The organism is Mycobacterium montefiorense, from assembly GCF_003112775.1.
Taxonomy (GTDB): Bacteria; Actinomycetota; Actinomycetes; order Mycobacteriales; family Mycobacteriaceae; genus Mycobacterium; species Mycobacterium montefiorense.
This window is the reverse complement of the sequence record NZ_BFCH01000048.1, coordinates 1-115,343: the sequence shown is the minus strand read 5'-3', so window position 1 is coordinate 115,343 and position 115,343 is coordinate 1. Positions and strand designations below refer to the sequence as shown.

The following is a 115,343-nucleotide window of genomic DNA, read 5'->3' as shown; positions in this document are numbered from 1 at the left end:
GAGCAGGCCGCCGAGATTGAAACCGGCGACGCGCAGAACCTCGAGGAAAAAGCCATCTCGCTGATCGGCCGGCCGCTCTACGAGGCTTTCGTGAAGGGCTACACGGCCAAGCAGTGGCAGACCGACCCGAGGGAACTGCCCGCGGCGAACATCACCCGGCTGCCGGTGCGCTACACCTTCGACAACCGCTACTTCAACGACACCTACGAGGGACTGCCGGTCGACGGATACACAGCGTGGCTGCAGAACATGGCCGCCGACGACCGCATCGAGGTCCGCACCGACACCGACTGGTTCGAAGTCCGCGACCAACTGCGGGCCGACAGCCCCGATGCTCCCGTCGTCTACACCGGCCCGCTGGACCGCTACTTCGACTACGTCGAGGGCCGGCTTGGCTGGCGCACCCTGGACTTCGAGCTCGAGGTCTTACCTGTGGGCGATTTCCAGGGCACGCCGGTGATGAACTACAACGATCCCGACGTCCCCTACACCCGCATCCACGAATTCCGTCACTTCCATGTCGAGCGCGACTACCCGACCGACAAAACGGTGATCATGCGGGAGTACTCCCGGTTCGCCGCGGACGACGATGAGCCCTACTATCCGATTAATACCGAAGCCGACCGCGCCCTGTTGGCCGCCTATCGAGCGAGGGTGAAGTCCGAGACCGCCCCTTCGAAGGTGCTTTTCGGGGGGCGGTTGGGCACCTATCAGTATCTGGATATGCATATGGCGATTGCCAGCGCACTGAACATGTACGACAACACCCTGGCGCCACACCTGCGCGACGGCGCCGCTTTAGCCGAAGAAGAGGAAGGCGCGCGCGGATGAGTGCCGTGAGCTTGCTGTCCCGAATCATCTTGCCGCGTCCGGGTGAACCGCTCGACGTGCGCAAGCTCTACCTCGAGGAGTCGACCACCAACTCCCGGCGTGCGCATGCGACCGGCCGTACCTCGCTGGAGATCGGCAAGGAGTCCGAGGTCTCGTTCGCCACCTACTTCAATGCCTTCCCGGCGAGCTATTGGCGCCGCTGGTCGATCTGCAAATCGGTGGTGCTGCGCGTCGAGCTGACCGGAACCGGACGCGTCGACCTGTACCGGACCAAGGCCACCGGGGTGCGGATCTCGGTGGAGGGCCGCGCGTTCGTCGGCACCGAGGATCAGCCGGCCGTCGTCGAGATCGAGGTGCCACTCAAGTCGTTCGAGGATGGCGGCTGGATCTGGTTCGACATCACCACCGACACCGCGGTCAACTTGGTGAGCGGAGGCTGGTACGCGACCGAACCCGCTCCGGGCACGGCCAACATCGCCGTCGGTATCCCGACGTTCAACCGGCCCGCGGACTGTGTGAACGCGCTGGCCGACCTCACCGCAGACCCCTTGGTGGACAAGGTAATTGGTGCGGTGATCGTTCCAGACCAGGGAACCCGCAAGGTGCGCGAGCACCCGGACTTTCCGGCGGCGGCGGCGGGCCTGGGTAGTCGGCTCTCCATCCACAACCAGCCCAACCTCGGCGGGTCCGGTGGCTACAGCCGGGTGATGTACGAGGCGCTGAAAAACACTGACTGCCAACAGATTCTGTTCATGGACGACGACATTCGCATCGAGCCGGACACGATCCTGCGGGTCTTGGCGATGAACCGCTTCGCCAAGACGCCGATGCTGATCGGCGGTCAGATGCTCAATCTGCAGGAGCCGTCGCACCTGCACATCATGGGCGAGGTCGTCAACGAATCGAACTTCATGTGGACCGCCGCGCCGCACACCGAATACGACCACGACTTCGCCGAATTCCCGTTGAGCGACAAGAGCGATCGCAGCGCGCTGCTGCACCGGCGCATCGACGTCGACTTCAACGGCTGGTGGACATGCATGATCCCGCGCCAAGTCGCCGAGGAGCTCGGCCAGCCGCTGCCGCTGTTCATCAAGTGGGACGACGCGGAATATGGCCTGCGCGCCGGCGAGCACGGCTACCCGACCGTCACGCTGCCCGGCGCCGCGATCTGGCACATGGCCTGGAGCGACAAGGACGACGCCATCGACTGGCAGGCCTACTTCCACCTGCGCAATCGGCTGGTGGTCGCGGCCATGCACTGGGACGGCGACATCACCGGCCTGGTCCGTAGCCACCTCAAGGCGACACTGAAACACCTTGCCTGCCTTGAATATTCAACGGTTGTGATCCAGAACAGGGCCATCGACGACTTCCTCGCCGGCCCGGAGCACATCTTCTCGATTCTGGAATCGGGGCTGCCGGAAGTGCATCGGCTGCGCAAGGAGTACCCGGACGCCGTCGTGCTGCCGGCGGCGACCGAGCTGCCCGCACCGCTGAATCAGAGCAAGGCGATGAAGCCGCCGGTGAACCCGGTGTCCATCGCTTACCGGCTGGCCCGCGGGATATTGCACAACCTCACCGCCGCCGACCCGGAAAGCCACCGCCGCCCGGAGTTCAACGTGCCGACCCAGGACGCGCGCTGGTTCCGGCTATGCACCGTCGACGGTGTCACCGTCACCACCGCCGATGGCTGCGGCGTGGTCTACCGGCAGCGTGATCGGCGCAAGATGTTCACGCTGCTACTGAAGTCGCTGCGCCGCCAGCGTCAGCTGTTGAGCCGATTCGACGAGATGCGCCGGGTGTACCGGGAAGCGTTGCCGGTGCTGTCCAGCAAGCAGAAGTGGGAGACGGTGCTACTGCCCCAGACGAGCCAGCCGACCGGACAAAAGTCGAAACATGGATGAAGCGGCGCCGCGCGGCGAAGTCGCCGCGATGGTGGCCGTGCAGGCGGCGCTGGCAGACCGGCCCGGCGTGTTGGCCACCGCCCGTGGCATGTCCCACTTCGGTGAGCACAGCGTCGGTTGGCTGATCGTGCAGTTCCTCGGTGCGTTGTTGATCCGGCGCCGACGCCGGGAGTGGCTGGTAGCCGCCGGCGGCACGTTTTCCGCGCACGCGGCCGCCGTGCTGATCAAACGGATGGTGCGCCGTAAACGCCCACATCATCCGGCCGTCGCGGTCAATGTCGGCACCCCCAGCCAACTGAGCTTCCCGTCGGCGCATGCCACCTCCACCACGGCCGCGGCCGTTTTGATGGGCCGGGCCACCGATCTGCCGTTGCCCGTGCTGCTGGTTCCGCCGATGGCGCTGTCACGGATACTGCTGGGCGTGCACTATCCCAGCGACGTTGCTTTCGGCGTGGCGCTCGGCGCCGCGGTCGCCCGCCTTGCACTCTGGCTCGATAGAAAGTCGAGATAGGTGTGGCCGAAATGAGTGAAGACGTGGCGACCGGACAACCCCCGGCGAATTTGATCATCGGGGTGATCAAGGCGATGCGCCCGCGGCAATGGGTGAAGAACGTGTTGGTGGCGGCCGCGCCGGTCGCCGCGGCCGGCCGTGGAGTCCGTTACGACTACGCCGAAGTGGCGACCAAGGTGGGCGTGGCGTTTGTCGTGTTCTGCCTGGCGGCCTCGGCGATCTACCTGATCAATGACGTCCGCGACGTCCAGGCCGACCGGGAACACCCCACCAAGCGATTCCGGCCGATCGCGGCCGGCGTGGTTCCCGAATGGCTGGCCTACACCCTGGCCGTGGTGCTGGGCACCGCGTCGCTGGGCATCGCCTGGTGGCTGACACCGAACCTGGCCGTGGTGATGGCCATCTATATCGGCATGCAGCTGGCGTACTGCTTCGGCCTCAAACACCAAGCGGTGCTGGACATCTGCATCGTCTCCTCGGCCTATCTGATCCGGGCCATCGCCGGCGGCGCGGCCGCCGACATCCCGCTGTCCCAGTGGTTCCTGCTGATCATGGCGTTCGGGTCGCTGTTCATGGCGGCCGGCAAGCGCTACGCCGAACTGCAGTTGGCGGAGCGGACCGGAGCCGCGATCCGCAAGTCGCTGGAGAGCTACACCAGTACCTATCTGCGGTTCGTCTGGACGATGTCGGCCACGGCCTTCGTGATGTGTTACGGGTTGTGGGCGTTCGAGCGGGACCGGGGTTCAGGCTCCTGGTACGCGGTGTCGATGGTCCCGCTGACCATCGCGGTCCTGCGCTACGCGGTCGACGTCGACGGCGGGCTGGCCGGTGAGCCCGAAGAAATCGCGCTGCGTGACCGGGTGTTGCAGCTGCTGTTCCTAGCGTGGATCGCAACAGTTGGTGCCGCGGTTGCCTTCGGCTAGCCCCGGTCTGGAGGCCATCAAGCGCGAGTTGATGCGCCGCCGGCCCAGGGTCAGGCGGGGTGGCCGACAGCCCTTCCCGTACGACACCGTGACCCGGGTCAGCCTGTGGATCAGTGTGGCGATTGTCGCGGTGCTCTTCGGGTGGGGAGCCTGGCAGCGACGCTGGATCGCCGACGACGGACTGATCGTGTTGCGCACCGTGCGCAACCTGTTGGCCGGCAACGGGCCGGTTTTCAACCAGGGCGAGCGGGTCGAGGCGAATACCTCGACGGCGTGGACCTACCTGATGTACGTCGGAAGCTGGGTCGGTGGACCGGTGCGCATGGAGTACGTGGCGCTGACGCTGGCGCTGATCCTTTCCGTGCTGGGTGTGGCGCTGCTGATGCTGGGCGCCGGCCGCCTATACGCCCCCAGCTTGCGGGGGCGACGGGCGATCATGCTGCCCGCCGGGGTGCTGGTCTACATTGCGCTGCCACCGGCGCGTGACTTCGCCACCTCCGGCCTCGAGAGTGGGCTGGCCCTGGCCTACCTGGGGTTGCTGTGGTGGATGATGGTCCGCTGGTCGCAGGCGCTGCGAAACCGTCCAGACAACGAGGTGTTCACCGGTCTGCTGGCGTTCGTCGCGGGGTTCAGTGTTCTGGTGCGACCCGAGCTGGCGTTGATGGGCGGGCTGGCGCTGATCATGATGCTGATCGCGGCCCGGACCTGGCGCCGTCGGACGCTGATCGTGGTGGCCGGCGGGTTCCTGCCGGTGGCCTACCAAATCTTCCGGATGGGCTACTACGGGCTGCTGGTTCCCGGGACGGCTCTGGCCAAGGATGCCGCTGGTGACAAGTGGTCTCAGGGCATGACCTATCTGTCGAACTTCGTCTCGCCCTACGCCGTCTGGCTGCCGGTGCTGCTGCTGGTGCCGCTGGGGCTGCTGCTGTCGGGTGCCCGGCGCCGCCCGTCGTTCTTACGCCCGATGCTCGCGCCCAATTACGGCCGGCTGGCTCATGCGGTGCAGAGCCCACCCGCGGTGGTGGCATTTGTCCTCGTGAGCGGGCTGCTGCAGGCGCTGTACTGGACCCGTCAGGGCGGCGATTTCATGCATGCGCGGGTGCTGTTGGCGCCGCTATTTTGTTTGCTGGCCCCCGTCGCCGTCATCCCCGTGCTGATCCCCGACGGGCAGGACTACTCGCGCGAGACGGGTTACTGGTTGGCCGGTGCCGCCAGCGCGCTCTGGCTCGGCATCGCGGGCTGGTCGCTGTGGGCAGCAAACTCACCGGGGATGGGCTACGACGCCACCCACGTGGCCTACACCGGCATCGTCGACGAGCGCCGCTTCTATGCGCAGGCGACCGGGCACGCGCACCCGCTGACCGCCGCCGATTACCTGGACTACCCGAGGATGGCGGCCGTGCTGGCCGCGCTGGACAACACTCCGGACGGGGCGTTGTTGCTGCCGTCGGGCAACTACATCCAGTGGGACATCGTGCCGCAACTGCAGCCGCCACCTCCGGCGCCCGGCAGCCCTGCCGATAGCAGGCCGCCGCAAAAGCCGCAGCATGCAGTGTTTTTCACGAACTTGGGCATGCTGGGCATGAACGTCGGGCTCGACGTCCGAGTGATCGACCAAATCGGTTTGGCGAACCCGCTCGCCCAGCACACGCAGCGCCTCACGCACGGCAGGATCGGGCACGACAAAAACCTCTTCCCGGACTGGGTGATCGCCGACGGCCCGTGGGTGAAGGTATATCCGGGGATTCCGGGCTACCTGGACGCGAATTGGGTCGCCCAGGCCGTGGCGGCGCTGCAATGCCCCGAGACCAAGGCGATGCTGGCGTCGGTGCGCGCCCCGATGTCGCTGCACCGGTTCTTCTCAAACTTCTTGCACTCCTTTGAATTCACCGCCTACCGGATCGACCGGGTCCCGCTCTACGAGCTCGCCCGGTGCGGTCTTCCGGTCCCCGAGCCGAGTCCCCCGCCCCCGCGCGAGTGAATATTGCGGGGATAAATCTCACAGATCTCGAACGCGGCACAATTTTCGCTTCCTGATGCTGACAGCAAATTCACATTTGCACGTTCACCTGTTGCGTTCACCGTCCGGCACATGCGGAAATGTTGCTCTAAGCTTTGGTGCCCGGCCTGAAAACCCCAAGAAATCACGGCCGGACGAGGGTTTGCGGAACCGTCTCAATGAGAGCCCGCGCGGGTTGGTGTGGTTCACTACAAGAGCACTGCTGCGCGGAGATCGCATGCAGTTCGACCCCAATCAACGACGCGTCCTGATGTTGGGTGCGCCGAGAAGATGAGGAAGCAAGGATGACGTTTGTTGACAGGTTTCGCGGCGCCGTGGCACGCATGCCACGCCGGCTCGCGGTGGGAGCCGTAGGCGCGGCCCTGCTTTCGGGTCTGATTGGCGTCGTGGGGGGCCCGGCGACCGCAGGGGCGTTCTCTCGCCCAGGTCTGCCGGTGGAGTACCTGCAGGTTCCCTCGGCCGCAATGGGCCGCGACATCAAGGTCCAGTTCCAGAGCGGTGGCGCGAACTCGCCCGGGCTGTACCTGCTCGACGGCATGCGCGCTCAGGACGACTTCAACGGTTGGGACATCAACACCCCCGCCTTCGAGTGGTACAACCAGTCGGGCATCTCGGTCGTGATGCCCGTCGGTGGCCAGTCCAGCTTCTACTCCGACTGGTACAAGCCCGCCTGCGGTAAGGCCGGTTGCACCACCTACAAGTGGGAGACCTTCCTGACCAGCGAGTTGCCGCAGTACCTGTCGGCGCAGAAGCAGGTCAAGCCGACCGGCGGCGCGGCCGTCGGTCTGTCGATGGCCGGGTCGTCGGCGCTGATCCTGGCTGCCTACCACCCCGACCTGTTCCCATACGCCGGCTCGCTTTCGGCGCTGCTGGACCCGTCGCAGGGGATGGGCCCGTCGCTGATCGGCCTTGCCATGGGTGACGCCGGCGGCTACAAGAAGGACGATATGTGGGGCCCGACCGACGGTGGGGCGTGGCAGCGTAACGACCCGTCGTTGCAGGTCGGCAAGCTGGTCTCGAACAACACCCGAATCTGGGTGTACTGCGGTAACGGCAAGCCGTCCGACCTCGGTGGCGACAACCTGCCCGCCAAGTTCCTGGAAGGCTTCGTGCGGACCAGCAACCTGAAGTTCCAGGACGCCTACAACGCGGCCGGTGGTCACAACGCGGTGTGGAACTTCGACGCCAACGGAACCCACGACTGGCCCTACTGGGGCTCGCAGCTGCACGCGATGCTGCCTGACCTGCAGTCGGCGCTGGGCGCCACCCCGGGCGCCGGCCCGGCCACGGCTTCCAACGCAGGTTCCACTCAGGGCACCTAGTCCGGCAGCGAAAAACCAAAGCAAAACAGCTAACGGCGGCGATCCTCACGGGTCGCCGCCGTTAGCTATCCGCGTGGCCGTCGTCGGGTGTGGTCCATTTCACTACCCTGCGGGTCGGCTTCACTTCAGCCCTGGTTACTGTGCAAACACAGCGACGACATGATGGAGGGTCACATGGGTAACGTGCGGGGTCTGTCAGCGCTTCTGCGGGTGCTTTGCGTTGCCGCGCTAACACTGGGGTTCGGCGGTGTGGCGACGGGAATGACGGGCAAGGCTGCAGCGGCCAGTTACGAGACGCTGATGGTGCCCTCGGGCGCCATGGGCCGCGATATCCCGGTCGCCTTCCTGGCGGGTGGTCCGCACGCGGTGTATCTGTTGGACGCGTTCAACGCCGCCCCGGACGTCAGCAACTGGGTGACCGCGGGTAACGCGATGAACACGCTGGGTGGCAAGGGGATCTCGGTGGTGGCGCCCGCTGGGGGTGCCTGGAGCATGTACACCAACTGGGAGCAGGACGGCAGCAAGCAATGGGACACATTCCTGTCCAGCGAACTACCCGACTGGCTGGCGGCCAATAAGGGGCTGGCACCCGGTGGCCACGCCGCCGTCGGCGCCTCCCAGGGTGGCTATGCCGCGATGGCGCTGGCCGCCTTCCACCCCGACCGGTTCGGCTTCGCCGGCTCGCTGTCCGGATTCCTCTACCCGTCCAACACCACCACGGGTGGCGCGATCCTGGCCGGCCTGCAGCAGTTCGGCGGCGTGGACGGCAACGGCATGTGGGGAGCCCCGCAGCTGGGCCGGTGGAAGTGGCACGACCCTTACGTGCACGCCGCGCTGCTGGCGCAGAACAACACCCGGGTATGGGTCTGGAGCCCGACCAACATGGGCGGCGATGCGGCCGCGATGATCGGGCAAGCCGGTGAGGCGATGGGCAACAGCCGGATGTTCTACTCGCAGTACCGCAACGACGGCGGGCACAACGGCCACTTCGACTTCCCGGGTGGCGGCGACAACGGCTGGGGCTCGTGGTCGGGACAGCTGGGTGCGATGTCGGGCGACATCGTGGGCGCGATCCGCTAGCCACCCGGCTTCGCTGGCAGCAGGGACGGCGCCGCGCGCTCAGCCGGTACCGTGTATTGAGTGCAGCAGGGCCGGGATGGCCGCTTGTCTGTATTCGAGGAGCGACCCGCCGACTCTGCTAGCAGGAGAACATGAGCACGAACGCCCAGCGCAACAGGCGCCGCCGGATCCTCGCCTGGGTGGCCGCGCTCAGCATGGCCGGGGTCGTGCTGTTGGTGATCGTGGCGGTCGTGACCATGCTGCGCAGCACCGAATCACCGCCCAGCGCGGTGCCGCCGGGCGTGCTGCCGCCGTCCTCGACGACGACGCATCCGCACAAGCCGCGGCCCGCTACGCAGGACGCTTCTTGCCCCGACGTAGAGCTGATGGTGATCCCCGGGACGTGGGAGTCATCCCCGCAGGACGATCCCCTCAACCCGGTGCAGTTTCCTAATGCGTTGCTGCACAAGCTGACCGGGGCGATCAGCGCGCAGTTCCCGCCCTCGCGGGTGCTGACCTACACCGTCCCCTACACGGCGCAGTTCCATAACCCGTTGAGCTCCGACACGCAAATGTCCTACAACGAAAGTCGGGCGGAAGGCACCCGCGCGGCCGTCCAAGCGCTGACCGACATGAACAACAAGTGCCCGTTGACCAGCTATGTGCTGGTGGGTTTTTCGCAGGGCGCGGTGATCGCCGGCGACATCGCCAGCGATGTCGGCAACGGCCGCGGACCCGTCGACGACGACCTGGTGCTCGGGGTGACGGTGATCGCCGACGGCCGCCGCCAGCAGGGCGTCGGCAACGACATCGGGCCCAACCCGCCGGGCGAGGGCGCCGAGGTCACGCTGCACGAGGTGCCGATGTTGTCCGGGCTCGGTTTGACGATGACCGGTGCGCGGCCCGGCGGCTTCGGCGATCTCAACGCCAAGACCAACGAGATCTGCGCGCCGGGTGATCTGATTTGCGCCGCTCCGAACGAGGCGTTCAGCGTCGCGAACCTGCCGAATACACTCAACACGCTGGCCGGCGGTGCGGGCCAGCCGATCCACGCCATGTACGCCACCACCCAGTTCTGGAATCTGGACGGCGCCGCGGCCACGGATTGGACGTTGAACTGGACGCGTAATCTCATCGAAAATGCGCCACATCCCAAGCATGGGTGACCGCCCGGGTGGCCGCGGACAAAGCCGGACGGCGCGGGGGGTAGCTGGACGAGGGGACACAGCGGTTAGGTCGGCCGTACCGGGGGCAATCGGCGGTACCTTGAGATTTGGTCTGCTGCGCGCCGACGCCTAACATTAAGAGAAAACTAAGAGTTATCAGAGTTTGTCGGTTCCTGACCGGGTCGAAGCTCGCACGGACCGGCGCAGTTTGCGCTGTGCACGAAGCCGGCCCGCGCAGGGAAATCGTCGGCGAGGCCGACAACTAGGACCGCCGGAGTAGCTGGCCGGCGAGTGTGTAACAGGAGAGGGCGGCATGGCGTACCACAACCCGTTCATTGTGAACGGTCGAATCAAGTTCCCGGATAACACGAACCTGGTTCGTCACGTTGAGAAGTGGGCGAAGGTTCGTGGCAGCAAGTTGGCCTATCGATTCATTGACTACTCCACCGAGCGCGACGGTGTCGAGCGCGACATCGTCTGGTCCGACTTCAGCGTCCGCAACCGTGCCGTGGGTGCTCGTCTGCAGCAGGTCACGCAGCCCGGTGATCGCATCGCCATCCTGTGCCCGCAGAACCTGGACTACCTCGTTTCCTTCTTTGGCGCGCTGTACTCGGGCCGCATCGCGGTTCCGCTGTTCGACCCGGCCGAGCCGGGCCATATCGGCCGGTTACACGCGGTGCTCGACGACTGCTCCCCCTCGACGATCCTGACCACCACCGACTCCGCCGAAGGCGTCCGCAAATTCATCCGCGCTCGGGCGGCCAAGGAACGGCCCCGGGTGATCGCTGTCGACGCGGTGCCCGACGAGGTTGCCGCCACCTGGGTAGAGCCGGAGGCAGACGAGAACACCACCGCCTACCTGCAGTACACCTCGGGCTCCACCCGGACACCGACCGGCGTGCAGATCAGCCACCTGAACCTGCCCACCAATGTGCTGCAGGTGCTGCAGGCCTTGGAGGGCACCGAGGGTGACCGCGGCCTGTCCTGGCTGCCGCTCTTCCACGACATGGGCTTGATCACGGCGCTGTTGGCGCCGGTACTCGGTCAAAGCTTCACCATCATGACGCCCGCTGCGTTCGTCCGCCGGCCCGGCCGCTGGATTCGCGAGCTGGCGCGTAAGCCCGGCGAGACGGGCGGCGTTTTCTCGGCCGCGCCGAACTTTGCCTTCGAACACGCCGCGGTTCGCGGCCTGCCCCGTGACGACGAGCCGCCACTGGACCTGAGCAACGTCAAAGGCATCCTCAACGGCAGCGAGCCGGTATCGCCGGCGTCGATGCGCAAGTTCTACGAGGCGTTTGCGCCCTACGGTTTGCCGGAGACGGCAATCAAACCGTCTTACGGCCTGGCCGAGGCGACGCTGTTCGTTTCGACCACCCCGCCCAACACCGCACCGACGGTCATCCATGTAGACCGCGACGAGCTGAACAACCACCGCTTCGTCGAGGTGGCTCCCGACGCGCCGACCGCCGTCGCGCAGGTCTCCGCGGGACGGATTGGTGTCGACGAATGGGCCGTCATCGTCGATCCCGACACCGCCAGCGAGGTGCCTGACGAGCACATCGGCGAGATCTGGCTGCACGGCAAGAATCTGGGCGTCGGCTACTGGGGTAAGGAAGCCGAGACCACCGAGACTTTCCGCAATATCCTCAAGTCGCGCGTTCCCGAGTCCCACGCCGAAGGTGCGGCTGACGACGGGCTGTGGGTACGCACCGGCGACTACGGCACCTACTTCAACGGCGACCTCTATATAGCGGGCCGTATCAAGGACCTGGTCATCATCGACGGGCGTAACCACTACCCCCAGGATCTTGAGTATTCGGCGCAGGAGGCCAGCAAGGCGCTGCGCACCGGATATGTGGCCGCCTTCTCGGTCCCGGCCAACCAGCTACCGCAAGAGGTGTTCGACAACCCGCACGCCGGGCTCAAGTTCGACGCGGAGGACACCTCCGAGCAGCTGGTGATCGTCGCCGAGCGTGCGGCCGGCACGCACAAGCTCGACTACCAACCCATCGCAGACGACATTCGCGCGGCCATCGCCGTGCGTCACGGGGTCACGATCCGTGACCTGCTGCTGGTGCAGTCGGGGACGATTCCCCGCACCTCCAGCGGCAAGATCGGGCACCGCGCCTGCCGCGCCGCCTATCTCGACGGCAGTCTGCGCAGCGGTGTCGGCTCCCCGACCGCTTTCGCCACCGCAACAGACTGAATTCAGGAACCATGGCTGACACAGAATCTGACCTCCCGGACAACTCGGATAACACCGCCTCGGTCCCCGGCGACGAGACCGGGGAGGTGCCCGCCAAGAAGACCGAGATGACGGTCCCCGAGATGCGGCAGTGGCTGCGCAACTGGGTGGGCAAGGCCGTCGGGCAGTCACCCGACGCGATCGACGAGTCGATTCCGATGGTCGAGCTGGGCCTGTCATCACGCGACGCCGTCGCGATGGCCGCCGACATCGAAGACATGACCGGTGTGATGCTGTCGGTCGCGGTGGCGTTCCAGCATCCGACCATCGAGTCGCTGGCGACCCGGATCATCGAGGGCGAACCGGAACGGCCCGACGACGACCTCGACGGTGTCGACTGGACGCGCAGCGGCCCGGCCGAGCGCGTGGACATCGCGATCGTGGGTTTGGCTACTCGGCTGCCCGGCGACATGAACAGCCCGGACGAAACCTGGCAAGCCTTGATGGAGGGTCGCGACGCCATCACCGACTTGCCCGAAGGGCGTTGGTCGGAGTTCCTCGAAGAACCACGGCTGGCCGAGCGGGTCGCCGCCGCCCGCACCCGCGGCGGTTACCTCAAGGACATCAAGGGCTTCGACTCCGAGTTCTTCGCGGTGGCCAAGACCGAGGCCGACAACATCGACCCGCAACAGCGGCTGGCATTGGAGATGACCTGGGAGGCGCTCGAGCACGCCCGCATCCCGGCGTCCAGCCTGCGCGGCGAAGCCGTCGGCGTCTATGTCGGCTTCACCAACAACGACTATGGCTTCCTGGCCATTTCGGACCCGACCGTCGCGCATCCCTACGCGATCACCGGTAACTCGACCGCGATCATCGCCAACCGGGTGTCGTATTTCTATGATTTCCGCGGCCCCTCGGTCGCCGTCGATACCGCCTGCTCGAGTTCGCTGGTGGCAACCCATCAAGCGGTGCAGGCGCTGCGCAACGGTGAGTGCGACGTGGCGGTTGCCGGTGGTGTCAATGCGCTGATCACTCCCGCGGTGACCCTCGGTTTCGACGAGATCGGCGCGGTGCTGGCACCCGACGGCCGGATCAAGTCGTTCTCGTCGGACGCCGACGGCTACACCCGCTCAGAGGGCGCCGGCATGCTGGTGCTCAAGCGGGTCGACGACGCGCGCCGCGACGGCGACCAGATCCTGGCCGTCATTGCCGGTAGCGCCATCAACCACGACGGCCGCTCCAATGGCCTGATCGCCCCCAACCAGGACGCGCAGGCTGAGGTGCTGCGCCGGGCCTACAAGGACGCCGGCATCAACCCGCGCACCGTCGACTACATCGAGGCGCACGGCACCGGCACCATCCTCGGTGACCCGATCGAAGCCGAGGCACTTGGGCGGGTGGTGGGCAGGGGACGCCAGGCCGATCAGCCGGCGCTGCTGGGCGCGATCAAGACCAACATCGGGCACCTGGAGTCGGCGGCCGGCGTGGCCGCCATGGCCAAGGTGGTGCTGTCGCTGCAGCATGACAAGCTGCCGCCGTCGATCAACTTCGCCGGGCCCAGCCCCTACATCGACTTCGACGGCATGCACTTGAAAGTCGTTGATACTGCCACAGATTGGCCGCGCTACGGTGGCTTCGCAGTGGCGGGGGTGTCGAGCTTCGGCTTCGGAGGAGCCAACGCGCACCTGGTGGTGCGTGAGGTGTTGCCAGGCGACGTCGCCGAACGTGAGCCCGAGCCCGCGGTGGCCGTGGCCGCCGAAGCCGAGCAGGCGCAGGCGCCCGCGCTCGAAGCCCACTCGCTGAATTTCGACGACTTCGGCAACATCATCACCGACGACTTTGTCGGCGACGACGCCGAGCCCGAGCTGCCGGGCGTGACCGAAGAGGCGCTGGCCCTCAAAAAGGCCGCGTTGGAAGAGCTTGCAGCACAGGAAGATTCAGAGCCAACCAAGCCGCTGATCCCGTTGGCGGTGTCGGCATTTTTGACCTCGCGCAAGAAAACCGCGGCGGCCGAACTGGCGGACTGGATACAAAGCCCCGAAGGCCAGGCGGCGTCGCTGGAATCGATCGGCCGGTCGCTGTCGCGGCGCAACCATGGCCGCTCGCGTGCGGTGGTGCTAGCCCACGACCACGAGGAAGCCGTCAAGGGCTTGCGCGCGGTGGCCGATGGTAAGCAACGACCAGGAGTGTTCAGCGTCGACGGCCCGGTGACCAACGGCCCGGTGTGGGTGCTCGCCGGATTCGGTGCGCAGCACCGCAAGATGGGCAAGAGCCTGTATTTGCGGGACGCGGTTTTCGCCGAGTGGATCGAAAAGGTCGACGCACTGGTCCAAGACGAGCTGGGCTACTCGGTGCTCGAGTTGATCCTCGACGACTCGCAGGACTACGGCATCGAAACCACCCAGGTCACCATCTTCGCGATCCAGATCGCGCTGGGTGAGCTGCTCAAGCATCACGGCGCCAAACCCGCCGCTGTGGTGGGCCAGTCGCTGGGTGAGGCCGCGTCGGCCTACTTCGCCGGTGGCCTGTCGCTGCGCGACGCCACCCGCGCGATCTGCTCGCGCTCGCACCTTATGGGTGAGGGCGAGGCGATGCTGTTCGGCGAATACATCCGGCTGATGGCGCTGGTGGAGTACTCCGCCGACGAAGTCAAGACGGTGTTCTCCGACTTCCCCGATCTCGAGGTGTGCGTCTACGCCGCGCCAACCCAGACCGTGATTGGCGGCCCGCCCGAACAGGTCGACGCGATCATCGCGCGCGCCGAATCCGAGGGCAAGTTCGCCCGAAAGTTCGAGACCAAGGGTGCCAGCCACACCCAACAGATGGATCCGCTGCTCGGCGAGCTCACCGCCGAGCTGCAGGGGATCAAGCCGCTGAGCCCCACCGCAGGCATCTTCTCGACGGTGCACGAGGGCAGCTACATCAAGCCGGGCAGCGAGCCGATCCACGACGTGGACTACTGGAAAAAGGGCCTGCGCCACAGCGTGTACTTCACCCACGGGATCCGCAACGCCGTAGACAGCGGGCACACCACGTTCCTGGAGCTCGCCCCTAATCCGGTGGCGCTGATGCAGGTGGGCCTGACCACCGCGGACGCCGGCCTGCATGACGCCCAGCTGATCCCGACGCTGGCCCGCAAGCAGGATGAGGTCGAGTCGATCACGACGACTCTGGCGCAGCTCTACGTGTTCGGCCACGACCTGGACATCCGGACGATGTTCAGCCGCGCTAAAGAGCCGCAGGACTACGCCAACATTCCGCCGACCCGGTTCAAGCGCAAAGAGCACTGGCTGGACGCGCACTTCGCCGGCGACGGCTCGGTAATGATGCCGGGCAACCACGTCGCGCTGCCGGACGGCCGGCACGTGTGGGAGTACGCGCCGCGCGACATTGCCGACCTCGCCGCGCTGGTGCGATCCGCTGCGACGGCGGTGCTGCCGGACGCGAAGCTGACCGCCTCGGAGCAGCGTGCGGTGCCCGGCCCGGGTGCCCGGTTGGTGACGACGTTGACGCGGCACCCCGGTGGCGCGTCGGTTCAGGTGCACGCCCGCATCGACGAGTCGTTCACTCTGGTCTACGACGCGCTGGTCGCCCGGGGTGATGCGCCTTCGGTGCTGCCGACCGCGGTCGGTGCCGGCACCGCGCTCACAGCGGGGACTTCCGTCGCCGACACGACCGCCGCGCCCGTTGCAGAGGGTCTCGCCGAGGATGACGACGCCGAAACGCTGACGGACAGCCTGACCAACCGCTACTTATCGAGCGACATAGGCAGATGGTCGCCGGATTCCGGCGAGACTATCGCGGTTCGGCTCGGCACCATCGTCTCGGCGGCCATGGGTTACGAACCCGAGGACCTGCCCTGGGAAGTGCCGCTGATCGAGCTGGGCCTGGACTCGCTGATGGCGGTGCGGATCAAGAACCGCGTCGAGTACGACTTCGACCTGCCGCCCATTCAGTTGACGGCGGTGCGCGACGCCAATCTCTACGCCGTCGAGCAGCTGATCGAGTATGCGATCGAGCACCGCGACGAGGTCCAGGAGCTGCACGAGCACCAGAAGACCCTGACGGCCGACGAGATCGCCAAGGAGCAGGCCCAGTTACTCAGCGGTGCTGCACCGACGCCTGGGCCGGATGCCTCGGACGCACCGATCCCGCCGCCGCCGACGGATCCGTCCGGCCCTTCGACCAACGGCGCCAAGCCGAATCTGGCTGGGGCGGCCGAGGCGCTCAGTCAGGAGACTGTCGCCAAGGCGCTGAACTCCGACGTCCCGCCGCGCGATGCCGCCGAGCGGGTCACCTTCGCCACCTGGGCGATCGTTACGGGTAAGTCCCCGGGCGGCATCTTCAACCCGTTGCCCAAGCTCGACGACGCCACCGCCGCCAGGATGGCGCAACGACTGGCCGAGCGCGCGGAGGGGCCGATCAGCGCCGAGGATGTGCTGACCTCGCAGACCATCGAAGCGTTGGCAGAGAAGGTGCGCGCCTACTTCGAGGCCGGCCAGATCGACGGCTTCGTCCGCACCCTGCGCGCCCGTCCCGACGACGACTCCAAGGTGCCGGTGTTCGTGTTCCACCCCGCCGGTGGCTCGACCGTGGTGTACGAGCCGCTGCTCAACCGGTTGCCGGCGGACACTCCGATGTACGGGTTCGAGCGGGTGGAGGGCACTGTTCAGGAGCGGGCTGCCCAGTATGTGCCCAAGCTGTTGGAAATGAACGAGGGAAAGCCGTTCATCCTGGCCGGGTGGTCGCTTGGCGGTGCGCTGGCCTACGCGTGCGCGATCGGGTTGAAGCAGGCCGGCGCCGACGTGCGTTTTGTCGGGATGATCGACACGGTGCGCGCCGGCGAGGAGATCCCGCAGACCAAGGAGGAAACCCGCAAGCGCTGGGACCGTTACGCGAAGTTCGCCGAGCGAACCTTCAACGTCGAGATTCCCGGGATCCCCTACGAGCAGCTCGAAGAGCTCGACGACGAGGGGCAGGTCAAGTTCGTGTTGGATATCGTCCAGCAAAGCGGCGTGCAGGTTCCGGGTGGCATCGTCGAGCACCAACGGACGTCCTATCTGGACAACCGGGCGCTCGAAACCGTCGAGATCGAGCCTTACGACGGCCACGTGACCCTCTACATGGCCGATCGCTACCACGATGACGTCATCGAGTTCGAGCCGCGATACGCCGTGCGTAAGCCGGACGGCGGTTGGGGCGAGTATGTGGCCGACCTCGAGGTGGTGCCGATCGGTGGCGAGCACATCCAGGCCATCGACGAACCCATCATCGGCAAGGTCGGTGCTCACCTGGCTGAGGTGCTGAATAAGGTGGAGGCGCAAACCAGTCAGACAAGTGAGGTAGGCAAGTAGTGACGGATGTAGCGCCCGGGCCGGCTCCCTCTCCCCACACCACAGCCGAGAAGCTGGTCGATCTCAAAGCTCGTCTCGAATTGGCCAAGGAGCCCGGCGGCGAGAAGGCCGCCGCCAAGCGCGACAAGAAGGGCATCCCGAGTGCGCGCTCCCGCGTCCATGCACTGCTGGATCCGGGCACCTTCTTCGAGGTCGGGGCGCTGGCCAAGACGCCGAACGACCCGAATGCGCTCTACGGTGACGGCTGCATCACCGGCCACGGCCTGATCGACGGCCGGCCGGTCGGCGTGTTCTCCCACGACCAGACCGTTTTCCAGGGCACCGTCGGCGAGATGTTCGGCCGCAAGGTGGCCCGGCTGATGGAGTGGTGCGCGATGGTCGGGTGCCCGATCGTCGGCATCCAGGACTCCGGTGGCGCCCGGATTCAGGACGCGGTCACCTCGCTGGCTTGGTACGCCGAGCTGGGCCGTCGGCACGAGGCGCTGTCCGGTCTGGTGCCGCAGATCTCCCTCATCTTCGGCAAATGTGCTGGGGGAGCGGTCTATTCGCCGATCCAGGACGATCTGCTGGTCTCGGTGCGCGACCAGGGCTACTTCTTCGTCACCGGGCCGGACGTGATCCGGGAAGTCACCGGCGAAGAAGTGACCCTCGACGAGCTCGGCGGCTCCGACGTGCAGGCCCGCTACGGCAACATCCACCAGGTGGTGGACTCCGAGGCCGAGGGGTTCCAGTACGTGCGCGACTTCCTGTCGTTCCTGCCGTCCAACTGCTTCGACCAGCCCCCGATCATCAATCCCGGGTTGGAGCCCGAGATCACGCCGAGCGACCTGGAGCTCGACACGATCGTGCCGGACTCCGACAATGCGGCCTACGACATGCACGAGATCCTGCTGCGGATCTTCGACGACGGCGACTTCCTCGACGTCGCCGCGCAGCACGGGCCGGCCATCATCACCGGGTATGCCCGCGTCGACGGGCGTCCGGTCGGCGTGATCGCCAACCAGCCCATGTTCTTGGCCGGGTCGATCGACAACGAAGCCTCCGACAAGGCCGCGCGGTTCATCCGCTTCTGCGACTCGTTCGAGATCCCGCTGGTGTTCGTGGTGGATACGCCGGGATTCCTGCCGGGTGCCGAGCAGGAGAAGAACGGCATCATCAAGCGCGGCGGCCGCTTCCTGTACTCCGTCGTGGAAGCCGACGTGCCCAAGGTGACGATCACCATCCGCAAGTCCTACGGCGGCGCCTACGCCGTGATGGGATCCCGGCAGCTGACCGCCGACTTCAACTACGCCTGGCCCACCGCGCGCATCGCGGTGATCGGCGCGGAGGGAGCCGCGCAGCTGCTGATGAAACGCTTCCCGGATCCGACCACGCCCGAGGCGCAGCAGATCAAGAAGGACTTCATCGAGGGCTACAACGAGAACATGGCGATCCCTTGGACCGCGGCCGAACGCGGGTTCATCGACTCGGTCGTCGACCCACACCAGACCCGGCTGCTGATCCGCAAGTCCATGCACCTGCTGCGCGACAAGCAGTTGTGGTTCCGCACCGCGCGTAAGCACGGGCTGATCCCGGTCTAACCGTTTGTTGTCGGCTACTTCCGCAAGGTGAATTGATTGAGGTCGATGTAGCCCTTGCGGAAGAGATCAGTGCAGCCGGTGAGGTACTTCATGTACCGCTCGTAGACCTCTTCGGACTGAATCGCGATGGCCTCAGTCTTGTGCGCCTCTAGGCCCGCGGCCCAGACGTCCAGGGTTCTCGCGTAATGCCGCTGCAGCGACTGGCGACGCTTCAGCCTGAAGCCGGCCTTCGCCGAGAAGTCCTTCACCATCTGGATGGTCGGCAGGGCGCCACCGGGGAAGATTTCGGTCTGCATGAAGTCGCCAAATTCGACGATCTTCAGCGTTAGCGGCAGTCCGGACTCGATGATTTCCTTTTCCGAGAGCTTCGTGATCGTGTGCAGCAAGAACGTGCCACCGGCCGGCAACAGCTCATACGTCCTCTCGAAGAAGGCGGCGTAGCGGTCTTAGCCGACATGTTCGAGCGGGCCGATCGCCACGATCCGGTCCACCGGGTCGTGGAACCGCTCCCAGCCCTCGAGCAGCACCCGCTTGGAACGCGGGCTATCCGACTCCGCGAACAGCTGCTCGACGTGGGCAACCTGGTTCTTGGACAGCGTGATGCCGACGACATTGACGTCGTATTTCTCGATGGCCCGCATCATGGCGGCGCCCCAGCCGCAACCGAGGTCGAGCAGCGTCATGCCTGGCTGCAAGTCCAGCTTGCTCAGCGAGAGGTCGATCTTGGCGATCTGCGCCTCTTCCAGTGTCATGTCCTCGCCGCCAAGCCAATAGGCGCAGGTATACATCTGGGTGCGGTCGAGGAAAAGGCGGAAGAAGTCGTCGGATAAGTCGTAGTGCGCCTGCACGTCCTCGAAATGTGGCGTCAGCTCCTCGGCCATGTCGTTGCCTTTCCTAGACCCCGTTGGCGGCTTGTAAAGCACTGTAAGGCGAATTCGGTGGGAGTGCTTGGCCGAAGCCGCGTGGGACCATGGGTGTTGTAGTCCGAGCCCGCTACTGGGCCGACTCCACCATGGTCAGTCGCGGGCCAACCACGTCATAGGAGAAGCGGACAGGAGTTCCGTCCTTCAGGCTGCGTTGCAAGAGCGCAAGCCATGGGGCGAAATTCGGGTCATCGCGCGCCAGCCGATAGATGGCGGCATGTCGGCCGAACGCCACACCCACCGGGGCATCGGGGTCAGCGATGTTGAGGCTGGCGACGACGTCCTGTTCCACGATCGGTGCCGCACCGGCGACTCCGACTGGTGCAAAAGCTAAGAGCGACAGCACAATTACGAAAACGGCGCCGAGTTTCCTCATAACCGCAGCGTCCCGTCTAGCAGTTCCTCGAACCGGTCCAGCGCCATCTCGGAATCGGCGTCGATACCGCGCAACGGTCCGCGATCGGCGAGGTAGCGCTGCGCGTACAACGCGGCGACCAGTGCCTTGCGTTCGCCGCCGCGGGTGTCGCGCTCCCAGGCGGCCTGTTCGATCAGCAGCGCGCCCGCGTAAACGTCGCCCATGAATTGGGCCAGCGGGAACAGCCGCGCCTCGGCGACGGTGCTGTCGAGTTTGGTCCAGGCCGTGATCGCCGCGTCGAGATCCTCGATGCGGCGGGCCACCAGGGGAGTGGTTTCGTCGTCGTCGGAGACCGACACCGCGTCGTGCAGACGCGCCAATAACGTCTCGTGCGCCTGGTTCTGTTCGATACCGCGGCGCACGTCGAGGCACAGGATGTTGTCCGGGCCCTCCCAGATCGTGTTCACTTGTGCATCGCGCAAAAGCCTTGCCACCGGCCAAGTTTCGATATAGCCATTGCCACCGTGAATCTCGATCGCATCCGAGGCCGCGGTGATCCCCAGCCGGCACACTTTGAGCTTGGTTACCGGCACCGCGATGCGCTGCCGCATGCTGCGCGGCTGGCGATGGTTGGCGGCTCCGGTTCCGTCGAAAACCATTGCCTGCGCGGCTTCGACGTCGACGATCAGTTCCGCCAGCTTGCGCCGCATCAGCGGCTTGTCGATGAGCGCACCGCCGAACGCGTGGCGCTGCCGCGCGTAGCACAGCGACTCGACCAGGGCGCGGCGCGCGTTGCCCAACCCGAACAACGCGATCCCGAGGCGCGCGGCGTTGGTCAACTCCATCATCCGACCCAGGCCCTTGCCATCGGACGGGCCCGTGTCACCGGTCGGCTTCTCGGACAATAGAAACGCCTCGGCGTCGACGAACTCGACCTCGCCGGAGGCCACCGAGCGGGTGCCGAGCTTGTCCTTCAATTGCCGCACCCGCACGCCGTTGCGCGAACCGTCGCGGCGGGTGCGCAGCACCAGGAAGTTAGCGATGCCGCGGGTCGAGTCGGGCGCACCCTCGGGTTTGGCCATCACCACGAAGGCCTCCCCGGCGCAGTTGGAGGCGAACCACTTGAAGCCATTGATTAGCCACCTGCCATCGTCTCCGCTACGGGTGGCAGTCGTCTCCAGTGCCCCGAGATCGGAGCCGCCGGTGCGCTCGGTCAGCAACTGCGCCGTCTCGCCCGCCCATTCGCCGGAGGAGAACTTGGCCAGCACATACTCGGCGACGTCGGCCGGTGCGTACGCGGCGACCAGAGACTGGACCATGCTGCCGCCGGTGCCCAGTGCGCAGCCCATCCCGATGTCGGCTTGATTGAGCAGATAGTTGGACGCGAACAGCGCCAGCCCCGAGCTCACTTTGGCCACGCGCGCATCGGTGCGCAGCGCCTGCTGAGCCGCTAGCACCGCGCGCTTGGACTGCGCGAACGAGTCCGGCATCACGACGTGACTGACATCGTGTCCCCACCGGTCGTAGCGCTGAAGCCGCGGCGGGTTGCGGTCCGTCTCGTCGGCCCAGCGTGTGACCGGACCGCCCATCAGCGCACCGATGCTCGTCAAATGGGGTTCTAGGACCGCCAATTCATCGGGCCGCAGGTAATAGGCCATGGTGAACTGCAGCGTGGGGTCGGTCAGGTACCAGTTGAGGCCGGCGGCACCGTGGTAGCTGTCCGTCCGGTAGCGCTGCGACTTTTCTTCAGTGGAGAAAGGCAGCCGGTCCACGGCCTCTACGTCGTAGTCGCTCATGCCGCGACGTTATACCGGTGCGACGAACTCCGAGGTGTAGAACTCGGCCGGGTTCTGGGAATTCGGATTCGGCCGCGAGATAATCACCCAGACCCCAGTCGTGCCCTGCCGAATGGTGTCCGACACCGTCGTCATTCCGCCGCCGGCCCCGTCGGTGTCAAGGCCGGAATAGGCGGTGCCCGTACTTCCCGGGCCACAGCCGCCCGCCGCGGGCCGAGGTTCCTGAATCAGGCCGACGTCGAAGTGGGTTCCCGGCTCGGGTGCATCCGACAGATGCACCTCCGCGCTCGCTTTCCCCCCGGTGGAATGAATGATCACTTCACCGGTGCCCAGGGCGGACCGCGGCACCATGGGCACGGTGCTTATCAGGCTGAAATCGCAACGCCTGAGCTTGCTGTCCAACACGACAATCGTCCCGGCTTCGGCCCCGGCTATAGCGATCCCCGCGGTCGCCACCGGGGCCATCGCTGCGGTAAATGCCGCCCCGCATGCGGCTAGGCCCTTCCATGTTTGCATCGGCCACCCTTTCCCCCGTGTTTGCTGCTTCACAGCGGAATAGATATTGACCTTTATTCGCCGGAATTAAACCAATTAGAAAGAATTACTCAAGCGTCAATTGTTGCGGCTATTTTACCGGTGCCAAATTGCGGCCGATTAAATTGCAAAACTTATGCAATGCAAGTGTTTTCGCCGCGGTTATTACGGCTTGATCCGGATCTGGCCGGGCGACCACCAGCCGGTGCGGGTCGCGGCGCCCAGGTCGAGTTGTGCGGGCTGGGCGTCGGCGATGGTCTCGAACTCGCGCAGCGATCCCCAGTCGCGGCCCCAGTCGTGCGACAGGTAAGTCGACATCACGTGCGCCCGCAGCAGTAAGTCGGTGATGCCCAGCAGGCCGCCGTTGACGCCGTCCTGCCAGGTGTCGGTGTCCTGCTTCTTCGCCGTGTAGTCCGGGGTGATGCGGAACTTCGGGATCTCGGCGACACCGTTGGCGTGCAGCATCGGCTGCTGGCACGGGAACGCGAGTCCGACCGCCCAGTCCATCAGCACCGGCTGCGTCGAGCCGACGTATTCCTGCAACGAGCGCAGCTCCGGTACCCGGGGCGGGGTCACCGCGGTCCAGTCCTCGGGGGTCAGCGACAGGTCGTCGGCCACCACTCGTACGGCGACGCTGTCCGCCGGCATTTCGGACCGGGCGAAGCGCAGGTTGCGCCAGACCTTCGGCTGCTCCCCGTACAAGTCGTAGGGCACCAGGCGACCGGCCGGCACCAGTTCGCCGCCGGGGCCGGGCCGGGCGTATTCCAGGACAACCGTCTGCCCGTTGGTGTGGTGGTGCAGGATGCTGTTGCCGGCGATCGCGCCCGCGGCGGTCACCACCACCAGGGGATGTCCGGCGTCGGCCTTCGGTAGCTGGTACCACGCCGACGCCAGCCTGCTCTGCTGCTGCGCGCCGCTGGTGTAGCTGCCCGCCATCGGAACCCGAGCGGGGTCCAGGCCGTACGGCAGCGGGACCGTCGATCCGTTGATGCCCGGCGCCTTCAGTTTGGTCGGCCCGTACCAGTCGTAGTCCGTTCCGGGCTGCGGCACCGCGGTCTCCCGAACCGCTTCGGCCAGTGTGCGTTCCGGTACTCCGTTGGGGGTGAAGCCTGTCGGATTGACACCGCCCAGCGCGCCCAGCGGACCGTAATCACCCGGAAAGGGCGTCATGAAGCCGGCATTGCTGTCGGGCTCGACGAGCACGTCGTCGGCCAGACCGCAGCCGCCGCTGAATTCGCGCAGGTTGTCCCAGGCATTCGAGTAGGTGGGGTACTGGCGCACGATGCCGGCCACCATCGACGCCACGAACACCAGCGCCATGAAACCGGCCGCGAGCGGTATCGGAGCCGCTGTCAGAGCGCGCGCCAGCCGGCCCTCGCCATGGCTGGTGTCCACGAAGTGCAACCAGGCCGCGTATACGGCGACAATCACGAACAGTGCGAAAAAGATTCCGCTGATTGTGATTCCGCCGATTTTCGGCATGGAGCTGTTGAACGGCACGCCATAGCTCGAGACGTACCACCAACCGTTGGTGGTGGCGAAGCACAGCGCCAACACGAACAACAGCGCCGCCAGGAACGCCATCCGGTTGCGCGACCAACGCAGCACCTTGGGCGACACCAGCACGGTCGTCAGCGCGGCCATCGCCGCGCCCACCGCGGCGAACAGCCCGAAATGGTGCACCCACTTGGTCGGGGTGAACATCAGGAAGAACATGGTGCCGAAGATGACACCCATCAGTCGCCATGCCGGCCCGCGAGCCACTCCCGGAACGCGCTTGCGCCGCAACATGATGAACACCGCGGTGAACAAGCACAGCGCGGTCAGCAAAAAGCCGAATCGGCGCGACAGCGACCCGTCGACGGTGGGCAGGATCAGGTAGTAGTAACGCAGGTTCTCGGTGTACCACGCCTGGCTGGGCCCGATCGCGGTGCGAATCCTGGTGGCTTCCAACACCGTTGACAACGTCTGGTCGGCAAACACCACGGTGAGGATGACGAAACCGGCGGCCAGCATCGGGGCCACCAGCGGCCAGGTCCCGACCAGGCGATGGCGGCGCACCAGTATTCGCAGGATCGGACGACCACCGGCAACCAGCGCGGCCACCGCGATCAGCCCCGTCGGCTGTACACCCAAGGTGAATGCCGCGGTCACCACCGCCAGGGCAGCCGGGGTCAGCCGTGAGGCGCACATCGTGCGTTCGATCAGGACCCAAGTGAGCAACGAACCCAGCGCGATGATGGGTTCGGGGCGCAGACCGTTGTCGAACGGCATCCACGCGGTCAGCAGGACCATGCCCGCCGCCCAGTTCGCTGCCTTACTCGACGTTACGGCGGGCCCCAACCGCGGCAGCACCTCACGCGACAGCAGCAGCCAGCACACCAGCCCGGCGATCAGGTCGGGCAGTCGTATCCACAGACTGTCGTCGCTGACGTGGGTCATCACCGCCAGCAGGTTGTAGTACCAACCGAAGGGGTCCTCCGGGCTGCCGAACCAACGGAAGTAGTTGGACATGTAGCCGGCGTGGTCGGCGACCCGGGCCATGCCCAGGATGTAACCGTCGTCAGAGGAGTTCGCCCCGATCACATGCCACAGCACGAACCCGAAAATCACCGTGGCGTCGGCGAAGGTGAACTTTTTCCAGCGAGTCGGGATCAGGCGGTGCATCCTGCGACCGTCCAGCTGGTCCAGCCGCCACAGCGCGACCAGCGAGACGATGGTGGACAGGATGGCGCCGATCATCGCCAGCAGCTTGAGTGTCGTTGGGGTGGTGGAGAATCGCGTGTCGATGGTCGCCGAGAACTTGAGCCCGGGTGGCGCGGGACCGGTCAGATCGGTAAACACCCCGACGATCTGCGGCCGCAGGTTGGGATCGGCGAAGCCGCCGGACTGCGGCTTACCCGCCGGATCGGTCAAACCGACGAAGGTAGCGAAAGTGCCGGCGTGCGTGGAGGTTATCTCGATGCGCTGGCACTGCGGCGACTCTGCCTGCTCGCGTGACGCGCTGGCGATCACGACGTTGCGGTCGGTGACGTCGACGCGCTTGCCGTTGACGACGACGAACAACGCATTGAGGGCGGCGTCCTTGCCCTTCTTGGGTGCGGTGCTCAGCACCACACCGCCGTCGGCCGGCAGGTCGCGGACCACAGCACATGGCACGCTGGCCGTCACGTCGACTGGGCTCAGTGAAATAAGCGGCGCCGTAACGTTATTCAATTGGCCGTTCTGAGGCCAGTTCAGCATCGCGGTTGTCTGCACCACCGGCAACAGGGGTGTCGCGACAGACAACACAAAGCCGACAAGCCCGGCGATCGTGGCGACCCACCGGGTGAGCCGGACGTCGTCGCGGGTACGGCGCCCGCCGGTGGCTGACTTTTCTTCGTGGTCGATGACGCTCACGGTAGTGCCCGAATCGGTCCTTGCCGGCTCCAGCCGTTCACGGTCATCACACCCTGTTCGACGGCGGCGTTCGGCGCCTGATCACTCGGCACCAGTGGGAAGTACTGCTCGACCGATCCCCAATCGCGATACCAGTCGCCGCGCAGGTACGTCGAGACCGTCGAGGTCCGCAACAACGTCTGCGCGAACAGGAACGGACCGCCGGCCTCGCCCGCCTGCCACCCGTTCGACGACGCCGCCGTCTGCTTGTGATCGGGCAGGATGCGGTAGCCGGGAAGCTCGGCCACGCCAAGATGTTCGGAGAACGGCCGCTGGCATGGGAAGTTCGCGGCAGTCGCGATGTCCATCAGCACCGGGTTCTGCGAACCGATCAACTGCTGCAGGGTTTGCAGCACCGGGACCCGCGGCGGTGTGAATGCGAACCACTGATCCTCACTCAGGTTCGGGTCGTAGGCGACTATGCGTGCCACGTTTGCCTCCGGCGGCGCCCAGCTCAGCGGGAACCGCAGATTGCGCCAGGCCGGCTCCGGCCCGATGTCTATGGGCTGCACCTCGGTGAGTGGCGCAGTGGTCCCATCGGGGCGGGCGACACCCCACTGCAGTTTCAGCGACTGCCCGTAGGTGAAGGTGCCGTCCTCCTTGTACGACCAGATGGCTCCCGCCGCGGAGACCACTACCAGCGGGCGGTCCGGTGTGCGCGCAGGCAATTGGTACCAGGAAGAGGTGGCGGTGGCCGCCAGCGAATTCTCGCCGTAGCTGCCCATCACCGGCGTGCGGGCCGGGTCGAGGCCGAACGGTAGTGCCACGTTCGACCCGTTCACCCCGACCGGGCCTTTCCCGCCGGCGGTGCCCGCGGAGTCACTCATCGCGGCGTTGGGCTTGTTGGGCGACGCGTCGGAATTCACCACCCCTGGTTTGGTCACCACCGGGTACGACCTCAAGTCATCGCCCACCCCGTCCGGTTTGAACCCGACCGGGTTAGCACCGCCGAGCGGGCCGCCGGGGCCGAACTTCTGGCCCGGAACTGGCTGCAGCAGGCCGACATTGGGATCAGGTTCGGTTAGCACGTCGTCGGCCATCGCGCAGCTGGTGGGCGACAGTTCGGACGTGATAGCCGCGAGGTTCGCCTTGCCGGTGGTGTAGAGCGGGTACCGGAACACTGCCCCCTTGGCCAGCGAGCCGACTTCGCCCAGCACCATGATCGTCGCGACCACCAGCAGCGGGGTGGACGCCAGCACGCGGTTGCGCCGGTTCTCCTTGATCTCGGTGTGTCCGGCGTAGTCCATCCGGAAGTGCTGCCAAGCACCCAGCAGCCCGGTCGCTATCGACAGCGCCAAAAACATCGACGTCACCGGGTGGCTCGCGACGACGGGCTGGATGTCGAACCACGGCACTCCGTAGTTGCCGACGTAGAACCAGCCGTTGATGCCCGAGGTCGCCCACGCCAGCACGAACAGCAGCGCGGTCACGTAAAGCGTCAGATTGCGGCGACTGTGCAGGCCGATGCGGGCGAACGCGAACGCGGTGACCGCGCCGAGCGCGCCGGCCAGGCTGGCGAACGCCCCGAACTGCACGGCCCACTTCGTCGGCGTGAACGTCAGCAGCAGCAGGCCGAGCGCGGTGGTGCCGATCAGCCGCCAGGCCGGACCGCTGGCCAGCCCCTGCACCCGGCCGCGGCGCAGCATCACCACCAGCATCCCGAACAGGCACAGAAACAGCACCAGCACCGCGAAGCGCCGCGCCATCGATCCGTCGGGGTTCGACTCAACCGTGAGGAAGTAGTAGCGCAGCCAATCCTGGTACCACGCGATCGTCGGCCCGACCTTGTATTTGATGCGAGCCGACTCGGCGACCGTCGCCAGCGTCTGGCTGCGGAACACCACCACCAGGATCAGCGACAGCGACGCGGCTAGCACGGCCAGCGGCGCGACCGACCCGTCGGTGGCCCGGCGGCGCCGGACGATCGACGCGATCGCGCGCGCCCCGGTCAGCAGGGCGGCGACGGCAATCAACCCCTGCGGCGCCAGCGTCACGGTCAGCATCGCCACCGCGATCGCGACCGCGGCCGGAGCCAGCCGCTGCAACGCGATCGCGCGCTCGACGAGCATCCAGGTGACGATCACGCCGAGGGCGATCAGCGGCTCGGGGCGCAGGCCGTTGTTGAACGGCAGCCACGCCGCCAGGAAAACCACGCCACCGGTCAGCACCGCCACCGTGTTGGATCCCAGGCCGCCCTTGCCGGGTCCGAGCCGGCGTAGCACCCAGCGGCTGATGATCAGCCAGCAGGCGATCCCGGCCAGCGTGGCCGGTAGCCGCATCCACACGCCCGCGGTGCTGACCGAGGCCAGCTTGGCGAGCGCCGAGAGATACCAGTCGAACGGCGCATCGGTGGTCCCGAAGTAGCGGTAGTAGTTCGCCACATACCCGGCTTTCGGCGCTACCCGCGCGATGGTCAGGTTGTAGCCGTCGTCGGACGAGGTGGCGCCGATGACATGCCAGACCAGCAGCGTCGCGATCACACCCGCATCGGTCAGCCAGTTGGCCCAGCCGATCCGCCACCACGTGGCCCGCTGCTCGCACGGACGGTAGCGCGACAGCCAGGCGATCGGGGATCGCCAGTTGACCAGCGTCCCGCCGCGGCTGTGGCGATCCAGCACGGCCAGCGCGAGGATGGCGATCAGCACCGCCAGCGCACCCGCCGCCATCACCAGCTTCTTGAGCGCTGTCGGCGTCGTGATGAACCGGGTGTCGATGTCGACCCGGGCCGACAACCCCGGGTCCGCGGCCACTTTCAGATCGGTGAAGATGCCCCCGACCTGGGGCTTCTTCTCGGCGGGCAGCACCCCGGCGGCGCCCGGCAGGCCGACGAAATCGGCACCCGCGGCGCCCGCGTCGGCCCAGACGTGCAGCACGCTGCAGGCGCCGGCGGCGATGGCCGAGCGCTTGGCCACCGCGGCGACCGTGTCCCGGAAGGCGACGACGACCACATCCTTGTCGGCACGAACGAACAACCCGTTCTTGCCCGAGTCCACGCCGCCGATCGGCAGGGTCGAGACCACCAATCCGCCGCGGGGCGGCAGGGTGGCTATCGCGGGGCAGGGGACGGAGATGTCGAGCGCGCGCGGTGCCCCGGACACCAGGGGCGCGGTGATCTGGGTGACGTGCCCGTTCACCGTGCCCTGCGGCCAGGCGATGGTCGCGGTGGTCTGCTTGACCGGGAGCAACGGAACGGTGAGGCACAACAGCAGGCCCGCAAGCCCGGCGACGACGGCGACCAAGCGGAGGATCCGCTGCGATCGCTCATTACCGTCTTGGGGCACGGGGTCCGATGGTAAGCGACGGTGCTTTGTCGGGTGAGCACGCGGGGCCGCGCAACGGGCGGGTGAGCGCGCGCAGACCTGCCGGACACCTTCGAAGTTTCATACATTTCTGCGGTCAGGTCTGAAACCATTCAATGCGATGACGGACTCAGGTCTCGGGTTCGGCGTGCTGGGGCCGTTGCTGCTGACAGCCAACGGCACCAGGATGTCCTTGGGCGCCCCGAAGCAGCGAGCCGTGTTCGCGATGCTGCTGATCAACCGCAACCGGCCGGTATCCGTCGACTCGTTGATCAGCGCGGTCTGGGACGAGGATCCGGTGCCCGCCGCGCGGATCAGCATCCAGTCCCACGTGTCCAACTTGCGGCGGTTGCTGCGCACCGCGGCGGCCGAATCCAACCAGGTGCTGGCCAGCGTCCCGCCCGGCTATCAACTCAGCGCCGCAGACGCCGACTGCGACATCGGCCGTTTCGGCGCCGAGAAGGCCGCGGGCGCGCAGGCTGCCGCGGTGGGACGCTTCGAGGAGGCCAGCAGCCACCTGTCCGCCGCGTTGCGCGAATGGCGCGGGCCGGTCCTCGACGATCTGCGCGACTTCGCCTTTGTCGATGCGTTCGCCACCGCGTTGACCGAAGACAAGGCCGCGGTCCACACTGCGCGCGCCGAGGCGGAGATCGCCTGCGGGCGCGCGGAAGCCGTCATCGGTGAACTCGAGGCGCTTACCGCCGAACATCCTTACCGGGAACGACTTTGGGCGCAGCTGATGACCGCCTACTACGTGACCGAGCGCCAGTCCGACGCTCTCGGTGCGTATCGGCGACTCAAGACCGCCCTGGCCGACGGGCTCGGCATCGATCCGGGGCCCACGGTCACCGAGTTACATGAGCGGATCCTGCGTCAGGAACCACCGGCTACCACCCGGGCAGCCGTGACCACGCTGAAAGTCAGCGTCGACGCGCCCGACGATGCGGCCGTTGCGATCCGCGCGTCCGCCGTTGTGTTGTTGCGCGACAAAGCCGGTCGGCAGTACCGGCTCAACGACGCCACCACCCGGATCGGGCGTTTCCCCGACAACGACATCGTGCTCGACGACAACGACGTCAGCCGCTACCACGCCGCGATCACCGACGGCGGCACCGGGTTCGTGATCACCGATCTACGCTCCACCAACGGTGTCGAGGTACAGGGCAATCGCATTCGCGGCAGTGCCAGTCTCGCCGACGGTGATCACATCCGAATTGGCGGCCGCGAGTTCACCGTCGAAATACGTTCGGGCTGAATGCTATTCGGGAATTCGTGTGGTCAGGGTATCGCGACCGGGGCCGCTGAGTTCTGTCAGCGCTGCGCGGTGGCCGGTCATCGCCATCAGCAGAGCTTCGCCCGGACCCGTCACCTCGGGCCCGCGACCGTGTACCCAGTCGACATCGGTGGCGCGCAGTTGCAGTCCCCGGATCCGGCGGCCGGCGCCCAGCCGTGGGTTGCCGGGCACCGCGCCCAGCACCCGCTCGAGCCGCTCGACGGGAATGCTGCGCGGCCGACCCAGCGAGCGGCGGATGTCCTGGTGATGGATCGTTCCGTCGACAAGGGCGATCATGCCGCCGAAACCCGCTGTCAATCCGCGTGGCTGGAGGTGGTTGCGCAGAAATGCCAGCAGCTGTTGTGGGCTCAGCGTCGCGAACTCGTCGACGCCCACCCGGTTCGCTCGTACCACCCAGCCCTTGGCGAAACGCTTAAGTAGGCCCAGCGTGCCGAGCTCTTCGTAGCTGATCACATGTGCGACAACATCTTTGACGGTCCACTCAGAACAGAGGCTGGGCGTCTGCCAGTCCTGTGGCGCAACGGTAGACAGAAAATCCGCGAGGTCGGCCCGCTCGGCGCGGGCCATGCTCATCGTGGACTCCTCCGCAATCACTGCCCTGCTCCGGCGGTGACGAGGCCGACGTAGTGGTGCAGATACAGCGGCCATCCGGCGTCGCCGTCGACTCCGTCGGCAACTGAGCGCCAACCTGGGCCGTGCCGCTCCAGGTGGCGGTGTTCGAGCTCGACGCGCGTGCGCTCTTCGGACTCCACGGTGAAGCGCACCTCGACCTCGCTGGTCCGCGAGGGGTCGGGTTCTACTTGCCAGGCCGGGCTGATGTCCCAGCTGAACACCAATCGGTGTGGGGGGTCGTAAACCAGCACCCGCGCCCATCGGCACTCGCTGCCGTCGGTGCCGCGGTCGTAAATGTGGCCTCCCGCATGCGTTTCGAACACGGTCTCGGCGATCGGGACCGCCAGCAGGTTGTGTTCGCGCGGCTTGAAGTCGCCGAACTGCTCGGTGAAGACGGCGAACGCGCGCGCGATCGTGGCGTTGACGATCACCTGATGCTGAATCTCCGGGATTCCCGGCTGCGTCATGACGCGTCTCCTTCGATCTCGTTGAACTTGGCTGCGTAGTTGCCCAGGGCCCGCGTCCAGAACCGGTCCAGCTCGGCGCGTAACGCCTTGAGGCCGGCCGGGTCGAGTTGATAGACCCGCCGGGTCCCGGCCGCGTGGTCGCGCACCAGCCCCGCGCACTTGAGCACCTTGAGGTGCTGTGAAACGGCCGGCCTGCTGACGGGTAGATCCCGGGCCAGTTCACCGACGGCCATCGGACCATGCGCAAGCCGCTCCATGATGGCCCGCCGCGTCCGGTCCGCCAGCGCCAGCCACGCGTCACCTTCGGATTGGTAAGCCATCACGAACCGTAAGCCTACGCTTACCAATGACGGGCAACAATGCCTCTCCGACTGAGAATTGGACGCATGAATTTCGCAAGAATCTCGCAAAGTCCCAGCAAGTGGTGTGCGTGAAACTACCACTGTCGGCATCCCAAACCGAGCAAACGTCGCGGGCCGACAGCGACGAAAGCGCAAAGGAACCGACCATGAACACCTCTGGGAACTGGATGCGGATCATCGCCGGGATGCTGGTTTCGGGGGGCATCGCCGCGGCTGGTTGGGGCTTGGGTGCGTTCGCCTTAGACGATGGGCCGACCTACTGGTGCCCCGGGCAGAACATGCCTGCTTCGAACCCGCCGTTGACCTGGGACATGAACGTCTGCCACCAGTATCACCGGCTTACCGACCAGCAATATGCCGAAGGGCCGCTGCCCGGGAAGCGGTGAGTCTTTGGGATCGGTAGCAATTTCGGCCGTGTGCAGTGGCGCCATGAACAACACTCACAGTATGAAGCGAATCCTCGCTAGTGCGGTGCTGTCCGGCGGCTTCGCCGTCGTCGGACTGGGTTTGGCCGCGGGAATCGGCCACGCGCAGCCCGCACCGATGGTCTGCCAGGACGGCGGCACGGTACCCACGCCGACGAACAGCTGCACCTACCAGTGGTGCCCGGGTTCGCCGATCATGAAGAACATGCCGGATTGGGACAGGAATACCTGTCACCCTTGGTATTTCGACCAGAACAGCCCGGTGACGAACTCCACCATCATCGAAGGCTTTCCACCGCCGCGGCCGCCGTCGCCGCCGTGCATCCCATTCATCAACTGCCTGCCGGGACTGTAATAGCTAGCCGCGGCGCAGCGGTGCCGGGTCCCACAGGCCGCTGCGCGTGGCCGTGCCCAACTGGAGACGGGCGGGTTGGGCGTTGGGGTAGTAAGGCGTAAGCCGTTGCAGCGAGCCCCAATCGCGCGACCAATCGTCCTTGAGATAGGTCGAGATTGTGGTCGCTTTCACCAGCAGCTCGGTGACACCCAGTGGCCCACCGCCGTTGTTGTCCATCACCGGCGAGTTGGCCTCGGCGCCGAACCGGTCCGGCAGGATGCGCCACTTGGGTGTCTCGTCGACACCGTTTTCGTGGCCGAACGGTCGCTGGCACGGGAACGCCAGACCCACCAGCCAGTCCAGGAACACCGGGTCCGCCGAACCCACCACTTGCTGCAGCGTGTGCAGCTCTGGAATCCGCGGGGCCGTGACCGCGATCCAGTGCTGCGGTGCCAGGTCTTCATCATTGGCGACCAAGCGGATCTGGGTGGCGGTGTCGGGAATCCAGGACAACGGCAGCCGCAGATTGCGCCAGGCCGGGGACGCGCCGACGTCGAAGAACTGGAACGACCCGCCCGGCTTTCCGGCGGCCGCCTCGTCATCGGTGGCCCACTGCACCTGCACCTCGCGGGGGTCGAACCGGCCGGCTGCCGACACCACCAGCAACGGTTTCGCCTTGTCGCGCGGCGGCAATCGATACCAGCCCGAGCGCAGCATCGCGGGGACCTGGATGCCGGATCGCCAGCTGCCCAGCACCGGAGTGTGCGCCGGATCGAGGTTGTAAGGCAGCTGGGCTCGCGAGCCGTTGACGCCCGGTGCGGCGCTGGTGCCGCCCTCGGTGCCGGCCTCGCTGGTGGTTGTCTTTCCGTCTTCGTTGATGAAGCTGCGATCGCCCGGACGCTCCATTACCGGGTCGGCCGAGACGTCGGAGGGAATGCCGTTGGGCGTGAAGGCTTCCGACAGCCCGGCACCGAGCGCGTCGCCCACCGAACCGGACACCGGCCACAGCATGCCGGCATTGGGATCCTGCTCCACCATGACATCCTCGGCCAGCCCGCAGGACTTGCCGGTCAGTGCCTCCAGGTTGGACCGGCCCACCGACCAGGCGGGGTACTGCCCGATCATCGCCAGCGTCAGCGAGACGACTTCGAACGTCACCAAGGCCCACGCCGCAATTGCCAACGGGGACTGAATGATTCCGGCCATTCGTGTCCCGGTGCGGGTTTTCAGGGGACCACTGAAGGGCCCGCCCGGGGACATGAAGTGGAACCACGCCGACAGCAGTAGCACCAGTACGGTCAATCCGAGCAGCGCGGTGGCAAACGCATAGTGCCATGCCGGGAATGAATTCGACCATGGCACACCGAAATTGGAGACATACCACCAGCCGTTGACGCTGGCGAACGACAAGGCCACCAGGAACAGCACCGTCGCGGCGAACACGGTGCGGTTGCGGCGTGAGCGCATCGCCACACTCGTTACCGCTATCGCGGCCAGCGCACCGAGCGAGCCCGCTAAACCGGCGAACACCCCGAAGTGGTGTGTCCATTTCGTCGGCGTGAACATCATTGCGAGGAACGAGATGATCGTGATGCCGACGATGCGACGGCTCGGTCCGGCGGCGGTACCCGGAATTCGGCCCTTGCGCAACGACATTGCCACGGTGATGCCCAGCGCGAGCAGCACCGCCAGCACCGCGAAGCGCCGGGCGACGGATCCATCGGGGCTGGCCATGAACAACCGCTCGTAGCGGATGTGCTCGTCGAACCAGCTCAGGCTGGGACCAAGCGCCCGCTTGAGCGCGGTCGCCTGCATCTCGCCGGCCAGCGTCTGATCGCGGAAGATCAGGATCACGGTGACGGTCACCGCGGCCACAATGGGCGCCAGCAGCGGCAGCACGCCGAACTGTCTGGATCGCCGGTGCACGATCGTGCGCAGCGGCCCGACCGCGACCAGCAGGGCGCCGATCGACGCGATGCCAGTCGGCCCGGAGAACAGGGTCAGCGCGCCGATGATGCAGGCGATCGCCACCGGCAGCAGCCGATTGGTGGCCACCGCGCGCTCCACCGAGCACCACGTGAGCAGGATGCCCAGGGCAATGATCGGCTCGGGGCGTAGCCCGTTGTCGAGCGGCAACCAGGTCGCCAGAAACAGTCCCGCCGCCGTCCACGCCGCCGCGCGGTTGGTCTTCACGGCATGGCCCAGCCGGGGGATTACCTCGCGGCTGATCGCCCACCAGCAGGTCAATGCCATCGCCAGGGTAGGTAGCCGCATCCAGACGCTGTTGGTGCTGATGTGCGCCCACAGGGCCAGCAGGTCGTAGTACCAGCCGAACGGCGCCTCCGGGGTGCCCAGCCAGCGGTAGTAGTTGGCCATGTAGCCGGCGTGCTCAGACACCCGGGCCATGGTCAGGATGTAGCCGTCGTCGGAGGTGTTGGCCCCGACGAACTGCCACCACACCAGCACGCCGATGACGAGGGCGTCGAGACCGCCGATCGACCACCATCGCGACGGCAGGAAGCGGCGGTGCCGGGTGCCGTCGGCGGTGTCAAGGACATGCAGCGCGATCAGTGCCACGGCGGTCAGCACCACACCGAGGATCATCGCGGCCATCTTCAGCGGCGTGGGGCTGCTGCTGTAGCGGGTGTCGATGGTCGCCGAGAAACTCAGGCCCGGCGGCACGGGCCCGGACAGGTCGGTGAAGACGCCGACGATCTGCGGCCGGAAGTCGTAACCGCTCTTCTCACCGCGCAGCGGCGAGCCGGGGTGCTCGGCGTTGGGTCCCTGTGTCAGCCCGACGAATTCGGCGGTAATGCGATCGGCGTGGGCGGTGAAAGTCAGTCGCTGGCACGCCGGGCTGAGGACCTGGCTCAGTGGCGCGGTGACCACCGGGACGTTGCGCACCACGAGTACCAGTTCGTCGTTGGAGCGCTGGATCAGCAGCCCGCGGTCGATGGCTTTCGGGGCCTGCTTTGGCACCGTCGACAACAAAATCGTCTTACCGGTGTTCTGCGGTCCGGCCAATCCCGCGGCTGCCTGGCACGGCACCGCGACGTTCAGGTCGGTGGCCACATATCCGATCAGCGGCGCCTCGATGCTTTCGAAGTTGCCGTTCTGCGGCCAGTTGAGCTGGGCGGTGGTTTGGTTGACCGGGAGCAGGGGGGTGGCGATCGCCAGCAAGGCTCCGAGCAGGCCGGCGACGACGGCCACGATGCGAGCGATCCGGTGACTTGCTCCCGTGCCCTTCACGGACGTAGATGGTAGTTCTTCGGCCAAGTCGCGCGAGGTCTCGGTAGCCATCAGCGACCGGCCGCCGGTTGGGCCGCGGGCCGGCGGATTGCCAGCACAAACGGGCCGACGCTTTGCACGGCAAACCGTGGGTCGTCGAACAGCGCGGCACGTAGCTCGACGGCATAGCGACGAACGTTGGGCTGGTTGGGATAAACGTCCTCGGCCAACCGCAGCGAGTAGTTGTTGTTCGCGCCCCGGCGCATCAGGAACACCGTCGGCGCCGCCCAGGGGGACGTGTCCAGCGCGTGGATGAACTCGTCGGGGCTCTTGAGTTCGGACCACTTCTTGATCTGCGCGGCCCGCAAGTCGAACTGCGCCAGCGGGTTGGCGTAGTGCGACGTCAACCCCTGGAAGCCCCAGTACGGGTAGTAGGACAGGAAGCTGTAGTCGGCGGTCAACACCACCGTTTGATCCCGCGGCCGCCCGGTGACGCCCACGATCGCGGCGTCGATCGCGGAGTAGAACTTCTCCGAGCCCGCGGGTCGCTGGTCGCCGCGCTGGCCGTGGCCGTCGGTGTCGGTGTAGGCGATGGTCAGATCCGGCCGCAGCACGTCGGGAATGTCTTGGCTGAACGCGATAGCGGCGGTCAACCCGATCGCGCCGGCCACTGCAACGATCGCGCGGCTTCGCCTGCGTAGCGCATGCGTCGCCTCGATACAGCCGAACACTCCGGCTGCGACCAGCAGCACGCTCAAGGTCGGCTGCAGCCGGAACGACAGCAGCGTGGTGCGCGCCAGCGTGGTCAGCATCGACAGCAGCGACCACAGGTAGATGGCCAGCACGCCGACGGTCAGGGCGCCGGCGCGGACCGACGTGGGGGCACCTCCCGCTTGCGAGGGACGGGTTCGCACCACCAGCCACAGCGTGCCGATCATGCAGATCACTCCCAGCAGCGAGAACTGCAGCATCGGGAAGGTCAGCTCGGCCCCGTCGGCCGGCAGGTAGTGGAACGCGCTGCCGCTATCGCTGACCGGGTCGTGCAGCGTGCGCACCAAAAACGGCAGCCAGGTGGTGGCAGCGATGGCGGCGGCGATGACGGCGATGACGGCGACCCGGCGCATCGGGTCGGCCGCGGCGCTGAACCCGGATCGCCGCCAGCGGGACGCCACCAGCACCAGTGCCATCAGCGCCATCGTGAACGCGGTGAAGCCGAACAGCAGCGTGTACCAGGTGGCCGTAAAGCCCAGAAACAACCCGGCGCCGATCACCGCGGCCCAGCCTTGGGCCCGTGGCTCGAGCGTGGCGCTGCCGTCACGCTCGGCCTCCAACGTGACTGTGGCGTCACGTTGGCCGGCGCGCAGCCCCGACCACGTCAGCACCAGCACCGGCGGCAGCAGCACGGTGATCATCGCCGCGTAGGGCTCCGGCGAGCTGTAAGCCAGCGCCACCGCGGCGGTCGCGGTCGTGACGATCAGCGCGTGCTCGAACCGGACCATCCGCCACCACAGCACCAGCGCGACCGCGATCGCGATTGTGATCGAGGTGATCGCCCACGGCTTGTACATCTCCCACGCCGGCATCCCGGTCAATGCGGCGGCGCGCCCGCCGATCCAGAACCAGCCCGGGGGGTAGAAGGACGGCAGCCCCAGGTAGGTCATGTCGTGCAATGCCGGGCTGTCGGTCAGGCGCGTCAGGTACTCGGTGCGGAATTGCTGGTCGACCGAGATGCCGAACAGATACAGCTTGGTGGCCCCCAGCGGCATGCCCAGCGTCACGATGGACAACGCCGACACGAACACCAGCCCGCCCAGCTGGGCGACCAACCGCCACCGGCCGGACCGCCGCCACAGCCAGCCGACGCCCACCAACCCGATCAGGCAACCGACCTGACCGACGGTGGTCAGCGCGTGCAGTTGATTCGACGACGGAAACGCGGGCCACTGGACCCGCGCGATGGCGATCAGCGAGATCACCGAGACGACGACGGCCACCGTCACCGCGGCGAACATCTGGCCGAGGGTGGCCAGTGCGTTACGCATGATCAGATGGGCAGCTTGCGGAAGATGGGCCGCGGGATGTGTCGCAACACCATCATCACGTACCTGAATGCTCCTGGCGCCCAAACCAATTCCTTACCTTTTGCGGACGCGGTCACCGCGAGGTTGGCGACGTACTCCTTGTCGACGGTAAGTGGCGCTTCTTTGACATGCGCGCTCATCCTGGTGCGAACCTGGCCGGGGCGAATCACCAGAACGCGAACTCCGTACTCGCGCAACGCCTCTGTCAGTCCGAGGTAGAAGCCATCCAGACCGGCCTTAGTGGAGCCGTAGACGAAGTTGGACCGCCGCACTCGCTCTCCGGCCGCCGAGCTCATCGCGATGATCTGGCCAAAGCCCTGGGCACGCATTTTCTCGCCCAGTAGCACGCCCACGGAGACAGCGGCCGTGTAATTGATCTCGGCTGCCAGCACGGCCTTGTGCTGGTTCTGCCAAAGCTCTTCGGCATCCCCGAGGATGCCGAAGGCCACGATGGCCACGTCGACGTCGCCGCCCGCGAAGGCCGCATCGATCATCTTGGGGTGACTTTCGGGGGCGGTGGCTTCGAAGTCGATCAGCTCGACCGAGCGCGCACCGGCAGCCTTCATCTGCGCGACGGCGTTGTCACGACCGGGGTCACCGGGCATGGCGGCCAACAGGATTCGCGCGTGCGCGTTCTGTAGATAGCGCTCACAGATCGCCAGCCCGATCTCGGAGGTACCGCCCAGCAGCAGGATGGTCTGCGGGTTTCCTACGGCATCGAGCACCATTTAGAGCAGCTCCAAACGTCGGGCCATGTCGGAGGCGAAGACCCGCGTCGGGTCGGCCTTGCGGCGCACGGCGATCCACTCGTCGATGCGCGGATACATGGCGTGAAAGGTTTCGGCGGTGGTGCGTGAATCCTTGGCCGTGTAGACCCGCCCGCCGAATTCGAGCACCCGGCGGTCGAGTTCGTTGAGGAATTCGTTGATACCGGGCTTGTTGGGGAAGTCCATCGCGACGTTCCAGCCAGCCATCGGGAAACTCAGCGGCGCGCGGTTGCCCGGGCCGAACAGCTTGAACACGTTCAGCGCCGAATAGTGGCCCTGGGTCTGGATCCATCCGATGATGGCTTTGAATTCGTCCATCGCGTCCGGTGGAACCAGGAACTGATGCTGCGCGAAACCTGTTGGCCCGTAAGCATTATTCCAGCCGCTGACGAGGTCGAGCATGTGGTAGAACTTCGACAGATTCTGGATCTTGCCGACGTAGGTTCCGCCCAGCCGGTAGTACACCTCGCCGATCGCCATGAACGACAACTTGTTCATGGCGCTGACCGGAAATAGGTCGGGCACTGTCAACAGTTGTGGCGCATCGAATTTCAGCGGGTTCTTGGCGAGCTTTGCTGGCAGCTGGTCCAGCTTCGCCAGGCTGCCCCGGCTGATGGCGGCTCGGCCGAGTTTCGGTGGTGGGTTGATCAAGTCGAACCAGGCGCTGGAGTAGGTGTACCTATTTTCGCTGCCGTCGATGTGTGCGGCGACCGTCTCGTCGAGGTCCTTGGTGGCCACGCCGTCGGCGATGAAGTAAGCGGTCTCGGTCGGCGTCATCGCGATGGTGGCGCGCAAAACGATTCCGGTCAGTCCGTTGCCGCCGACGGTCGCCCAGAACAGCTCGGCGTCTTCACTCGTCGGGCCGTCGGGGGTGATGGCGCGCACCGAGCCGTCGGCCATCAACAGGTCCATCGACCGCACATGGCTGCCAAAGCTGCCCGCGCTGTGATGGTTCTTGCCGTGGATGTCGGACGCGATCGCACCGCCGATGGTCACTTGGCGGGTTCCCGGTAACACGGGAACCCACAACCCGAACGGCAGCGCCGCTTTCATCAGGTGGTCCAGGCTGACGCCGGCATCGACGTCGACCAACTGGGTGTCGGCGCTGATCGAGTGAATGCGGTTGAGCACCGTCATGTCGATCACCAGGCCGCCGCCGTTTTGCGCGTTGTCCCCGTAGGACCGGCCCAGCCCGCGCGCGATCACGCCCCGGCCGCCGGAATCGGCCACCCGGGCAACTGCCTTGGCAATCACCTCAGGATCGGGTGTCGAGAGCACTTGGGCCACCGACGGCGCGGTGCGCCCAAAGCCCGTCAGCCGGGTGGGGGTGGTTGGAAAGTCGGCGCTCAACATCGTCAAAGAGGGTACCGCTTGCGCGAGACGGGTCAGTGGATGCGGAAGATTACGACTCGCTGCACGATGAAGTTGATCACCGTGGCGGTGCCCTGTGCGATCACGAACGCGACGGGCATCGCCCACCCCGTGTAGTGCAACAACACCAGGCACAGGTGGTTGAGACCGACCTGCACCGCGAAGGTGACGGCATACAGAACCATGACCGCGACAAACCGCGCGGTGCTCGGTGAGGCCTGGAATGTCCATCGGCGGTTGATCAGGTAGGCGGTAACGGTGCCGACGATGAAGCTCAGGGCCTTGGACACGTCGACCTGCAGGCCCGCCCCCTTGTACAGCGCCGCGTAGATGCTGAAGTCGACCACGGCCGCCAGCCCGCCGGTCACGACGAAGCGCATGATCTGCGTGGACAGACTCAGGCCCGCCGGCGCGGTATCGGACTCTGGGGGAAGCATTCGGGGAGTTTATCTAGGGCGTGCGCGCCCCAGCGTCGGCTACTTTGGCAGCTTCACCGAGATCAGCTCAACCTGGCTTTCGCCCTGCGGTGTCGAGTAGGTGACCGTGTCGCCCGCTTTGTGTCCCACCAGGGCCAGCGCCAACGGGCTGTGGGAGGTCAGTGTCTCGGCCTCGCGACCGACCGGGGTCTCCTCGACGATGGAGATCACGTGCATCTTGACGACTTCGCCGTCGGCGAATTTCAAGGTCACCTCGGTGCCACCGGGCAGCGTCGCGTCCTTGTCGGATCGCGACGGCCCGGTCCGCAGCCGGCGGTCCAGTTCATTGATCCGGTCGCCGAGGCCAACCAGCTCCTCGGCTCGCTGGATCGCCTCCGCCGCGTCGCCATGATCACCGGTCATGCCGCGGTCGTCTTTGACCTCGGCCTCGAGGAGCGCGCGCCGTTGCCGCAGCCGGTCCAGCTCCGCGGCGAGGCTTTCGCGCGCCGCGTCCGCCACTGATTGGACTTTTTTAGTCACGTCCGTCGACCTTTCACGGTGTGTGCCAATTGCCTATTCGCCCTACATCAGATTCGTGGCACTAGATTTTACACCAATTAGGCGCGGCCGCCACCGGTATCCGATAAGCTCTTGCAGTCGGTTCTTTAATGTATTTCATCGTTCGCCGATTTCATCCCCGTTTGTCCGTGGCGACTGGTGTATCGCTCGCCGCCATACGATGGATTTGCTGGGTAATGGGCCAAAGTCGATTAGATCTTGATTCGATCTGAGCATTGGACTTTTATCGCTCACAAACAGGATTCGCGCCGTCTTCGACCTTCTCCGGGTTAACCCCCATTCAAGAGGGCTGGAGCACTCACAAATCTCCTGTTTCCTGCGAAACCGCGATTGCTGCAACATCTGTGATCTCAGTGTAACGAACACCACCCAGCGTACCTGGGTTTCGATGACCGCAGGCGTGTGGTTGTGGGCTGCATACTAACCTTGCTGTGAGTTGCGCAACTAATCGCTTTCTCCAACTATTCACTTCTGCAACGGCTTTCACGTCCGTAGCCACGCCAAGTGAGCGGGATTACACCATTCGATTCGCTATACTGCGAAGGCGTGCCGACAAATACTCGATCCTGAAGGTGTGGCGTGTATCTCATGCGCAGCTGCGTCGGGAACGGTATTCGGCAAATGCGCGCGAGCTTCATCGGAGGGATAGATCCGTTGGTTGGAGTAAGGGGAAATATGGTGCTGAAAATTGCTGCGGTGTTCGCCTTTTTGATGGTAAGCACCGTGCCGCAGGCCAATGCCGAGACGCCATCGCAGGTTCCCTGCGGACAACTCGATCGCATGATTGAGCATATCGACAATGAAGTGAGTGACGGTATTGGCGCGGTACGAATTGTGATCGCCCGAGACACTGGATGGCTTTACACTTCTGATGATAGGCGACAGGTGAGAGATGCCAAGGTTGAACTCGCCAGGGTCGATCAAGGTATTCATTACGTCAAAGACCTCAACGCAGATAGCCCTATTCCAGGACTGGCTCCCTTGCTCGACAAGTTGGAGCGCGCCTCCCAAAATATGAATAACGCTGTGCAGGCACTTATTACAGGTCACAGCGATGGGCCTTACCTTTTTACGCCGAAGGACAGCACGTGGGCCAGCATTGATTACGCCGAACAAAAGCGGAATGACGTTTACGGTCACGTGATTAGTTTCCGCGGAAATTGCACGCCTTAGTGCTACAGCCGTAGCTGCGCGGAGGCGTTTTTCGCGCCGCGAGGGCGCGTATTACTGGTGTGATTCGCCGTTCGGAACCAGGTTTTCGTCGTCGTAGTGCACGATGTCGCCGCGCAGCGCGCCGAAGATCGCCATGCCCTGCGAAACCAGCCCGGCGGCCACCTGACCGAGGCCCTCGGCGCCATTGAGCACCGTGAGGTTGGAGTTCGACAGGCCGATCGCGGCCTTCTCGACGATCTGAGGCAGCTGGTCGATGAGCGCCTTGTCCAGCGCGACGCGGTTGTGCGATGCCGCCGCCTCGGCCTGGATTTTCATCTTCTCGGCGTCGGCCACGGCCATAATGCGGACCCGTTCGGCCTCGGCCTCGGCGGGCTTGACCACCTCCGCGACCAGCTCCTGCTGGCGCAGCTCGGCGGCGCGCTGAGCCAGCTCGGTCCTCATCTGTAGCACCTCGCGCTGCGCCTCGGCTTCGGCCAGCGGGCCGGCCTGCGCGGCTTCGGCCTGAGCCTTGTCGACCTCGGCCTTGTACTGCGCCTTGACGATTGCGGTCTCGCGAGCGAATTCCGCTTGTTTGCGCTGGGACTCCTGCTCGGCTTCGGCCGCCGCCTGGTTTGCCTGGGCCTGAGCGATCTGCGCCTGCTGCTGGATGGCGGCGTTGTGTGGCGCCGACATCGCATTGATGTAGCCGAGGCCGTCGTCGTCGATGGACTGGATCTGCAGCGCGTCGACGCTGAGGCCGATGCGAGCCATCTCCTCCTTGGAGCCGTCGAGCACCTCGGTGGCCAGCTTCTGGCGTTCCCGGATGATCTGCTCGACGGTCATCGAGCCGATGATCGAGCGCAGGTGGCCGGCGAAGATCCGTCCGGTGAGCACGGACATCTGGTCTTGCTCGGACAGAAATCGCTGTGCGGCGCTGATGATGCTTTCGGTGTCGTTGCCGACCTTGAACGCGATCACCGCCCGGACGTTGAGCGTGATTCCTTGTTGGGTGACGCACTTTTCGCCTACCTCGGATTCGCACATGGCCAGGGTGAGAAAGCGCGCTTTGCGGAAGAACGGGAGGACGAAGGCGCCGTGGCCGGTGACGACGCGGAACGGGGCGTTGCCTTTTGTCCGGCCGCCGGAGATCAGTAACGCCTCGTCCGGGGAGGGCACCCTATAACCGAGCATTCTTGGACTCCTTACGATTTAGTGTTGTCTAGCAGGGGATTTCGCTTGTCACGTTCGATCAGGCTAGGTCCTGCTCAGTCGCGTTCCAGGGCTCGACCACCACGGTCCGCCCGCCCCGTTCTTCCACCACCAGGACCTTGCTGCCCTTCGGTAATGGGTCGTCGGACCATGCCAGCAGGGTCTCCTTCGATCCCCGGACGGTCACCACCACCTCGCCGGGGCCGCGGTCGCCGCGGGTGGCAACGACCAGCTTCCCGACACATCCGATTGCTGAGGCGTCGCTCACGATCGCATATTCCCCCACGACGGGTTTACGCGTCGAGTTTCGGCAGGTTTGCCCGCAAAGAAAAACGCCGGCACCGCGATCCGTTCGCTGTCGGACGTGATGCATGTGGAACCTTTCGCTGCGTACCGGCGCCTGCCAAATCGCCTGTTATCCAGGGTGTTTCCCGTCAACACAGCGTCTGGGGGGCGCCTTGGCGGATTCTCAAAGGATCCTTGGCGGCACGCTCGAACGCGCTAGACCCAGTAGGGCACCCGGGCGCGGTATTGCCGCATCGCGAACGCCGCCAGAATCCAGCCGACAACGGTCAGCGCCAGCACCACCGCCCAGTGCCGCAGCTCCTGGTGGGAGCCCAGCAGGGGCGCACGCACGATGTCGAGGTAGTGCAGCAGCGGGTTGAGTTCGACAATGCTCGACCAGCGCCCGGCGCCCTGCTGTCGCAGTGTGTCGTCGTTCCAGATGATCGGCGTCATGAAGAACAGCAACTGCACAATCGAAAACAGCAGGGGGCCGATGTCGCGGTAGCGAGTCGCCAGGATGCCGAAGCACAGTGACACCCAGATGCAATTGAGCACGATCAGGCCTAGCGCCGGAATCACCGACAGGTCGGCCCACGACCACGGTTTGGGGAAGATGATCGCGACGACGAGATAGATCACGATGTTGTGGCCGAACAGGATCATCTGCCGCCACACCAGCCGGTAGACGTGCACGCTCAACGGCGTCGGCAATTGTTTGATCAGTCCCTCGTTGGCGACGAAGACGTCGGCGCCCTCCAGGATGGCGGCGTTGATCAGGTTCCAGATGATCAGGCCGAGGGTGACATACGGCAGGTGTACGGCCAGGTCGAGGTGAAACAGCTTCGAATACAGCCCGCCCATCGCGACCGCAGTGGTTCCGGTCGCGATGGTGATCCAGAACGGGCCCAGCACCGAGCGGCGATACCGCTGCTTGATGTCCTGCCAGCCCAAGTGCAGCCACAGCTCGCGACGGCGGAACCCGTCGACCAGGTCGCCGCGGGCCCGGGTAAAGGTCCGCGACTGCGCGGCGGCGTCGATAAATGTCATACGGGCCCTCCAGGCTTGCCGAATTGCTCACGACGTCCCAAGCGGCGCAACCGAATCCAATCCAGCAGGCCTTTGGGGTCGCGGCGGGAGATCAGGAAGAACCAACCGAATCGAACCCACTCCTGAACCAGCAGTTTGCGCAGACCCGGCTGCGACAACAGGTAGCCGCGGTTGCGGTAGGTGTAGAACCGCTTGGTGGGGTTGTCCGGATACTGGGTGTGCATGCGGCCGCCCAGGATCGGCCGGAATTCGTCGGATCCGCAGGGATGCAGGTAAATCGTGTCCAGGCAGGTCCCGAAGCGCAGGCCGGACCGAACCAGCCGGCGGTGCAATTCCACCTCGTCGCCGCGGATGAACAGCCGCATGTCCGGGACGCCGACCGCGTCCAGGGTGGACGCCCGGAACAACGCGCCGTTGAACAGTGACGCGATTCCCGGCAGTAAATCCTGCCCTGCTTCGGTACGCAATTCGCTTGCGCGCCTGCGCCATACCAGACCCCGTCGCAACGGGAACGCCAGCCGCTCCGGGTCGTCGGAGTTGCACACCATCGGCGACACCTCGGCCAGGCCGTGTGTTTGGGCGCAGGCCAGCAGCGTGGCCAGCACCCGGGAGTCCTGCGGACGGCCGTCGTCGTCGGCCAGCCACACCCAGTCGGCACCCTGGGCCAGCGCGTGCAGTATACCCAGTGCGAAGCCGCCTGCGCCGCCGAGGTTTCGGCGCGACGCCAGGTAGGTGGTCGAGATCGGCTGGGCGGCAACCAGGTCGCGGATCCGGCTATCGGCACCGCCATCGTTGTCGACGACGATCAGGTGATCGGGCAACCGGGTCTGCGCGCTGAGCATGCCCAGCGAGTTGGCGAGTTCTTGCGCGCGCCGGTGGGTGACCACGACGGCGAAGATGGATTCACTCATCCCCGGAAGCGCTTTGCGCCAGCGGTTTTCCGGCCTGACCCTGCAGGCGGGTCTCTTCGAGTACCTCACGGACATGCCGTGCCGCGTCCTCGCCCTCGTAGGCGCGTACCACGTCTTCGATATCGCCGGTCTGGCGAATGACTCCGTGGTCGATCCACATCGCCGTCTTACACAGCCGAGCCAGGAATTCGTTGGAATGGCTTGCAAATACCAGGATTCCGGACCGCTCCACCAAGCTCTGCAATCGGGACTGGGCCTTCTTCAGGAAGTCGGCGTCCACGGCGCCGATGCCCTCGTCGAGCAGCAGAATCTCGGGGTCGATGCTGGTGACCACGCCCATCGCCAGCCGGACCCGCATACCGGTGGAATACGTGCGCAGCGGCATCGACAGGTAGTCCCCGAGCTCGGTGAACTCGGCGATCTCGTCGACCTTGCTCAGCATCTGCTTTCGACTCTGCCCCAGGAACAAGCCGCGGATGATGATGTTCTCGTAGCCGGAGATCTCCGGGTCCATCCCGACGCCGAGGTCGAACACCGGCGCGACCCGGCCGGTGACCCTCGCCCAGCCCCGGGTGGGTTCGTAGATGCCCGAAAGTAGTCGCAGCAGAGTCGATTTCCCGGCGCCGTTGTGGCCGACCAAACCGACCCGGTCGCCCATCTGGAGCGACATGGTGATGTCCCGCAACGCCTCGACGACGACGACGTTGGAGTTGTTGCGACCGATCGTGCCGCCAGCCTTGCCCAGGAAGGCCTTCTTCAACGATCGCGACTTTGCGTCAAAGATGGGAAATTCCACCCACGCATTGCTGGTCTCGATATGCGGACCGCTAGGACCGGACACTGATGCCTGCTCTTACAGGTATTGCCCGGTGCCCGAGCCCGGACCGTGGCTCGGTCGCCCGATTCCGGGGGGCAGGGCTCCTTGGCGCATCTGCTCGAGCTGCGCACGGGCGGCCATCTGCTGAGCGAACAAAGCGGTCTGGATGCCGTGGAACAGTCCCTCAAGCCAGCTGACCAGCTGGGCCTGGGCGATGCGCAACTCGGCGTCCGACGGATCATCGTCCTCGTTGAACGGCAGGGTTAGCCGGTCGAGTTCCTCGCGAAGTTCCGGCGCCAGACCGTCTTCGAGCTCCCGGATGCTGGTGGCGTGGATATCGCGTAGCCGCTTGCGGCTGGCCTCGTCGAGCGGTGCCGCACGCACCTCTTCGAGCAGTTGCTTGATCATGGTGCCGATGCGCATCACCTTGGCGGGCTGCTCGACAAGGTCGGTCAGGGAGCGCTCGTCGGAATCCTCGTCGTCGGCTGCCTCGCGAATCGCCATGATCCGCGGATCGACGCCACCGATGATCTCGATGCCGTCGTCATCGTCGTTGCCGTTAGTCAATACGGTCACCATCCTCTTGTGCTTCTATGGGCGGGGCGGTGTGGGATTTCCGCGCCACTCGTAAATCTTTGCTCCACCGTTGTCGTAGATCAGCGCCCACGACTTCGATTTTTCCAGCGACACTAGTCCGTCGGGTACCGCGAACCCGCGAACCGTGGGTGTGCTGGTGTAGATGTACCGGATATTGAGCGCCGTAATCGCCTCGACGACCTTCGGATCGGAAGTGCCGCGGCGGGCGTAAGCCCAGATGATGTAGCGTTGCGGCCCCGGTCCGGTCTGTTGCGGGTAGTCGTAGTGGGTCCACAGCGGATGCAGATCCGCCACCGCGTACATCCAGGCGGTGCCGTCGGTGTTGGCGTTGCCGATCAAGGTGTCGCGGGCGCCGGGCAGTTTCGACAAATACGCCATCGCCATCAGGTCACGCTGATCGATCATCACCGAGTCGTATTTGTCGCCGAACAGCACCAGGTGTCGATAGAAGTAATGCCGCGCGGTGAACACCGTCGTCAGCACCAGCAGGATCGCGATTGCCGCGACCCAGACCGGCGTGGGGAATTCTTTGAACCGGCCGGTGATTCGTCTGGCGATCGCAACCGCGAGCATGACCGCGCCGAACAGCGCGACGGCTGCCATCGGTGTCACCAGCATCGTCACCACCGACGTCAGCCGGCGCGGATCGTTGTAGAAGAACTGGCTGAACTGTTCGATCACGGCGCCGGCCGCATTGTGAAACGGCGCCCCCGAGTAGATGGTTGCCACGGTCAGCACCAGCCAGATCGCCGCCGGCCACCAGATGCGCTTGTACAGCAGATACGCCATGCCGAGGTAGACCAGCACGATAAGGCCGTATTGGGTCGGGAAGTCGTTGAGGTGGCGGGTGTGCAGCAGCAGCGCATCGATAACGCCCTGCTTGGCGCTCTTGAAGCTGGGGAAGGCGTGCCCGGCGATGATGTCGGCCTGCTTGAGCACACCGATGAACTGCGGCGCCAGGATCAGCCCGGTCGGCACCGCCGTGGCGGCCAGGACTGCGATGTCGGCGAGTCGACCGCGGACCGGGTGCCACAGCACATCCAGCAGCCACCAGCCCAACAGGAACAAGATGACGATGAACCCGCCGGTCAGGTGCACCGACAGCACACCGACCAGCGCCAGCACGGCCAGCGGTATGCGGTCGCGATGCCGCAACGTCGAGGTGATCAACACGAAGGTCGGGATCGCGACGCCGTAGGCCGCCAGGTTGGGCATCGCGGCCACACCGAACTCGACGTAAGGCACCGAGGTGAACGACGCGGACAGCGCTGCCGCGGTGGCCGCAACCGCGGCCGCCCGCCACGCGGTCGTCACCGGGCGCAGCAGATGCCACGACAGGATCGCCGCGCTGGTCGGAAACAGCCACACCGAGGCCGCCACCGAGCTCAGGGTGTAGCCAGTGGTCGGCGCCGCACCGGTGAGTTGGCAGAGCACCGCGATCAGGGCGTGGAACACCGATGGGTAGTACAGCGCCTGGTGGGTCTCGACGTTGCGCAGCTCGCCCATGTGCGTGGAGGACGCCTGTCCGGTGTCGAGCATGAAGCGCACCTCGTTGGCATGCCACACCGCATCCCAGGTGCTGGGGACGGACTGCCAATGCGTGATGCCGCGATAGGCCGCCCACATGATCAGCAGCGTGCCCAGCAGCACCCCGGCGGCCACCGCCAGCGCGGGCCAGCCACGGATTCCGTGGGCCTCGGCGTCGGTGTCGCGATAGCGGGTGAGCAGCACCTGCAAACACGTCACCGCCACGCATACGACTGCCAGCGCCGCGAGGGCCGTCCAACCGTTCCAGGGGATTCCGAGCGCACCGTAGGGAATGATCGCAAGCGCGACGACACCGTAGGTCAGCGCCGGGCCAACTGCGACCGCGATCGGCCACGTTAGCTGGGCGATACGCGCAACGATTGTCCCCGGGGCGATCAGCAAAAACAGTGCGATCAGCGTTCCGAACCAGAGCCCCACTCGACTAGTATGGCTGGCCGGGTGACCTGGCTCGGGAAGCCACCGGTTGGCTCCAATGGCCGTGGCACCCGCTACCGTCACAATTTCGCGGAATTGCGGAAGCCTTAAGGTGGCTGGCATGGCTTATGACGTCGCCCGGGTGCGCGGACTGCATCCGTCTTTGGGTGACGGATGGGCGCACTTCGACGCGCCGGCCGGAATGCTGATACCGGATTCCGTCGCGACCACTGTCTCCACTGCGTTCCGCCGGTCCGGCAACAGCACCTTGGGTGCGCACCCGGCGGCGCAGCGCAGCGCCGCCGTGCTGGATGCGGCCCGAACGGCCGTGGCGGATCTGTTCAATGCCGACCCGGCGGGCGTCGTGCCGGGGGCCGATCGTGCGATCCTGCTGTCGTCGTTGGCCGAAGCGTCGTCTTCGCGCGCCGGCCTGGGGTACGAGGTGATCGTCAGCCGCCTGGACGACGAAGCGAACATCGCCCCGTGGCTGCGGGCCGCTCATCGCTACGGCGCGAAGGTGAAGTGGGCCGAGGTCGACATCGAGAACGGTGAGCTGCCGACGTGGCAGTGGGAGAGCCTGATTGGGAAGTCGACGCGGCTGGTGGCGGTCACCTCGGCGTCGGGAACGCTGGGCACGGTCACCGATCTGCGGGCGATGACCAAGCTGGTCCACGACGTCGGCGGCCTGGTGGTCGTCGACCATTCCGCGGCCGCGCCATATCGACTGCTCGACATCAAAGAAACCGAGCTCGACGTGGTCGCGGTGAACGCCCTCGCGTGGGGCGGCCCACCGATCGGCGCGATCGTGTTCCGCGATCCGGCGCTGATCAACACGTTCGGTTCGGTCGCCGCCGATCCCCGTGCCACCGGCCCGGCGCGCCTGGAGGTGGGCGCGCATCAGTTCGGTTTGCTGGCCGGCGTGGTCGCCAGCATCGAATACCTTGCGGCATTGGACGAGTCGGCGCGCGGCAGCCGGCGCGAGCGGCTCTCGGTGTCGATGCAGTCCGCCGGCTCCTATCTGAACCGGATCTTCGACTACCTGATGGTCTCGTTGCGGTCGTTGCCGTTGATGATGCTCATCGGTCGCCCGGAGGTGCGGATACCGGTGGTCAGCTTCGCGCTGCAGGGCGTGCCCGCCGAGCGGGTCGTTCAGCGGTTAGCGGACAACGGGATCCTGGCCGTCTCCAACGAGAGTTCACGCGTGCTCGATGCGCTGGGCGCCAACGAGGTTGGCGGCGCGGTGACCGTCGGGCTGGCGCATTACTCGACGACGGCCGAAGTCGATCAGCTGGTGCGCGCGCTGGCGTCGTTGGGCTGAACGAATTCGGCCGAGCACGCCGCTAGATGGCCAAGACGATCTTTCCGTGCACTTCGCCCGACACCAGTTTCCTATGCGCTTCGCCCGCCTGCTGAATCGGCAGGCGGGCGCCGATGAACGGCCGGACCCGGCCGTCGGCAACCATCGGCCACACCGAAGCCGTCACCGCGGCAACGATCTCGCCCTTGCTGTTCGGGCCGCTCGCCGGCCGGCCCCGCAGTGTGGTGCCGATGACCCGTAAGCGCTTGGGCAACAGCTTGCCGATATTGAGTTCGCCCTTGAGGCCGCCCTGCATGCCGATGATGACCAGCTGTCCGTCGGTGGCCAGGGCGTCGAGATTGCGGTCCAGATAGGAGGCGCCCATGATGTCGAAGATCACGTCGGCGCCGCCGGACTCTTGCAGCCGCGCGACGAAATCCTCTTCGCGATAGTTGATGGTGATCTCGGCGCCCAGGTTGCGGCAGGTCTGCAGCTTTTCCTCGGACCCGGCGGTGACGGCCACCCGGGCGCCCAACGCGCGCGCAACCTGAATCGCGTGGGTGCCGATGCCGCTGGCCCCGCCGTGCATCAGCAGCAGCTGGCCCTCGTGCAGGTGGGCGGTCAGCACCAGATTCGACCACACCGTGCACGCCACCTCGGGCAGTCCCGCGGCATCCTCGAGGTCGACGCCGTCCGGAATCGGCAACACCTGCGGAGCAGGAACCGCGACGTATTCGGCGTAACCCCCACCGGCCAACAGCGCGCAAACATCTTGTCCGACAGTCCATTGCGTGACACCGGTGCCCAATTCGGCGACGACGCCGGATACTTCCATGCCGATGATGTCGCTGGCTCCCGGCGGGGGTGGATACTTGCCGGCGGCCTGCAGCACGTCGGCGCGGTTGACGCCGGCGGCAGTGACTTTGATCAGCACCTCGCCGGGCCCGGCGGAAACGTCGGGTACCTCTTGCCAGACGAGTTGATCGGAGGATTCGGCGACAATGGCGCGCATGCCGGCCACGGTACTAGTCCCGTTACCCTTGTCAGCGGTGGCGTGGCAGAGCGGCCTAATGCACTCGCCTTGAAAGCGAGAGACGGCTAAAACCGTCCGGGGGTTCAAATCCCTCCGCCACCGCCGTGTTCAGCGGTGGGCCTGATTCGGCGCCGCCGCGTTGTTGAGGACCGCACCGATTCCGTCGGCGGGAGCAATCCGTTCGTCGGTGCGGACCACCGACGCACCACCGGATATCGCCAGCAGCGGCAGCGCCTCGTCGGCCCGCCGCGTCTTGGCGGTCGCGGCGCCCTGCGTACCGAGCATGTCGGCGCTCGGTGCGACAGCGGTCAGGCCTTCGTCGGAAACCACGGTGGCGTCGTCGATCTCGCCGATGATCATCGTGTCGACCGCACCCTGACTCAGCGCCGAGCAGACCGCACCGAGTCCCTCGACAGCCAGTCCGGATCGCCGGTCAACCTCCTCGGTGAAGCGTGCTGCCGCGGTATCCATGGCACTGCGCCGTTGCATCAGCAGCGTGGAGTCGATGGCCCGTTGAATCTCCTCGAAGTCATATCCGCCGCGCCGGACCGCGATCGGCAGCGGTGTCACCCGTTCGCGAATCCGGTCTGGCAGTGCTGCGGCCAGGCTTGAGCGCGATCCCTCGTCGCCAACCAAGAACAGTGAGCGCCACGACGTGTCGTGCACGAGTTCACCGATCCGGTCCGCGACGGTGTGCAGTTCGGCTTCGATGGTTTCGGAGAGCCGCGTGGCATCGAAGTGGCTGGTGATGAACGCGCCGGCCGGGTCGGCCACGACCAGCAAATAGTCCGACTGGGTGACGCCGTATTCGAGGATGGGAACGATGTACGGCAGTTCGGACACTCGGACGACCGGCCGGGCAGTGGGCCGGAGTAGATACTCGTTGACCAGCACCCCCGACGCGGCTGCGATCACCGCGCGTCCGCCCCGGCCGATCGGCAAACGCAGTTGCAGCACGGCGTGCTCGATTGCGGCGATGATCGACGCGTCCGCTCCGTGCTGCGCAAGTTCGTCGCGCAGTACGCGCCATTTCAGTTCCAGTCGAGCATTGGGGTCGTCGTCGTCGCCCGAGTCCTCGAAGTAGACCGACGCGAACGGACCGGGCACACCCAGCAACTCGCGAAAACGGCCCGAATCCATGCACCATTGTTGCTTGAAAGGCTGAGTCACAAAGCATGTTCAGGGTTTGCGACGGCCCCGACTAGTGCAGTGTCGGCGCATAGCGAAGTACGGCGCCGATTCCGTCGGCGGGAGCGATCCGTTCGTCCGTGCGGACCAGTGCTGCCCCGACGGATATCGCCAACAGCGGCAAGGCTTCATCGGCCCGCAGCGTCTTGGCCGCAGCGGCGCCCTGCTCAGAGAGCACGTCGGCGCTCGGCGCGACAGTGGTCATGCCCTCGTCGGCGACCACGGTGGCGTCGTCGATCTCGCCGATGATCATCGTGTCGACGGTTCCCTCACGCAGCGCCGAGCAAACGGCCCCGAGTCCCTCGGCGGCCAGGCCGGATCGCCGGCCGATCTCTGTGTTGAATCGCTCCGTGGCGCTGTCCACCAGATTCAGCCGCTGGCGTAGCAAAGTGAGGTCGACGGCACGCTGAATCTCCTCGAAGTCGTAGCCGCCGCGCCGGACGCCGATCGATAGCGACGTCGTGCGCTCACGGACTTCTGCCGGCAACCTCGCGAGCAGCCCCGAACGTAAGCCCTCGTCGCCCACGACGAACATCGCTTGGTAGGACGCATCGTGCACCAGTTCGCTGACTCGATCGGCAACGGCGCACGGCCGCGGGTCGTTAGCTTGGGCTGCGGCTTCCCGCTCGGCGAGACTGTTGGCCCGGACCGTCTCCGAATGCCGAGTGGCATTGTGCCGGGTAATCAACGCTCCCTCGGGCTCAACCACGACGAGCAGATAGTGCGCGTGCTCGAGCCCGTGTTGCAGGATCGGGACGATGTAGGGCAGCTTGGATACCCGGACGACCGGCTTCGCGGACGCACGGAGCAGGTATTCGTTGAGCACGACGCCGGTGGCTCCCGCGACCACCGCGCGCCCGCCGCGGCATATCGGCTGGGTCAGTTCCATCACGGCGTGCTCGATCTCGCCGATGACCGATTCGTCCGCGCCCTGCTCGACTAGTTGTTCGTGCAACTGCGGCCACGTACCACGAATCGGCTGCGCGGACCCGTCCTGTTCGTCTGACTCCGCGAAATACACCGAGGCGAACGGCCCCGGCGTATCGAGCAGTAGACGGAAGCGGCCAGTATTCATTGCGCTTAGGTTGCCCATCGGGCCGAAATGCAAAACACGGTCAGCCGTGGGTCGTCCTCGGTGTCGTCGAAGAACGAGCAGTCGCCGTCGCCGCAGTGTCGCCACTGCCGGCGGGTTCAACCGGTCGGGATCTGTGCGGCGATGGTGTTCATCAGCGCCACGTGGCGGCGGGATTCGGGATCCCGGCCGGGTTTGCCGCTGCTGATCAGACCGGCGGCCAGATTGCGCTCGGGGTCGGCCCAGTGCGCGACGTTGACCAGGCCGAGATGGCCGAACGCGGCCGGCGCGTTACGTCCGAACGGCCCGAATTTGGTGGTTCCGAGAGCGAATCCGGTACCCCAGCGAGCCGGCATCAGTCCCATCGCGAAGTCGGGTCGCAACCTGCGGCATTCGGCCACCGCGCCGCGCAGCGTCTCCGGCCGCATAACTTGCACGTCGTCGAGTTCGCCTCCGCGGCGCCAGATTTCAGCGAAGCGCGACATCTCGTTGGCGGTCGACACGGTATTCGACGACGGGATCACCGTGGTCAAGAAGAATGGGGTGTTGGTCACCGGGATCATCTCGTGCATCGTCCCGCCGATCGCCTTGCGGAATATCTGCGCGATCACCGGTGGCAATGGCCGACCGGTGGCATGGCTGGGTGCGACCCGGTCGAGGTCTTGCTTGGCGACGCCGAAGTTGGTCCACCGAAAGCCCAGCGGGTCGAGGATTTCGGTGGCCAGGATTTCGCGAATGTCCTTGCCCGTGGCCGCGTAGACGGTCTCGCGCATCAGTGGCCCCCAGGTCAGCGCGTGGTACAGGTGCATCAACCCCGGCCGGTAGAGCGGCCGTAAATTGCTCAGCATCTCCTGCGCGTACTCGTGATCGTCGGCGCGTTTGAGGTCGGGCAGCGGCCCGGACGGAAACGGGAGGCCGGCGCTGTGGGTCATCACGTGCCGGATCGTGATGCGGTCCTTGCCGTGGCTGGTGAAGCCGGGCATGTAGTTGCAGACGCGGTCGTCGAGTGAGAACACCCCGCGTTCGGCGAGCATGTGCACCACGGTCGCGGTGATGCCCTTGGCCGCCGAGTACACGCAAAACGGTGTGTCGGTCGTGACGGGGATCTTCTCGGCATCGGGATCGTCGGTGGGCGCGTTGCCCCAGCCGTGGCCGATCGCCCGGTTGAGCACGACCCGGCCGCGGTGCCGAATACACAACTGGATCGCCGGGTGCATGCCCGCCTGATACCAGTGGCGGGCGGCCTGCCAGATTCGTTCGATGGCGGCGCCGTCGATTTCCGAGTGATCCTCTTCACCTACCGCGGTGACTGAGTCTAAGTCGGCCGGGACACAGATCTTGCCGTCCGGGGTCATGTTCGCGGTCGTGTTCGCCACCCCCGCGAGGGTACGTGCCGCCCGGCTACTCGCCGGTGAACTGCGGCGGACGCTTGGCGAACGTCGCCTGGATGCCCTCGGTCAGGTCCTTGGACGGCAGGAACGCCGAATTCCAGGCCGCGACGTAGCGCAAGCTCTCCGACACCGCCGCAATGCGCTGCTGGTCGAGCACATCCTTGACGCCGTACACGGCCAGCGGCGGGTTGGCGGCGATCTCGGCTGCGGTGCCGTGGGCCGCGGCCAACGAGGCCTCGGCATCGTCGTACACGTCGTTGACCAGGCCGATTTTCTCGGCGCGGGCCGCGTCGATGTCCTTGCCCGTCAGTGCGAGTTCGCGCAGGTGTCCATCGTTGAGGATCAGGGGCAGGCGGGCGAGGCTGCCGACGTCGGCGACGATGGCCAGCTTGACCTCACGCACCGAGAACTTGGCGTCGGCGCTGGCGTAGCGGATGTCCACCGCGGACACCAGGTCGACGCCACCGCCGATGCACCAGCCGTGCACCGAGGCGATGGTGGGGGTGCGGCAGTCGGCAATGGCGGTGATCGCACCCTGCATGCGCCGCAGCTCGGTGTGGAAATCCGTGCGCGGCCGGGCCAGCGCGCCGTCGGCCATCAACGGCGCGAACGTGCCGCCCATCGCGGGCAGATCCAGGCCGTAGCTGAAGTTCTTCCCCGACCCGGTGATGACGATGGCGCGCACGTCGCGGTCGGCGTCCAGCGCCGCGAACACCTGCGGCATCTCCGACCAGAACGCAGGCCCCATCGCGTTGCCCTTACCGGGTCCGATCAGCGTCACTTGCGCAACGTGATCTTTGATCTCGACGGTGACGGATTCGTATGTATCGCCCATATCGAGACCGTAGCGTGGCGAATGTGCCTCGTGATTTGCGACCCGGACCAGCTCGTCGCGTTCGCCGGCCGCAACCCCGCCGGAAACACGGCGAGGCGCAGCAGGCTCGCAGCTACACCCGCTCGAGGTAGAAGTAGTAATACCGGCCGTTATCCCGGACACCCTTGCCGTTCATGATGCCCATCACGGTGTCGTCGTCGACCGTCTTGAAGTGATCGTGCACGGGCTGGCCGTCGTAGACCATCGTCGCGGTGACCTCGCCGCGGAAGTCCTCGAGCCACAGGCTGGCCTCACCCTTGCCCATCTCCTTGTTGGAGAACTTGTTTCCGTCGGCGTCCAGGCAGACCAGCGGCTGAACGTCGCGGGCGGATTTGAAGGTCTTGCCGTACCAGCGGGCCTTCTCCAGCAGCGCGTTCATCATGTGGCCGGTGAAAAAGTCGCCGCCCTTCCACTCGCCCATCATGCCGTCGATCGTTGCCGGCGCGAGGCTGGCCCAGAAATCGTCGAGCTCGGCGTCGTCGATCTTGTCGCCGCGTTCCTTGAACTCATCGAACTTCTTGCGGGCAAGGCTCATTCGTCAGACCTCCGGGTGGGTAATCCAGTCGCCGGCAAATGCCAGCAGCGCATCGTTTTCGTCGGGCGCGCCGATGGAGACGCGAGCTCCGTCGCTGCCGTACTGGCGAACGACAATCCCCGCGTCGGCCGCCCGGGTGACGAAATCCGGGGTGCGGGACCCCAACGGTAGCCACACGAAGTTCGACTGCGACGGCGGCAAGGCGAAGCCGGCGTCGCGCAACTGCGCGCTGACCCGAACACGGTCGGCGACCAACGCGTCGGTGCGGGCCAGCAATTCGTCGGCGGCGTCCAGCGAGGCGATGGCGGCGGCCTGCGAGACGCTCGTGACGGAGAACGGCACGTACACCTGGTCCAGGGCGGTGATCAGATCCGGGTGGCCGATCGCGTAGCCGACGCGCAGGCCCGCCAGCCCGTATGCCTTCGAAAAGGTGCGCAGCACAACAACGTTGCGCCGAGAACGGACCAGGCCCAGGCTGTCGGGTGCCATGCCGTCGCGGATGTATTCGACGTAGGCCTCGTCGATGGCGATCACGATGTGCGGCGGAACGGCCTCGACGAAGCGGGTCAGTGCGTCCGGGTCGACGACCGTAGAGGTCGGATTGTTGGGGTTGCAGACGAAGATCAGCCGGGTGCGTTCGGTGATCGCGGCGAGCATCGCGTAGAGGTCGAAGGTGTGGTCGATCAGCGGCACTTTGATCGCCGTCGCGCCCGCGACCTGGACCTGCGGCGGGTAGAGCTCGAAGCTGCGCCATCCAAAGACCACCTCGTCACCGGCCGCCGCGGTGATCTGAACCAGCTGCTGGCACAGGCTGACTGAGCCGGCGCCGACAGCGACGTGTTCGGGTTCGAAACCCGAACCCAGATGCTTGGCCAGTGCCGCCTTGAGTTGCACGCAGCCGTTGTCCGGATAGCGGTTGATGACGTCGGTCGCTTGCTCAATGGCGGCGCGGACGCTGGGCAGCGGGCCGAACACCGTCTCGTTGCTGGCCAGTTTCATCGAACCCGGCACCGTCTTGCCAGGAACATAAACTGGCAGCCCGGCCAGCTCTGGCCGTAGGCGGGCAGTCATTTCGACAGCATATGTCCCCGCTGTGTACGCTATGCCTCCGGCGGTTCAGGGATCCCGGGAATGGGTCGGGTACCCTCAGGAAGTCCAAGGGAGGCGTGCCAGAGCGGCCGAATGGGACTCACTGCTAATGAGTTGTCCCCCTTAAAGGGGACCGGAGGTTCAAATCCTCTCGCCTCCGCCAAGGACACAACTGAAGTACCGGCGCCCGTAGCTCAACGGATAGAGCATCTGACTACGGATCAGAAGGTTAGGGGTTCGAATCCCTTCGGGCGCGCTCACTGCCAATTCGGGTTACGGCGTTAGCCGGCCGCGATCGCTACCTCAGTTACGGGTTGAGCCCATTGGAACATCCCCTCCACATTGACCGGAGCCTGGATTCCGGCGGTTCCCGCGGTTCCGGCCAGGCCCGGCGCGGCCGCTGCGGGTGCCACCGCCACCGCGCCAGACGCGCTGGATGCGATGGGGGCCACCGGGGCGATGGGGGTGATGGCAGCGCTGGATGTGATGGCGCCGGTATTGACCGCGGTAACGAAGCCACCGGCGTCGACGGTGACGGTGACGCCAGGGCCAAGAGCGGTGACGCCACCGGCCGGCATCATGACAGCGGCATCGCCGGTTAGGGGTGGCAGCACGGTGAAGGTGCCGCCTTCGAAGAATCCGCCGCCGGCAAAGTTTGTTTCGATGCCAGCGGGGATCGTGTACGTAAATCCGAAGTAGCTCCAGGTCACGTCGGTGATCGTTTTGACCTGGACACCAAAAGCGGTAGTGACGGCGGGGTAGTCGGCGGTGACCGTGACGGTCACGCCGGGTTCCAGGACGGCGCCGCCGGGTGCGACACCAGCACTGCTGCCCACCGGCAGGGTCGTGTCGCCGGCCTCGGCGGACGAGGCTAGCTGGACCGCCGCTTGGGTGCGGGCGCTGGTCGCGTCGCTGGCTGCCCGGGCGACCGCCGCGGTCTGGTCAGCCTGTCCCGATTGGTTTGTGGTTTGTGGCGGCTCGTCATACGGGGCCAGGGTGCTGGCGACCTCGGAGTCCGCGGCATAGGCGTACATCGCGGTGGCGTCCTGGACCCACATCTCCATGTACTGGGCCTCGGTGACCGCGATCGCCGGGGTGTTCTGCCCGAGAAAGTTGGTTGCGATCAACGCCATCAACTGCGCGCGGTTGGCCACGATTGCCGGCGGTGGCACCGTCATCGACAAGGCTGCCTCATAGGCGGCCGCCGCTCCATATGCCTGGGCCGCGGTTTGTCCGGCTTGGGCGGCGCTGGCGTGCAGCCATCCGATGTAGGGCGCGGCCGCGGTGGCCATCCGCATGGACGACGGACCGAACCACCAGCCGGTGAGTCCGGAAATCTCCGACGAGTAGCCGCTGGCGGCGGTTTCCAGTTGAGCGGCCAACGCGTCCCACCCCGCCGCGGCGGCCAACATCGGCCCCGACCCGGTCCGGTGTATATCAATGCCGAGTTGACTTCCGGCGGCAGCAACCCAAAGTCCATGAGCTCCATCTCTTTTCGAGTCGAGGGTGGCAACAATCGACACAGACTTGATCAGAGGACCTGACGGCCTGACCTAGCGCCGCGGGGCAGTGTCCACGGCGTACAGTGAGCTCTTGCTAAATGTAAGTGATCACTTTGGAGACGTCAATGATTGCTTTGGCTCCGACGCGGGAGCGCTTGGTGATGTGGGATTCGACCTTGCTCCGGTCATCGGCGACCGGACGATGGCTGATGCCGTAATCCGGTGTCTCACAGGACGTTAACGCCCGGCTACGAAGCCGTTCGGGTGCGCTGAGCGAGGTGCGCTTGCGCTACGCGTCGCCGTCGCCGGCGTCGCTCTCCTTGGACTTGTCCGGCATCGGCCCCACCGTCGCGATCATGGGGACCTTCAGCGTCTTACCGCCGGCGATCGGCAGGTGGACGGAGAAGAAAACGATCTTCAGCTCCAGGCTCACCTGCCGCATGGGTTGCGCATACAAGTCGAAGCGCATGTCCCGTAACCGTGCCAGTCCGCGTTCGAGCCGACTCATGGCCATGACCCTAGTTGCTCGACTTCTGAGACCGCTATGGACGTGGTCCGAACGGCCGGCGCGTCGGCACGGTCACCGTCTGAGTGACCGTGCTTGTCTCGGTGCTCGGTGACACAGTGACGGTGCTCGGCACAACGGTCGTCGTGGGAGTGTCGGTGCTGGGCGGCGGAGCTGTTTCGGTCACCGTCTGCGTCGGGGCGGGACCACCTCCGCCACTGGGTGGGCGATGCCGAGGCGGCGCCTCGGTAGTGGTGGCCACCGTCGTGGTGGGGGACGGCGTGGGCGTCGTCGTTGTCGTCGGACTCGGGGTCGGCGAGCTGCTCAGCAGCGTCACGACGGCGTAGATCGCCAGCCCGAGCACGATGACCCCAACGGCACCCGCCGCGACCAGCGCTAACGGACGGCGATACCAGGGTGTTGGGGGCTCCGGTTCGGGCGCGGGGTCGTGTCCGCCGCCGTATCGAGCCGCCATCGTCGGCTCGTACTCGGAGTAGTAGTCGGGTTCCTCTGGATAAGGAGGCACGTCAACCGATGCTAGCGCCGTCAGGACTCGTTGCCGATGTGGGTCAGCGCCCGCTCGAACAGGTGGACCGTGGCCGCGTGGAGTTGATCCCCGACTTCTTTCTCGGCCTTGCCGGCGCAGGCACGAGCCAGCGTGCCCTCGATGACGATGCCCAGCTTGAAACAGGCCAGCACGGTGTACCAGGTGATCTGCGACAGGTCGCGGGTGGTGTTGGCGGCGTAGCGCTCGAACAGCTCGTCGGTGCTGGCCAATCCGTCCTGCCCGCCCAGGGCATGGCTGAACACGCTGGATCCGTCGGACTGGCGCCAGGTGGCCAGCAGCCAGCCCAGGTCTAGCAGCGGGTCACCGATCGTGCACATCTCCCAGTCGACGATCGCGACCACGTCCGGCCCGGTGCGGGAGAACATCACGTTGGCGGCGTGGTAGTCGCCGTGCATGATGCCCGGCGTCCAGGTCACCGGACGATGATGTTCCAGCCAGGTCGATACTTCCTCGATGCCCGGGATCTGCGGCCCGGGGTAGCCGTCGTACTCGCTGTAAGAGTCCAGCTCCGAAAGCCAGCGCGGCACCTGGCGTTCCAGGAAGCCCTCCGGCTTGCCGAAGTCGGCGAGACCCACCGCGACGTGGTCGATGGCGCCCAGCTTCGCCAGTGCATCGGCCATCGACAAGCCCATGCCGTGCCGCACGCCGGCATCGCCCGCGTGGAGCGGCGCCAGGCCCTCGCCTGCGTTGAATCCGTCGACCGGGTCCATCAGGTAGAAGACGGCGTCGCCGAGCACACTCGTGTCGTCGCACACCGCGATCAGGTGCGGATGCGGCACATCGGAACCGACCAGCGCCGCAAGGACTTTGGTTTCTCGCAGGATGACACTGTTGCTGCGCGGACGCAGGTGTCGTGGTCCGCGCCGCAGTACGTAGGGCCGGTGAGACCTGACGAACCGCAGCATCACATTCTGCGTCCCGCCGGTGACGGCGGAAACGTCGTGCAGCGGGCCCTCGCCCAATCCCTGCTCGGACATCCCATTCCGCGACGGCATCCAAGTCCACTTGCTCCACGTGGTGTGAACCTACTCTGCGGGCACTGGGCCCTTCGGTTTCGGTGTGTACCGGACGGTCTGGGCGCGGATCATGCCGCCGCGGAACACGAAGGTGTCGACGCCGTCGTCGACCCGGTTGATCGCCGAATCGGCGGCCCACTCGAGGAACAAGACGTCGTCGTCGAAGAACTGCGTCTTCAGGTCCCAGGCTGCGTTGGGCAGATCGGTGAGTAAGTTGGCGAAGACGTTGCGGATGCCGTCCTTGCCGCGCGCGACGCCGGAAGGGCCGATCACCACCGAGTCATCGGCATAGTCGGCGACGATCTCGTCGAGGTCGCCCGCAACCAGCGCCTTCCCGTGATGAGCGAAGACTTCCTGCGGCGTACGTGTCATCGCGGCGCTCCTTTTCCAACCTGTGGACCCTCTGGGAAAAAGCCTAATTCACCCTCCGCGGGTGCCAGGAGGTGTCGGCGGCTGTAAGAATAGTGAACGCCAGCGACTATCAAGGTGGAGAGGAACGGCGATGCCGCGCACCGACAACGATTCCTGGGACATCACTCAGAGCGTGGGAGCCACCGCACTCGGCGTTGCGGCGGCCCGCGCCGCTGAGACCGAGAGCGAGAATCCACTCATCAACGACCCCTTCGCGCGTGTCTTCGTGGACGCCGCGGGGGAGGGGATGTGGAGCCTCACCGCCGATCCCGCCCTGTTGGCCAAGGCAGCCGAAATCGAACCCGTTGTGCGTAGCCGGGTCCAGGTGATGATCGACTTCATGGCGACCCGGACGGCGTTTTTCGACGAGTTCTTTCTCGGTGCGGCCGACGCCGGTGTCCGTCAGGTAGTCATCCTGGCGTCGGGTCTCGACGCCCGCTCGTGGCGCCTGCCGTGGCCCGCCGGCACCGTGGTGTACGAACTTGATCAGCCCAAGGTGCTGGACTTCAAAACGGGCACGCTGAAAGCGCACGGTGCAGACCCGACGGCCCAGCTGGTTACCATACCGATCGATCTGCGGCAGGATTGGCCGAAGGCATTGCAGGATGCAGGGTTTGACGCTTCGAAGCCGAGTGCCTGGTCTGCCGAGGGGCTGGTGCGTTACCTGCCGTCGAAAGCCCAGGATTTGCTTTTCGAGCGGATGCATTCGCTCAGCGCGCCGGGCAGTTGGCTGGCGTCCAACGTACCCAGCCCAGGCTTTACCGATCCCGATCGGGTACGACGGCAGCGTGAAGACATGCAACGCATGCGCGCTGCGGCTGCCAAGCTGGTCGACACGGAGGTCACGGATTTCGACGACCTCTGGTACGCGGAGGAGCGCACCCCGGTCGACGAATGGCTACGTGAACATGGCTGGGATGTGTCGGCGGCAAGCTTCGACGAGTTGATGGCCCGCTACCACCGCACCATGCCGGAAGGCGCCGACGATGCCATGCCGCCCACCCTGTACGTGTCCGCACAGCGACGTCATTAGGGCGTGATGACGATTCGCTGGTCGGCGTCGGTGTCGTTGAACGCGGCCTCGACTTCGGCGAGCGGCACCGCACGGGCATCGAGTTTGAAACCGCCGCTGCTGATCTCGGCGGCAATGGCAGGCAGTTCGGCCAGGATGTCGCGGGTGGGCACCGAGCACTGGCCGCTGCCCACGATCTGCAGGCGTACGGCACGCAGTGCCGCGGAGAAGATCTCGGCCGAAGGTCCCGCGACCGAGCCGATTTCGAGCCAGGTGAGCGGCTTTCCGCGATCGGTGCGGTGGGTGGCGATACCCGCCATCACCTGAGCCGTGATCGGACCCCACAGATAGTCGATCACGACATCGACGTCGCGTGCTGCCCGAGCGAGATCGCCTATCGCAGCGTCATTGTCGATTTGAACGACGGCGTCGGCTCCTAGCCCGGGCAGGGCGGCGAGCCGCCGCGCGTCGCGTCCGGCGCCGATGACATCAGCGGCGCCCAGTTGTTTGGCGACCTGTACTGCCATCCGGCCCGAGCTGCCGGTGGCGCCGAGAATCAGCACCGTTTGCCCGGGCTGGAAGTCGATGCGCCGGCGCAGCGCCAGCCACGAGGACATGACGGGGTTCATCGCCGCGGCCACCAGGACGGGGTCGGTGCCGTCCGGAAGAGCGACACTGCGGCGTTGGTCAATGACGGTCCGCTCAGCCATCGCGCCCATCGTCGTGTCGGGCAGCACGAAGTAGCGAAGCGTGCCGTCGGGCGCGCGGCCCACCCCGTCGATGCCGGGGACCAGGGGTAGCTCCCCGGAGCTGGTGTAATGCGAGCCGTCAGCCTGAGACCGCACCCGCGGATGCAGGCCGGCGGCGATCACGTCGACTACCACCTCATCACCGGTTTGCGGAGTGGGACTGGGGAACTCGCGGTAGGCGGGAGGCCTGTCGAACGCGGTGACAACGGCTGCGTGCATGGTTGTCCTCCTTAACGATGACTCTAAAATTAGATGGTAACGCGAACTAGAATAGATGGTATTATGAACTGTTTCAAGGTATGATTTTCCGCATGGAGGCGGTCGACGTGCTCAGGGGCAGTCTTGTGCAGGTGTCATTCGGGGTGATCGCGGTGCTGAACCGTGTTGCCGCCGAACACGATCTGTCCCTGACGTTGCTGCGGGTGTTGGGGATACTGCGTGATCGCGAGCCGGCGATGGCCGACCTGGCGACCTACCTCGGGCTGGAGCGCTCGACCGTCAGTGGGCTCATCGACCGCGCGGTCCAGCGCGGCCTGGTTCGAAAGGCCACTGACCCCGTCGACGGCCGGTCGGTACGGGTCAGCCTCACGACGGAGGCGCGCCGACTGGAGGTTCGGGTCATCGCCGAGATCGGTGAGCTGATGGCGCCGATGGCTGGCGGGCTGAACGCCGCTGAGCAGAAGCGGCTCACGGCACTATTGGCCAAAATGCTTGAGCGCTAGGGTCGCCGACCGACCCGCCCGGGTGGGTCGCTCAATGGCGGCTCATTAGCAGTGCTCAGGTCGTTATTTTCAGGCTGCATAGGTTAGCCACGGCGATGTTTAGACACGCGTTCAACGGGTATCGCTACGCAACGAGAAAATCCTTCTCGAACACAACGGAGGTCACGATGCGTGGTCGCGGAATAATCGGCGCGATCGTTTTGGTGTGGCTGCTCGTTGGGGTTTTCGCAGCATGGCAACGCGATTACTTCAAGACCGGGCAAACAGATTGTGTCACAGCGGGAAACATCGCGCTGACAGTGGTCGCGGGGCCTTTGAACTACGGGGGCGTCAACCCGAAAGTCAAGGATTGCCACGTACCGCAACCCAGTTCAATGCATAGCAACAACTTAGAGTCCCTCGCGTAAAGGAAACTGTCATGGTTGTCTTGGGCATCGTCCTACTCATTCTCGGATATGTTTTCGCTATTCCTTTGCTGTGGACGATTGGCATTGTCCTAGTCGTCATCGGCGCGGTGTTGTGGGTCCTCGGCTCGGTCGGGCGCCCGGTCGGCGGCAGGCGGTACTGGTACTAGCCACCGACAGGCAGGCTCGCCTGCGGTTTCACAGGACACACAAAGGAATGTCATAGCGGCGGCCCAGTCGCTCGCGGATACTGGAACCTGTGCCGCAGCCTCGAACCTCCGTAGAGCGCGTTGTGATGTGCCGTGCGGACGGCAATCCGATCAACGTGCTGGTGGTGGACGACGAATCGGTTTTGGCCGAAATGGTGTCGGTGGCGCTGCGGTACGAGGGCTGGAACATCGCGACCGCCGGTGACGGGTCGTCGGCAATCGCGACGGCCCGGGCCCAGCGACCCGATGTGGTCGTGCTCGACGTGATGTTGCCCGATATGAGCGGGTTGGACGTATTACACAAACTGCGCGAAGAGAATCCGCAGCTGCCGGTGCTGCTGTTGACAGCCAAGGACGCGGTGGAAGATCGCATCGCCGGGTTGACCGCGGGTGGTGACGACTATGTCACCAAACCGTTCAGCATCGAAGAGGTGGTGCTGCGGCTGCGAGCGTTGTTGCGGCGCACCGGCGTCACGACGGTGGACAGCGGCGCGCAGCTGGTTGTCGGCGACCTGGTGCTGGACGAGGACAGCCACGAGGTGACTCGGGCCGGTGAACCGATTTCGTTGACCTCCACCGAGTTTGAGCTGTTGCGGTTCATGATGCGCAACTCCAAGCGGGTGCTGAGCAAGGCGCAGATTCTCGATCGGGTGTGGAGCTACGATTTCGGCGGCCGTTCCAACATCGTCGAGCTGTATATCTCGTACCTGCGCAAGAAGATCGACAACGGTCACGATCCGATGATCCACACGTTGCGCGGTGCGGGTTATGTCCTCAAGCCAGCCGGCTAGGACACGGCGAGTCTGGTCGCTTCGGCTGCGGCTTCTGGTCGGCCAGGTCGTCGTGCTCGCCTTGGTCTGCGTCGGGATCACCGCGGCAACCGAACTGTCGCTGAATCATCACTTGGTCCGCCAGCTCGACGGGCAACTCAGCGGGACCTCGCACCGCTCGGCGTTGATGTATCCCGAACCGAACCGCCCGGGATGGCACCACCAACAACACTCGTATTACCCGCGCCCGGGCCCGGGCCCGCGGTTCCTCGATGCTCCCGGCCAGCCGGCGGGCATGGTCGCCGCGGTGGTCAGCGATGGTAAGACGGTCGACGCCGGCTACCTGACCAGCATCGGTTCCCGGGCCGCGTTGAGCGATAGGGCCCAGGACCAATTGGCGGCGATCGCTGGCAGCCGCGAGCCGGTGACCCTGGATCTCGACGGCCTCGGCCGGTACCGTGTCGTCGCCGCACCCAGCCGGCGCGGGGGCGACTTGATCGTCACCGGACTGTCCATGTCCGACGTCGACGCCACGCTGCTGCAGATGCTGGTCATTTTTGGGGTGGTCACCGTAATCGCATTGGCCGCGGCCACGATCGCCGGGATGGTGATCATCAGGCGAGCGCTCGCGCCGCTGCGCCGCGTCGCGCAGACCGCGCGACGGGTGTCGAACCTGCCGTTGGACCGCGGCGAAGTCGATTTGCCGGTGCGGGTTCCCGAATCCGACGCCAACCCATCCACTGAGGTGGGCCAGCTCGGCTCGGCGCTCAACCGGATGCTCGACCACATCGCGGCCGCGCTGTCGGCGCGCCAGGCCAGCGAGACCCGGGTCCGTCAGTTCGTCGCCGACGCGAGTCACGAACTGCGCACGCCCCTGGCCGCGATCCGCGGCTACACCGAACTCACCCAGCGCATGGGCGATGACCGCGAAGCGGTGGCCCACGCGATGAGCCGCGTCGCGTCCGAGACCGAGCGGATCACCCGCCTCGTCGAGGATCTGCTGCTACTGGCCCGTCTGGACTCGGGCCGGCCGCTGGAACGCGAAGCGGTCGACTTGTCACGGGTGGCGGTCGACGCGGTCAGTGACGCGCACGTCGCGGGACCGGATCATCAGTGGGAGCTCGACCTGCCCGAGGAACCCGTGGTTGTGGTCGGTGATGCGGCGCGGCTCCATCAGGTGTTGACGAATCTGCTTGCCAATGCCCGCATCCACACCGCCGCGGGGACGGTGGTGACAACCCGGCTGAGCACCGAACCGACGCACAGTTTGCTGCAGGTGATCGACAACGGCCCCGGCATTCCGGTGGCATTGCAGTCCGAGGTGTTCGAGCGGTTCGCCCGCGGCGATACCTCACGCTCCCGCAAAGGGGGCAGCACCGGGCTGGGATTGGCGATCGTCTCCGCCGTCGTCAAGGCGCACAACGGGACTATCACCGTCAACAGCTCGCCCGGTCATACCGAGTTCACGGTGCGGCTGCCACTCAACGGGTGGCAACCGCCCGCGGCCTCGCTTAGCTAGTGCAAGTGACGTCGATCTCGAAGGGCTTGTTCACCGGCTGCATGGGGTTGGCCATGTCAACGCCGGTGGCATTCCCGGTGATCTTGTAGGTGTTGCCGCTCTTCGTGGCCGAGGCGTTGCCGCCGCCGCCAGCCGCGGCGTATGCGAGTGTCACGCCGTTGACGTTGCCCAGCCCAACGGACGTCACTACGGGCGGGTTGGCGTCGGTCAGCACGGCGGCGATGCCGGTCGCGGCCCCACCGATCGCGATGTTGACGTTGCCGCCTGCCGTTGTGCACACGACCGAGCCGCTTACGTTCTGGTCCTTACCGTCGATGATCACCTTGGTGCCACCACCTCCGCCGGCACTAGCGGAAGTGCTTGCGCCCGACGAGGACCCACTCGAACTTTTCTTGTCGCTCGAACAGCCGGAAATACCGGCGACCAGAATGGCTGCTCCGGCTACCGCGACCGTCAGTTCACGCTTCACCTGTTCTCCTTTGCCCGATCGTTGCGGCCCTCAACAATGAGGGCCGTCAACGCAGTATGCGGGTTTGCCTGGCTGCAACCAAGGGGTTGGGCCAAATTGTTTCGTCCCGGTTAACCCGGCCGCTCTCAACCTGTGCTTTCCGGCAAGGGTGCGTTGATGGCAATGTATTGCCGGTGGACCACAAACCTCCCGCCGCGGTCATCGAGTCGGCGCATCGCGAACATTCGCTGCCCTGGGACGACACAACGGATTTCGACAATGCCGACCGTGGATTCATCGCGTCCCTGTCTCCCTGCGTCATCAAGGCGGCCGACGGGCGTGTGGTGTGGGACAACGATGTCTACGCCTTCCTTGACGGTCCCGCGCCAAGCTCGGTGCACCCCAGCTTGTGGCGCCAATCGGGGCTGAACGCCAAACAGGGCCTGTACGAGGTGGTGCCGGGCATCTATCAGGTCCGCGGCTTCGACATCTCCAACATCAGCTTCATCGAGGGCGACACCGGGATCATCGTGATCGACCCGTTGGTGTCCACCGAGGTAGCCGCCGCGGCACTGGACCTCTATCGCACCCACCGCGGCAGCGACCGCTCCGTAGTCGCCGTGATCTACACCCATAGCCATGTCGACCATTTCGGCGGAGTGCTGGGCGTGACATCGCAGGCGGACGTGGATGCGGGCGCGGTTGCCGTACTGGCGCCGGAGGGGTTCACCGCGCACGCCGTTCAGGAGAACGTCTACGCCGGTCCGGCAATGACTCGCCGAGCCACGTATATGTACGGCAGTCTGCTGGCGCGCGGACCTCAGGAGCAGGTGGGCTGCGGTCTTGGTCAGGCCGCCTCCAGCGGTGAGGTGGCCATCATCGTTCCGACCATCGATATCCGGGAGACCGGCGAGAAGCACACGATCGATGGTGTGGAGATCGAATTCCAGATGGCGCCCGGCACCGAGGCTCCCGCCGAAATGCATTTCTACTTCCCACGTTTCCGCGCGTTGTGCATGGCCGAGAATGCCACCCACAACCTGCACAACCTGCTCACTTTGCGTGGTGCGCTGGTCCGCGACCCACACGCCTGGTCGGGCTATCTCACCGAGGCCATCGACACTTTCTCCGGACGTTCCGATGTCGTGTTCGCCTCCCACCACTGGCCAACCTGGGGACGCCAGAGCATCGTCGAGTTCCTGTCGCTTCAGCGCGACCTGTACGCCTATCTGCACGACCAGACTTTGCGGCTGCTCAACCAGGGCTACACGGGGGTCGAGATCGCCGAAACATTCGAGATGCCACCGGCTTTGGACCGGGTATGGCATACCCGGGGGTACTACGGATCGGTCAGCCACAATGTCAAGGCCGTCTACCAACGTTATATGGGCTGGTTCGACGGCAACCCGGGCCGACTGTGGCCGCATCCCCCCGAGGCCCTTGCGCCCCGCTATGTCGACGCGATGGGCGGGATCGACCGCGTCGTCGAGCTTGCCCAAGCGGCCTTCGATGCCGGCGATTTCCGTTGGGCTGCAACGCTGCTCGATCATGCAATCTTCACCGACGGTGATCATGCCGCCGCTCGCGCGCTGTACGCGGACACCTTGGAGCAACTGGGCTACGGCGCCGAGAACGCGACGTGGCGCAACTTCTTCATGAGTGGGGCCACCGAACTGCGCGACGGAAACTTCGGTACCGCGACACAGGCCACATCGCCGTCAATGGTGTCGCAACTGACGCCTGAGCAAATCTTCGACAGCCTTGCCATTCGGGTCAACGGGCCCCGCAGCTGGGACCTCGATATCGCCATCGACCTGACCTTCGCGGACCTGGCCGTGAACTACCGGCTCGCGCTGCGCAACGGGGTGCTCGTCTATCGCAAAGTCGGCGTCGACCCCGCAACGGCAACCGTTACGGTCAAGCTGGACACCAAGATTCGTCTGCTGAGGACGGCGATGGGGGACTTCACGTCGCCGGGCTTGGAGATCTCCGGCGACCACAATGCGCTGCAGGCATTTCTGGGCGTCCTGGACGAGCCCAACCCGAGCTTCAACATCGTCACGCCGTAACCGTCGGGTCACGCGACGTCGATGACGACCTTGCCCAGGACTTTGCGATCGGCGACATATCGCAGTGCCGCGGGAGCCTCGGACAGCGGGAATCGCGCGCCGACGTAGGGCCGGACCGTGCCCGCGGCGAACATCTGTGTCAACTCTTCAATGTCGCGCACGGCCTCATCGGGGTAGTCGCTCATGAAGGTGCGGATTTCCATACCGCGCACGCAGATATCTTTGAGCATTACGAGATTGAGCGGAATCGCGGGGATCGTGCCCGCCGCATAGCCCAGGGTGACGAAGGTACCGCCGCGCGCCAGACCGCGCAGCGCCGGCTCCGAATACGAGCCCCCGACCGGATCCAGCACCACTCGGGCGGCATCTCCGGTGAGTTCACGGATCCGCAGCTTGAGGTCCTCGCGGTCGTAATCCACAACAGCCTCGGCACCGCGCTGCCGACACAGCTCGAGCTTGTCCGGGCTCGACGCCGCGGCCAGCACGCGAGCCCCCATCGCTACGGCCAGGTCAACGGCGGCCAGACCCACTCCGCCTGCCGCGCCCAGCACCACGACCCAATCTCCTTCTGTGACAGCGGCGGTCGACCGCAAGGCGTGGTATGCGGTGCGGTAGGTCACGCCGAAGGCCGCAGCCGACGCGAAGTCGGCGTCGTCGGGGATCAGCGAGGCCTGAGTCGTGTCGAGCAGCGCCTGTTCGGCGAATGCCCCGAAGGTGGTTCCGGCTACCCGCTGGCCCGGGCGAAACGCCGCGTCAACACCGACGGAGATCACCTCTCCGGCAATCTCATTGCCGGGGATGAATGGCGGTGGAATCTTGATCTGGTACTTGCCGGCGATGAACAGTACGTCGGGGAAATTGACTGCTGCGGCGTGTACCCGCACCAACATCTGGCCGGGCGCCGGAACGGGCTCGGGAACATCGTCGAGCACCAAACTCTCCGGCGGACCGTAGGAGTGACAGACAACGGCGCGCATCAACTGACTCCCAATCCGTTGAGGTAGAACTTCACCACGTGTGCGATGTCGTCGGGCGCGGGCCGAACGGCCGATCCCATGTATCGGCGCATCGTCGCCGCCGTGCAGCAGAACACCGCTTCGACGTCGCGCTCGACATCGGTACTTCCCAGTCCCGCAATCGGTTCGACCAGAAGATCGCGCAGCGGGTACATCATTTCGTGATCGACCGTACGCCAGTTCGTCGCCGTCGCCATCTGACCGGCCGCAGCGCGGCTTTTCCTGATCAGGTCGGGCTCGGCGACCTGTGCCAGCGTGCCTTCGATCCAGCGGGCGATCTTGTCCCGCGGTTGGGACTCCTTGGCCATCTGGTGTTCGAGGTAGGACAACACGATTCCCACCCCGCGTTCCATTACCGCCAGGATGAGATCGTCCTTGCCGGCGAAATACCGGTAGAACGCCTTGTTCGACGACCCGGCCTCGGTGACGATGTCGCTGACACGCGGCGCCTCGGGCGCGACGCGCTCCATCACCCGTACCGCGGCAGCCAGGATGCGTTCGACCTCCGCGGTAGCCCCCCGCTGCCGGTCGTCGAGGGCGCGCTCGACGGCTGCGGTGACCCTGTTGGTCATGGCGAATGTGGTTGCGCGGGAACGCTACCAACGAGAGCGCCGTACTTTTCCCGGGCCGCGGCGCGACGAACTTCGAGCATTTCACTGGGCCAGTCGCCTTGTTCGGCGTCGTACCCCTTGAGTAGCATCCGGGCCAGATTGACCTTGTGCGCCTCGGTCGGCCCGTCGGCCAGGCCGAGCGCGATGCCGCCCAGCAACACGTTGACCAGGGGCAGCTGATCGGTAAGCCCGAGCGCGCCGTGCACTTGAATAGCCCGTAGCGCAATCGATTTCATCACCTGGGAAGCAAGAATCTTGCACACGCCGATTTCGGCGCGGGCACCATGCTCGTCGCCGCTGTCGATCAGCCACGCGGCGTGCAGCACCGTCAACCGGAACGGGATTAGCTCGGTATAGGAGTCGGCGACGAACTCTTGCACCAGCTGCTTGTCTGCCAACGAGCTACCCTGGGTGAAGCGGCTTTTCGCGCGCCGCGACATCATGTCGACCGCGCGCTGCGCCATCCCGATGGCGCGCATCGCATGGTGCAGCCGCCCGCCGGCCAATCGGGTTTGCAGGATCAAAAAGCCCTGACCGGGCTCGCCGAGCAGCGCGTCCGCAGGTACCCGCACCCCGTTGTAGTGCACCAGGGAATGCCCCGGTTCATGCGGGTCCGCTCCCAACAGGTGGTGGTTGGCTTCCAGGATCAGCCCTTCGGTGTCGGCGGGGATCAGGAACGTCGAGGCGCCGCGATGGACGGGTACGTCGGGATCGGTGATCGCGACGACAATGAAGAACGATGCGACAGCGGCGTTGGAGGAGAAGTACCTTCGCCCGGTGATCACCCACTCGTCGCCGTCACGGACGGCACGGGTGGTGAACACGCGCGGATCGGCACCGCCTTGCGGTTCGGTCATTGAGAAGCAGGAAAATATCTCGCCGGATAGCAGCCCGGACAGGTAGCGGTCCTTCTGGTCCTTCGTACCGAAGCGCGCGATGATCTCCGCGTTGCCGGTATCGGGCGCTTGGGTGCCGAAGACGATCGGCGCCCACGGGCTGCGGCCCAGAATCTCATTGATCAACGTCAGCTTGACTGCGCCGAAGCCTTGCCCGCCCAGCTCCGGGCCCAGATGCGGTGCCCACAAGCCATTGTCGCGGACCTGCTGCTTGAGCGGATCGACGATACGCCGCCGCTCGTCATTGAGCGGCAGGAACTCGCAGCCCGGGAAAAGCACCTCAAGCGGCTCGACTTCTTCGCGGACGAACTCGCGAACCCAGGCGAGCTTCTTCTCGAACTCCGGCTCGGTAGAGAAGTCCCATGACATTCGAATACTCCTACTCGTTCATCCGTGCCGACCGGCTGCGCCCGGCTGTGCCGCGCTTGCGATCGCCACGTTAGGGAATTCCGCCGTCGGTCCGCAGAATCGAACCGGTCGTGAAACTGGACGCGTCGGACGCCAAGAAGAGTGCGGCGCCGACAACTTCGCGCGGATCGCCGGCGCGTTTCAGGTGGAGGTGGCTGAAGTTGTTGTCTCCGGACAGATCCCACGCCTTGCTGACGTCGGTCAGGTAGGGCCCGGCCATCAGCGTGTTGACCCGTACCGTCGGACCGTATGCCTGCGCCAGCCCTTCGGTCATCGCGTTGAGCCCGGCTTTGGCGGCCGCGTAGGGAATGATGCCACCGTTGGGCCGCAGCGACCCGGTGGAGCTCACGTTGATGATCGACCCGCTGCCCGCGGCGACCATCCGCTCACCCACTAACGCCGATAACCTAAACGGCCCTTTAAGATTCAGGTTCACCACCGCGTCGAACAGCTTCTCGGTGACGTTGCTCAGCTTGTCGTACAGCGGCGACATGCCCGCGTTGTTGATCAAGGTGTCGACTTTGCCGAACCGCTCGTAGGTGGCAGCGACCAAGCCGTCGAGTTGATCCCAGCGTCCGACGTGCACACCATAGGGCATCGCGGCGCGCCCGGTCTCGGACTCGACCTCCTTGGCGGTGGCGACGCAGTTATCGAAGTTGCGGCTGGCGATCACCACGTCGGCCCCGCAGCGCGCGGCAGCGAACGCCATTTCCCGGCCCAAACCACGGCTGCCGCCGGTGATCAGCACCACGCGGTCGGTGAGTTCGAAAAGTTGGTCGGCATAACCCATTTCAGCGCGCTCCGGCAGGCAGGTTGTGGGCCATCTGAGCCGCCGTCGCGATGAGCGCAAGAATCATCGGCCCGAATGCATCGGTGATCTTCGGGTCGACTTTTCCGGTCCGCACGCCGGCAGCGTACGTCTTTTCCAGCACGATGCCGAGTTTCCAGTTGGCCAGCACCAGGTAGTAGTCGATGTTCTCGGTGGAAAGCCCGCTGACTAACTCGTAGTGACTCAGCAATTCGCTGCGCGTCGGCATCCCGGCCATGTCCAGATAAAACCCGTCCGCCTTGGGGGTTTCGCCGTCGTAGCCCAGCAATGCCCAGGCGAGATCGAGCAGTGGATCGCCTACCGTCGTCATCTCCCAATCCACGATCGCGGCGAGCTGAGCCGTGCCCCCATGCGCGAACATCACGTTGGCGAACTGGTAGTCGCCGTGCATGATGCCCGGCTGGTACTGCGCGGGCCGATTGCGGCGCAGCCATGCGGTGGCCTCGTCCAGGCCGGGCAGCTCGCGGACCTTGTAGGAGTCGAGAAACGCCAGCCAACGATCGACTTGCCGATCGTGAAATCCGTCCGGGCGGCCGAAGCCCTCGAGTCCTTGGCGTCGCCAGTCCACCCGGCCCAGCTTGGCGGCACCCTCGACGAGTTCGAATGCGAGGCCGCGGCGGGCGTCTGGGTCGGTGTCGAACGGTGGCTGCCAGCCCCCGTCCATCGGGCTCCAGCCGTCGATCGCTCGCATCACGTAGAACGGCATGCCGAGCACGGTGCCACTGTCATCGGCGGCGATCAGCTCGGCGTGCGGTACATCGGTGCCGGACAGTGCCCGCACCAGCCGGATCTCGCGCAGCAAGCCGTCGATCCGGGCGGCGTCCGCGCGGGCGCCGGGCATCCGCAGCACCATGCGCTCGCTGCCACGTGCAATCAGATACAGCGTGTTCTGCGAGCCGCCTTTGAGTTGTTCCAGCAACGGTTCTTCGCCGCCGCCCGGTGCGTCGTTGGCATCGAGCCATCGACCCAGCACACCCGGGTCCAGTTGGGTTTCACCGGCAGTCGTCATTGTCCGCACACCCCACTCTCTGTGTGGAGAATAGCATTCTCCACCGGCGGCGCCAGAGCGTGCGCAGACCCGCTACCCGGGCTTGTGCGCGCTGAGCAGGAGCCCCGGCACCATGAAGTGCCCTTCGCCGTCGTGCTCGGCGTTCGGTAACTCGGCATCGAGTGATGCGTCGTTGCCGTACACCTTGGCGGCACGGATGCCGTCGACCTGCCACAGCGTCGAGACGGCGTCCCGCAATTCGCTTTCCGTGAAGCCACGTGGACCGGGCACGCCGTCCTGCTCGCCCAGCGCGCCTGCGGCGAACGCCAGGATGTAGAGCGTCGCCCCGGGCGCGGCGGCCCGTGAGATCGACCGCAGATAACCCTGACGGCCCTCGGGCGCCAAAGCGTGGAACAGCCCACTGTCCAGGATGGTGGCAAAGCGTCCGTCATAGCCGCCGAAGTCGGTGACGTCGGCCTGCGTGAAAGTTGCTGTTGTCAGTCCTTGTTCGGCGGCGGCCGCGGCTGCGGCGTCGACCGCGGTCGCGCTGGCGTCCAGCCCGACGACGGGGTAACCGCGCGCGGCGAGGTCGAGTGCCAGGGCGGCGTGGCCGCAGCCGGCGTCCAGCACCTCGCCGCGGACCTTGCCTTGATCGATCAGCGATGCCAGCTCGGGCTGCGGCTTGCCGATGCTCCACGGCGGTGGCGCTTCTTGTCGGTAGGCGGCATCCCAATCGATGCTCGGCTGGGTCATCTGTCCTCCTCGAGATCGGGCCTCCCTCTCTTGCAGATTAGGAGACGGCCGCGCGCCGCGGCAGGGCGCGATGAGAAACTGCGAACCGGCCACTGATCACCCGACCACAGGGAGACCCATGCAAGTGCTTCTGGTCCGGCATGCGTTGCCGCTGCGCAGCGAACACGGCCAGGGTTCCGACCCGGACCTGTCGGAAAAGGGAGTGGCCCAGATCGCGCGCCTGCCCGAGGCGCTCGCCCGGTTCCCGATCTCCCGGGTCATCAGCAGCCCTCAGCGGCGCGCCGTGCAGACCGCCGAACCGGTCGCGGTGGCCCGGGAGTTGTCCGTCGAAATTGACGAGCGCTTTGCCGAATACGATCGCGACCTTCCCGTGTACATCCCCATCGAGCAGATCCGTCAGGAAAATCCGAAAGAGTGGGAGCGACTGGCCCAGGGTCATCTGCCCAGTGTGGTCGACGAGGACGCGTTCCGGGCGCGGGTGACGGCGGCGGTGGACGATCTCGTCGCGTCCGCCGACCCCGAAGACACCGTTGCGGTGTTCAGCCACGGTGGGGTGATCAACCTGCTGCTGCACGAGATCCTCGGCACGACCCGGCTGTTGTCGTTTCCCGTCGACTACGCATCGGTGACTCGGTTGCTGTACTCGCGGAGCGGCCAGGCGACGGTGGCTGGAGTCAATGCGGTCGAACACGTGTGGGACCTGTTGCCGCGTAATCAGCGATGGTAGACAAGTTCGGTGACTTCGGCTGATCGACTCGACGGGCTGGACCTGCCCGCGCTGGACCGGTATTTGCGTTCGCTTGGCATCGAACGCGACGGCCACTTGCGTGGGGACTTCATCTCCGGCGGTCGCTCCAATCTGACATTCCGGGTCTACGACGACAAAACTAACTGGCTGGTGCGCCGTCCACCGCTACACGGCCTGACCCCGTCGGCGCACGATATGGCCCGCGAGTACAAAGTGGTGGCGGCCCTGCACGACACGCCCGTTCCGGTGGCCCGCGCGATCGCGCTGTGCGAGGACGACTCGGTGCTGGGCGCACCGTTCCAGATCGTCGAGTTCGTTGCCGGGCAGGTGGTGCGCCGCCGCGCTCAACTCGAAGCCTTCAATCACACCGTGATCGACAAATGCGTCGACGGACTGATCCGGGTGCTCGTCGACTTGCACAACGTCGACCCGAATGCGGTGGGGCTGGCCGACTTCGGCAAACCCAGCGGCTATCTGGAACGTCAAGTGCGTCGCTGGGGCTCCCAATGGGAACTGGTGCGGCTGCCCGACGACCATCGCGACGCCGACGTCGAACGACTGCATTCCGGCCTGCAGCAAGCGATTCCGCAACAGAGTCGCACTTCGATCGTGCACGGTGACTACCGGATCGACAACACCATCCTGGACGCCGACGACCCGACGCGGGTGCGCGCCGTGGTGGATTGGGAACTCTCGACGCTGGGAGATCCGCTGTCCGACGCGGCCCTGATGTGTGTGTATCGCGACCCGGCGCTGGATCTGATCGTCAATGCGCAGGCCGCCTGGACGTCGCCGCTGCTGCCGACGGCCGACGAGTTGGCCGATCGGTACTCGCTGGTCGCCGGGATACCGCTGGCGCATTGGGAGTTCTACATGGCGTTGGCCTATTTCAAGCTCGCCATCATCGCGGCCGGCATCGACTTCCGCAGGCGGATGTCGGATCAGGCCAGCGGTAAAGACTCCGAGCACATGCCCGAGGTGGTCGCGCCGTTGATCTCGCGGGGACTCGGGGAGCTAGCCAAGCTGCCCGGCTAGCGCCGCATCGCCGCGGCGTGCTGCTTCTTGGCGGCGCGACGTAGTTGCAGGATGCGCGCGGTGCCGACGGCCACGGTGAGTAACCCGCCAACCACGGCAGCCAGCAGGATGGCCACCCCCAGTGGCAGGTTCCAATGCCAGCCCAAGAACTGGAAAGGCGTCGACGTCGTGTTCTGGGTGATGAAGATCAGCAACAGAATCAGGATCAAGAAGCCCGCGATCAACGCAGTCCACAGGGCGCCGGCCCGGGTGAATCCGATGGCCGGTTCGCTGGACTTCGCGCCGGCAGGGGGCGCTGGGGGAGGCGCCGGGACGGGCTTGGGGGGAGGCCCCGAAGCGGGCGTTGGCGGCGGGTTGTCCGGCGAGCCAGGGTGGTTGCTGCTCATAGATCCATCTTTGTCCCATCGCACGCAGAATGAAACCAAACCACGCAAACCGCATGCTTCATGGCGACAGCGCCAGGTCGCTTCTGCCGTTAGTGTCAGCGTTATGAGGATGCTGCGGCGCGTGCGCCGCGCGATCATCCCTGCGGCGGTGTGGTGTGCGGCCACGTGCCTGGTCGCGGCCTGCAGCAATTCCGATCCGCTGGCGCCGCAAATGCGCAGCATGAAATCCATCGTGGTCGGCTCCGCAGACTTCCCGGAATCCCAGATCATCGCCGAGATCTATGCACAGACGTTGCAGGCCAACGGTTTCGATGTCGGGCGGCGAATGGGTATCGGCAGTCGCGAGACGTACATCCCGGCGCTCAAAGACCATTCCATCGATTTGGTACCGGAATACGTCGGTAATCTACTGCGCTACTTCGCTCCCAACTCGACCGCGACCATGCTGGGAGCCGTCGAATTGGAGCTCTACCAGAAATTGCCGGGTGACCTGTCGCTGCTGACGCCGTCACCAGCGTCCGACACCGACACGGTCAGTGTCACCAGCACAACCGCCGCCCAGTGGAACCTCAAAACCATCGCCGACCTGGCTGCTCACTCCCCGGAAGTGAAGTTCGGGGCACCTTCGGCGTTCGAGAACCGCCCATCCGGCCTGCCCGGGCTGCGCCAGAAGTACTCGCTCAACATCAGTCCCGGCAACTTCATCGTCATCGACGACGGTGGCGGCGCGGTGACGGTGCGCGCGTTGGTCGGGGGAAAGGTCACCGCGGCCAACATCTTCACCACCTCACCGGCGATCAGGCAAGACCATCTGGTGACGCTCGAGGACCCCGAACACAACTTCGTGGCCGGCAACATTGTGCCGCTAGTGAATTCGCAGAAGAAGTCCGATCACCTCAAAGTGGTCCTGGATGCGGTCTCGGCGAAGCTAACCACGGACTGCCTGGCCGGGCTCAACGCGGCGGTGGCGGGCAACTCCGGCATCGATCCCGACCAGGCTGCTCGAAACTGGGTCCGGGACAACGGCTTCAACCATCCGATTACCCAATGACAGCCGGCTGGGGTGTGGCGCGTTGATCGTCTTCGACAATGTCAGCAAGGTATTCACCGACGGGACCACCGCGGTGGACGGGCTCAGTCTGGTGGTCCCCTACGGCAAGTTGACGGTCTTCGTCGGTTCCTCCGGAAGCGGTAAGACTACGGCGCTGCGGATGATCAACCGGATGATCGAGCCGACATCGGGCACCATTACCGTCGACGGACAGGACGTCGCTGGCGTCGACCCGGTGAAGCTGCGGCTCGGAATCGGATACGTGATTCAGCACGCCGGGCTGATGCCGCATCAACGCGTCATCGACAACGTCGCGACGGTTCCGGTGTTGCGGGGGCAGTCGCGCCGGGCGGCACGAAAGGCGGCCTACGACGTACCCGAGCGCGTCGGGCTGGACGCCAACCTGGCCAACCGTTACCCGGCGCAGCTCTCCGGCGGAGAACAACAGCGCGTCGGTGTCGCTCGCGCACTGGCCGCCGACCCGCCAATCCTGTTGATGGACGAGCCGTTCTCGGCTGTGGACCCCGTGGTTCGTCTTGAGCTGCAGAACGAAATATTGCGCCTGCAAAGCGAATTGCACAAAACCATCGTGTTCGTGACACACGACATCGACGAGGCGCTCAAACTTGCCGACCAAGTCGCGATCTTCGGGCAAAGGGGCGCGTTGCAACAGTACGACGAACCCACCGAAGTCCTTTCCTGGCCGGCCAACGATTTCGTGACCAAATTCATCGGTCTCGGGCGTGGCTACCGGTGGCTGCAGCTGATCGACGCGAACGGCCTGCCGCTGCACACCGTCGACACCGTCTCCGCCAGTAGGCTGACCGATCGATTGATCACCGGCTGGGTGGTAGTGGTCGACGACCACGGCGCACCGCTGGGCTGGATCGACGGCGACGGCTTGCGGCGGCACGCCGGTGGCGCGTCGTTGACCGACAGCATCAGCGCCGTCGGCGCATTGTTGCGCCCTGGCGGCAATCTCAGCCACGCGCTGGACGCGTCGCTGTCGTCGCCGTCGACCGTGGGGATCGCCGTCGACGACGACGGCAAGGTCATCGGCGGGGTGTCGGCCGCCGACGTGCTGGCCGCGGTCGAATCTCAGCGGCGGACCTGACCATGCACTACCTGCTCACGCACCTGTGCGATGCCTGGACGCTGACCGTGACTCATCTGCGGTTGTCGTTGGTGCCAGTGCTGATTGGGCTGTTGATCGCGGTGCCGCTGGGGGTTCTGGTGCAGCGTCAACCGATTGCGCGGCAGCTGACGACGGCGACCGCCAGTGTGGTGTTCACCGTTCCGTCGCTGGCGCTATTCGTGGCGCTGCCGGTGATCATCGGGACCCGGATCCTCGACGAGGCCAACGTCCTTGTCGCGCTGACGGCCTATACCACCGCGCTGATGGTGCGCGCGGTGCTAGAGGCGCTGGACGCGGTGCCGGCTCAGGTCCGTGACGCCGCCACCGCGATCGGCTACTCGGCCGTCAAGAGAATTCTGAAAGTTGAACTCCCGCTGTCGATTCCGGTCATGGTTGCGGGGCTGCGGGTGGTGGTGGTGACCAATATCGCGATGGTCTCGGTGGGTTCGGTGATCGGGATCGGCGGCCTGGGAACCTGGTTCACCGAGGGGTATCAGACCGACAAGAGTGACCAGATCCTGGCCGGCATCGTCGCGCTGTTCGTGTTGGCGGTGGTGATCGACGTGTTGATCGTGCTGGCCGGCCGGCTGGCCACGCCTTGGTCCCGCGCGGGTGGCGCCGCGCGGCGGCGGTCGGTGGCGGTCCCGGTGGTCGGTGGTGCGCGATGAACTTCATCGGCCAGGCGGTCTCGTATCTGCTTACCGTCGACAACTGGACCGGCCCGGTCGGTCTGGCGGCACGCATCTTGGAGCACATCGAGTACACCGCCATGGCGGTGGGCGCGTCGGCACTGATCGCGATTCCGGTCGGGATGGTCGTCGGCCACACCGGCCGCGGCACGCTTCTGGTCGTGGGCGCGGTCAACGGGCTGCGCTCACTGCCGACGCTCGGGGTGCTGTTGCTGGGCGTGCTGCTGTTCGGGCTGGGCTTCGGGCCGCCGCTGGTCGCCCTGATGCTGCTCGGTGTGCCATCGCTGCTGGCCGGCACGTATGCGGGCATCGCCAACGTAGATCCGGTGGCGGTCGACGCCGCCCGCGCGATGGGCATGACGGAGGCCCAAGTGTTGCTGCGCGTCGAGGTCCCCAACGCGATGCCGTTGATTCTCGGCGGGCTGCGCAACGCCACGCTGCAGGTCGTCGCCACCGCGACCGTGGCCGCGTATGCCAGCCTCGGCGGGCTGGGCCGCTACCTGATCGACGGAATCAAAGAACGCGAATTCCAGCTCGCTCTGGTCGGTGCGCTGATGGTCGCCGCGCTGGCGCTGATCCTCGACGGGCTGCTGGCGACGGCGGTCTGGGCTTCGGTGCCGGGCACCGGACGGTTGCGCAGGCCTGCGCGGCGCGACGGTGTGACAGCGACCGCAGTTGGCGACCAGCCTGCCGCGGCCGGGGGCCACGTCCTACGGTAGGGAGTGTGAACAGCCCCTCTGACCCGACTCAGCGCGTCTGGAACGCGATGCTGATCTGGCGTGCACCGGATATCTCCCGGATGGAATCGGTGCGAGTACAGGTGTCCGGCAAGCGAATTAAAGCCACCGGCCGCATCGTGGCCGCGGCTACCGCGACGAATCCAGCATTCGGCGCCTTCTATGAACTGCAGACCGACGAGAGCGGAGCCACCAAGAGGTTCGGGCTGACGATCACCCTCGCCGAGCGGGAGCGTCAGCTCGCGATCGCGCGTGACGAGGAAAACATGTGGATGATCACCGACCATCAGGGCGAGCGACGCGAGGGATACAACGGCGCACTCGACCTCGACGTGGTGTTCAGCCCGTTCTTCAATGCGCTGCCCATCCGTCGTCTGGGGCTACACGAACGGGCCGAAACCATCACGTTGCCAGTGGTCTACGTCAACGTGCCGGACATGACGGTCGACGCGGCCACGGTGAGCTACACCGGGCAGGGCGGCCCCGAAGGGATCAAGCTGCGTTCGCCGGTCGCCGACACCACCGTGACCGTCGACGACGAAGGCTTCATCGTGGACTATCCCGGATTGGCAGAGCGGATCTGATGACTCCGCCCGCCCGGCCGGCGGCGGCCAGTTCTTCGCGCCAGTTCTCCGCGCCGATCACGACGGTGAAGATGTCGGAGCGCGGGAAGCGGTCGTAGCGCGTTCGCGCGGCGTGGCCCGCCTCGACGAGGTCGGCCACCGAATTGTCCCAATCCAGCGAGTCGCGGGTGCGGCTGAGCAGGTCCATCATCCGGTCGACCGCCGTCAGCAGGTGGGCGGTGTTGCCTTCACACATCGCGCGCACCAGATCCGGGGCGCTGCCCGCCACCCGGGTGCCGTCCCGGAAAGACCCGGCGGCCAGCGCGAACGCCAGCGGAACTTCCGCGGCCGTCACCGCCAACGCCTCGGCGAGCAGGTGTGGCAGATGCGAAATGGCGGCCGCGGCGGCGTCGTGCTCATCGGATTTGGCCGGCACCACCACCGCGCCGCAATCCAGCGCCAGCGTCATCACCATCCACCACACCACCGGCTCCACGTGGTCGTCGACGCTGACCACCCACGGTGCCGCCGTGAACAATCCGGCATGGCCGGCCGCCCAGCCCGAGCTTTCGGTGCCCGTCATCGGGTGGCCGCCGACAAAGCGGTCCTGCAGACCGGCCGCGATGACCTCGTCGAAGACCGCCGTTTTGACGCTTGTGACGTCGGTGAGCGGGCATCTCGGGGCGAATTCGCGGACGTGGGCGAGCATCGCCGGCAGCGCGGGCATCGGCACGGCCAACACGATCAAGGCGTCGACGTCGGCGGCCCGGATCAGCGTGTCATTGAGCTCGGTGGTGGCGGCAAAACCATCGGCGAGCGCTCCGTGTGCACCCTCTACCGAGCGGTTGTAGCCGAACACTTCACGGCCCGCGGCCGCCGCCGCTCGCATGATCGAACCGCCGATAAGTCCTAAGCCGAGCACACACACCGGGGTTCGCGTCGCAGTCCGTGCCACAGTGCAAGGTTGGCACAGTTGAGTCGACGATGGCGGCTCGAGGTCCCCACGCTAGTTTGCGTCTTCTGGTCAAGCCGCCTGGTCAGCGACTAGCGTAGGCGCCCATGGGACGAGAGCGGGCCGCAACGCAAGGTCCGTCCGTGGATACACCGGACGGATTTGGCGTCGCCGTCGTTCGCGAAGAGGGCCAATGGCGTTGTTCTGTGATGGCCCCCAAATCGCTGACGAGCCTGGCTGCCGCCGAGACAGAATTGCGTGAACTGCGTAGTTCGGGAGCGGTCTTCGGGCTCCTCGACATCGACGACGAATTCTTCGTCATCGTGCGTCCCGCACCGTCGGGAACCCGGCTGCTGCTCTCGGATGCGACGGCGGCACTGGACTACGACATCGCCGCCGAAGTTCTGGACAACCTGGACGCCGATATCGATGCCGAGGACCTCGAAGAGTCGGAGCCGTTCGAAGAAGGCGACCTCGGGTTGCTGTCCGATATCGGGCTGCCCGAGGCGGTGCTGGGTGTCATTGTCGACGAGTCCGACCTCTATGCCGACGAGCAATTGGGCCGCATCGCCCGCGAGATGGGCTTCGCCGACCAGCTGTCGGCGGTGATCGACCGCCTCGGTCGGTGAGGACTGACGAAGATCTGATCCGGGCCGCGCTGGAGGCCGCCGCAACGGCTGGCCCGCGCGATGTGCCGATCGGAGCTGTGGTGGTCGCCGCCGACGGAACCGAACTCGCCCGGGCGGTGAATGCCCGTGAGGCCCTTGGTGATCCGACCGCGCACGCGGAAGTTGTAGCGATGCGCGCCGCGGCCACGGTGCTCGGTGACGGGTGGCGGCTAGAGGGAGCGACGCTGGCCGTCACCGTCGAGCCCTGCACGATGTGCGCGGGCGCCTTGGTTCTGGCGCGCGTCGCCCGGCTGGTGTTCGGTGCGTGGGAACCCAAGACCGGAGCGGTCGGATCGCTGTGGGATGTGGTCCGCGACCGTCGGCTCAATCACCGCCCACAGGTGCGCGGCGGTGTGCTCGCCCAGGAATGCGCCGCTCCGCTGGAGGAGTTCTTCGCTCGCCAGCGATTGGGGTGAGCGGCGACTGTTTGGGTAAGCTGCTCGGCGGTGGCGTGTCCGAGCGGCCTAAGGAGCACGCCTCGAAAGCGTGTGACGGCTAAAACCGTCCGAGGGTTCAAATCCCTCCGCCACCGCCAAAACTACCGGCGAGAATTCGCAGGTAGTCGCCTACTTTTCGGGTTTGCTACCAAACCTCGCCAGTTGCCGAGTCACTCCGGCGCTTTGCGGGTAGTGGCAATCCCGCCGCCGCGGGCCGGTCCGACACCAGTTTCAGGCCGCGAAGCGCCGGGCCTATCCCGGTGAGAAAAACCCATCCGGTCCGACTTTCTCGTCGATTCGCGGTATTTGGAACTCACGATCCTATTTACTGTGACCCAACTCACTCAGTGGCCGCCGACAACGTGGTTCGTGGGGCAGTGAGTCGGGGAGAGGGCAGACCGATGAGGTGGTTGGGGGCGTGGTGGGGCCAGGCCGACCATTTCGATTGGCTGACAGGCTATTTGCAAGCCCACGGGCTGGGTGCAAACACTCGCAGGCTGTTGGCCGGGGTGGCCGCCTCGTTGGTGCTGGTGCCGGCCAACGTGTGGTTCGGTCCCACCCAGGCTTATCGGCCTCTGGCGATCGTGTACTCCGTCCTGGCTGCCCTGATCGGGCTGGGCATGGCGGTGCTGTGGTTGCGCGGGTGGCCCACTCGGCGCCAGTCCCTTTTCTTCATTCTGACCGGCAGCGTGATCATCGGCATCGGGTGTTTGTGGCAACCCCAGCCGCTGGTCGCGCTGATGGCATGCTCGGCGCTGTCGATTACCGGCGGCTACCTCGCGTTCTTCCATACCGCCAAGTACATGGCACTGAACTTTGGGCTTGCCAGCACAATTGCGGCCTGGCAGGCGGTGCGGGTGGCCGGCGCGGGGCAAGCGGTGCTGGCCTTCTCTGGTTATTTTCTGGTCCTTGAACTCAATGTTATTGTCCCGCTTGCCATTCAGGTCGTCGTGCGCGCAGTGTGGGTTGACCTATTGCGCGCCAACCGCGACCCGCTGACCGGCCTGCTGAATCGGCGAGCCTGCGACCGGGCGGTAGTGGGCCGGATGCTCGCTGGCGCCAATCACATGTTTTTGGCGGTGGCCATGGTCGATCTGGACCGCTTCAAAAAACTCAACGACACACTCGGACATGCCGCCGGCGATGAAGCGCTCATCGCGGTCGGGGGGGCGTTGACCGCGGCATGCGGTGAGAGCGCCGTGGTCGGTCGCGTCGGCGGGGAGGAATTCTTGGTCGCTGACGTCGTGACGTCAGAAGAGCTGCCCGAGTGGGGGCGACAGTTCTGTGACGCGGTGGCTGCGATCAAGCATCCCGTGACAGCCAGCGCCGGAATCGCCAACCTGGCATTGCGCAGTACCGCCGTCGCACATGTCGACCAAGCGTTTCACCAGCTGATTGCCCACGCGGATACCGCAAGGTATGAAGCCAAAAGGGGCGGGGGCAATCAGACCTGCCGCCACGCGCTCGTGGTCTGAGCCGGCATCGCGCGCCTAGTTCTCGGGGGACGGCTGAAAATCCCAGCCCGGCGAAGCATTCCAGCCTGGATCCGATTGAGAGCTCCAGCCCGGATTCGTCGGGGTATTCACATCCGGTTCCGGTATTGGATTCCAGCCCGGATCCGAGGGGTCGTCTGCAGCGAATCCGCCGGCGCCGAATTGAGCAACGGCCGGCGCCGGTCGGCCAGTGTCTAGCAGCATGAGCGTCGCGACGGTTGCGGCTCCCGCGAATATCACCTGCATTGCCCGGATTTGTCGACGCCGTCCGGCGGCTGATGTTGTCATTCTTTATTCTTGCGCTGCAATGCTGTTCGCGGGCTGGGCGACTGTTATCGATCGCGTGTGAGCGCGGCCTGAATCAGCGACGAAACCGCCTGGCGACGAGCTTGGCGAATTCGACCGTGGAGCGGCGGACGGATTCGAGTTCCAGTGACACCAGCAGCGTGTCCACCATCGCGAACGGCAGCGTGGTGGCGACCGCCCCGCGGCCGTACTCGATGTGCCACGAGCCGGGGTGAATGGTCAGACCCCGCGCGTGGCCCTTCTCGAGGCAGGTGTGTTCACCTGGCATCAGCGTCATGGGTAAGGCGTCGTCAGACTCGAGATCGTACGAGTCGATTTGGCCGGCCATCAGGAACTTGTGGATTTCCACATGCTTGTAGCGGCCCGAAAAGCCTTGTGTGCCAGTGGGGGATCCGAAGATCACGATGTACTCACGCGGGCTGAAGTAGAGAAAGCGGACCTTGCCGAGGATCCCGCCGGCCTTGCTGCCTACCCATCGGCCCGGCGTCGGATCGACGAGGTCCGGATATTCACCGGCGATCAATTCGACGGCCCGCGTGATCAACTCGCCCGCCGCGAGCGGTAGGCCGACAACTTGCTCCGCGATCTTGTGCAGCGAATCCGGGTCGATTTTGTACGACATCAAGCGGTCCTCTCAGACGCTGAGCACACACCGTGAAACTAGCAGCGCGCAATCGCGATACGCCACCGCCACAATTCGGTGGGTATGGTTCGACGATGACGCCGGCCGCGGAGCGCGAGAGCGGCGGGGCTGCCGAAGATGCCACGCGCGGGCGCCCCCGCGACATGCAGCGCCGAGCGGCCGTCATCGCCGCCACCCGTGAACTCCTGATCGCCAACGGCTACGACGAAATCACCCTGGCCGGCGTCGCGCGCCATGCCGGGGTATCGCGGCCGTTCGTCTACGACCATTGGGGCAGCAAGTTCGCGCTCGTCGAGGACGCCATTTTCTCCGCCCCCGGTGAGCTTCCCGCGATCGACGAACTCCCCTTCGCCGACGCGCTGACCAGCCTGATCACCGGCATGGTGCGGGTGCAGTCGGACCCGGCATACCTGGCAGGCATGCCGGGCGTCGCGACCGTGCTCTACAGCCGGCCCGACCTGGTCGAACAGGTGGAAGCCCGCTACATGGCCCCGATTCGAGCGCGGTGGGTCCGCCTGATCGAACGCGGAAAGGCGCAGGGTCTGGTGCGGCCCGAAGTCGACGGGAGTGCCCTGATGGACACCGTGCGCGGTGCTGTCACGCTGCACACTTCGGTCAACAAGGCACTCGGAGAGTCCGAACTGATCGCGCACCTGAGGTCGTTGATCATTCATGGAGTCACCGGCAACGAATAATTTCCTTACATTGTGTAAGGTAATGACGCTGCAGGCGGGTGCGGAGGAGGCTTCGGAGACCTTGACCAAGAAGTCGTTGCACGCGCTCTTCGACCTGACTGGCCGCACCGCCATCGTCACCGGCGGGACGCGCGGCATCGGACTGGCCATCGCCGAGGGCTTGGTCGAGTGCGGAGCCAATGTGGTCGTCGCCAGCCGAAAGGCCGACGCTTGCACCGCGGCCGCCGAGAAGCTGCAGGCGCTGGGCGGCGGCCGAGCCGTCGGCGTCCCCACGCATCTGGGTGACCTCGACGCGATCGACCGACTCGTCGACGCCACCGTCGCGGAGTTCGGCGGCATCGACATGGTGGTCAACAACGCGGCCAATGCGCTGTCGCTGCCATTGGGCGAGTTCACTGCCGAAGCGTGGTCGAAGTCGTTCTCGGTCAACCTGCAAGGCCCGGTGTTCCTGATCCAGTCGGCGCTTCCGCATCTTCGCAAGAGCGAGCACGCGTCGGTGCTCAACGTCGTGTCCGCGGGCGCCTTCATTTATTCGCCGGCGGTGTCGATGTATTCGGCTGCCAAAGCCGCGATGGTGTCGTTCACGCGGTCCATGGCCGCGGAGTTCGCATCGCAGGGCATCCGCGTCAATGCCCTGGCGCCCGGATCGGTCGACACCGACATGGTGCGAGGCAACCCACCGGAATTCATCGAGGTGATGAAGGAATCCGCACTGCTGAAGCGGATCGCCGACGCCGCCGAGATGGTGCCTCCCGCACTGCTATTGCTCTGCGACGCCGGAAGTTTCATCACCGGGCAGACCATCATCGCCGACGGTGGCATGGTAGCCCGGTAGGAAGGCAATGATGACCGACATCGACACCGACAGCGCAACCCGCAAATCCAACAAGCAAACGCTCCGACGGGCGATGGACGCTATCAGCGGGCTCGATCTTGAGGCGGTCCTCGGCGAACTCCATGATGATGTCCGCTTTGAATTACCTTACGAGGCAGCGGTTCCGGACTCCGGCCAGGACGGCATTCGCGACCTGCTGGGTTCGATGTTCGTGATGTTCGACAAGTTCACGATCACGCTCACCGATGTGTACGAGATGCTCGACCCGAACATGTTGGTGGCGCGCTATCGGGGCGACGCGCTGGGACGGACCACGCCCGTCGTGTACCAGAACGACTACATCGGCGTGTTCGAGTTCCGCGACGGCAAGATCACGTTGTGGCGCGAGTTCGACAACCCCATGGTGTCCGCCGCGATGGTCGCAGGGTTTGCCGAGGGAAGCTCGTGACCACCGATACACCGATCACCGTTGAGCGCCTCGACGACGGCGCCATCGCGATCTTGACGATCAATCGTCCAACGCGTCGAAATGCCTTGGACTCACAGACGCTCGTCGACATGCACCGCCTGCTGGACACATTGAACGGCGACCCCACGCTGCGAGCGATCGTGGTGACGGGCACGGGTGTCTCGTTCTGCTCCGGCGCCGACTTGAAGTCGCAGCCGGGTGATCTCTCCGATAGCGCGGGTGTCCCCTACGCCGAGCTGCGATCCGTGGCGACCTCGACCGTCGCGGTCACGATGGCCGCGCAGGAACTCATGGCCTCGGCTTTCGAGAAGGTCCACCGGCTGCGCGTCCCGGTTATCGCCGCGGTCAACGGGTTTGCCCTTGGCGGTGGTTTCGCACTGGCCTTGGCCTGCGACATCCGGTACGCCGCGCGGTCGGCGACGTTCGGCGCGGTCTTCATCCGGCACGGGGTGTCGGCGTGCGACATGGGCACCAGCTATTTCCTGCCGCGCCTGGTCGGAGCCGCACGGGCTGCCGAATTAATGCTCACTGGACGGGTCTTCGACGCGGCCGAAGCGGTCGCGATCGGATTGGTTCTCGAAGCGCTCGACCCGTCGAGCCTGCTCGACACCGCCGTCGCCAAAGCCCGTGAAATAGCCCATAACTCGCCCCTGGCTGTCTGGATGACGAAGGAAACCATGTGGCAGACCATCGACTCGCCAAGCCTGCGTCACGCACTCGACATCGAGAATCGGACACAGGTGATGTGCACGGGCAATGGGGATCTGGCGAATTCCTTCGCCGCGTTCCGCGACGACGGAACGGCTCGATGGAACCCGCTGTGAGCAACGCACTGCGACATCGAGGAGACTAACCATGGCGAATTCCCTATCCGAGCGGCTCGGCATCGAGTTCCCACTATTTGCGTTCTCGCACTGCCGCGACGTGGTCGCCGAGGTCAGCAAGGCCGGTGGATATGGGGTGTTAGGCGCACTGGCCTATAACGCCGAACGCCTCGAGGTCGAGCTTTCCTGGATCGACGAACACGTCGGCGGTCGGCCGTACGGCGTGGACTTCGCGATGCCGGAGAAGTTCGTCGGCAAGGGCGAGCCGTTCAGCCTGAATGCACTGCGCGAACAAATCCCACTCGGTCACACCGAACACATGGAACAGGTGCTGACTAGCCACGGTGTGCCGCCGCTGCCGGACGACAACGAGCGACGGGTGATAGCGGCCGGCCTCGGTGTCGAGGCAGAAGGGCCGGGCCAGGTAGCGGTCGCACTTCGTCATCCGGTGTCGATGATTGTCAATGCGCTGGGTCCGCCGCCGGCATACGCGATCGAGGCCGCACACGAAAAAGGGGTTCTGGTAGGCGCATTGAGCGGCTCGCCGCGGCACGCCCGGCGCAATGTCGATGCGGGAGTGGACGTGATCATCGCCCAGGGCGGCGAGGCCGGGGGACACACCGGAGAGATCGCCACCATGGTTCTGGTGCCCGCGGTCGTGGATGAGGTCGGTCCGGACATCCCCGTGCTGGCCGCCGGCGGCATCGGTAACGGCCGACAGATGGCGGCGGCGATGGCCCTCGGCGCACAAGGAGCGTGGACCGGGTCGTTGTGGCTGACGGTGGCCGAAGCGGCCACCGAACCATGGGTCGTCGACAACCTGCTGAGGGCCGGGTACAGCGACACGGTGCGGTCGCGCGCGATGACCGGCAAGCCGGCCCGTCAGATCCGCACCGACTGGACCGCGGCTTGGGACGGCCCAGACAGTCCCGCTCCGCTGCCAATGCCGTTGCAAGGCATTGTTTATGCCGATGCCTCGGCACGGTTCATGCGGGCGCGATCCAGCGCGCTGTCGGGTTCCCCGGCGGGCCAGATCATCGGGTCGATCAACAAAGTGCGGCGGTCGCGGGAAGTGGTCCTCGACATCGTCGAGGAGTGGCTGGCCACCGTGCGGCGACTAGCGGAAGACAGCTGAGGAGGAATCGCTGTGGTCACAATCACCAACGAAGTCCGGGACATCGATACCGGCGCACCCATGACGCGCTTCGCCCGCGGCTGGCACTACATAGGCCTGGCCGAAGACTTCCGCGGCGGAAGTCCCCACGCGATCAACGCATTTGGGTCTCGCCTCGTGGTGTTCGCGGATTCGCAGGGCGAGTTGCACGTCCTCGACGCGTATTGCCGCCACATGGGTGGCGACCTGTCCCAGGGGACCATCAAGGGCGATTCGGTGGCGTGCCCGTTCCACGACTGGCGCTGGCAGGGCTCGACCGGTCGCTGTTCATTGGTGCCCTACGCCAAGCGCACGCCCCGACTGGCGCGGACGCGGCGATGGCCGACCGGGGAGGTCAATGGCCAACTGCTGGTCTGGCACGACCCCGAGGGGGCGATGCCCCCGGCCGAGGTCTTCCCGCCGACGATCGACGGGTACGCCGAAGGACAGTGGTCACCGTGGTCGTGGAACTCGATCCTGATCGAGGGGTCACACTGCCGGGAGATCGTCGACAACAACGTCGACATGGCCCATTTCTTCTATATCCACCACGCGTACCCGACGTTCTTCAAGAACATCATCGAAGGCCACACGGCGACCCAGCTGATGGAGTCGAAGGCTCGTCCCGACACCACGGCGAACTACGACAATCTCTGGGAGGGAACGAGACTTCGTTCCGAAGCAACGTATTTCGGCCCGGCCTACATGATCAACTGGCTGCACAACGATGTGGCGCCGGACTTCACGATTGAAGTGGCGCTGATCAACTGCCATTACCCGGTCAGTCATGACTCATTCGTGTTGCAGTGGGGCGTGGCAGTTCAGGAACTCCCGGGGCTGCCGGCGGCCAAGGCGACCAAGCTCGCCGCCACCATGAGCCGATCGTTCGGCGAGGGCTTCCTCGAAGACGTCGAGATCTGGAAGCACAAGACGCGCATCGAGAACCCGTTGCTCACCGAGGAGGACGGTGCGGTGTATCAGAACCGGCGCTGGTACGAGCAGTTCTACGTCGACGCCGCCGATGTCACCGCAGAGATGACCGACCGCTTCGAAATCGAGGTAGACACCAACCACGCCAACAAGTTTTGGCAACACGAGGTTGCGGAGAATCTCGCGGCGACCGTGCGCTGATAGCTGCGTCCTCCTAGGTGGGAGGAAATCTCTCCTGGCCGTGTCCTGCTGCTCGCCCACATCCTGGAGGCAAAGCCGACACGGTGAGGTGAAATCGATGGATGTCGCGCGGGTCGCGATCACTGGAGGTACCCGCGGCATTGGCCTCGCCACGGCGCAGGCATGTGTGCGGGCCGGGATGTCTGTCGCGATCGGCGCTCGCAGCGGAACTCAAAGTGCAGCAATAGCAGAACAATTGGGTGACCGTGCGGTCGGGTTCGGTCTTGATGTGCGTAACGGCGAGCAGTTCGAGGCTTTCCTTGCCCGCTCCGAAGAACACATCGGTCCGCTGGATGCACTGATCAACAACGCCGGCATCGTGTACATCGGCAGCTTCGTTCACGAAGATCCCGCCGACACTCAGCGATCGCTGGATATCAATCTGAGCGGGGTGATGACCGGAACCCGGTTGGCCCTGCGGCGTTTCCTGCCCCGCGGGCATGGCCACATCGTCAATATGGCTTCCGCCGGCGGCCAGGTCGCCCTGGCGGGCGAGGCCACGTATGCGGCCACCAAGCATGCGGTGGTGGGATTCACCCGAGCGATCCGCGCCGAGACACGCGGCACCGGTGTGCGAACGACCATCGTCATGCCCGGATTCACCCGGACTGAGATGTCCGGCGGACTCGAAACGCAGCGAGGAATGCGATTCGTCAGCCCGGACGCGGTTGCCGACGCCATCGTCACAGCGCTTCGCACCGGAAGAGAGGAGCTGTACGTTCCCCGTGAGCTGGGCACGGTCGCCAGACTCGTCGCCGGAACGCCGCCGTGGATTGCCGACCGCATAAAGCGCGCCTTCGGTCTCGACGACATATTGTTCCGCGCCGGCGCGGACGCGCGTCGCGGTTATCTCCGCAGCGTCGAGCGATTGTCCTAGGGGCTAGTCCCGATGCGGATCCTGTTCACTTGTGTGCCTATGCACGGGCACCTCCTACCGTTATTGCCTCTTGCCCGGGCCTTGAGGACACGGGGACACAGCGTCGCCATCATGGTTTCCCCGGCCTGCGTGCCGGTGGTGTCGGACGAAGATCTGGACGTGCTGGTCGCGGTTGCGGATGGTCCGGCTGTGATCGCGGAGGTCATGCGGCGCACTGGTGAAGATGTCAGGGGCGAGTGCACCCGCGAGGCGGCAATCGAAGCTTTTGCCACCGCCCGAATCGATATGTCGGTTGACGACGCGCTCCCCGCGGCACAGGCATGGCGCCCGGACCTGGTAGTCCATGAGTTGATGGACTACGTCGGGCCGTTTCTTGCCGCGGCCTGCGATGTGGAAAGTGTCTGCCACACCTTCGGCGCGGATATATCCGCGGATTTCGTCCGTGCCGCCGCGGTGCGTGCTGCCGCCGATTACCGGACTCGCGGTGTGCGGTGGCGACGGCCCAGGCGGGTCGTCGACATCTGCCCGGCCGATCTGCAGGTGGAGGGATGGCAGGCGCCGCCGGGATGGCTACCCATGCGGCCCGAGGCGCATCAGTCGCCCGGCACGTCGCGGCACAGAAACCCAAAGCCCTTGGCTCGCAAGCCCGGGGTCCTGTTGACATTCGGTACGGTGTACGGCCACCCTGATGTGCTCAGCCCGATCATCGCGGCATTGTCAGAACGCGACCTTTCGTTGCGAGTCACGCTCGGCCCCAACCAATCACCTTGCGAATTCACGGTCGACCACGAATTCGTCAGCTTGGAAGAGTTCCTGCCATACCGTGAGCTTCTCGAGGGCGTCGACGTCGTGGTGTCTCATGGCGGCGCAGGCAGTAATCTTGGTGCGCTTGCCGCCGGTCTGCCGCTGGTTCTCGCACCCCAGGGCGCCGATCAGGGCGCTCAAGCCGAGCGCGTCGCGGCCGCGGGCGCCGGGATCTGTATTCCACCCGGCGAGTTCAACCCGGATCGAATTGGCCTGGCGGTAAACGAAATTCTTCAGAATTCGACTTATCGGGCTGCTGCCCGCAGGATTGCCAGGCAGATTGGCGACATGCCGTCAGCAGACGATGTCGCGGCGCTGCTGGCGGACTAACGGCTACTAGCCGAGTCCGCCCGTCAGCCTGCGAGCGGCCTGAACTTCGCTTTCCCGGTAGGGCTTGCCGTCGGGCAACAGAAGGTCGTGAAACCAAACCTTCGGCGGCGCGGTGTACGGGTGATTCCACGAGTCCCACGGAAAGTAGGTTTGGGTCTTTCCGGCCACCAGACCCCAGTTGATCGCACCAACATTGTGGCGCTTGGCAATTGGCAGGATGCTCTCGATGCTGCTGCCCTGGGGCCGAGCCATGTATTCGGTGCAGATGATCGGCCGCCCCATCGGCGTCAGTTCATTGATCTTCGACTCGAACTCGGCCGGTTTGCCGTAGTTGTGGAACGTGATCACGTCGGCGTTGTCGAGCTGAATGGCGTTGATGGGGCTACGGTTTCGCGGGTCTCCCCAGGATCCTTGCCACACACCACTCGTCAGGGGTTGAGCGGGGTCAACCGAGCGTGCCCATCGGAACACCTGGGGAAGCAGGTCGGCGACACGCTCGAGTTTGTCCGAGCGCTCGACCTTGCGGTATTCCTTCGCGGGATTGTCGGGTTCGTTCCATAGATCCCATCCTAAAACCCGGTCGTCATTGCGGAATTGGCTCAACACTCCCGTGACGTAGTCCTGCATCACGGGGATATAGCGGGGATCGCCGAGGCGTTCGGCACCCGGGCTTTGCACCCAGCCGGAGTTGTGTACGCCAGGTACCGGCGCGTGCTGCGGACCGGACTTGGGCAGTGGGTCCCAACAGGAGTCGAACAATACGAACAGCGGCTTGATGCCGTGGCGCGACGTGATGCCGACGAACTGCGCGAGGCGGCTTTGGAAGCCCTGGCGATCTGCCGCCCACAATTGGTCGTGCAGGAAGACCCGCATGGTGTTGAAGCCGAGTGCGCGGGCCGCGCCAAGCTCGCCGTCAATGCGTTGCGGGTCAAAGGTTCCCGGCTGAAACATCTCCAGCTGATTGATGGCGGTCGACGGGATGTAGTTCGCGCCCACCAGCCAGCCCTGCGCGCGGTACCAGGCGTTGGCCCGGTCCGGCGACCACCGGCCTGCCTCGGCAGAGGCGAGCGGCGCTTGGGCCAGAGCCGCGCCCGCTGCCAACATCAGCGGGAGCTTCATGGCCGTTCGGCGGTTCACGAAGTGACACTAGATTTCCCTTGTCGTGCAGGCGGTTAGACGCGCCGATTGCAATCTGTGAGGTAGGAAATTGTGACCTGATCGTGATCCAGCGCTAGCGAAGCTTGCGGCCGTAGTTGTCTTTCGCGCTGCCGGTGAACATCACGATCGCGTCGACGACGGCCCAGATGATGCTGCCGAGTAGGACCGGCAGCCCGAAGAAACAGAAGACGCTGAAGATGAGTCCGAACAAGCCCAGTAGCAACTGGGCGACCGCGATCTGGGTCGAGTCGATGTAGAAGCGACCGATACCGAACACTCCGAAAAACAGCTGCAACAGCCCGGCCGTCGTGGCGGACTTACCGGACAGGGGCACACCCGTGACGGGATCGCGGCCAAAAGGCGCTTGAGGGCCGACCGGGATTCCGGGATACCCGGCATAACCGGGATAGGGATGCGGCGGTGGATAGCCGGGTTGCTGCGGGTACTCCGGGTATCCCGGTGGCGGCATCGGGGGGCCTTGGGGCGGGAAGTAACCGGGCGGCTGCCAACCCTGCGGCGGCGGGAATCCGGGCGGGTTCGGCGTCGACATTGGCATGAGTTAACTCTTCTGTCGCGGGTGCGTCCATTCGCTCTGCAGCGCCGCCAGCAACACTCTCGCATGATGCAACGTTTGTAGACAGAAACAATTGCCTACTGCTATTATCGTCCTTAACAGCGTTTGCTGGCTTCAGGAGTGCACAGATGCAGCCCATATTCTTCGACCCCGCGGTGGCCGGTGTTGGCATCGACGTTGTGGGCAGCACGATGCAGGCAGTGGCCGCCGGCGCCGCGGCATCGCCGTCGATGACAGTGCTGGTTCCCGCCGGTGCTGAGGAGGTCTCAGCTCAGGCAGCGGCGGCGTTCGCGGCAGAGGCCACCCAGTTGCTGGCCTTGGTAAACGGGGCACATGCCGAACTGGCGCGTACGGGTTCCGCGCTGGTCGAGATCGCCCGGATGTACTCCGAGACCGATGCCGCCGCGGCCGGCAGCCTGCAGCGGATCCGCCCGCCGATCAGCTTTCCGCTGGCCGGGTAGGCGAGCGGCGGCGCAAATTCGTGGACCGCAAACCCTCATATCTCTTATAACTTCCCCCCGGACGGCGCGATACTAGCGATATGTCCGATCGCAACGTGCTCGGCGGCGTGCTGCAGCCGTGCGGCACCGAGCCTCTCACCGGTTACTACCGCGACGGCTGTTGCTCAAGCGGGCCCGAGGATGTTGGCCGCCACACGATCTGTGCCGTAATGACTGCCGAGTTTCTCGAGCATCAGCGTTCGATCGGCAACGATCTGTTGACGCCGGTTCCCGAGTACCGGTTTCCCGGCCTGCTACCCGGCGATCGCTGGTGCGTCACAGCCCTGAATTGGCTGCGGGCTCATCGGGACGGGTGCGCCGCCCCGGTGGTGCTGGCCTGCACCCACGAACGCACCCTCGAGGTCGTTCCCCTTGAGACACTGATGGAACACCAAGTCGACGTTCCTGACGACCTGGCTAATTTGTAGGGCTCGCGATCTGCGGGTCGATCCGTCGTGCCGCGGAGCAAACCTGCTCGCTCAATCGCAGGACCTCAGCCGCGGACAAGTCGGTGAATGGTGCGGCGCTGATCGACATCGCGACGACCCCGTCCTCGTCGAAGATCGGAGCGGAGATGGTGGCGATGCTGTGTGTGCCGTCCTCGATGAGTTCGGCGTCTAGGACGTCGATCACGGTGAGGTCGGCGAAAGCCTGGGCGAGCCGCGCGGTGATCGCGTCGGGTCCCCCGTCCCCGCGAAGCGCGCGTAGCGCCGTGTACACCTGGAGGTATTCGCGGCTGAGCCGTTCGACGGTGTATCCGCGGTCACGAATCTCGCTGAGCACCGTGGTGATTCGCCGGTGTAGCGCGGTCGAAGGCTTACCGATGCCTTCCAGCCAGGCGCGCTGCGCGGTGAGCGGGCTGCCGGCGATGTAATCGCGGCCGAACGGTGCGACCAAAGGCATTCGCAATCCACGATGGATCCGCATTCCGGAAGCCGATTCACCGGCGCTGTCCACCACGACGATCGCGTTGCCCTCGCGGCGGGCTAGAAAGGCTTGTGCCGCTGTGGATTCGGCGAGCTGCTGCAGAATTCCGTGGAAGACCCGGTCGCCGGCGGGCTTCGCAAGCGTTGCAACACCCGGTCCCCAGGAGTAGGCGGCGGTGGCGATGTCGCGCACAACCCAATGGTGGGCGGCCAGCGTGGTCAGGATTGCGTGGCCGGTGGCCCGGCTGATGGCCAGCTCGCGGGTGATCTCGGCGAGGGACAACGCTCGAGTGGGCTGCGACCCGAGCAGCGCCATGACTGCGACGACGCGCTCGGTCGGCGGAGAAGTGGGTTGACGAGGTCTCGGCTCCGCAGCTACCGTCCGTATCATATTTCGAATGATACGTCGAATATTCGACACCCGGTCGAGGAGGCGGTCGCATGGGCTCTGCGGGCCCCGACATCGCTAACATCGATTTCGACGATCTCACCTCTCCGCAGCTGACCGACATACAGCGTCAAATACTGGAATTCACTGAGGCCAAACGGGTCGACTTCGACATCAACGAAATGATCGCGGAGGCCGTCGGGCAAGCCGGCGCTGACGACCTGGACGACACGGATGGCTTCGGTGACCGGCTCAGGGCGCACGTCGCCGCGATCGAGGCCGACGACGGGCTGCGGCAGCTGAGCCGCTCGACGTTGCGGCAGCGAGTGGTTCGCTTGCTACGAAACCGGTTGTCGCTGACCGAGCTCGTCGCGCGCTATCCCGAGATCGAGTCGATCCCGATCGAGAAGCCCTTCATCGTTGTCGGGATGCCGCGATCCGGCACCACCCATCTGGTGAATCTCATTGCCGCCGACCCACGCCGGCGCGCGCTGCCGTATTGGGAGAGTCAAGAACCGATACCGGCGCGCGGCGAGGGCCCCGACATCTTCGGGGTCGACCCTCGTTATGCGCGCGCCAAGTCCGAACACGACGCATTGATGGTCAGCGCCCCGGTGGTGGCCGCCATGCACGACCGATTCCCCGAGGCGATCGAGGAAGAGGTCGAACTCCTTGACCTCGACCTGGCCGGCTATGTCCTGGAATGGCATGCCCGCGTACCGGCTTGGCGCGACTACTACCTCGCACTCGACCAAACACGCCACTACGCGTATCTGAAAAAGGCCTTGCAGGCGCTGACCTTTCTGCGCGGGCCGCGCACCTGGATCCTCAAGAGTCCCCAGCACTGTGAGCAACTCGGCCCATTGATGGCGACCTTTCCCGACGCGACGGTGGCCTTCACGCATCGCGATCCTGTCGCGGTCGTCCAGTCCGCGATCACGATGATGGCGTACTCCGACCGGCTGCGCCGGACGAGCCTCGATCCGGGGTGGCTACTGGATTACTGGACCGATCGGGTGCACCGGCTGCTGCGCGCATGTGTCCGCGATCGCGAGCTGGTGCCGGCCGAACGTAGCATCGACATGACCTTCCACGAGCTCAACGGCAACGAAATGCCGCTGCTCGAACAGCTATACGCGCGCGGCGGAGTCGAATTGACGCCGAAGGCGCGCAACGGGTTCCAGCGATACCTGGACGGCAATCCGCGCGGCAAGCATGGCCGTATCCACTACGACCTGCAACGGCACTTCGGCGTCTCGGCCGATGAACTGCGCGGACGGTTCGACTTCTACCTCGACCGGTTCGACGTCCGCCCCGAATGAGGAGCATCGATGGGTAGCCAAGACTTTGAGCCGGTCTATCGCAGCAGGCCGGGCGCTGACGGGCTGCGGCCGGCGGCTGCCGAACAGGCCGAACAGATCGCGGCGGGACTGTGGTGCTCGCCGGGTCTGTCGAATGCGTACCTGCTGACTACCGACGACGGCCGGGTCATCGTCAACACCGGCATGGGCTTCGAGGGCCCGGTGCATCGCGCCAACTTCGACGCCGTCGACCCTTCGCCGGTGCGCTACATCATCTTCACCCAGGGGCACGTCGACCACGTGGGCGGACTGGACAGCGTCCGCGACCCAGACACAACCGTTGTGGCCCAAGCGAACTGGACTCAATGGCGGGACGACAACGAACGCCTGATTCCGTACCGTGCCAGCCGCAGCGCCTTCGCCTTCTCCGACACCCTGGCGACGGGCATCCAGGCCATTCAGCGCCGCCTGGGCACCACGCGGCTGCCCGCCCAGAGCGTTCCCACCGTCGACCTCGACTTCGACGACACGCTCACCCTCGACGTCGGGGGCCGACGGCTGGAGCTGATCTCGGTCCCGGGCGGTGAGACCACCGATTCATTGGTGATATGGCTGCCCGATGAACGAATCTGTTTGTGTGGAAATACGTTTGGACCAGTATTCGGGCACATTCCTAACTTGGTGACGATGCGCGGCGACCGCTACCGAGATGCCCTGACCGCTATCGCTTCGGTCGAGCGGGTTCGTGATCTTGCGCCTGAACTCCTGGTGACGGGTCACTTCGAACCGATCGCGGGCGCAGATCGCATCCACGCCGAGCTCACCCGGTTGCGCAACGCCATTGCCTACATTCACGACCAGGCCGTGGCCGGGATGAATGCTGGAAAAGATGTCCAGACGCTGATGAACGAGATCGTCTTGCCCGCGGAATACGAGGTGGGCCAGGGCTATGGAAAGGTCTCCTGGGATGTGCGGGCGGTGTGGGAGAACTACTCGGGCTGGTTCCACCACCGGTCGACCACCGAGCTCTACTCCATTGGGTTCGACGCCGTCGGCACCGACGTGGTGGAACTGGCCGGAGCCGATGAGCTGACGGCGCGCGCAACGGCGCACCTCACCCAGAGCCGCCCACTGCACGCCATCCACCTTGCCGAGCTGGTCACCACCGCGCAGCCGGACCATCCGGGAGCACGTGAAGTGCTCAGGGAAGCGCACCAAAGCCTGCTGGACGCCACCACCAACTTCTGGGAAAGAGCCTGGCTCTCAAGACAAATTGCGACTAACTCGTGACGGCACGGTGAGGACATAACTATGGCATTTGCATTGCACCCCAACGACTTTTATCACACCGGCATCGTGGTGCCTGACCTCGACGCCGCGATGGCCCGGCTCAGCGCATTGGCCGGCTATCGATGGATCACGCCGCTGCGCTACACGTTGCCCTTCCGCACCACCGAAGGGGTTCGCGACCTGACTTCGACGATCGTCTATTCCGTGCAGAGCCCGCACATTGAACTGGTGCAGGAGGTTGCGGGCACGCCCTGGACACCCGCACCGGGCAATTCCGTCCACCATGTCGGTTATTTCACCGACAACCTTGTCGAGACCGCGCGTGCATTGGAGAACAACGGCTTCAGCTTCGAAATGACCGGAGCAATACCGGATTCGGAGTTTGGGATGTTCGCCTACTACGTCGATGCGTTCGGCACCCGCATCGAGATCGTCGACCGCGCGCTATTCCCCGACTTCGCCGCGTTCGTTGAGTCCATCGCCGAACCTGGCCCCGCCGGAGCCTGACATGGTACTGACGGTGTTGCGCTTCAACTTCGCCTCACCGAACGGGGAACCACGCACGCAAAGCAAGCTGCTATCCGCAGCCCTCGAACTGGTGCAATGGGGTGAGTCCCATGGCATCACGTCGATGAGCGTCGACGAGCACCATGTCACCGGCCACGGCTGGAGCTGCAACCCGATCATGGCCGCGGCGATGTTCCTGGCGCGGACCTCAACAATGATTGCCAGCGTGGACTGCGCGCTTGGGCCGTTGTGGAATCCGGTACGGCTCGCCGAAGACATTGCGCTGGTGGACAACATGAGTCGTGGACGGTTACACACCACGGTCGGTCTGGGCTACCGGCCCGTCGAATACGACTCGCTCGGCCTGGATTTCAGCCAACGAGGTGCGTTGATGGACAGCCTGGTCGAACGGATGCTGTCGGTGTGGTCCGGCGCCGAAGCGGATGCTGGAATTTGTACCGGTACCTGGAGTCGGCCGCATCCGCCGCTGTATGTGGGTGGCGGCGCGCGAGCCACCGCCCGGCGCGCGGCGCGCTTCGGGCTGCCGCTCAGCCTGGCCGACCATCCGCCCGACATCGCCGCCTACTATCGGGAACTGTGTTCTGCCGCCGGCATGAAGCCCCTGATCCTGATGCCCGGCCCGATCAACCGCGGAATGATCTATCTACACGAGGATCCCGACCGGGCTTGGGCTGAACTTGGCGCTCGCATCCTCTGGGAAGCAGTCACTTACGGCGAATGGTCCACCGACCAACGTTCCTTGATGCACCTGCCCGGTGTGCGGACGCTGGATGAGGTCAGAGCATCGGGGCTTTACCGGTTTCTGACTCCCGATCAGCTCATCGCCGAAATCCGGGACAGCGACGACTACGGACCGCTGGTGCTGCATCCGCTGGTCGGCGGCATGCCCGTCGACGAAGCATGGAAATCGGTCCAGCTGCTGACCGACACCGTGCTGCCGGCCCTCGGCTGAGGTTATCTTTCTGGAACGCGTTGATTGGGCTTGCTGGTGAGCGGGTACCGCTGCTAGATCAGACAGCAGAAACATTGGGTGCCTCTGCTGGATCAGACGGCGGAAACGTGGGGTGCGATGATGAAATCTTGTGCGGTGAAACGGACTTGTGCGCTCGTCGGCGGTGCGGGGTTGACCGCTCTCATGGTCGCATGTGGCGGCGCTGCCGCCAGCCCGCAAGGCACGCCGAAGACATCGCCACCAACCTCGTCGGAGACGGCACCGAACCCTGGTGTGCCCAGTTCGGTGGGCCCGCCGGGTGGTTATGGCGGCGACAACGCGCCGGGCGGGGGAGCGGGTGCCGGCGGAGGCTGATGTCAGGGCACGATCGTCGAGTACAGCCACGTGTCCCACAGCGAGCGCAGCGACTCATCGGAGTAGTTGGCCGCCAGCCCGGTGAAGTCGTCGGTGACGGCGGTGCCGTGACGATGCCGCGACGTCCAATCCTTCAGTAGCGCAAAGAAATTATCGTCACCCAATCGACCGCGCAGCGCATGCAGGGTCAGCGCACCGCGTTTGTAGACTCGGTCGTCGAACATGTCGCGCGCCCCGGGATCGGTCAGTAGCAGGTCCTGTGGCTGAGTGCGCAGCTTTGCGTGGTGCAGCCGGGCCAGTTCGTCGGCGCTGGGGCCGCCGCCGTGTTCGGACCACAACCACTCCGCGTAGCACGCGAATCCTTCGTGTAGCCAGATGTCGCGCCATTGGCCCGCGGTCACTGAGTTGCCGAACCACTGATGTGCAAGTTCATGGGCGATCAGCCGCTCGCTGGACCGCGTGCCGTCGCAATGGTTAGCGCCGAAGATCGAAATCCCTTGGGCTTCCAGGGGTATGTCCAGCGGATCGTCGGTGACAACCACTGTGAAGCCGGTAGCAAGCGGATATGGTCCAAACAGCTCGATGAACAACTGCATCATCTGGGGCTGGCGGGCGAAATCGTGATCGAACTCCCGGCGTAACCGCTCGGGCAGTACCGCCTGTATCGGCACCGGCGTGCGGGCCAGCCGCCGCAATTCGTAGTTGCCGATTTGCAGGGTGATCAAGTAGGTCGATGTCGGCTCGCGCTGCTCGTAGGTCCACTCGGTGCGCGAGGCGCGGGCCCGGCGTGACAGCAGCTGCCCGTTGGTAACCACTCGGTACCGGCTTTCCGTGCTGACCTGGATATGGAACGCGGCTTTGGCGCTGGGGTGGTCGTTGCAGGGGAACCACGAAGCGGCGCCGTTGGGCTGCCCGGCGACCAATACACCATCGGTCAGCTCCTCGAAACCGACGTCGCCCCATAGTGAGCGAATCGGCCTCGGCGAACCGCCGTATCGGACCACGATCGACAACGCGGCCCCGGTCGGCAGCTTCGATCCCAATCGGATGCGTAATTTTCCTCCGCGACAAGAGAATTGATCCACCCACCTGCCGTTCACCGAGACCTTGGACACGGTCAGCGCATTCGACAGGTCGAGCGTCAGTTGCTGCAATTCGGTCAGCGTGACAGCAGTGATCGTGGCCGTTGCGGACAGCCGGTTCAACGCGACCCTGTAGTCCAGATCCAACTCGTACCGCGACACCTGGTATCCGGCATTGCCGTTTTTCGGCAGGTACTCATCGACCACTTCCGGCAGCGCTTTTTTCGGGGAGGGCTTCACGCGGCGGTGTCCTCGACGCCGCGCCCGGAGCCGGCCTTGCCTGCCTTCTTGCGGCCAGGATTCCACGGTCTGATCGGATTACCTTGCCAGCGTGTTGATCCCGGTACCTCGTCACCGCGGACCACCAAGGACGCGGGACCGACGGTCGCACCGGCACCCAGCCGGGCGGCGGGTAGCGCGACGCAATGCGGCCCCAGCGTCGCACCGGGTTCCAACACGACGCGGTCCATTCGCATGATCCGGTCGTGGAAGAGGTGGGTCTGCACCACGCAGCCACGGTTGACGGTGGACCCGTCGTCCAGCGTGACGAGATCTGCCTCAGGGAGCCAATAGCTTTCACACCACACGCCCCGGCCGATGCGGGCGCCGAGCGCGCGCAGCCACATGTTCAGCACCGGCGTGCCGCTAGCCGCCCGGGCGAACCATGGTGCGGCGACGGTTTCGACGAACGTGTCGGCTACTTCGTTGCGCCAGACGAACGACGACCACAGCGGATATTCGCTGGCCCTGATCCGGCCGACCAGAAGCCACTTCGCGACGATCGCGATGCCACCGGCGATCGCGCCCGCCGCCAGCAGCACCAGGCCACCGCCCAGTGCCGCCCACCAGATGCTGAATATCCGTGCCAGTGCTTGCAATCCGCCCAGTACGGCCAAACCGATCGCGACCGACGCGATCACCGGCAGTAACCGGAATGTTTCCACCAGCGCCCGCATCGTCTTCAAACTTTGCGGTGGGTCATACGTGGTCGCCTCGTCGGCCTCCGCGGGGCGACGGCGCAGCCGCATCGGTGGGCTGCCCAGCCAGGACGAGCCACGCTTGGCCTTGGGCGGCGCGGCCGACAGCACCGCCACCAATCCGTCGTCGGGAACCCGGCGGCCCGGCTGGGTAATCCCGGAGTTGCCGAGGAACGCGCGCCTGCCGACGGTTGTCTTCGCCGCGTAGATCCAGCCGCCGCCGAGCTCGTAGGACGCGACCATCGTGTCGTCGGCCAGGAAGGCACCGTCCTCGATGATTGCGAACTTCGGGGTCATCAATACAGTCGAAATCTCAGTGCCACGACCCACTTTGGCGCCAAGCAGCCGCAGCCACATTGGCGTCAGCAGGCTGGCATACAGCGGGAACAGATAATTGCGCGCGGCATCCATCAGCCGCTCGGTGGCCCACAGCTGCCAGCCGGCCCGGCTGCGTACCGGGTGATAGCCCTCGCGCAGTCGCAGTGACAACACCCGCACGCCAATCACTGTCAGCAGCGTGTACATCGTGAGTCCGGCCAGCGTCGCAGCCGGTGTCCACAGCAGCGCGGGGACCACGGCCTGCGACAGGCGGTGGGTGTGGCGGACCGCGACCACGATGACCGCCAGGCCGGCCGCCACGGCGAGCAGCGGCAGCGCCCCCAGCAGAACCGACGTCAATCCGTACATGACGACCCAGCGCGTGCGGCGCGGCGGCCGCTCGTCCGGCCAGGGGTGGTTGACCCGCCCGGACTTCACTGCCGGCGACCCCTTCCAGTACCGGCCGTTTTTGATCTTGTCCAGCACGCCGGCGCCGGGTGCAACGTCGGCGTTCTTGCCGACGACGGCGCCGGGCAGCAGCGTCGACCGCGCGCCAATCGTGGCGTCATCGCCGATCGTGATCTCACCGACGTGGAACGTGTCCCCGTCGATCCAGTGACCGCTCAGGTCGACTTCGGGCTCGACGGCACAGCGCTGGCCGACCGTGAGCAACCCGGTGACCGGCGGCAGCGAATGCAGGTCGACACCCTTGCCGATGTCGGCGCCGAGCGCGCGGGCGTAGTAGACCAGCCACGGCGCACCGGACAGGTTGTGGGCGCCACTGGCCTCCGCCAGCCGTTCGGTGAACCAGATCCGCAGGTGCACCGAGCCGCCGCGAGGATAGCTGCCGGGGCGGACGCGCGACAGCAGCATCCGCGCGAACAACACCGCGATGCCCATCCGGCCCAACGGCGTGACGAATACGACGAAAGCCGCCGCGACCAGCCACCAGTTCACCGCCACGGTCCACGGCACCACGTGCAGGGCGCGAGCGACGTTGTTGCCCAGCGCCAGCCACGTCAACCATGGCAGCGCCGCCAGCGTCGCCAATGGCAGGGCCAGCAAGGTCTGCGTGAACCCCGTCAGCCATGGTGTCGGCCGGACCGTGCGCTCGGTGACCTGCGGTGGCGGCTCGAGTTCGTCGAGGAACCCGGCGAGCGAGCCCAACCGGGGATGGTCGTACAGGTCGGCGACGGTGACCTGCGGATACTGCTGCCGCAGCCCGGATACCAGTTGCGCGGCGGCCAGCGAGCCGCCGCCGAGTGCGAAGAAATCCGCTTCGACAGTGTCGACCGCCGCCCCAAGCAGATCTCGCCACAGCCCGGCCAGCCAGCCGGCCGTGCCGCCGAGATCGGCCGACTCGTCCGACTCGCCGCCCGGCGGTGGCCACGGCAGCGCGTCACGGTCGACCTTGCCCGACGTTCGGGTGGGCAGTTCGGCGACCCGCACCAGCCGTGGCACCAGCGAGGCTGGCAGTTGCTCGGCAAGGCGGGCGCGCGCCTCGTTGAGGTCGAACGCCGGGTCGGTGCTGACGACGTAGCCGACCAGTACCGGCGTGCCGGTGGCGGTGTGGCGAACCGCCGCCGCTCCACCGCTGACTCCCGGCAGGTGCACCAGCGCCGAGTCGACCTCGCCCGGCTCGATACGCCGGCCGCCGAGCTTGACCTGGTCGTCGCCGCGGCCGCAGAAATACAGCCCGTCGCGTTCCAGCCGAACCAGATCGCCGCTGCGATAGGCGCGCTGCCAGCCCAGCGACGGCATCGCGGCGTACTTCTCGGCGTCCTTGTCCTTGTCCAGGTAGCGGGCCAGCCCGACGCCGCCGATCACCAGCTCGCCGACATCGCCGTAGGCGACCGGCAGGCAGTCGGCGTCGACCACGGCCAGGTCCCAGCCCGGCAACGGCAGCCCGATGCTGATCGGTCCCGAGCTGTCGAGCTTCGCCGCGCACGCGACGACGGTGGCCTCGGTCGGGCCGTAGGTGTTCCACACCTCCCGTCCATCGACGGCGAGCCGCTCGACCAGTTCCGGCGGGCAGGCCTCACCGCCAAAGATCAACAGGCGCACCGCTTCGAGCGCCTCGCTGGGCCACAGCGCGGCCAGCGTCGGCACCGTCGACACCACGGTCACATCGCGGGTGACCAACCAGGGACCGAGGTCCATCCCGCTGCGCACCAACGATCGCGGTGCGGGTACCAGGCAGGCGCCATGCCGCCAGGCCAACCACATCTCCTCGCACGACGCGTCGAAAGCTACCGACAGTCCGGCAAGTACCCGATCGCCCGGGCCAATCGGGTTGTCCTGCAAGAACATCTGTGCCTCGGCATCGACGAATGCGGCCGCGCTGCGGTGCGTGACCGCAACGCCCTTCGGCATTCCGGTCGAGCCGGACGTGAAGATGATCCAGGCGTCGTCGCGGCCCAGCGGCGAGGTGGCTCGCCAGCCTCGCGACAAGCCGACGCCGCGGAGCAAGCCCGCCTCGGTGATGACGCCCACGACGGCGGCCTCACCGAACACCAACTCGGCGCGTTCCTCGGGGTCGTCGGCGTCGACGGGCACGTAGGCGGCTCCGGTGGCCAGCGTCGCCAGGATCGCCACATACAGCGCATAGCTGCCCGACGGCATTCGGATGCCGATCCGGTCCCCCCGGCCGATACCTCTCGCCGCCAGCCATTCCACGCTGGCCTCGATGTCGCTAATCAGTTCGCTGTAGGTGAGCTGGACGGTGCCGTCGTCGATGGCCGTCGCGTCCGGATAGCGCGCAGCGGTCTCATAAAGGATCTCGATCAGCGTGCGTGGGCTGGGTGCGGCAGGCGACAGCGTGTATTGCGCTGGGACTTGTGCGGGGACGGGAGGCCCAGGAGGCGAAGGCACCCCACGAAAATACTCAAGTCCTGGCGCCACGCCCGCAAGCGCTGCGGCGTGTGAGGTTGCGCGGCGAAAGCTAGGCGGTGCGGCGCTGCTCGAGCCAGTCGGCCAGCGAGCGCCCGGCGTCCAGGACATGGCGCTCGGCGATCGTGCGGGCACGTTCGACGTCCTTGTCGCCGAGTGCGTCGAGTAGCTCCTGGTGCTCGTCGAGCGAATGCTTCTCGTGGTCGGGAAACAGGGTGAGGAAGTTGCTCGGCACCACCCGAGCGGCCTGCTTGATCTGCGTCATCAGCCGCGGCGAGTGAGCGGCGCGGTGGATCTTTTGGTGAAAGTGCCAGTTCGCCTCGCCGATGCTGTCGTCACCGGAGCGAGCGACCACGTCGGCCGCGAGCGCGCGCAGCATGTCGAGCTCGTCGGATTCGATCCGTTCGGCCGCCCACGCGGCGGCCTGTCCGGTAAGGACTCCGAGGATGGTGAAGCTGTCCATCACGTCGGTGGGGCTGATGCCGATCACGGTGACGCCGCTGCGGGGTGCCACCTGGACCAATCCTTCGAAGGAGAGCTCGAGCAGCGCCTCGCGGACCGGGGTCCGGCTGGTCGCGAACTCCTCGGTGATGGCATCGAGGTCGACCCGGGCGCCGGCGGGCAAGGCGCCGGTAAGGATGCGGTCGCGGAGTTCGCGGGCGGCGCGTTCGCGCACCGTGCCGGAGATGTCGATCGCTGCCATCCGCGAATGCTATCAAACAACGCACCCCACATTTGATATCTGAAATATCAGATGTTAGATTTCGAGTATGGCTGATCGACGACGAGACAAGATGGCCCTCGTTGCTTTCATGCAGGCCGGCAGCACCTCGGTGTACGCCGGATCGTGGCGGCACCCGGCGACCGAACATGGCTACCTCGACGCTTCGTACTACGCCAAGATCGCCCGCCAGCTCGAAGAAGGCTGCTTCGATCTGATGTTCTTCGACGACCGGCTCGCGATGCCCGGGGTGTATGGGGGATCGGTCGCCGAGGCGGTGTCCTACGGGGCTCGGCCGGTCAAACTGGACCTGAGCATCGTCCTCGGCGTGCTGGCGCAGGCCACCTCGCGCATCGGACTGGGCGCGACCTACTCGGCAACCTACTATCAGCCGTTCCACGTCGCCCGAACTTTTGCCACGCTGGATCACTTGTCCGGCGGCCGGGCCGGCTGGAACGTGGTCACCTCCGTCAACGACAGCGAGGCGCAGAACTTCGGTGTCAACGCCCACCTGGGCCACGACGAGCGCTACGACCGCGCCGACGAGTTCATGGACGTTGTCGCCGGGCTCTGGGACACCTGGGAAGACGACGCGGTCCTGCATGACCGGGCGACCGGGCACTACGCAGATCCGGACAAGGTGCACGAACTGGCTCACGTCGGGCGGTACTTCTCATCGCGTGGGCCGCTGACCGTGCCGCGGACCCCGCAAGGCCGGCCGGTGATCATCCAGGCCGGGTCTTCGGGACGTGGACGCGAATTCGCCTCCCGGTGGGCGGAATTGATCTTCACCGGGGATCCGGGCATCGAGGTCGCGCGCAGTCACTACGCCGACCAGAAAGAACGAATCGCCGATGCCGGACGTGATCCTTCCGCAGTACGGATCTGCCCGATGGCCTACGCTGTGGTGGGCGAGTCCGAGGCCCACGCCAAGGAGCGCGAAGCTCTGTTCCTCAACGAACTGGTTCATCCCATGGCATCACTGACACTGTTGTCGGAGTTGATGAATTACGACTTCGCGCAACACGATCTGGACGATCCCGTGACCGACGAGCTGATCGCGTCGTCCTCCGGAATTCGCGGCCTGGTGCAGAACCTGCGCAAGCACATCGGTGGCGACACGGTGACCGTGCGCGATCTGGCCGGCCATCGCGCGACGCTGCTGCAGGGGCCCCGCTTCGTCGGCACCGGCGAACAGGTTGCCGATCAGATGGCGGACTGGTTCGAAAGCGGAGCCTGCGACGGTTTCGTGCTGGCCGCAACGCATGTGCCCGGCGCGTTTGAAGACGTGGTGCGGATGGTGGTTCCGGAACTGCAACGACGCGGGCTGTTCCGCACCGAGTACGAGTCCTCGACGTTGCGGGGACACCTTGGGCTACAACGGCCCTCGAACGCACACGTGGGTGCCGGTGCGAATGCTTGACGGGGTGCGAGTGCTCGACCTCGCGACTTTGGCGGCGGCCCCACTGGTCGCGACGTACTTGGGCGAGTTCGGCGCCGACGTGATCAAGGTCGAAGACCCGCGACACGGCGATCCGATCCGCGGTTGGGGCAATCAGCGCGAGGATGTCGGGCTGATGTGGAAGTCCTTATCGCGCAACAAGCGAGCGATCACGCTGGATCTGCGCTGCGCCGAAGGTCAGGCAATGGTGCGTCGGTTGGTCGAGCATGCCGACGTCGTCATCTTCAACACCCGGCCCCAGACATTGCGCAAATGGGGCTTGGACTACCAGAACCTACGCGCGGTCAACGACCGAATCGTGATGTTGCACATCACCGGATACGGGTTGACCGGACCGAAGAGCGAACGTCCGGGCTTCGGCACGCTCGGCGAGGCGATGAGCGGGTTCGCACACATCACCGGACCGGCCGGCGGCCCGCCCACGCTGCCGCCGTTCATGTTGGCCGACGGCGTGGCCTCGCTGAACGCCACCTACGCGGTCATGATGGCGCTCTACCACCGCGATGTGCACGGTGCACCGGGACAGCTGATCGATGTCAACCTGATCGACCCGCTGGCCCGGCTGCTGGAGCAGACCCTGTTGGGGTATGACCAATTGGGTTTGGTGCCCGAGCGCGCCGGCAATCGCTGGGACATCTCGGCTCCGCGCAACACCTACCAAACCGCGGACGGACGGTGGCTGGCCATGTCCGGCAGCTCACCGGCGTTGGCACTGAGGGTTTTTCGCGCAATCGGCCGCGACGACCTGCTGTCCGACCCCGACTTCTCCGACCCGCAGCGGCGGCTGGCCCGGGCCCGTGAGGTCGATGCAGTGGTTGCGGATTGGGTTGCGACCAAGACGCTTTCGGAGGCGATGGAGACCTTCGAAGCTCACGAAGTAGCTGCGGCACCCGTCTACGACATCCGCGATCTGGTCGCCGACGAGCAGCTGACGTATCGCGAGGTGTTCATCTCGGTCGAGGATGATCAGCTGGGGCAGATGACGGTACAGGCCCCGGTGCCACGTTTCTCGTCGGCGTCCGGAACGGTCGGCCATCTCGGGCCCTACCTCGGCGAGCACAACGCCGAAGTCTACGGCGAGCTACTTGGCTTGACTTCCAAAGACATTGACGACCTGCGCGCCCGCGGCGTGCTGTGATAGAAGGAAGTTCTTACAGGTGACCGATCTGCTCCGTCGTTCCGAACTCGCGGTGCCCGCGAGCAACGACAACATGTTCGAGAAGGGCGCCCGGTGTGGCGCCGACCTGGTGTTCCTCGACCTCGAGGACGCGGTGCCCCCGGCGGTCAAGGAAGAGTCGCGCGTCAAGGCGATCGCCGCGCTCAACGACATCGACTGGGGGCGCACCGCCCGCGCCATCCGGATCAACGGTCTGGACACCCAGTGGTGCCACGACGACGTCATTGATGTCGTCACCAACGCCGGCGAGAACCTGGACACCATCATCATCCCGAAAGCCCGCACGGCCTGCGATGTCTGGTGGGTGGATGTGCTACTCACTCAATTGGAATTGAAACTCGGTCTGGGCAAACGGATTCGGCTCGAGGTCCTGATCGAAGAAGTGGAAGGCCTGGCAAACGCGGAGGAGATCGCGGCGGCAAGTCCGCGGCTGGACGCGTTGATCTTCGGGGTCGGCGACTTCTCGTTGTCGCAGGGCGCGCGGGTCGACACCAACTTCGTCCCGCTCGGCGAATACCCCGGTGAATTCTGGGCTTACGCGCGCAACAAGGTGATCGTGGCGGCGCGCATCGCGGGAATCGACGCGATCGACGCACCCTATCCCGACTATCGGGACCTGTCGGGCTACGAGCGTGACGCGCGGCGCGCATCGTTGCTCGGCTACACCGGGAAGTGGGCCATTCATCCCGACCAGGTGCCTGTCGCCAACGGGGTCTACGCGCCGACCGCCGATGAGATCGCCCGAGCCGAAGCAAATGTCACTGCCTATCGGGAGGCCGAGGCCAAGGGCCGCGGCGCGGTCGGCGTCAACGGCGTGCTGGTCGACGCCGCCCATGTGAAGCAGGCGGAGCAGACGCTGGCGCGCGCAGCACTGATCAACGGCAATCAGTAGGCGTGATTGACCGCGTTCGTGCCGGGGTAGTCCGTACTAGATCAATTCAACGGACGCCCAATAGAAGGGGGCATGACGTGATTGTTTTAGGCATCATTCTCGTTGTAATCGGCTATTTCGCCGCCATCCCGATTCTGGAAACGATCGGCGGCATCCTGGTGCTGATCGGCGTGGTCTTGTGGATCCTCGGGGCGGTCGGACGTCCGGTGGGCGGCCGAAAGGTCTGGTTTTAGGGCCTAGGGCACAAGCTGTTTCGGCGCATTGCCGACGTTGCGGTGGCGACGTAGGATTTGCAGTCTCTCGATAAGGGGCGTGACCGCTTATGGCCAAGATCCTGTTCGTCGTCACCGCAACGAGTTACTGGACACTCAAGGACGGCACTCGGCATCCCACCGGGTATTGGGCCGAAGAATTCGCCGCTCCCTACGACGCGCTCAGCCGGGCCGGACACCAAATCGTGGTGGCCACGCCTGGCGGCACGGTGCCCTACGTGGACGTGATGAGCCTGCGTCCGTCGATGGCCGGCAGCGTCGAGATCGCCGAAAAACTCGAAGGGATATTGCGCTCGGCCGAACAGCTGCGCGCGCCAATCCAACTCGCCAGCGCCCGCCTAGACGACTACGACGCCATCTATTACCCTGGTGGCCACGGCCCGATGGAAGACCTCTGGCGCGACGCGGACTCCGGCCGACTGCTCGTTGCTGCCCTCGCGTCGGGTAAGCCGTTGGCGATCGTCTGCCACGCGCCGGCCGCGATCCTGGCCACCCGCCGCGACGGTGTTTCGCCCTTTGCGGGCTATCGGGTTACCGCCTTCACTAACGACGAAGAGGACGGCGTCGGACTCCGGGAGAAGGCGCCCTGGACGGTCGAGGACGAACTCGTCAAGTTGGGCATCGACTTCGTCCGGGGGGAAATGTGGAAGCCATTCACGGTGTCGGACCGCAATCTCTACACCGGCCAGAACCCCGCCTCGGCCGGGCCGCTGGCGGAGCAGGTACTCGAAGTGCTGCCGCATTGATCGGCGGCCGTTGCGACCAATAGGAAACTTTCAGATGCGATACCGCCGGCGATAGCGTCACGAGTGAGGCGTGATCGCGATCGACGTTGACGTTATGAAAACCATTGCAAATAAGCAATTCTGGTTCATCGTCTGCCGGGCCGGAGAAGAAGCGACGGCTTGTCGCTGAAGCACCGTGCATGCCATAGTGATCACGCAATCTGGCGGCTAGACACACAAGCGGTCCGCGAGGTATTCCACGTAGTACTCGTCGACCACTTGCTGTGATGACTGATAGACCTTTGCATGTCGCGACATCCGTGTGAACTGGAATCACGCATCGCCACGGGTGCCGCGCCGCCAAATCCGGGATGACCCGGGGGGAGGACCTGCACAAAAGAAATGTCTTCACTAATCGAGTCGGAAAATGAGACCACTGAGGATCTGGTCGTCGGTAAGGTGGCCACTGAGGATCTGGTCGTCGGTGAGGTGGCCACTGAGGATCTGGTCGTCGGTGAGGTGGCCGCTGAGGATGTGGCCGACGGTGACGTAGCCGCTGAGGATGTGGTCGTCGGTGAGGTGGCCGCTGAGGTTGTGGTCGTCGGTGAGGTGGCCGCTGAGGATGTCGCGACCAAAGATCACGTGATCGATGGCGACGCGGTGTGTAGCGAGGCGACCAGCGAAGGCGTGCAGGCGAATACGCTCACCACGTTCCCGCTGGAGCAGCGGCGGGAACCCCAGAGAGCTGCGGAAAGGACTGCAGAGGTCTCCGCAAATCGGGTGATGGCTCGGCAACATGGCGACCGCATACAACAACAGGTGGCAAGGCTGTCACTTGTCCGCACAACGCGGATGACGGCTGTCATGATTACGATTCTGATAGCGACGGCGAGCTTTATCCTCTCGTTCGCATCCCTAGGCGATCTGGCGGCGCGCACTGCGTACCCGGGCCGGTTGTCGTGGCTCTGGCCCGTCATAGTCGATGGTGCGATCATCCTCGCAACGATGGCTCTGGTCGCATTCTCCGCATACCCCCAGCAGCGCGGCAGTCGACGGTACTTCTGGGTGGTGCTTGGGGTGGGCGCCCTGGTCAGTGTCAGCGGTAACGCGGTCCATGCCATGATTCCTAACTCCGGGCTGCCGAAATCAGCGCTGGGACCGTGGTTTGACGCCGCAATCGCATGCGTGCCGCCGATCGCACTCGTCGGAGCTACCCATGCGCTGTCCATCCTATGGAGATTCATTCCATACGAAACGCTTGATGAGACCGGCGATTTCACCGAGACCAGCCTTGCTCGAACCCAATCCGCTGAACAGATCGAACGATGGAGCAGCGGCGGCTTGTCGCCGATCCAAGAGCGCGGACTGGTGGGTGCTGAATCGCCTCCGGGACCCAGCGGCGCTTAGTAAGCGAGCCAACCCGCAATTTTGGCGCGTTAAGTCCATGCATATGCGGCTCTGCCGCAACGCGTTCCACCGTCGACGGTGCCGCGGACAGGCTCCCTCAACACCAGGAGGTGCGGGGGGTTCGAATCGGTTACCAACCCCTCCGAACCCCCTGAGTCCCGGTGGGGCGTTCACCGAAGAAGTGCATCCCAACCAGGGAATATCGGCGGATCGTATATAATTATAGAAACCGTGTACTATCGGTGAAACAGCCACCGCGGGACCGGCAAGAAATCTTGACTCCGCCCTCAGTCTCCGGGCCGGCGATGGGCTTGCGCGCAAACAGGTGCGCGGCACGATCGATGAGGTTGGGGATGTCCACTGACTCGCGAGACTTTCAAGGCAAGATCGAGCTGGATATTCGTGATTCGGAGCCGGATTGGGGTCCGTACGCGGCGCCGACGGCGCCGGAGGGTTCGCCGAATGTCCTGTATTTGGTGTGGGATGACACGGGCATCGCGACCTGGGATTGTTTCGGTGGCCTGGTGGAGATGCCCGCGATGACGCGGATCGCCGAGCGTGGTGTGCGGTTGTCGCAGTTCCATACGACTGCGCTGTGTTCACCGACGCGGGCGTCGCTGCTGACTGGTCGCAATGCCACGACGGTGGGGATGGCCACGATTGAGGAATTCACCGACGGTTTCCCGAACTGCAATGGCCGCATCCCGACCGACACCGCCTTGCTGTCCGAGGTGCTCAATGAGCGCGGCTACAACACGTACTGCGTGGGTAAGTGGCACCTGACGCCGTTGGAAGAGTCCAGCATGGCCTCGACGAAGCGGCATTGGCCGACGTCGCGCGGTTTCGAGCGGTTCTATGGGTTCATGGGCGGGGAGACCGATCAGTGGTATCCCGATCTGGTGTACGACAACCACCCGGTGAACCCTCCTGGCACCCCTGAGGACGGCTACCACCTGTCAAAAGACCTGGCCGACAAGGCAATTGAATTCATCCGTGATGCCAAGGTGATTGCGCCGGACAAGCCGTGGTTCAGCTATGTGTGCCCCGGTGCCGGACACGCCCCGCATCACGTGTTCACCGAGTGGGCGGACAAGTACGCCGGCAAGTTCGACATGGGCTATGAGCGCTACCGCGAGATCGCGCTGCAACGACAGAAGGCGATGGGGTTGGTTCCGGCGGACACTGAACTGTCGCCCATTAACCCGTATCTGGATGTCAAGGGGCCCAACGGTGAGCCGTGGCCGCTGCAGGATACGGTGCGGCCCTGGGATGGGCTCACCGATGAAGAAAAGAAGTTGTTTTCCCGGATGGCGGAGGTGTTCGCGGGGTTCTTGAGCTATACCGACGCTCAGATCGGGCGGATTCTGGACTATCTCGAGGAATCCGGTCAGCTGGACAACACCATCATTGTGGTGATCTCCGACAACGGTGCCAGCGGCGAAGGCGGGCCGAACGGGTCGGTGAACGAGGGCAAGTTCTTCAACGGCTACATCGACACCGTGGAGGAGAGCATGAAGCTCTTCGATCATCTCGGTGGACCCCAGACCTACAACCATTACCCGATCGGGTGGGCGATGGCGTTCAACACACCCTATAAGCTGTTCAAGCGCTACGCCTCCCACGAAGGCGGTATCGCCGACACGGCGATCGTCTCCTGGCCCAACGGTATTGCGGCACACGGCGAGGTTCGCGACAACTACGTCAACGTTTCCGATATCACCCCGACGATCTATGACCTGCTGGGTATGGCGCCGCCGGAGACGGTCAAGGGCATCACGCAGAAGCCGCTCGATGGTGTGAGCTTCGCGGCAGCGCTGGCAGATTCGGCCGCGAGCACCGGAAAGCGGACCCAGTTCTACACGATGCTGGGCACCCGTGGGATCTGGCACGACGGCTGGTTCGCCAACACCGTGCACGCCGCCACCCCGGCGGGCTGGTCGCATTTCGATGCCGATCGGTGGGAGTTGTTCCACATTGAGGCCGACCGCAGTCAGTGCCATGACCTGGCTGCCGAGCAACCCGAGAAGCTGGAAGAGCTTAAGGCGCTGTGGTTTTCCGAAGCCGCCAAGTACAACGGGCTACCGCTGGCCGACCTGAACCTGATGGAAACGCTGACCCGCTTCCGGCCCTACCTGGTGGGCGAGCGGGCCAGCTACCTCTACTATCCGGATTGCGCGGACGTCGGAATCGGCGCCGCCGCCGAAATTCGAGGCCGCTCGTTCGGCGTGCTCGCCGACGTGACCGTGGATACCACTGGCGCCGAAGGGGTGCTGTTCAAACAGGGCGGTGCGCACGGCGGGCATGTGCTGTTCATCCAGGACGGTCGCCTGCACTATGTCTACAACTTCCTGGGCGAACGTCACCAGCTGGTGTCCTCTTCGAGCGCAGTGCCGTTGGGCAGACACTTGTTCGGCGCCAGCTATGCGCGCACCGGAACCGTCGAGAAC

At 65.4% G+C, this 115,343-nt stretch carries 103 protein-coding genes, 4 tRNA genes and 3 pseudogenes (1 of these 110 running past the window's edge); 58 read left to right on the top strand and 52 right to left on the bottom strand.

The features are described 5' to 3' along the window. From glf to DB708_RS26335, 11 genes are all read left to right on the top strand, one after another. A protein-coding gene (gene glf / locus DB708_RS26385) for a UDP-galactopyranose mutase (RefSeq protein ID WP_108926404.1) crosses the window boundary here: on the top strand, window positions 1-831 show its 3' portion. The gene continues 372 nt to the left of window position 1, outside the view; 831 of the gene's 1,203 nt are visible here — the last part of the coding sequence; its start codon lies off the left edge, out of view; the stop codon is at window positions 829-831. Continuing rightward, window positions 828-2,738, top strand: coding sequence for a glycosyltransferase (locus DB708_RS26380; protein WP_108926403.1), 1,911 nt, complete (start codon window positions 828-830; stop codon window positions 2,736-2,738). Before glf ends, DB708_RS26380 begins: the two co-directional genes overlap by 4 nt. Then, window positions 2,731-3,249 carry a phosphatase PAP2 family protein gene (locus DB708_RS26375; protein WP_201263628.1) on the top strand — a complete coding sequence of 173 codons (519 nt, stop codon included), beginning with the start codon at window positions 2,731-2,733 and terminating at the stop codon, window positions 3,247-3,249. Before DB708_RS26380 ends, DB708_RS26375 begins: the two co-directional genes overlap by 8 nt. A gap of 11 nt (window positions 3,250-3,260) precedes the next feature. After that, window positions 3,261-4,172 (top strand): decaprenyl-phosphate phosphoribosyltransferase, encoded by a 912-nt coding sequence (locus tag DB708_RS26370; RefSeq protein ID WP_108926518.1) that lies wholly within the window; start codon window positions 3,261-3,263, stop codon window positions 4,170-4,172. Next, window positions 4,159-6,153 (top strand): terminal beta-(1->2)-arabinofuranosyltransferase, encoded by a 1,995-nt coding sequence (gene aftB / locus DB708_RS26365; RefSeq protein ID WP_272889278.1) that lies wholly within the window; start codon window positions 4,159-4,161, stop codon window positions 6,151-6,153. The genes DB708_RS26370 and aftB overlap by 14 nt, the downstream gene beginning before the upstream one ends. A 323-nt stretch (window positions 6,154-6,476) precedes the next feature. Beyond that, window positions 6,477-7,514 (top strand): esterase family protein, encoded by a 1,038-nt coding sequence (locus tag DB708_RS26360; protein WP_108926401.1) that lies wholly within the window; start codon window positions 6,477-6,479, stop codon window positions 7,512-7,514. Between the two features lie 183 nt (window positions 7,515-7,697). Next, window positions 7,698-8,594 carry an esterase family protein gene (locus DB708_RS26355; RefSeq protein WP_108926517.1) on the top strand — a complete coding sequence of 299 codons (897 nt, stop codon included), beginning with the start codon at window positions 7,698-7,700 and terminating at the stop codon, window positions 8,592-8,594. A gap of 131 nt (window positions 8,595-8,725) precedes the next feature. Then, window positions 8,726-9,739 (top strand): carboxylesterase Culp6, encoded by a 1,014-nt coding sequence (gene culp6 / locus DB708_RS26350; RefSeq protein WP_108926400.1) that lies wholly within the window; start codon window positions 8,726-8,728, stop codon window positions 9,737-9,739. Window positions 9,740-10,052: 313 nt separating this feature from the next. Continuing rightward, window positions 10,053-11,945, top strand: a complete 1,893-nt coding sequence (gene fadD32 / locus DB708_RS26345; protein ID WP_108926399.1) for a long-chain-fatty-acid--AMP ligase FadD32 — start codon at window positions 10,053-10,055, stop codon at window positions 11,943-11,945. A 107-nt stretch (window positions 11,946-12,052) separates the two neighbouring features. Then, window positions 12,053-17,278, top strand: coding sequence for a polyketide synthase Pks13 (gene pks13, locus DB708_RS26340; protein ID WP_235616968.1), 5,226 nt, complete (start codon window positions 12,053-12,055; stop codon window positions 17,276-17,278). Further along, window positions 17,278-18,858, top strand: coding sequence for an acyl-CoA carboxylase subunit beta (locus DB708_RS26335; RefSeq protein ID WP_108926397.1), 1,581 nt, complete (start codon window positions 17,278-17,280; stop codon window positions 18,856-18,858). The genes pks13 and DB708_RS26335 overlap by 1 nt, the downstream gene beginning before the upstream one ends. Before the next feature lie 14 nt (window positions 18,859-18,872). Here the strand turns inward: DB708_RS26335 and DB708_RS26330 are convergent. The 6 genes and pseudogenes from DB708_RS26330 to DB708_RS26305 all read right to left on the bottom strand — a co-directional run bounded on the left by DB708_RS26330 (window position 18,873) and on the right by DB708_RS26305 (window position 29,185). Further along, window positions 18,873-19,739 (bottom strand): annotated as a pseudogene (locus tag DB708_RS26330) (cyclopropane mycolic acid synthase family methyltransferase). 112 nt (window positions 19,740-19,851) lie between these two features. After that, entirely contained in the window at window positions 19,852-20,157 is a 306-nt protein-coding gene (locus tag DB708_RS26325; RefSeq protein ID WP_108926396.1) for a hypothetical protein, read from the bottom strand. Then, window positions 20,154-21,932 carry an acyl-CoA dehydrogenase family protein gene (locus tag DB708_RS26320; RefSeq protein ID WP_108926395.1) on the bottom strand — a complete coding sequence of 593 codons (1,779 nt, stop codon included), beginning with the start codon at window positions 21,930-21,932 and terminating at the stop codon, window positions 20,154-20,156. The genes DB708_RS26325 and DB708_RS26320 overlap by 4 nt, the downstream gene beginning before the upstream one ends. A 9-nt stretch (window positions 21,933-21,941) precedes the next feature. Next, window positions 21,942-22,448, bottom strand: a complete 507-nt coding sequence (locus DB708_RS26315; RefSeq protein ID WP_108926394.1) for a hypothetical protein — start codon at window positions 22,446-22,448, stop codon at window positions 21,942-21,944. A gap of 183 nt (window positions 22,449-22,631) precedes the next feature. Next, window positions 22,632-25,856 (bottom strand): arabinosyltransferase domain-containing protein, encoded by a 3,225-nt coding sequence (locus DB708_RS26310; RefSeq protein ID WP_235616967.1) that lies wholly within the window; start codon window positions 25,854-25,856, stop codon window positions 22,632-22,634. Between the two features lie 5 nt (window positions 25,857-25,861). After that, entirely contained in the window at window positions 25,862-29,185 is a 3,324-nt protein-coding gene (locus tag DB708_RS26305; RefSeq protein ID WP_108926392.1) for an arabinosyltransferase domain-containing protein, read from the bottom strand. A 139-nt stretch (window positions 29,186-29,324) separates the two neighbouring features. On the opposite strand from DB708_RS26305, the gene DB708_RS26300 reads away from it, so the two are divergent. Beyond that, entirely contained in the window at window positions 29,325-30,458 is a 1,134-nt protein-coding gene (locus tag DB708_RS26300) for a BTAD domain-containing putative transcriptional regulator (protein ID WP_108926391.1), read from the top strand. Window positions 30,459-30,461: 3 nt separating this feature from the next. Here DB708_RS26300 and DB708_RS26295 read toward each other — a convergent pair whose 3' ends face one another. The 3 genes from DB708_RS26295 to DB708_RS26285 are packed head-to-tail and all read right to left on the bottom strand — an operon-like array spanning window position 30,462 to window position 31,899. Beyond that, window positions 30,462-31,070: a maleylpyruvate isomerase family mycothiol-dependent enzyme gene (locus DB708_RS26295; protein WP_201263627.1), complete on the bottom strand. Its 609-nt coding sequence runs from the start codon at window positions 31,068-31,070 to the stop codon at window positions 30,462-30,464. A gap of 17 nt (window positions 31,071-31,087) precedes the next feature. Then, entirely contained in the window at window positions 31,088-31,576 is a 489-nt protein-coding gene (locus tag DB708_RS26290; RefSeq protein ID WP_108926389.1) for an SRPBCC family protein, read from the bottom strand. Continuing rightward, a complete protein-coding gene (locus tag DB708_RS26285; RefSeq protein ID WP_409347637.1) occupies window positions 31,573-31,899 on the bottom strand; it encodes an ArsR/SmtB family transcription factor in 327 nt (108 codons plus the stop codon). The genes DB708_RS26290 and DB708_RS26285 overlap by 4 nt, the downstream gene beginning before the upstream one ends. Window positions 31,900-32,084: 185 nt before the next feature. Here DB708_RS26285 and DB708_RS27125 point away from each other — a divergent pair, with 185 nt between their 5' ends. Together DB708_RS27125 and DB708_RS26275 are read left to right on the top strand one after the other, a co-directional pair. Further along, window positions 32,085-32,324 (top strand): hypothetical protein, encoded by a 240-nt coding sequence (locus DB708_RS27125; protein WP_133251069.1) that lies wholly within the window; start codon window positions 32,085-32,087, stop codon window positions 32,322-32,324. Between the two features lie 43 nt (window positions 32,325-32,367). Then, window positions 32,368-32,718: a hypothetical protein gene (locus DB708_RS26275; RefSeq protein ID WP_133251068.1), complete on the top strand. Its 351-nt coding sequence runs from the start codon at window positions 32,368-32,370 to the stop codon at window positions 32,716-32,718. A 3-nt stretch (window positions 32,719-32,721) separates the two neighbouring features. Here DB708_RS26275 and DB708_RS26270 read toward each other — a convergent pair whose 3' ends face one another. The 6 genes from DB708_RS26270 to DB708_RS26245 all read right to left on the bottom strand — a co-directional run bounded on the left by DB708_RS26270 (window position 32,722) and on the right by DB708_RS26245 (window position 41,100). After that, window positions 32,722-35,997, bottom strand: a complete 3,276-nt coding sequence (locus DB708_RS26270) for an arabinosyltransferase domain-containing protein (RefSeq protein WP_108926385.1) — start codon at window positions 35,995-35,997, stop codon at window positions 32,722-32,724. Beyond that, window positions 35,997-37,967, bottom strand: coding sequence for a galactan 5-O-arabinofuranosyltransferase (locus tag DB708_RS26265; RefSeq protein ID WP_108926384.1), 1,971 nt, complete (start codon window positions 37,965-37,967; stop codon window positions 35,997-35,999). The genes DB708_RS26270 and DB708_RS26265 overlap by 1 nt, the downstream gene beginning before the upstream one ends. Window positions 37,968-37,969: 2 nt before the next feature. Continuing rightward, on the bottom strand, window positions 37,970-38,734 hold the full coding sequence (locus DB708_RS26260) for a decaprenylphospho-beta-D-erythro-pentofuranosid-2-ulose 2-reductase (protein ID WP_108926383.1): 765 nt from the start codon (window positions 38,732-38,734) through the stop codon (window positions 37,970-37,972). Further along, complete coding sequence (locus tag DB708_RS26255) at window positions 38,735-40,126, bottom strand: FAD-binding oxidoreductase (RefSeq protein WP_165839935.1); 1,392 nt, start codon at window positions 40,124-40,126, stop codon at window positions 38,735-38,737. A 32-nt stretch (window positions 40,127-40,158) separates the two neighbouring features. Further along, window positions 40,159-40,524 carry a GtrA family protein gene (locus DB708_RS26250; protein WP_108926515.1) on the bottom strand — a complete coding sequence of 122 codons (366 nt, stop codon included), beginning with the start codon at window positions 40,522-40,524 and terminating at the stop codon, window positions 40,159-40,161. 96 nt (window positions 40,525-40,620) lie between these two features. Next, complete coding sequence (locus DB708_RS26245; RefSeq protein ID WP_108926382.1) at window positions 40,621-41,100, bottom strand: GreA/GreB family elongation factor; 480 nt, start codon at window positions 41,098-41,100, stop codon at window positions 40,621-40,623. Between the two features lie 618 nt (window positions 41,101-41,718). On the opposite strand from DB708_RS26245, the gene DB708_RS26240 reads away from it, so the two are divergent. Continuing rightward, window positions 41,719-42,312 (top strand): hypothetical protein, encoded by a 594-nt coding sequence (locus DB708_RS26240; protein WP_133251067.1) that lies wholly within the window; start codon window positions 41,719-41,721, stop codon window positions 42,310-42,312. Window positions 42,313-42,363: 51 nt separating this feature from the next. On the opposite strand, the gene DB708_RS26235 is transcribed toward DB708_RS26240, so the two are convergent. The 7 genes from DB708_RS26235 to DB708_RS26205 all read right to left on the bottom strand — a co-directional run bounded on the left by DB708_RS26235 (window position 42,364) and on the right by DB708_RS26205 (window position 49,122). Beyond that, window positions 42,364-43,482 (bottom strand): SPFH domain-containing protein, encoded by a 1,119-nt coding sequence (locus DB708_RS26235; protein ID WP_108926380.1) that lies wholly within the window; start codon window positions 43,480-43,482, stop codon window positions 42,364-42,366. Window positions 43,483-43,540: 58 nt separating this feature from the next. Then, window positions 43,541-43,768, bottom strand: coding sequence for a hypothetical protein (locus DB708_RS26230; protein ID WP_108926514.1), 228 nt, complete (start codon window positions 43,766-43,768; stop codon window positions 43,541-43,543). A gap of 233 nt (window positions 43,769-44,001) precedes the next feature. Further along, window positions 44,002-44,832 (bottom strand): galactan export ABC transporter permease subunit Wzm/RfbD, encoded by an 831-nt coding sequence (gene wzm / locus DB708_RS26225; protein ID WP_108926379.1) that lies wholly within the window; start codon window positions 44,830-44,832, stop codon window positions 44,002-44,004. Next, window positions 44,829-45,743 carry a galactofuranosyltransferase GlfT1 gene (gene glfT1, locus DB708_RS26220; RefSeq protein WP_108926378.1) on the bottom strand — a complete coding sequence of 305 codons (915 nt, stop codon included), beginning with the start codon at window positions 45,741-45,743 and terminating at the stop codon, window positions 44,829-44,831. Before glfT1 ends, wzm begins: the two co-directional genes overlap by 4 nt. Then, complete coding sequence (wzt, locus tag DB708_RS26215) at window positions 45,736-46,584, bottom strand: galactan export ABC transporter ATP-binding subunit Wzt/RfbE (RefSeq protein WP_108926377.1); 849 nt, start codon at window positions 46,582-46,584, stop codon at window positions 45,736-45,738. Before wzt ends, glfT1 begins: the two co-directional genes overlap by 8 nt. A 12-nt stretch (window positions 46,585-46,596) precedes the next feature. Beyond that, the gene (locus DB708_RS26210; RefSeq protein ID WP_108926376.1) at window positions 46,597-47,139 is read right to left on the bottom strand and encodes a bacterial proteasome activator family protein; all 543 of its coding nucleotides are present in this window, start codon (window positions 47,137-47,139) and stop codon (window positions 46,597-46,599) included. A 12-nt stretch (window positions 47,140-47,151) separates the two neighbouring features. Continuing rightward, window positions 47,152-49,122 (bottom strand): DUF6541 family protein, encoded by a 1,971-nt coding sequence (locus DB708_RS26205; RefSeq protein WP_108926375.1) that lies wholly within the window; start codon window positions 49,120-49,122, stop codon window positions 47,152-47,154. 118 nt (window positions 49,123-49,240) lie between these two features. Between DB708_RS26205 and DB708_RS26200 the strand changes: the two genes are divergently transcribed. Then, window positions 49,241-50,437 (top strand): cysteine desulfurase-like protein, encoded by a 1,197-nt coding sequence (locus DB708_RS26200; protein WP_108926374.1) that lies wholly within the window; start codon window positions 49,241-49,243, stop codon window positions 50,435-50,437. A gap of 22 nt (window positions 50,438-50,459) precedes the next feature. On the opposite strand, the gene DB708_RS26195 is transcribed toward DB708_RS26200, so the two are convergent. Further along, a complete protein-coding gene (locus DB708_RS26195; protein WP_108926373.1) occupies window positions 50,460-51,428 on the bottom strand; it encodes an NAD(P)H-quinone oxidoreductase in 969 nt (322 codons plus the stop codon). A gap of 36 nt (window positions 51,429-51,464) precedes the next feature. On the opposite strand from DB708_RS26195, the gene DB708_RS26190 reads away from it, so the two are divergent. Beyond that, window positions 51,465-51,551: transfer RNA gene (locus DB708_RS26190), tRNA-Ser, on the top strand. 6 nt (window positions 51,552-51,557) lie between these two features. Here the strand turns inward: DB708_RS26190 and DB708_RS26185 are convergent. From DB708_RS26185 to DB708_RS26160, 6 genes are all read right to left on the bottom strand, one after another. Next, entirely contained in the window at window positions 51,558-52,589 is a 1,032-nt protein-coding gene (locus DB708_RS26185) for a baeRF2 domain-containing protein (protein ID WP_108926372.1), read from the bottom strand. A 61-nt stretch (window positions 52,590-52,650) separates the two neighbouring features. Continuing rightward, entirely contained in the window at window positions 52,651-53,712 is a 1,062-nt protein-coding gene (locus DB708_RS26180) for an Rv2629 family ribosome hibernation factor (protein WP_108926371.1), read from the bottom strand. 116 nt (window positions 53,713-53,828) lie between these two features. Next, complete coding sequence (gene lipE / locus DB708_RS26175) at window positions 53,829-55,064, bottom strand: lipase LipE (RefSeq protein ID WP_108926513.1); 1,236 nt, start codon at window positions 55,062-55,064, stop codon at window positions 53,829-53,831. Between the two features lie 46 nt (window positions 55,065-55,110). After that, complete coding sequence (locus tag DB708_RS26170; RefSeq protein WP_108926370.1) at window positions 55,111-55,935, bottom strand: crotonase/enoyl-CoA hydratase family protein; 825 nt, start codon at window positions 55,933-55,935, stop codon at window positions 55,111-55,113. A gap of 112 nt (window positions 55,936-56,047) precedes the next feature. After that, window positions 56,048-56,509: a DUF4334 domain-containing protein gene (locus tag DB708_RS26165; protein WP_108926369.1), complete on the bottom strand. Its 462-nt coding sequence runs from the start codon at window positions 56,507-56,509 to the stop codon at window positions 56,048-56,050. Between the two features lie 3 nt (window positions 56,510-56,512). Next, on the bottom strand, window positions 56,513-57,580 hold the full coding sequence (locus tag DB708_RS26160) for a pyridoxal phosphate-dependent aminotransferase (protein WP_108926368.1): 1,068 nt from the start codon (window positions 57,578-57,580) through the stop codon (window positions 56,513-56,515). Between the two features lie 89 nt (window positions 57,581-57,669). Between DB708_RS26160 and DB708_RS26155 the strand changes: the two genes are divergently transcribed. Together DB708_RS26155 and DB708_RS26150 are read left to right on the top strand one after the other, a co-directional pair. Beyond that, a tRNA-Ser gene (locus DB708_RS26155) sits at window positions 57,670-57,761 on the top strand. A gap of 20 nt (window positions 57,762-57,781) precedes the next feature. Continuing rightward, window positions 57,782-57,854: transfer RNA gene (locus DB708_RS26150), tRNA-Arg, on the top strand. Window positions 57,855-58,515: 661 nt separating this feature from the next. Here DB708_RS26150 and DB708_RS27905 read toward each other — a convergent pair. The 5 genes and pseudogenes from DB708_RS27905 to DB708_RS26125 form a co-directional block, all read right to left on the bottom strand. Next, window positions 58,516-59,078: pseudogene (locus DB708_RS27905) on the bottom strand (PPE family protein); the annotation flags it as partial. 311 nt (window positions 59,079-59,389) lie between these two features. Beyond that, a complete protein-coding gene (locus DB708_RS26140) occupies window positions 59,390-59,608 on the bottom strand; it encodes a hypothetical protein (RefSeq protein WP_108926512.1) in 219 nt (72 codons plus the stop codon). Window positions 59,609-59,642: 34 nt separating this feature from the next. After that, window positions 59,643-60,131, bottom strand: a complete 489-nt coding sequence (locus DB708_RS26135; protein ID WP_108926367.1) for a hypothetical protein — start codon at window positions 60,129-60,131, stop codon at window positions 59,643-59,645. A gap of 20 nt (window positions 60,132-60,151) precedes the next feature. Next, window positions 60,152-61,187, bottom strand: a pseudogene (locus tag DB708_RS26130) (phosphotransferase family protein). Between the two features lie 11 nt (window positions 61,188-61,198). Next, window positions 61,199-61,561, bottom strand: coding sequence for a nuclear transport factor 2 family protein (locus DB708_RS26125; RefSeq protein ID WP_108926365.1), 363 nt, complete (start codon window positions 61,559-61,561; stop codon window positions 61,199-61,201). 130 nt (window positions 61,562-61,691) lie between these two features. Between DB708_RS26125 and DB708_RS26120 the strand changes: the two genes are divergently transcribed. Continuing rightward, window positions 61,692-62,633, top strand: coding sequence for a class I SAM-dependent methyltransferase (locus tag DB708_RS26120; RefSeq protein ID WP_108926364.1), 942 nt, complete (start codon window positions 61,692-61,694; stop codon window positions 62,631-62,633). Here DB708_RS26120 and DB708_RS26115 read toward each other — a convergent pair. After that, window positions 62,630-63,580 (bottom strand): quinone oxidoreductase family protein, encoded by a 951-nt coding sequence (locus tag DB708_RS26115; RefSeq protein WP_108926363.1) that lies wholly within the window; start codon window positions 63,578-63,580, stop codon window positions 62,630-62,632. The genes DB708_RS26120 and DB708_RS26115 overlap by 4 nt on opposite strands. Before the next feature lie 92 nt (window positions 63,581-63,672). Between DB708_RS26115 and DB708_RS26110 the strand changes: the two genes are divergently transcribed. The 5 genes from DB708_RS26110 (at window position 63,673) to DB708_RS26095 (ending at window position 66,985) form a co-directional block, all read left to right on the top strand. Next, window positions 63,673-64,083 (top strand): MarR family winged helix-turn-helix transcriptional regulator, encoded by a 411-nt coding sequence (locus tag DB708_RS26110; RefSeq protein ID WP_235616962.1) that lies wholly within the window; start codon window positions 63,673-63,675, stop codon window positions 64,081-64,083. Window positions 64,084-64,250: 167 nt separating this feature from the next. After that, on the top strand, window positions 64,251-64,490 hold the full coding sequence (locus DB708_RS27900; protein ID WP_108926511.1) for a hypothetical protein: 240 nt from the start codon (window positions 64,251-64,253) through the stop codon (window positions 64,488-64,490). 11 nt (window positions 64,491-64,501) lie between these two features. Then, window positions 64,502-64,657, top strand: a complete 156-nt coding sequence (locus DB708_RS27380) for a DUF6131 family protein (RefSeq protein ID WP_165839933.1) — start codon at window positions 64,502-64,504, stop codon at window positions 64,655-64,657. A 125-nt stretch (window positions 64,658-64,782) separates the two neighbouring features. Then, window positions 64,783-65,487 (top strand): response regulator transcription factor, encoded by a 705-nt coding sequence (locus DB708_RS26100; RefSeq protein ID WP_108926361.1) that lies wholly within the window; start codon window positions 64,783-64,785, stop codon window positions 65,485-65,487. Beyond that, window positions 65,465-66,985, top strand: a complete 1,521-nt coding sequence (locus DB708_RS26095; RefSeq protein ID WP_108926360.1) for a sensor histidine kinase — start codon at window positions 65,465-65,467, stop codon at window positions 66,983-66,985. Before DB708_RS26100 ends, DB708_RS26095 begins: the two co-directional genes overlap by 23 nt. Here DB708_RS26095 and DB708_RS26090 read toward each other — a convergent pair. Beyond that, the gene (locus DB708_RS26090) at window positions 66,978-67,454 is read right to left on the bottom strand and encodes a lipoprotein LpqH (protein ID WP_108926359.1); all 477 of its coding nucleotides are present in this window, start codon (window positions 67,452-67,454) and stop codon (window positions 66,978-66,980) included. The genes DB708_RS26095 and DB708_RS26090 overlap by 8 nt on opposite strands. A gap of 167 nt (window positions 67,455-67,621) precedes the next feature. Here DB708_RS26090 and DB708_RS26085 point away from each other — a divergent pair, with 167 nt between their 5' ends. Beyond that, a complete protein-coding gene (locus DB708_RS26085; protein ID WP_165839932.1) occupies window positions 67,622-69,502 on the top strand; it encodes an alkyl/aryl-sulfatase in 1,881 nt (626 codons plus the stop codon). 8 nt (window positions 69,503-69,510) lie between these two features. Here DB708_RS26085 and DB708_RS26080 read toward each other — a convergent pair whose 3' ends face one another. The 6 genes from DB708_RS26080 to DB708_RS26055 form a co-directional block, all read right to left on the bottom strand. After that, the gene (locus DB708_RS26080; RefSeq protein ID WP_108926357.1) at window positions 69,511-70,479 is read right to left on the bottom strand and encodes an NADPH:quinone oxidoreductase family protein; all 969 of its coding nucleotides are present in this window, start codon (window positions 70,477-70,479) and stop codon (window positions 69,511-69,513) included. Then, window positions 70,479-71,090, bottom strand: a complete 612-nt coding sequence (locus DB708_RS26075; RefSeq protein ID WP_108926356.1) for a TetR/AcrR family transcriptional regulator — start codon at window positions 71,088-71,090, stop codon at window positions 70,479-70,481. The genes DB708_RS26080 and DB708_RS26075 overlap by 1 nt, the downstream gene beginning before the upstream one ends. Further along, complete coding sequence (locus DB708_RS26070) at window positions 71,087-72,394, bottom strand: acyl-CoA dehydrogenase family protein (RefSeq protein ID WP_108926355.1); 1,308 nt, start codon at window positions 72,392-72,394, stop codon at window positions 71,087-71,089. The genes DB708_RS26075 and DB708_RS26070 overlap by 4 nt, the downstream gene beginning before the upstream one ends. A 70-nt stretch (window positions 72,395-72,464) precedes the next feature. Next, window positions 72,465-73,223 carry an SDR family NAD(P)-dependent oxidoreductase gene (locus tag DB708_RS26065; RefSeq protein WP_108926354.1) on the bottom strand — a complete coding sequence of 253 codons (759 nt, stop codon included), beginning with the start codon at window positions 73,221-73,223 and terminating at the stop codon, window positions 72,465-72,467. Between the two features lies 1 nt (window position 73,224). After that, a complete protein-coding gene (locus tag DB708_RS26060; RefSeq protein ID WP_108926353.1) occupies window positions 73,225-74,271 on the bottom strand; it encodes a phosphotransferase family protein in 1,047 nt (348 codons plus the stop codon). Window positions 74,272-74,343: 72 nt separating this feature from the next. After that, window positions 74,344-75,003 (bottom strand): class I SAM-dependent methyltransferase, encoded by a 660-nt coding sequence (locus tag DB708_RS26055; RefSeq protein ID WP_108926352.1) that lies wholly within the window; start codon window positions 75,001-75,003, stop codon window positions 74,344-74,346. A 118-nt stretch (window positions 75,004-75,121) separates the two neighbouring features. Here DB708_RS26055 and DB708_RS26050 point away from each other — a divergent pair, with 118 nt between their 5' ends. Beyond that, a complete protein-coding gene (locus DB708_RS26050) occupies window positions 75,122-75,730 on the top strand; it encodes a histidine phosphatase family protein (protein WP_108926351.1) in 609 nt (202 codons plus the stop codon). Between the two features lie 9 nt (window positions 75,731-75,739). After that, window positions 75,740-76,786, top strand: coding sequence for a phosphotransferase family protein (locus tag DB708_RS26045; RefSeq protein WP_108926350.1), 1,047 nt, complete (start codon window positions 75,740-75,742; stop codon window positions 76,784-76,786). On the opposite strand, the gene DB708_RS26040 is transcribed toward DB708_RS26045, so the two are convergent. Next, window positions 76,783-77,172: a LapA family protein gene (locus DB708_RS26040; RefSeq protein ID WP_108926349.1), complete on the bottom strand. Its 390-nt coding sequence runs from the start codon at window positions 77,170-77,172 to the stop codon at window positions 76,783-76,785. The two genes, DB708_RS26045 and DB708_RS26040, sit on opposite strands and share 4 nt — an antisense overlap. Before the next feature lie 103 nt (window positions 77,173-77,275). Between DB708_RS26040 and DB708_RS26035 the strand changes: the two genes are divergently transcribed. The 5 genes from DB708_RS26035 to DB708_RS26015 are packed head-to-tail and all read left to right on the top strand — an operon-like array spanning window position 77,276 to window position 81,368. Then, on the top strand, window positions 77,276-78,223 hold the full coding sequence (locus tag DB708_RS26035; protein ID WP_108926348.1) for an ABC transporter substrate-binding protein: 948 nt from the start codon (window positions 77,276-77,278) through the stop codon (window positions 78,221-78,223). A gap of 22 nt (window positions 78,224-78,245) precedes the next feature. Then, on the top strand, window positions 78,246-79,337 hold the full coding sequence (locus tag DB708_RS26030) for an ABC transporter ATP-binding protein (protein ID WP_108926347.1): 1,092 nt from the start codon (window positions 78,246-78,248) through the stop codon (window positions 79,335-79,337). 2 nt (window positions 79,338-79,339) lie between these two features. Then, a complete protein-coding gene (locus DB708_RS26025; RefSeq protein ID WP_108926346.1) occupies window positions 79,340-80,026 on the top strand; it encodes an ABC transporter permease in 687 nt (228 codons plus the stop codon). Continuing rightward, a complete protein-coding gene (locus DB708_RS26020; RefSeq protein ID WP_108926345.1) occupies window positions 80,023-80,766 on the top strand; it encodes an ABC transporter permease in 744 nt (247 codons plus the stop codon). Before DB708_RS26025 ends, DB708_RS26020 begins: the two co-directional genes overlap by 4 nt. A 47-nt stretch (window positions 80,767-80,813) precedes the next feature. Beyond that, a complete protein-coding gene (locus tag DB708_RS26015; protein WP_276060111.1) occupies window positions 80,814-81,368 on the top strand; it encodes a putative glycolipid-binding domain-containing protein in 555 nt (184 codons plus the stop codon). Here DB708_RS26015 and DB708_RS26010 read toward each other — a convergent pair. Then, entirely contained in the window at window positions 81,331-82,275 is a 945-nt protein-coding gene (locus DB708_RS26010) for a prephenate dehydrogenase (protein ID WP_235616966.1), read from the bottom strand. The two genes, DB708_RS26015 and DB708_RS26010, sit on opposite strands and share 38 nt — an antisense overlap. A gap of 131 nt (window positions 82,276-82,406) precedes the next feature. Between DB708_RS26010 and DB708_RS26005 the strand changes: the two genes are divergently transcribed. The 4 genes from DB708_RS26005 (at window position 82,407) to DB708_RS25990 (ending at window position 84,879) form a co-directional block, all read left to right on the top strand. Then, window positions 82,407-82,928 (top strand): tRNA adenosine deaminase-associated protein, encoded by a 522-nt coding sequence (locus tag DB708_RS26005; protein WP_108926342.1) that lies wholly within the window; start codon window positions 82,407-82,409, stop codon window positions 82,926-82,928. Then, complete coding sequence (locus DB708_RS26000; protein WP_108926341.1) at window positions 82,925-83,383, top strand: nucleoside deaminase; 459 nt, start codon at window positions 82,925-82,927, stop codon at window positions 83,381-83,383. The genes DB708_RS26005 and DB708_RS26000 overlap by 4 nt, the downstream gene beginning before the upstream one ends. 29 nt (window positions 83,384-83,412) lie before the next feature. Beyond that, window positions 83,413-83,502: transfer RNA gene (locus DB708_RS25995), tRNA-Ser, on the top strand. Between the two features lie 303 nt (window positions 83,503-83,805). After that, window positions 83,806-84,879 carry a GGDEF domain-containing protein gene (locus tag DB708_RS25990; protein WP_108926340.1) on the top strand — a complete coding sequence of 358 codons (1,074 nt, stop codon included), beginning with the start codon at window positions 83,806-83,808 and terminating at the stop codon, window positions 84,877-84,879. Between the two features lie 379 nt (window positions 84,880-85,258). Here the strand turns inward: DB708_RS25990 and DB708_RS25980 are convergent, their stop codons facing one another. Further along, a complete protein-coding gene (locus DB708_RS25980; RefSeq protein ID WP_108926338.1) occupies window positions 85,259-85,825 on the bottom strand; it encodes an isomerase in 567 nt (188 codons plus the stop codon). A 95-nt stretch (window positions 85,826-85,920) separates the two neighbouring features. Here DB708_RS25980 and DB708_RS25975 point away from each other — a divergent pair, with 95 nt between their 5' ends. The 8 genes from DB708_RS25975 to DB708_RS25940 all read left to right on the top strand — a co-directional run bounded on the left by DB708_RS25975 (window position 85,921) and on the right by DB708_RS25940 (window position 93,003). Next, window positions 85,921-86,541 (top strand): TetR/AcrR family transcriptional regulator, encoded by a 621-nt coding sequence (locus DB708_RS25975; RefSeq protein ID WP_108926337.1) that lies wholly within the window; start codon window positions 85,921-85,923, stop codon window positions 86,539-86,541. Between the two features lie 61 nt (window positions 86,542-86,602). Continuing rightward, complete coding sequence (locus DB708_RS25970) at window positions 86,603-87,376, top strand: SDR family NAD(P)-dependent oxidoreductase (protein ID WP_108926510.1); 774 nt, start codon at window positions 86,603-86,605, stop codon at window positions 87,374-87,376. Window positions 87,377-87,386: 10 nt separating this feature from the next. Continuing rightward, window positions 87,387-87,824, top strand: coding sequence for a nuclear transport factor 2 family protein (locus DB708_RS25965; RefSeq protein ID WP_165839930.1), 438 nt, complete (start codon window positions 87,387-87,389; stop codon window positions 87,822-87,824). Continuing rightward, complete coding sequence (locus DB708_RS25960; protein WP_235616961.1) at window positions 87,821-88,669, top strand: enoyl-CoA hydratase/isomerase family protein; 849 nt, start codon at window positions 87,821-87,823, stop codon at window positions 88,667-88,669. Before DB708_RS25965 ends, DB708_RS25960 begins: the two co-directional genes overlap by 4 nt. Before the next feature lie 31 nt (window positions 88,670-88,700). Beyond that, complete coding sequence (locus DB708_RS25955; protein WP_108926335.1) at window positions 88,701-89,804, top strand: nitronate monooxygenase; 1,104 nt, start codon at window positions 88,701-88,703, stop codon at window positions 89,802-89,804. Window positions 89,805-89,864: 60 nt separating this feature from the next. Beyond that, window positions 89,865-90,953 carry a Rieske 2Fe-2S domain-containing protein gene (locus DB708_RS25950; protein WP_108926508.1) on the top strand — a complete coding sequence of 363 codons (1,089 nt, stop codon included), beginning with the start codon at window positions 89,865-89,867 and terminating at the stop codon, window positions 90,951-90,953. Between the two features lie 97 nt (window positions 90,954-91,050). Further along, entirely contained in the window at window positions 91,051-91,869 is an 819-nt protein-coding gene (locus tag DB708_RS25945; RefSeq protein ID WP_108926334.1) for an SDR family NAD(P)-dependent oxidoreductase, read from the top strand. 12 nt (window positions 91,870-91,881) lie between these two features. Beyond that, window positions 91,882-93,003, top strand: coding sequence for a glycosyltransferase (locus tag DB708_RS25940; protein WP_108926333.1), 1,122 nt, complete (start codon window positions 91,882-91,884; stop codon window positions 93,001-93,003). Window positions 93,004-93,009: 6 nt separating this feature from the next. Here the strand turns inward: DB708_RS25940 and DB708_RS25935 are convergent, their stop codons facing one another. Continuing rightward, entirely contained in the window at window positions 93,010-94,140 is a 1,131-nt protein-coding gene (locus DB708_RS25935; RefSeq protein WP_108926332.1) for a cellulase family glycosylhydrolase, read from the bottom strand. A gap of 94 nt (window positions 94,141-94,234) precedes the next feature. Then, the gene (locus DB708_RS25930; protein ID WP_108926331.1) at window positions 94,235-94,711 is read right to left on the bottom strand and encodes a TM2 domain-containing protein; all 477 of its coding nucleotides are present in this window, start codon (window positions 94,709-94,711) and stop codon (window positions 94,235-94,237) included. A gap of 152 nt (window positions 94,712-94,863) precedes the next feature. Here DB708_RS25930 and DB708_RS25925 point away from each other — a divergent pair, with 152 nt between their 5' ends. Continuing rightward, window positions 94,864-95,196: a PE domain-containing protein gene (locus DB708_RS25925; RefSeq protein ID WP_108926330.1), complete on the top strand. Its 333-nt coding sequence runs from the start codon at window positions 94,864-94,866 to the stop codon at window positions 95,194-95,196. Window positions 95,197-95,276: 80 nt separating this feature from the next. Next, window positions 95,277-95,663: a DUF2237 family protein gene (locus DB708_RS25920; protein ID WP_108926329.1), complete on the top strand. Its 387-nt coding sequence runs from the start codon at window positions 95,277-95,279 to the stop codon at window positions 95,661-95,663. On the opposite strand, the gene DB708_RS25915 is transcribed toward DB708_RS25920, so the two are convergent. Continuing rightward, a complete protein-coding gene (locus DB708_RS25915; protein ID WP_108926328.1) occupies window positions 95,653-96,552 on the bottom strand; it encodes a helix-turn-helix domain-containing protein in 900 nt (299 codons plus the stop codon). The genes DB708_RS25920 and DB708_RS25915 overlap by 11 nt on opposite strands. 50 nt (window positions 96,553-96,602) lie before the next feature. Here DB708_RS25915 and DB708_RS25910 point away from each other — a divergent pair, with 50 nt between their 5' ends. From DB708_RS25910 to DB708_RS25895, 4 genes are read left to right on the top strand one after another with little or no spacing between them, the layout of a single operon-like run. After that, entirely contained in the window at window positions 96,603-97,871 is a 1,269-nt protein-coding gene (locus DB708_RS25910) for a sulfotransferase family protein (protein WP_108926327.1), read from the top strand. 9 nt (window positions 97,872-97,880) lie between these two features. Beyond that, window positions 97,881-99,140, top strand: coding sequence for an MBL fold metallo-hydrolase (locus tag DB708_RS25905; protein WP_108926326.1), 1,260 nt, complete (start codon window positions 97,881-97,883; stop codon window positions 99,138-99,140). A gap of 21 nt (window positions 99,141-99,161) precedes the next feature. Next, window positions 99,162-99,647: a VOC family protein gene (locus tag DB708_RS25900; protein WP_108926325.1), complete on the top strand. Its 486-nt coding sequence runs from the start codon at window positions 99,162-99,164 to the stop codon at window positions 99,645-99,647. A gap of 1 nt (window position 99,648) precedes the next feature. Beyond that, window positions 99,649-100,620: an LLM class flavin-dependent oxidoreductase gene (locus DB708_RS25895; RefSeq protein WP_108926324.1), complete on the top strand. Its 972-nt coding sequence runs from the start codon at window positions 99,649-99,651 to the stop codon at window positions 100,618-100,620. Between the two features lie 356 nt (window positions 100,621-100,976). Here DB708_RS25895 and DB708_RS25890 read toward each other — a convergent pair whose 3' ends face one another. The 3 genes from DB708_RS25890 to DB708_RS25880 all read right to left on the bottom strand — a co-directional run bounded on the left by DB708_RS25890 (window position 100,977) and on the right by DB708_RS25880 (window position 106,943). Next, window positions 100,977-102,296 carry a M1 family metallopeptidase gene (locus DB708_RS25890; protein WP_108926323.1) on the bottom strand — a complete coding sequence of 440 codons (1,320 nt, stop codon included), beginning with the start codon at window positions 102,294-102,296 and terminating at the stop codon, window positions 100,977-100,979. Then, the gene (locus DB708_RS25885) at window positions 102,293-106,222 is read right to left on the bottom strand and encodes a Pls/PosA family non-ribosomal peptide synthetase (RefSeq protein WP_235616960.1); all 3,930 of its coding nucleotides are present in this window, start codon (window positions 106,220-106,222) and stop codon (window positions 102,293-102,295) included. The genes DB708_RS25890 and DB708_RS25885 overlap by 4 nt, the downstream gene beginning before the upstream one ends. A 70-nt stretch (window positions 106,223-106,292) precedes the next feature. Next, a complete protein-coding gene (locus DB708_RS25880) occupies window positions 106,293-106,943 on the bottom strand; it encodes a GntR family transcriptional regulator (RefSeq protein WP_108926321.1) in 651 nt (216 codons plus the stop codon). Window positions 106,944-107,010: 67 nt separating this feature from the next. Here DB708_RS25880 and DB708_RS25875 point away from each other — a divergent pair, with 67 nt between their 5' ends. The 5 genes from DB708_RS25875 to DB708_RS25855 all read left to right on the top strand — a co-directional run bounded on the left by DB708_RS25875 (window position 107,011) and on the right by DB708_RS25855 (window position 111,510). Further along, window positions 107,011-108,384 carry an LLM class flavin-dependent oxidoreductase gene (locus DB708_RS25875; RefSeq protein ID WP_108926320.1) on the top strand — a complete coding sequence of 458 codons (1,374 nt, stop codon included), beginning with the start codon at window positions 107,011-107,013 and terminating at the stop codon, window positions 108,382-108,384. Then, a complete protein-coding gene (locus DB708_RS25870; protein WP_108926319.1) occupies window positions 108,377-109,561 on the top strand; it encodes a CaiB/BaiF CoA transferase family protein in 1,185 nt (394 codons plus the stop codon). Before DB708_RS25875 ends, DB708_RS25870 begins: the two co-directional genes overlap by 8 nt. 19 nt (window positions 109,562-109,580) lie before the next feature. After that, window positions 109,581-110,492, top strand: coding sequence for an HpcH/HpaI aldolase/citrate lyase family protein (locus DB708_RS25865; RefSeq protein ID WP_108926318.1), 912 nt, complete (start codon window positions 109,581-109,583; stop codon window positions 110,490-110,492). A 77-nt stretch (window positions 110,493-110,569) separates the two neighbouring features. Continuing rightward, window positions 110,570-110,725, top strand: coding sequence for a hypothetical protein (locus tag DB708_RS25860; protein ID WP_108926317.1), 156 nt, complete (start codon window positions 110,570-110,572; stop codon window positions 110,723-110,725). An 89-nt stretch (window positions 110,726-110,814) separates the two neighbouring features. After that, window positions 110,815-111,510, top strand: coding sequence for a type 1 glutamine amidotransferase domain-containing protein (locus DB708_RS25855; protein ID WP_108926316.1), 696 nt, complete (start codon window positions 110,815-110,817; stop codon window positions 111,508-111,510). Window positions 111,511-111,900: 390 nt separating this feature from the next. Here DB708_RS25855 and DB708_RS27120 read toward each other — a convergent pair whose 3' ends face one another. Beyond that, entirely contained in the window at window positions 111,901-112,131 is a 231-nt protein-coding gene (locus DB708_RS27120; protein ID WP_133251066.1) for a hypothetical protein, read from the bottom strand. Between DB708_RS27120 and DB708_RS25850 the strand changes: the two genes are divergently transcribed. Together DB708_RS25850 and DB708_RS25845 are read left to right on the top strand one after the other, a co-directional pair. Then, window positions 112,132-112,896, top strand: coding sequence for a DUF2637 domain-containing protein (locus DB708_RS25850; protein WP_235616959.1), 765 nt, complete (start codon window positions 112,132-112,134; stop codon window positions 112,894-112,896). It begins immediately after the preceding gene. Between the two features lie 353 nt (window positions 112,897-113,249). After that, a partial coding sequence (locus tag DB708_RS25845; RefSeq protein ID WP_108926315.1) for an arylsulfatase occupies window positions 113,250-115,343 on the top strand: 2,094 nt, incomplete at its 3' end.

Bases quoted from the DNA above. Each gene is read 5' to 3' on its own strand.
- DB708_RS26380 (WP_108926403.1), top strand. From the start codon at position 828: ATGAGTGCCGTGAGCTTGCTGTCCCGAATCATCTTGCCGCGTCCGGGT.
- DB708_RS26375 (WP_201263628.1), top strand. From the start codon at position 2,731: ATGGATGAAGCGGCGCCGCGCGGCGAAGTCGCCGCGATGGTGGCCGTG.
- DB708_RS26370 (WP_108926518.1), top strand. From the start codon at position 3,261: ATGAGTGAAGACGTGGCGACCGGACAACCCCCGGCGAATTTGATCATC.
- DB708_RS26360 (WP_108926401.1), top strand. From the start codon at position 6,477: ATGACGTTTGTTGACAGGTTTCGCGGCGCCGTGGCACGCATGCCACGC.
- culp6 (WP_108926400.1), top strand. From the start codon at position 8,726: ATGAGCACGAACGCCCAGCGCAACAGGCGCCGCCGGATCCTCGCCTGG.
- fadD32 (WP_108926399.1), top strand. From the start codon at position 10,053: ATGGCGTACCACAACCCGTTCATTGTGAACGGTCGAATCAAGTTCCCG.
- pks13 (WP_235616968.1), top strand. From the start codon at position 12,053: ATGACGGTCCCCGAGATGCGGCAGTGGCTGCGCAACTGGGTGGGCAAG.
- DB708_RS26325 (WP_108926396.1), bottom strand. From the start codon at position 20,157: ATGAGGAAACTCGGCGCCGTTTTCGTAATTGTGCTGTCGCTCTTAGCT.
- DB708_RS26320 (WP_108926395.1), bottom strand. From the start codon at position 21,932: ATGAGCGACTACGACGTAGAGGCCGTGGACCGGCTGCCTTTCTCCACT.
- DB708_RS26315 (WP_108926394.1), bottom strand. From the start codon at position 22,448: ATGCAAACATGGAAGGGCCTAGCCGCATGCGGGGCGGCATTTACCGCA.
- DB708_RS26300 (WP_108926391.1), top strand. From the start codon at position 29,325: ATGACGGACTCAGGTCTCGGGTTCGGCGTGCTGGGGCCGTTGCTGCTG.
- DB708_RS26295 (WP_201263627.1), bottom strand. From the start codon at position 31,070: ATGAGCATGGCCCGCGCCGAGCGGGCCGACCTCGCGGATTTTCTGTCT.
- DB708_RS26290 (WP_108926389.1), bottom strand. From the start codon at position 31,576: ATGACGCAGCCGGGAATCCCGGAGATTCAGCATCAGGTGATCGTCAAC.
- DB708_RS27125 (WP_133251069.1), top strand. From the start codon at position 32,085: ATGAACACCTCTGGGAACTGGATGCGGATCATCGCCGGGATGCTGGTT.
- DB708_RS26275 (WP_133251068.1), top strand. From the start codon at position 32,368: ATGAACAACACTCACAGTATGAAGCGAATCCTCGCTAGTGCGGTGCTG.
- DB708_RS26270 (WP_108926385.1), bottom strand. From the start codon at position 35,997: ATGGCTACCGAGACCTCGCGCGACTTGGCCGAAGAACTACCATCTACG.
- DB708_RS26265 (WP_108926384.1), bottom strand. From the start codon at position 37,967: ATGCGTAACGCACTGGCCACCCTCGGCCAGATGTTCGCCGCGGTGACG.
- DB708_RS26260 (WP_108926383.1), bottom strand. From the start codon at position 38,734: ATGGTGCTCGATGCCGTAGGAAACCCGCAGACCATCCTGCTGCTGGGC.
- DB708_RS26255 (WP_165839935.1), bottom strand. From the start codon at position 40,126: ATGTTGAGCGCCGACTTTCCAACCACCCCCACCCGGCTGACGGGCTTT.
- DB708_RS26250 (WP_108926515.1), bottom strand. From the start codon at position 40,524: ATGCGCTTCGTCGTGACCGGCGGGCTGGCGGCCGTGGTCGACTTCAGC.
- DB708_RS26235 (WP_108926380.1), bottom strand. From the start codon at position 43,482: ATGCTCGGTTATAGGGTGCCCTCCCCGGACGAGGCGTTACTGATCTCC.
- wzm (WP_108926379.1), bottom strand. From the start codon at position 44,832: ATGACATTTATCGACGCCGCCGCGCAGTCGCGGACCTTTACCCGGGCC.
- glfT1 (WP_108926378.1), bottom strand. From the start codon at position 45,743: ATGAGTGAATCCATCTTCGCCGTCGTGGTCACCCACCGGCGCGCGCAA.
- DB708_RS26210 (WP_108926376.1), bottom strand. From the start codon at position 47,139: ATGGTGACCGTATTGACTAACGGCAACGACGATGACGACGGCATCGAG.
- DB708_RS26200 (WP_108926374.1), top strand. From the start codon at position 49,241: ATGGCTTATGACGTCGCCCGGGTGCGCGGACTGCATCCGTCTTTGGGT.
- DB708_RS26195 (WP_108926373.1), bottom strand. From the start codon at position 51,428: ATGCGCGCCATTGTCGCCGAATCCTCCGATCAACTCGTCTGGCAAGAG.
- DB708_RS26185 (WP_108926372.1), bottom strand. From the start codon at position 52,589: ATGGATTCGGGCCGTTTTCGCGAGTTGCTGGGTGTGCCCGGTCCGTTC.
- DB708_RS26180 (WP_108926371.1), bottom strand. From the start codon at position 53,712: ATGAATACTGGCCGCTTCCGTCTACTGCTCGATACGCCGGGGCCGTTC.
- lipE (WP_108926513.1), bottom strand. From the start codon at position 55,064: ATGACCCCGGACGGCAAGATCTGTGTCCCGGCCGACTTAGACTCAGTC.
- DB708_RS26170 (WP_108926370.1), bottom strand. From the start codon at position 55,935: ATGGGCGATACATACGAATCCGTCACCGTCGAGATCAAAGATCACGTT.
- DB708_RS26165 (WP_108926369.1), bottom strand. From the start codon at position 56,509: ATGAGCCTTGCCCGCAAGAAGTTCGATGAGTTCAAGGAACGCGGCGAC.
- DB708_RS26160 (WP_108926368.1), bottom strand. From the start codon at position 57,580: ATGACTGCCCGCCTACGGCCAGAGCTGGCCGGGCTGCCAGTTTATGTT.
- DB708_RS26140 (WP_108926512.1), bottom strand. From the start codon at position 59,608: ATGAGTCGGCTCGAACGCGGACTGGCACGGTTACGGGACATGCGCTTC.
- DB708_RS26125 (WP_108926365.1), bottom strand. From the start codon at position 61,561: ATGACACGTACGCCGCAGGAAGTCTTCGCTCATCACGGGAAGGCGCTG.
- DB708_RS26120 (WP_108926364.1), top strand. From the start codon at position 61,692: ATGCCGCGCACCGACAACGATTCCTGGGACATCACTCAGAGCGTGGGA.
- DB708_RS26115 (WP_108926363.1), bottom strand. From the start codon at position 63,580: ATGCACGCAGCCGTTGTCACCGCGTTCGACAGGCCTCCCGCCTACCGC.
- DB708_RS26110 (WP_235616962.1), top strand. From the start codon at position 63,673: ATGGAGGCGGTCGACGTGCTCAGGGGCAGTCTTGTGCAGGTGTCATTC.
- DB708_RS27900 (WP_108926511.1), top strand. From the start codon at position 64,251: ATGCGTGGTCGCGGAATAATCGGCGCGATCGTTTTGGTGTGGCTGCTC.
- DB708_RS27380 (WP_165839933.1), top strand. From the start codon at position 64,502: ATGGTTGTCTTGGGCATCGTCCTACTCATTCTCGGATATGTTTTCGCT.
- DB708_RS26100 (WP_108926361.1), top strand. From the start codon at position 64,783: ATGTGCCGTGCGGACGGCAATCCGATCAACGTGCTGGTGGTGGACGAC.
- DB708_RS26095 (WP_108926360.1), top strand. From the start codon at position 65,465: ATGTCCTCAAGCCAGCCGGCTAGGACACGGCGAGTCTGGTCGCTTCGG.
- DB708_RS26080 (WP_108926357.1), bottom strand. From the start codon at position 70,479: ATGCGCGCCGTTGTCTGTCACTCCTACGGTCCGCCGGAGAGTTTGGTG.
- DB708_RS26075 (WP_108926356.1), bottom strand. From the start codon at position 71,090: ATGACCAACAGGGTCACCGCAGCCGTCGAGCGCGCCCTCGACGACCGG.
- DB708_RS26070 (WP_108926355.1), bottom strand. From the start codon at position 72,394: ATGTCATGGGACTTCTCTACCGAGCCGGAGTTCGAGAAGAAGCTCGCC.
- DB708_RS26065 (WP_108926354.1), bottom strand. From the start codon at position 73,223: ATGGGTTATGCCGACCAACTTTTCGAACTCACCGACCGCGTGGTGCTG.
- DB708_RS26060 (WP_108926353.1), bottom strand. From the start codon at position 74,271: ATGACGACTGCCGGTGAAACCCAACTGGACCCGGGTGTGCTGGGTCGA.
- DB708_RS26055 (WP_108926352.1), bottom strand. From the start codon at position 75,003: ATGACCCAGCCGAGCATCGATTGGGATGCCGCCTACCGACAAGAAGCG.
- DB708_RS26050 (WP_108926351.1), top strand. From the start codon at position 75,122: ATGCAAGTGCTTCTGGTCCGGCATGCGTTGCCGCTGCGCAGCGAACAC.
- DB708_RS26040 (WP_108926349.1), bottom strand. From the start codon at position 77,172: ATGAGCAGCAACCACCCTGGCTCGCCGGACAACCCGCCGCCAACGCCC.
- DB708_RS26035 (WP_108926348.1), top strand. From the start codon at position 77,276: ATGAGGATGCTGCGGCGCGTGCGCCGCGCGATCATCCCTGCGGCGGTG.
- DB708_RS26025 (WP_108926346.1), top strand. From the start codon at position 79,340: ATGCACTACCTGCTCACGCACCTGTGCGATGCCTGGACGCTGACCGTG.
- DB708_RS26020 (WP_108926345.1), top strand. From the start codon at position 80,023: ATGAACTTCATCGGCCAGGCGGTCTCGTATCTGCTTACCGTCGACAAC.
- DB708_RS26015 (WP_276060111.1), top strand. From the start codon at position 80,814: ATGCTGATCTGGCGTGCACCGGATATCTCCCGGATGGAATCGGTGCGA.
- DB708_RS26005 (WP_108926342.1), top strand. From the start codon at position 82,407: ATGGGACGAGAGCGGGCCGCAACGCAAGGTCCGTCCGTGGATACACCG.
- DB708_RS25990 (WP_108926340.1), top strand. From the start codon at position 83,806: ATGAGGTGGTTGGGGGCGTGGTGGGGCCAGGCCGACCATTTCGATTGG.
- DB708_RS25980 (WP_108926338.1), bottom strand. From the start codon at position 85,825: ATGTCGTACAAAATCGACCCGGATTCGCTGCACAAGATCGCGGAGCAA.
- DB708_RS25975 (WP_108926337.1), top strand. From the start codon at position 85,921: ATGACGCCGGCCGCGGAGCGCGAGAGCGGCGGGGCTGCCGAAGATGCC.
- DB708_RS25965 (WP_165839930.1), top strand. From the start codon at position 87,387: ATGACCGACATCGACACCGACAGCGCAACCCGCAAATCCAACAAGCAA.
- DB708_RS25955 (WP_108926335.1), top strand. From the start codon at position 88,701: ATGGCGAATTCCCTATCCGAGCGGCTCGGCATCGAGTTCCCACTATTT.
- DB708_RS25950 (WP_108926508.1), top strand. From the start codon at position 89,865: ATGACGCGCTTCGCCCGCGGCTGGCACTACATAGGCCTGGCCGAAGAC.
- DB708_RS25945 (WP_108926334.1), top strand. From the start codon at position 91,051: ATGGATGTCGCGCGGGTCGCGATCACTGGAGGTACCCGCGGCATTGGC.
- DB708_RS25940 (WP_108926333.1), top strand. From the start codon at position 91,882: ATGCGGATCCTGTTCACTTGTGTGCCTATGCACGGGCACCTCCTACCG.
- DB708_RS25930 (WP_108926331.1), bottom strand. From the start codon at position 94,711: ATGTCGACGCCGAACCCGCCCGGATTCCCGCCGCCGCAGGGTTGGCAG.
- DB708_RS25925 (WP_108926330.1), top strand. From the start codon at position 94,864: ATGCAGCCCATATTCTTCGACCCCGCGGTGGCCGGTGTTGGCATCGAC.
- DB708_RS25920 (WP_108926329.1), top strand. From the start codon at position 95,277: ATGTCCGATCGCAACGTGCTCGGCGGCGTGCTGCAGCCGTGCGGCACC.
- DB708_RS25915 (WP_108926328.1), bottom strand. From the start codon at position 96,552: ATGATACGGACGGTAGCTGCGGAGCCGAGACCTCGTCAACCCACTTCT.
- DB708_RS25910 (WP_108926327.1), top strand. From the start codon at position 96,603: ATGGGCTCTGCGGGCCCCGACATCGCTAACATCGATTTCGACGATCTC.
- DB708_RS25905 (WP_108926326.1), top strand. From the start codon at position 97,881: ATGGGTAGCCAAGACTTTGAGCCGGTCTATCGCAGCAGGCCGGGCGCT.
- DB708_RS25900 (WP_108926325.1), top strand. From the start codon at position 99,162: ATGGCATTTGCATTGCACCCCAACGACTTTTATCACACCGGCATCGTG.
- DB708_RS25895 (WP_108926324.1), top strand. From the start codon at position 99,649: ATGGTACTGACGGTGTTGCGCTTCAACTTCGCCTCACCGAACGGGGAA.
- DB708_RS25880 (WP_108926321.1), bottom strand. From the start codon at position 106,943: ATGGCAGCGATCGACATCTCCGGCACGGTGCGCGAACGCGCCGCCCGC.
- DB708_RS25875 (WP_108926320.1), top strand. From the start codon at position 107,011: ATGGCTGATCGACGACGAGACAAGATGGCCCTCGTTGCTTTCATGCAG.
- DB708_RS25870 (WP_108926319.1), top strand. From the start codon at position 108,377: ATGCTTGACGGGGTGCGAGTGCTCGACCTCGCGACTTTGGCGGCGGCC.
- DB708_RS25855 (WP_108926316.1), top strand. From the start codon at position 110,815: ATGGCCAAGATCCTGTTCGTCGTCACCGCAACGAGTTACTGGACACTC.